This window comes from Rhizobium sp. BK316 (assembly GCF_014193695.1).
Classification (GTDB): Bacteria; Pseudomonadota; Alphaproteobacteria; order Rhizobiales; family Rhizobiaceae; genus Rhizobium.
In genome coordinates, this window is sequence record NZ_JACHZR010000001.1 from 1,127,010 (window position 1) to 1,240,449 (window position 113,440).

Here is a 113,440-nt window from a genome sequence, read left to right on the forward strand (position 1 = left end):
GCATCCTCGATCAGGCCATTGACCCGATTGACCGCTTCAAGGCCGATCATCGAGCCGAGCGGCGAATTGCTCTGACGCGGATCACCGGCAACGAGCGTCGAGGCCTTGCGGGCGAACTGATCGGCAAAGCTATCGGCCACTGCCTCGTCGACCACGATCCTTTCGGTCGACATGCAGATCTGGCCCTGGTTCATGAAGGCACCGAACGCGGCAGCTTTCACAGCTTCGCCGATATCGGCGTCATCGAGAACGACGAGGGGCGCCTTGCCGCCGAGTTCCAGCAGGACGGGCTTCAGGTGGCGGGCGCAGACCTCGGCGATAATCCGACCGACGCGGGTCGATCCAGTGAAATTGACGCGGCGCACCGCCGGATGGGCGATGATCTTTTCAACGATCGTCGCGGCGTCGGCAGGTGCATTGGTGAGCACATTGACGACACCCTCGCCAAGACCCGCCTCCTGCAATGTCTCACCGATCAGGTGATGCGTCTTTGGGCAAAGCTCCGAGGCCTTGAGGATGACGGTGTTGCCGCAGGCGAGCGGCAGGGCGACAGCGCGCACGCCGAGAATGACGGGGGCATTCCAGGGCGCGATCCCGAGAACGACGCCAGCCGGCTGCCGCACGCCCATAGCCAACAGGCCGGGCTTGTCCGAGGGGATGACCTCGCCCGTGATCTGGGTGCACATGGCGGCGGCTTCGCGCAGCATATTGGCGGCGAGATAAACGTTGAAGCCCGCCCAACCGGCAGTGGCGCCGGTTTCCTCCGCCATGGCGGCGATGAATTCGCCGGTACGGGAATCCATGATATCGGCGGCTTTCGAAAGGCGCTTGCGGCGTTCGGTCGGGGCAAGCGCCGACCAGGCCGGAAAGGCTGCGGCTGCGGCCGCAGCAACTGCATGTGCATCTTCCAGTGTTGCCGCTGCAGCCGTAGTTGCCCGCTGCCCGGTAATCGGGTTCAACCGTTCGAAAGTCGCGCCGTTCGAAGCGGGCATGGCACGGCCGCCCATGAGAAGCATCAGGTCAACCATCTCGTTCCCTTTCAGATATGCGCCCGGTTGCCCTCGCAAAGGGGATCGGCGCGATGATGTCTGCTGGTTTCCGGCAATCGCCGGGACTCATGCGAATCCGGCGTTCACGCCAAGAGATCGACGTTTTTCATTGAAAGTTCCTCGCCTATCGCCTGAATTTCAGGCTCTCCTCAGCATTGAGTAGGAACCAGTCGGCCCGGAAATTGAATGGATTTTTCTGGCAGTTTGTTGCACTTTTCTATGATTTTCCGGCCAAGAATATCGCTGCGCGCCCGGATCTAATGCTGAGGCTCGTCATGGCTGAAAAACTGCTCGATATGCCGGCTCTTTCGGTCACGGCTTCAACGATTGCCGCCGGCCTCGGCAGTCAGACCTGGAGCCTCGGCGCCCGTGACAGCCGCCCCCTCTATCAAGCCTTCTTCGTCTCGCGCGGCCGGGCGACATTGTCCATCGACGGCCAGGAGGAGCTCGAGTTTCCCGCACCCGCCGCGCTCTGGCTGCCGCGACGGGTATTGGGAACATTCGTTCTGGCTGCCGGCAGCGAGGGGGCGATGCTCTCGGCTGCCGAAGACTTTGTCTGGAGGATGGTCGGCGACAGTCCGGCTGCCGTGCAGCTGCATGACATGATCGAGCGTATTGTGGTGGCTCGGAGTGAAAGTCTTGCGCGGCATGCGGATGATATCGGCCGCGCCTTCGACGTGATGACCGACGAGGGGCGTGATCGCCTGCCAGGCGGGGCTGCGGTTGTCGGCGCTTATTTTTCCGTAGTGCTGCTGCGGATATGGCGCGCCTCCGGAGCGTCGACGCCGACGAAGACATCGGGCACGGGGGCCACAACGCTGCAACGCTTCCGGCAGATCGTCGAATTGCGCTATCGCGAGCAGCCGGCGATCGCCGATATCGCCCGCGCCATGGGCATTACCTATGACCATCTTCACCGGGCTTGCATTGCCGGCACCGGGAAAAGCCCGATGGAACTGATCCATGAGAGGCTGATCGCCGAGGCGAAGCTTCGCGTCGGTCAATCGGAACAGTCCGTCGAGCAAATCGGCTTCGGACTCGGCTTTCGCGATCCCGGCTACTTCAACCGCTTCTTCAAGAGTCGCGTCGGCGAACCGCCGGGCGCCTACCGTCGCCGGATAGCTGCTCAATCGGCAAAGGATGTCGCGCCATCCTTTGCCGCCTGGCCGTGAATCATCGGCGACCGGCGGCAGTCACCGTGTCAGAATTGCCGCAAGGTGCGCGTCAGCGCCTGAAGTTGCTTGAAGCCCTCGTAGCGCTTGGCATGAAGATCGGCGACCACATCTTGCGTCGGCTGGTAGGTTACCTCGGCCGCCGAGAGTTTCGTCATCGCCCCACGCATATCCGCAAACAGACCTCCAGCGACGGCGCCGAGGATGGCGGCGCCCAGCAGAACGGGCTCCTCGGCCGTTGTCGCAATAACAGGCTTGCCGCTCGCGTCGGCAAGCATCTGCCGAACGAAATCATGCTGGCCGGCACCGCCGCTGATGACGATGTTGTCGATGGTGACGCCGGCATTGGCCTGCGTGTCGATAATCTGCCTCAGGCCATAGCCGATGCCGCAGAGACCGGCGACATAAAGCGAAACCAGGCTGTCGATATCTCTTTTCATATCAAGGCCGGCGATGACGGCACGGGCATGCGGATCGGCAAAGGGGGCACGATTGCCGAGGAATTCCGGAACGACATGAAGGCCAGCGACAAGCTTGACGGCGTCCGAGGGCCGACCCGCCTTTTGCGCAGCCATATCCGCCAGCAGCACCGGCAGGGGAACACCATTGCGCTTCGACAGCTCCCGCGCCTCGGCGGCAGCCGGATGGAAGGAAAGCAGGTGGTCGATCGCCGCACCTGCCGCGCTCTGGCCGCCTTCGTTCAACCACATGCCCGGCACCATGGCCGAATAATAGGGACCCCAGACGCCGGGCACGAAGGCGGGCTCTGATGTCGAGGTCATGGTGCAGGACGAGGTGCCGAAGACATAGCCGAGATTGGCCTGCGGGCCGTCGCCAATACCAACGGTTCCGATCCCGCCCGCATGGGCATCGATCAGGCCGGCAGCAACCGCTGTTCCCGCAGTAAGGCCAAGTTCCTCAGCTACCGCTGCAGTCAGGCCCTGACCGACCGCCGAACCTGGCTCCACGATCGTCTGGCCGATGCGGGCGAAGCCCTCGTCGGCCAGCGCACCGAGACCGATCTGGTGGAAGTAGGACGCATCCCACCGCTTCTCATGGGCAAGATAGGTCCATTTGCAGGTGACCGTGCAGGTGGAGCGCGACAGATCGCCTGTCGCCCGCCAGGTGAGGAAGTCCGCGAGATCGAAAAACTGCCAGGCGGTATCGAAGATCTGTGGGCGATTTTCCTTGAGCCACAGGACCTTCGGCGTTTCCATCTCAGGCGAGATGCGGCCGCCGACATAACGCAGCACGTCATGGCCGAGCGCGTTGATACGCTCCGCCTGAGGAACGGCGCGGTGGTCCATCCAGACGATGATGTTGCGATCCGGATCTTCGGAGGGACCGACGGGAAGCGGCCTGCCCCCCTCGCCCAGCACGACTAGCGAGCAGGTGGCGTCGAAGCCGAGACCCGCCACGGATGCCGGATCGATGCCGCTCGCGGCAACGACCTCGCGGACAGCAGCACAGACGGCGGCCCAGATCTCCACGCTCGACTGCTCGACGATCGAGCCGGCCTCATGAAAGAGCGTGATATCCCGCTTGGCGGAGGCAAGCATCCGGCCATTGAGGTCGAACAGGCCCGCACGGGCGCTGCCGGTACCGACATCGACGCCGATGACATGTTTGGCACCCGCTCCTGACGTGTGTGAAGTGTCGCTCATGATCTCTCGATTCAAATCGGCAATATCAGGTTTCTAGAGCATTTCCGTTTTCTTCTGATAACGGAAATGCTCTATCTCTTTGTTTTCACGCAATTCCGGAACCGAACCTGTCAACCTCAGAGGTCGACGCTGTTCGGCAGGATCACCAGATCGCGAACCGTCACATTGCGCGGCCGCGACAGCATGAACAGCACGGCATCGGCCACTTCCTTGGGCTGCATCAGGCTGCCATTGGCAAGCGCCTCTTCCATCTTGGCCTTCGGCCAATCGTCGAGCAGGGCTGTGACGACCGGACCCGGCAGCACCGCGCCGACACGCACGCCATGCTGGGCGACCTGGCGGCGGGTGGAGTGCACGAAAGCCTGAACGGCAAATTTCGACGCCGTATAGATCGGCTCCCAGACGACGGGTACGACACCGGCGATCGAACTCGTGAAGAGAATGTCGCCGGACTTCTGCGCGATCATGTGCGGCAGTACCGCATGGACCGAGCGGAAGGCTGCATTGATGTTGAGGTTGAGCATGCGGTCCCAGGCATCCGGATCGCCTTCAGCGACAGGGCCGCCGATATAGGCACCGGCATTGGCGTGGAAGATATCGAGACGGCCGGCCAATTCCAGAATGCGCGGCAGCATGCCGGAGACCTGCGGGCCATCGAGAAGATCGACGACGAGCGGCAGGGCGCCCTCGCCGATCCCCTTGCAGAGCGCCTCGAGCTTGTCCTTGGCCCGATCGATCAGCACGACGGTTGCGCCTTCGGCATGAAGCGTACGGGCGCACTCCAGGCCGATACCCGACGCTGCACCTGTGATGGCGGCAACCTTGCCCTTCATGAGATCAGTCATGCGAATACTCCTTGAAAATGCGTAATCAGGCGCGGCCGTGGCTGACACGGGACCTGCGGGCAAGCGAATCGACGATGACGGCGATCGCGAGAACAGCGCCTGTGATCATGTAGCGGAGCGACGAGCTGAGATTGAGAAGCGTCAGCCCGTTGGAAATCGCCTGGATGACGATGATGCCGAGCAGAGCGGAGTAGGCGCTGCCGCGGCCGCCGAACAGGCTAGTGCCGCCGATGACCGCCGCCGCGATTGCGTTGAGGTTCACGTCCCCCGTGCCGGCCTGCTGGCTGGAGGAGGCAAGCCGCGAAGCCGACAGAATGCCGCCGATCGTGGCAAGCGTCGAGCAGAGCACGAAGGCACTGAGGTAGATACGGCGCACATTGATACCGGCGCGGCGTGCCGCCTCACGATTGCCGCCGACGGCAAACATCGAACGTCCCCATTTGGTGCGGGTCAGCGCATAATTCAGGACGACGGCGATGGCGACGAAGAGACCGAACATCCACGGCACGCCACGGCCGAGATTGAGGTAATAGACGGCAAATTCGAGAGCGGCCGTCAGCACGATCGCCTTGATCGCCAGCGCGCCGATCGGCGGCGAGGAGAGGTTGGAGGCCTGACGCTGGCGACGCTTGCGCATTTCGTTGACGACAAGGGTGACACCCGGCAGCAGGGCCAGCAGATAGGAGAGCCAGTCGGGCATCACGAGGATCTGGCCGAAGCGGACGAGCGGCGAGGCATAGGGCAGATTGATGCTGCCTGTCGGCCCGAGGATATAAAGCTGCATGCCGAGAAGCGCGAGCAGGCCGGCAAGTGTGGCGACGAAACTTGGCATGCCGAGCCTGTTATAGAGCACCGCATAGAGCGAGCCGACGACGATGCCGGCGGCAATCGCAACCAGGATCGCGAGCGGAATCGGCCAGCCCATATTGACCCAGAGCACGCCGAGGATAGCGGAGGAAAGCCCGCTCATCGAGCCGACGGAGAGGTCGATTTCGCCGAGCATCAGCACGCAGACGATGCCGAGCGAGATGACCCCGACGGTGGCGCAGTCGAACAGCAGGTTGACGAGATTGTTCGGCGCGAGAAATACCGGATTGAGCAGCGAAAAGACCGTCGAAATGACGATCAGGCCGACGAAAACTGGCAGCATGCCGAGATCACCCGACCGCACGCGGTCGAAGAAGGCCTTGGTCATGCCCGTAATGTTGTCATCGTGGCGTACGCGCTCATCACTGCGGTCGAGAGCGGCCGGCTGGCGGATAGTCTCTGACATCTTCTGGCTCATGCGGGCCTCCCGCTAGTTTCGTGGGCAGCGCCCGTCTTGCGCTCGATCCGCCGGGAGACGGCGTTTTCGGTTGCGCCGGTAATGGCGGCGACGAGTTCCTGGTTGGATGAATCGGGCGTGAAGACGCCGTTGTTGCGCCCGAGGCGCAGCACGACGATGCGGTCGGCAACGGCGCGCACGTCTTCCATATTGTGGCTGATGATGATGACGCCGAGACCGCGCTCGCGCACCCGCTCGATGAGGTTCAGCACTTCGGCGGTCTGGGCAACGCCGAGAGCTGCGGTCGGTTCGTCGAGCATGATGATCTTCGGATCGAGCAGCAGCGAGCGCGCAATGGCGACCGTCTGGCGCTGGCCGCCCGAAAGGGAGGCGATCGGCTCGCGCACGGAGGGAATGCGGGCAGCAAGTTCTCTGAGCAGAGTCCAGGCGCGCACTTCCATGGCGACCTCGTCGAGGCCCCAAGGGGAGATTTCATGGCCGAGGAAGAGGTTGGCGACGACATCGAGATTTTCGCAGAGCGCGAGATCCTGAAAGACGGTGGCGATGCCGAGCTCCAACGCTCTGCCCGGACTATCCAGCGTGACGTTCTGACCGCAGAATTCGATCGTTCCAGACGAGGGTTGATGCACGCCGGCCAGAACCTTGATCAATGTCGACTTGCCGGCACCATTGTCGCCGACCAACGCCACGACCTCACCGGCCTTCACGTCCAGCTCGATATCGGTCAGCGCCGACACCGCGCCAAAATTCTTGGAAATATTGCTCAACCGGAGGATCGTCTGACCCTTCTCCGGCATATCCTTCACATCCCTGCTCATGGGGCAGTCCTTCTTGCCATAGGGGCATCCGGCCGCAACAGGCGCGGCCGGAGCTCACTCAAGCGCGTTTAGTTTGTGATGCCAAGCTTCTTGCAGCCTTCGGCATATTCGCCGGTGCAGATCTGCTCGGGCGTCTGGATCTTCTTGTCGAAGATTTCGGCCTTGATGTTCTCGGCGGTCACGACGGCGGGGATGAAGAGCTGCGACGGCGTATTGTAGAGCGTCGTCTTGGCTTCCGGCTTTTCGCCCTTGATCATCTGCACAGCAATATTGGCAGCCGCAGCAGCAACGATTTCGGATGGTTTCGAAATCGTGTTGTACTGGTCGCCGGAGATAATGAGCTGAAGGGCCGCGATCGTCGCATCATTGCCGGTAACCGGCGGAACCGGCTTTACGCCAGCGGCCTTGAAGGCGGCAATCGCACCACCGGCCGTGCCATCATTGGCAGCAACGACACCCTTGATGTCGGCGCCAAAACGGGTGATTTGACCGGCAGCCCATTCCTGTGCCTTCGGCGGTGCCCATTCCGGCGTATCGTACTCGGCGAGCGTCTTATAGGCGGATTCCTTGAGGCCGCGATGAATACCGTCGCGGATCAGGCCGGCGGCCGCATCGGTCGGCGAGCCGTTGATTTCGAGCACACCTGCGCCATCGGCAACACCGGCAGCCTTCAAGTGCTCGACGAGCGACTTGGCAATCGCGTAGCCGATGCCTTCATTGTCGAAGGAAACGTAGTAATCAGCCGGCTTGTCCGGGATCGGTCGGTCGTAGGCGATGACCTTCACGTCCTGCGACTGGGCGATCTCGACGAGACCGGCGGCAGCGGCCGAATCGACGGGGTCGAGAACGACGACCTTGGCGCCTTGAGCGATCACCGAGTTGAACTGCTGCTGCTGAAGAGAGGCATCAGCGTTGGCGTTCTGATAGATCACGGTGCACTTCGGGCACAGCTTTTCCATCTCGGCCTTGAAGCCGGGGAAATCGTGCTGCTCATAGCGGGTGGATGCCTGGTCGGGCATCAGGAAAGCGACGGTCGCAGCTTCCTGAGCCGAGGCGGCACCGGCAAGACCCATGAAAACGGTCGCCGACGCCATAAGCAAATTGCGATAATTCATTTTCTCCTCCTTGGTGTGATTAAAAGACAGGCCCAGGCATTGCTGGAAGTCACTACGGTTCGCCCGCTTGCCGCCGCCTTCGCCGCCATGAAAACGACGAGCAAAGCGCCCCTGCAAAAGCACAACCTTTCCGCAGCTTCTTAGAAATACCTCCCTGTGCCGACTTTTCCGGTCGGCTTGTATCATCGATTGTGCAAGCTTGCTCAATCGATGAAGCAAGAATTGCCACTTCCGTCGATTGATGTCAAGTTACCGTCAAACGGAGAAGACATTTTGAATCAGGTGAGGCAGACGAAGAGGACGACGATCTATGATCTGGCGGAGCTTGCCGGCACATCGGCGAGCGCCGTCAGCGCAGTGCTCAACGGCAACTGGAAGAAGCGCCGGATCAGTGCCCAGCTTGCCGAAAAGATCATGCGGATCGCCGAGGAACAGGGTTATGCGCTGAACATGCAGGCGAGCCTTCTTAGGCGCGAAAAGTCCCACATTATCGGCATGATCGTGCCGAAATACGACAACCGCTATTTCGGCTCGATCGTCGAAACCTTCGAAGACATGGCGCGTGCGCGCGGCCTCTTCCCGATCATCACCTGCACGCGGCGTGACCCCCAACTGGAGGTCGAGGCGGCGCGCACTATGCTCTCCTATCAGGTCGAATGCCTGATCGCGACGGGCGCGACCGATCCCGACCGGATCACTGAAATGTGTGCGGCGGCCGGCGTGCGCAGCCTTAATCTCGACCTGCCCGGCGCCCTTGCCCCGTCGGTCATATCGGACAATTTTGCCGGCGCGCGGGAGCTGACGCGCCGTATTCTGAAAAACAGCGAGCTGAGGCTCGGGAAGATGGAGCCGTTGCTCTTCATTGGTGGGCGCGGCAGCGACCACAACACGGCCGAACGTATAAGAGGCTTTCGCGAGGCGCATGCGGATCTCGGTGTCGCCGTTCACGAGGAGAATATCCTTGCCTGCGGTTACGCGCCGGAAAAAGCCGAAAAGGCGCTGGACGAGCGTGCGCTTGGCGGCGATGCCCTGCCGAAAGGCATGTTCGTCAACTCGACGATCTCCCTTGAAGGTGTCATGCGCTGGATCCGCCGCTCCGGCCACCTCGACGACCGCAGCCTGGTCCTCGGCTGCTTCGACTGGGATCCTTTCGTCACCCTGCTCGGCAACGGCATCGAGATGGTGCGCCAGGATGTACCGGGCATGCTGACGAAAGTGTTCGAGCTCATCGAATCCGGGGCGAACAAACCTGTCGTCATCCAGGTGCCGCCGCTCATTCCGGAAGCGCAGGAGGCTTAAACGCTCCGCGCTGGCCCAGTCGCTTTGTCGATTCTTCGTTCTGTCGACCGGATCACCCGGACCGTGATCATCCACCGTTTGATCGTAAGCGTCGACTTTCGCAATACCCTTGTTTTAGAGATGTTGACGCCAGGAAAATCGCCTTCTATGGGAAACCGTCGACCCATTGCGGCGGCAACAACAGGCGTTCGGTCATACGAGGTGACCGGACGCTTTTTCATTTGAAAATCAAGCTATTTCACTGCTTCCGGGGTGAAGCGCGCATAGAGCGCGTGTCGATTTCCGGGATAGACGAAGCGAACATGCGTCACCGGCCCGGATTTGTTCCAGGTGCGTCGTTCGACGACGAGGCAGGCCGTTGCCTCGGGGATGGAAAGCATGGCGCCTTCGTCTTCATCAATACCAATGGCGAAGATCTTATGCTCGGCGGCACTCCAGGGAACCTGGCTCAGAAGCCACGGGCCGGGCGCCGTATGCTCGAACTCCTCATCCGCTGCTTCCGGCACGGTTTGAAGGTTGATCAACCTCTTTTCCAGGCAAAATGGCTTCGATCCGGCGTAATGCGTACAGATGACTTCGATGAGGCTGGAATTTTGCTGCAGGTCCAGCATCTGGCGGTCCTGCGCCTGTGCTTTTCTGCGAACGCGCTTTGCGACCTTGTAGGAATAGGCGAGATTGAGGGACTGGACCTCTGCCTTGATATCATGGATCTCAAGCACTGCAGCCTGGGCCTGCGGTTGCATGACGAAACTGCCGGATTTCTTGCGGCGCTCGATGAGACCCGCCTTCACCAGTTGGGTCAAGGCCTTGTTCACTGTCATACGGGAACAGTCGTATTGCTTCGTCAGTTCCACTTCGAACGGAATGCGGTAGCCTGGCGGCCATTCGCCCGAGACGATACGGCCCTCGATATCGCTAAGTATACGCTGGTGTAAGGTCGTTTCCTTGGATTCATTCATCGTCGCGCTCCGGCTCTTCTCCCGCTGTACCGCCTGGGAAGCACCGAGGAAAGATCGTCATGCCGCCAACAGCTCGTTCATTGCGGCGATGAAGCGCCGATCGATCAGGTCGCGTCGCAGATGGCGACCGTTTTCGACCTGCTTTCGGCCGAGCGCCCAGACGCTGTCGACCGCCACACCACCGGCAAAGATCCAGTGATCGAGCAGCCGATCCTCGGAAAGGTAGGAAACGGCGCTGCTATCGAGCGATACGATGTCGGCATAGTTGCCGGCGACAAGGCCTGATGGTGCCTTCAGCGCCGCACCGCCGCCTGCAAGCGCCTGCTCGAAGAGGGCCTGGCTGGTGGAGCCACCCGTCGATGCAATGACATTGCGCGCACGCAGCGCCAGGCGCTCGGAATATTCGAGCTGGCGAAGCTCCTCAGCAACGGAAATCAGAATATTGGAATCCGAGCCAATGCCGAAGCGCCCGCCTTCCGACAGGAACAGGGGCGCGGAAAAAGTGCCATCGCCGAGATTGGCTTCAGTAATCGGGCAGAGGCCGGCAATGGCGCCGCTCTTGGCCATCCGGCGCGTTTCGTCGTCGGTCATATGGGTTGCGTGGATCAGGCACCAGCGTTGATCGACCGGCGCGTGGTCGAGCAGCCATTGGACAGGCCTTGCGCCGGACCAGGCAAGGCAATCCTCGACCTCCTTGACCTGTTCGGCGACATGAATGTGGATCGGACCATCGCCGGCAAGCCGGATGGCAACAGACAGCTCGTCCGGCGTGACGGCGCGCAGACTGTGCGGCGCAACGCCGATCTCTGCACCATGAAGCCGGCCCGTGACCTGCCGGCAGCCATCCATCAGCCGCGCGAAACTTTCGGTGGAATTGATAAAGCGGCGCTGTCCCTCGATGGGATCTGCCCCGCCGAAGCCGGAATGGGCGTAGAGCACCGGCAGCAGCGTCAATCCAATGCCGGTTTCAACACTTGCCGCACCGATGCGTTCCGCCATTTCGGCGATATTGGCGTAAGGGCTGCCGTCCTTGTCGTGATGCAGATAGTGGAACTCGCCGACGCGGCAGAAACCGGCTTCCAGCATTTCCATGTAGAGCTTGGCGGCCACCGCCTCGACATGGTCGGGCGTCATCGACAGTGCGAACTTGTACATGACTGTGCGCCAGCTCCAGAAGCTGTCATTGGCCGGACCGCGGACTTCGGCAAGCCCCGCCATCGCCCGCTGAAAGGCATGGCTGTGGAGGTTCGGCATTGCCGGCAGGAGAAGAGCATGGCGCTCGTCTCCGCTATCAGGCGCGACATCCGTCTCAATTGCGGCAATCTGGCCGTCTGCGAGCGTCAGGCGCACATTCTTGCGCCAGCCCTCGGCCAGCAAAGCCGTCGCTGCATGAAGTCTTGTCATGATCGCTCTCCCGTTTCATGAGTGACCCGTCCGCTTGTCTTTATGCGAAAGGCCATAAATTTCTACTTGTCACCCTTTCGATTATGTATATACATATTCAACCATAAAGAAAGGCGTAAAGCTGATGAGTGGGAACAAATTTTCCGGATTGGGCCGTAATTCCAGCGCCCGCTCGCTTTGGCGCAATGCGCGCCTGGCGAGCCTGCGGGAGGACCTGCCTGGCCTCGGCATTATCGAAAAAGGCGCCATCGTTTACGAAGGCGGGCGCATCCTTTTTGCCGGGCCGGAAGGCGAGTTGCCGTCCTGGCTGATCGAGACGGCCGAGATTACCGATCTCGAAGGTCGCTGGGTCACGCCCGGCCTCGTCGATTGCCACACGCATATCGTCTATGGCGGCAACCGCGCCCGGGAATTCGAGATGCGGCTCGAAGGCGCGACCTATGAAGAAATTGCGCGTGCCGGCGGCGGCATCGTCTCCTCCGTGAAGGCGACCAACGCATTGTCCGTCGAAGGGCTCGTCGAGGCAGCGCTGCCGCGACTCGACACGCTGATCTCGGAAGGTTTGACCACCATCGAGATCAAGTCCGGCTACGGGCTCAATATCGAGGCGGAACTGAAGATGCTGCGCGCCGCCCGCGCACTTGAGGACATCCGTCCGGTGCGGGTCGTTACCTCCTATCTCGGCGCCCATGCGACGCCCGTCGAATACAAGGGACGGAATCAGGATTACATTTCCGATGTCGTCCTGCCGGGCCTGGAGCGGGCACGTGCAGAGGGCCTCGTCGATGCCGTCGACGGTTTCTGCGAAGGCATCGCTTTCTCGGTCGATGATATCGCACGGGTCTTCGACAAGGCTCGTTCGCTTGGGATTCCTGTCAAGCTTCATGCCGAGCAGCTCTCCAATCTCGGCGGCGCGAAACTCGCAGCCTCCTACGGCGCTCTCTCGGCCGATCATCTGGAATATCTGGATGAGGATGGCGCGCGGGCAATGGCGGCAGCCGGTACGGTTGCCGTTCTGCTCCCAGGCGCCTTCTACGCGATCAACGAAAAGCAGAAGCCGCCTGTCGAGGCTCTGCGGCAGGCGGGCGTCCATATCGCTGTTGCCACTGACTGCAATCCCGGCACCTCGCCGCTCACCTCGCTGCTGCTTACCATGAACATGTCGGCGACGCTGTTCAGGCTGACGGTGGAAGAGTGCATTGCCGGCGCAACCCGCGAAGGCGCCCGCGCCCTCGGCCTACTTAGCGAGACCGGCACGATCGAGGCCGGCAAGTCGGCTGATCTGGCGATCTGGGACATCGAAAGCCCCGCCGAGCTGGTCTACCGCATCGGCTTCAACCCGCTTCACGCACATATTTTCAAGGGCCAGAGGATCGACCGATGACCATTACCCTCCATCCAGGTTCCGTTTCGCTTCAGGATCTCGCAACCATTTACTGGACGGGCGTTCCGGCCAGGCTCGATCCGTCCTTCGACGCCGGCATCGTCAAGGCGGCCAACCGCATCGCCGAGATCGCCGCCGGCAATGCGCCGGTCTACGGCATCAATACCGGCTTCGGCAAACTTGCCTCGATCAAGATCGACAGCGCTGATGTGGCCACGCTGCAGCGCAATCTCATCCTCTCTCATTGCTGCGGCGTCGGCGATCCCCTGCCGGAAAATGTCGTGCGTCTCATCATGGCGCTGAAGCTCGTTTCGCTCGGCCGCGGCGCTTCCGGCGTGCGGCTGGAACTGGTGCGGTTGATCGAGGCGATGATGGCGCGCGGCGTCATCCCGCTCATCCCGGAAAAGGGCTCTGTCGGCGCCTCCGGCGATCTTGCACCGCTTGCCCATATGACAGCCGTGATGATGGGCCATGGCGAAGCCTTCTTCAGCGGTGAACGGCTGCATGGCGCAACGGCGCTTGTCAAAGCCGGGCTGCAACCAGTCGTGCTCGCCGCCAAGGAAGGGCTGGCGCTCATCAACGGCACGCAGACCTCGACGGCTCTGGCGCTCGCCGGCCTGTTCCGCGCCCACCGGGCGGCGCAATCGGCGCTGATTACCGGCGCCATGTCCACCGATGCGGCCATGGGTTCGTCGGCGCCGTTCCATCCCGACATCCATACCCTGCGCGGCCATCGCGGCCAGATCGATACGGCAGCCGCGCTGCGCGCCCTGCTTGATAGCTCGCCGATCCGCCAGAGCCATATCGAGGGTGACGAGCGCGTTCAGGACCCCTATTGCATCCGCTGCCAGCCGCAGGTCGACGGCGCCTGCCTCGACCTGTTGCGCTCGGTTGCCCGCACGCTGGAGATCGAAGCCAATGCCGTGACCGATAATCCGCTGGTCCTGTCGGACAATTCCGTCGTGTCAGGCGGCAATTTCCACGCCGAGCCCGTTGCCTTCGCGGCCGACCAGATCGCGCTTGCGATCTGCGAGATCGGCGCGATCGCCCAGCGCCGTATTGCGCTGCTCGTCGATCCCGCCCTCTCCTACGGCCTGCCGGCCTTTCTTGCGAAGAAGCCGGGCCTGAATTCCGGTCTGATGATCGCAGAGGTCACGTCTGCCGCGCTGATGAGCGAGAACAAGCAGATGTCGCATCCGGCCTCCGTCGACTCGACCCCGACATCGGCCAATCAGGAAGACCACGTCTCCATGGCCTGCCATGGCGCGCGCCGGCTTTTGCCGATGACCGAAAACCTCTTTGCGATCATCGGGATCGAGGCGCTGAGCGCCGCGCAAGGGGTAGAGCTTCGCGCACCACTTGCAACCAGCCCCGAGCTCAAGAAGGCGATTTCCGCCATCCGTGTTGCCGTGCCGTCGCTGGAGGAGGATCGCTATATGGCGAACGACCTGAAGGCGGCTGCCACGCTCATTGCCAGCGGTAGCCTCAACGCATCCGTTTCAAGCGGCATCCTACCCGCTCTGGAGGTCTGACATGTCCGTTTTCGAGGTCAAGCAAGGCACCTCGCCCGTTATCCTCGGCTTCCCCCATACGGGTACCGATGTTCCCGCCGATATCTGGGAGCGGCTGAACGACAACGGCCGGCTGCTTGCCGATACCGACTGGCATATCCACCAGCTTTATGACGGCCTGCTCGACAATCCGACCACAGTGCGCGCCACGTTCCATCGCTATGTGATCGACGCGAACAGAGATCCGTCGGGCACGAGCCTCTATCCCGGCCAGAATACGACCGGGCTGATCCCGGAAACCGATTTCGACGGCAAGGCGATCTGGAAGGATGGCGCCGGACCGACCGAGGCCGATATCGCCCAGCGACTGCGGGATTTCCATGCGCCCTACCACGCCGCACTTCTGGCCGAGATCGAACGGGTCAAATCCATTCACGGCATTGCCGTTCTCTATGATTGCCACTCCATCCGTTCCCACATCCCTTTCCTCTTCGAGGGCAAGCTGCCGGATTTCAATATCGGCACGGATATGGGCAGGACCTGCGATCCGGCGATCGAGCAGGCGACCATCGCCATTGCGTCGACTGCGGCAGGCTATGACAGCATCCTGAACGGTCGCTTCAAGGGCGGCTGGACGACGCGCCATTACGGCAGGCCGGAAACCGGCGTCCACGCCATCCAGATGGAACTCGCCCAATCCACGCATCTTGCAAGCGAAGCGCCGCCCTTCGCCTATGACGGCGAAGAAGCCGACAATCTGCGCATCCATCTCAAATCCATTCTGACGCGGATCGAAGAGATCGCGCTCGGTCTGAAACGCTAAACGAGGGAACATCATCATGACCGTAAACCCGCGCCACAATATCCGCGAGATCCGCGCCCCCCGTGGCAATGAGCTGAACGCCAAGAGCTGGATGACCGAAGCGCCGCTGCGCATGCTCATGAACAATCTCGACCCCGACGTTGCCGAAAACCCGCATGAGCTCGTCGTCTATGGCGGCATCGGCCGTGCGGCCCGCACCTGGGAGGATTTCGACCGCATCGCCGCGACGCTGAAGACGCTGAACGAGGACGAGACCCTGCTCGTGCAGTCCGGCAAGCCGGTCGGCGTGTTCCGCACCCACAAGGATGCGCCGCGCGTGCTGATTGCCAATTCCAATCTCGTACCGCACTGGGCGACCTGGGACCATTTCAACGAACTCGACAAGAAGGGCCTTGCCATGTACGGCCAGATGACGGCCGGTTCGTGGATCTATATCGGTACGCAGGGCATCGTGCAGGGCACTTACGAAACCTTCGTCGAGGCCGGTCGCCAGCACTATGGTGGCAACCTTACGGGCAAGTGGATCCTGACCGGTGGCCTCGGCGGCATGGGCGGCGCCCAGCCGCTCGCAGCCGTCATGGCCGGCGCCTGCTGCCTGGCCGTCGAATGCGACGAGACGCGCATCGATTTCCGTCTGCGCACCCGCTATGTCGATGAAAAAGCCCATACGCTGGACGAAGCGCTGGAAAAGATCGAGCGCTGGACCAAGGCCGGTGAAGCAAAATCGGTCGGCCTCGTCGGCAATGCTGCTGAAATCTTCCCGGAGCTGGTGCGTCGCATGAAGGCCGGCGGCCCGCGCCCGGATATCGTTACCGACCAGACCTCGGCGCATGACCCGCGCAACGGCTATTTGCCGGTCGGCTGGACCGTTGCCGAAGCCAAGGCTAAGCGCGAAACCGATCCGAAGGCCGTCGAGGCCGCCGCCCGCGCCTCGATGAAGGCGCATGTCGAGGCCATGGTCGCCTTCTGGGATGCCGGTGTGCCGACGCTCGACTATGGCAATAATATCCGCCAGGTCGCCAAGGACGAGGGCCTTGAAAACGCCTTCGCCTTCCCCGGCTTCGTGCCGGCCTATATCCGCCCGCTCTTTTGCCGCGGCATCGGGCCGTTCCGCTGGGCCGCCCTGTCCGGCGATCCCGAAGATATCTACAGGACCGACGCCAAGGTGAAGGAACTGCTGCCCGACAACAAGCACCTGCACAATTGGCTCGACATGGCGCGCGAGCGCATTGCCTTCCAGGGCCTGCCGGCACGCATCTGCTGGGTCGGTCTCGGTGACCGCCACCGCCTGGGTCTTGCCTTCAACGAGATGGTCAGGAACGGCGAGCTGAAAGCGCCTGTCGTCATCGGCCGCGACCACCTCGATTCCGGTTCCGTCGCCTCGCCGAACCGCGAGACGGAAGCGATGAAGGATGGCTCGGATGCCGTCTCCGACTGGCCGCTCTTGAATGCTCTTCTGAACACTGCCTCGGGCGCCACCTGGGTGTCGCTGCATCATGGTGGCGGTGTCGGCATGGGCTTCTCGCAGCATTCCGGCATGGTCATTTGCGCCGACGGCACCGATGATGCGGCCCGCCGCCTCGGAAATGTTCTCTGGAACGATCCGGCGACCGGTGTCATGCGCCATGCCGATGCCGGCTATGACATCGCCATCGATTGCGCCAAGGACAAGGGCCTTCGCCTGCCCGGCATCCTCGGGAACTGAGCCATGAAGGTCCTGCGCGCCGCCGATCACAAGCGCATGCCGTGGAAGAACGGCGGCGGCGAAACGGTGGAGATCGCCATTTCGCCTGATGGTGCGGGGCTTGCCGAGTTCGACTGGCGGGTCAGCACCGCAACCGTTGCTTCCGACGGGCCTTTCTCCGTCTTTCCCGGGATCGACCGCACGCTGTCGATCCTGGAAGGCAAAGGTATGCGGCTATTCATCGAGGGGCGTGAGCCGGTGCTCCTGACGCGGGAGAGTGACCCCCTCGCCTTTGCCGCCGATATCGCGGTCTCGGCAACGCTGCCGGATGGCACAATCACCGACCTGAACGTGATGACCCGGCGGGGTGCCGTGAGGCACGCAGTCGCGCGGCATTTCATCGATGGCGAGAAGAGCCTGGCGTCTGCGAAGGGGATTTTCCTGCTCTTTTGCGCCAAAGGAGCTCTGGCGGCGCGAACAGGTGCGCAGAGCATCGAACTCGACGCTGGCGATGCAATACTGCTTGAAGAGAGTGATGGAGGCAGGCTCGATCTTTCGGGCCAGGCGCTCTGCTACGCCATCTCGATCGAGAAGGCGTAAAATCATGAAATCGGTTAGGGAAATCGTTTTTTGAGGATAGTTCCATATACAACTAGCCTATTCCTCAAACATCTTGCCGCTGCGCGTTTCCAACCTGTAGCGGTGTCCGGGATAGACGAGACGAGCGGTCGAAACCACCTGACGGGCCGACCAGGTGCGTCGGCGGATAGCAAGGCACGGCTCATTCTGCAGGATTGTCAGCAGCTTGCATTCCCAGGTGCGCGGCACCACCGCCTCGACGATATGCTCCGATGCGCTGAGCGGCGCCGCCGCCGTCAGATAGGCATTGGGCGTCAGCGTCGAAAAGTCCTGCGCCAGATAGTCGGGCGCCGCCCCCGGATTGACGAAACGGTCTTCGATCTGCACAGGCACGCCATTCTCGTTGTGGACGATCAGCGAGTGGAAAACCGGCGCGCCGATCTCAAGCTCCAGCGCATCGGCAACCTCCGGAGAGGCCGTCTCCTCAGCCAGAACGATAACATCAGCCTCGTGAACATGGCCGCGCTCGGCGATCTCGTCGGCGATATTGCGCACCTCGAAGAGCGCCGAATAGCCCTTGCGTTCCGCGACGAAGGAACCGACGCCCTGGATGCGGAGGAGTTCGCCCTCGTTCGCCAGTTCCCGGAGCGCCCGGTTGGCAGTCATCTTGCTGACGCCGAGCTCCACCACCAGCTCGTTTTCCGAGGGCACGCGGTGTCGCGGCGGCCATTCGCCGCTGCGGATCCGATCGAGAATGACCTGCTTGACGCCGGCATAAAGCGGGCCGCCGTCATTTTCCGCCAATTCGCGCTTCATCTCGCCAGCACGCTTCATTGCCTATTCCCTTTGCACGAATGGAATCTGCCTTTTAAATCGACTTTCCACTTGCATATCACAAAATATCTCATATGGTACCCTATACAACCTGCCGATCCAAGAATGAAACAATGGATCAGGACGGGCAAGCCGGCGAAGATCGGCATTCATACCGCAAGGTCTGTCCAATCTCAGAGGAGATCACATCAATGAAGCTCAGCACAATTCTTCTTTCCTGCGCGATGACGGCAGCCGCCTTTGCGACTCCTGCCTCCGCCAAGGACTGGACGAAGGCGACCATCACGCTCGAAGGCGCCTACGCTCCCTGGAACCTCACCAATGCCGACGGCTCGCTCGGCGGTTTCGAACCGGAACTCGCCAAGGTTCTGTGCGAACGCGCCAAGATCGAATGCACGCTGGTCGCATCCGACTGGGACGGCATGATCCCGGCGCTAAACGCCGGCAAATTCGACGTCATCATGGACGCGCTGTCGATCACCGAAGAGCGCAAGCAGGTCATCGACTTCACCATTCCCTACGCTGCGACGCCGGCCGCCTTCGCCACCGCCAAGGATAGCCCGCTTGCCAACGCTTCCGGCACCGGCGCGACGATCAAGATGACGCCCGGCCAGACCGGGGTGAAGGAAATCGAAGCCTTGAAGGAAGCCTTCAAGGGCAAGACGATCGGCATTCAGGCAGCAACCGTCTATGCCAAGTTCGTCTACGACAATTTCGGCAGCATCGCCGAGATCCGCGAATACAAGACGGGCGCCGACCGCGACCTCGACCTGCAGAACGGCCGTATCGACCTCGGCTTCGACGATGCCGTCTACTTCAACAACGCCTTTGAAGCCGCCAATGGCGCGCTTGCCTTTACCGGTCCGGAAATCGTCGGCTCGATCTGGGGCGAGGGCGAAGGGCTCGGCATCCGCAAGGCCGATACCGACCTGCGCGACAAGTTCAACGAGGCGATCAAGTCGGCCCTTGCCGACGGTACGGTCAAGAACCTCTCGATCAAGTGGTTCAAGGTCGACGTCAGCCCGCAGAACTAAGCGTTCGAGGGAATCCGCGTTCCGTGGTCTCCGCTTTGTAATCGGAGACCACGTGCTATTCTGACCGCCCGTCATGACGACGAAGACAGCGCTGGGAAGGCCCATGGCGACACTCGAACTCATTGGTTTCGGTTCAACCGGATGGGGGGCGTTCCTCCTCCTCGGTGCTTTGCTGACGCTCTGCGTAACCGCGGCGGCGCTGGCGATCGGCGCCGTGCTCGGCGCGATCATCGCGGCGGCGAAACTGTCAGGCAATTTCGTGCTCATCATGATCGGCCACGTCTATACGACGGTCTTTCGCGGCGTGCCGGAACTGTTGATTATCTACTTGATCTATTTCGGCGGCTCGACGGCCGTGACCGCGATCGGCCATTCCCTGGGTTATGATGGTTTTCTCGGGCTACCGCCTTTCGCCACCGGTGCACTCGCCGTCGGTATCATCTCCGGCGCCTACCAAGCGGAAGTCTATCGCGGCGCATATCTCGCCATTTCCAAGGGCGAGCTTGAGGCCGCCTCGGCGATCGGCATGCATCGCGGCCTCAGGTTCCGCCGTATCGTCATTCCGCAGGTTCTGCGCCTTGCCATTCCCGGCCTTGGCAATGTCTGGCAACTGAGCTTGAAGGATTCGGCACTAGTTACGGTCACCGGCCTCACCGAACTGATGCGCTCGAGCTATGTCGCAGCAGGCTCGACTCGCCAATATTTCCTTTTCTATATCGTTGGCGGCGCCCTCTACCTGATCCTCACCAGCCTATCGGACCGAGTTTTTAACGGCGCCGAGCGCAAGGCCAATCGCAGCATGCCGACTGCGGCCATGGGCCAGGCATAGGAGGGACCAGATGGATATCGCCTTCCTTTCAAGCACCATGGTCACGCTGCTCAAAGCCGTGCCGACGACACTTATCCTGTTCTTCCTGTCGATCTTCTTCGGCGGCCTTCTGGCGCTTGTCGTCGTCTCGATGCGCGTCAGTGGCAATCCGATCCTCTCCGGCTTCGCCAAAGGCTACATCTTCATCTTCCGCGGCTCACCGCTCTTGATCCAGATGTTTCTGGTCTTTTATGGTCTCGCTCAGTTCAGTGCTATCCGCAGTTCCTTTCTCTGGCCCTTCCTGCGGGAGCCGATTGTCTGTGCGGTTCTCTCGCTCGCTCTCTGCACCGCCGGCTACTCGGCCGAAATCTTCCGCGGTGGCATTCGCGCGGTCTCGCCGAAGGAAATCGAGGCGGCCCGCGCCATCGGCATGTCGGGCTTCCTGATGGTGCGCCGCATCCTCGCACCGATCGCCTTCCGTCATGCGCTGCCGGCCTATTCGACCGAGATCGTGCTGATGATGAAATCGACCGCGCTTGCGAGCCTTGTGACGGTCTGGGAAGTGACGGGTGTCGCGCAGCGGCTGATCTCCCAGACCTACCGCACGATGGAAGTCTTCCTCTGTGCCGCCATCATCTACCTCGTTTTAAACTTCATCATCCTGCAGGCCATGGCTCTGCTGGAATACTGGCTGTCCCGACATCGCCGCGCCGTTCCGCAGGCTTTGAAGGCTTGACCCTGACTGAACGTGATTGGAGCTTCCATGCCCGGCGTAACCCGACTTTCGGTCCGCAATATCCGCAAGAGCTTCGGCACCCACGAGGTGCTGCGTGGCATTTCGCTCGATGCCGAGGATGGCGACGTGATTTCGCTGCTCGGCGCGTCGGGCTCCGGCAAATCCACCTTCCTGCGCTGCATCAATCTGCTGGAGATCGCTTCCGATGGCGAGATCTGGGTCGATGGCGAACATATCGAGATGATCCACAAGAACGGCAAGACGAAGCCGGCAAGCCAGAAGCAGGTCGACCACATCCGCTCCGAACTCGGCATGGTCTTCCAGTCCTTCAATCTCTGGTCCCATATGACGATCCTGCAGAATGTCATCGAAGGACCGGTGCATGTCTTGAAGCGGCCGCGGGCCGAATGCATCGCCGAAGCCGAAGCGCTTCTCGAAAAAGTCGGCATTGCCGACAAGCGCCATGCCTATCCCGCGCATCTCTCCGGCGGGCAACAGCAGCGGGCGGCGATCGCCCGTGCGCTCGCCATGAAGCCGAAGGTCATGCTCTTCGACGAGCCGACTTCGGCGCTCGATCCGGAACTGGTCGGCGAAGTGCTGCGCGTCATGCGGGCACTTGCCGAAGAGGGCATGACGATGCTCGTCGTCACTCACGAAATGAGCTTTGCCCGCAATGTGTCGAACCGCGTCGTCTTCATGCGCGAAGGGCTGGTCGAAAGCAGCGGCACGCCGAACGAAATGTTCGGCGGCGGCGCATCGCCGGCTTTCCGTCAGTTCATCGGCCATTTCGGAAGCGGCCAATGACCATCACCATCGATAAAGTTGCCGGCTGGCGCGATATCGCACGCGTAGCCGAGGGGGAAACGCTTGCCCTGTCGCAAGCGGCCTGGGATCGCGTTATCAATGCAAGCCGCATCGTCGAGCGGATCGTTGAGACCGGCGTGCGCGCCTATGGCATCAATACCGGCGTCGGCGCGCTGTCAGATACCGTGGTCGACAGAGCCTCGCAAAGCAGGCTGTCGCGCAACATCATCCTCAGCCATGCCGTTGGCGTCGGCGAACTCCTGGCGCCGCGCGAAGTGCGCGCGATCATCGCCGCGCAGATCGCCAATTTTGCCCATGGGCATTCCGGCGTGCGCCCTGAAATCGTCCGCTATCTCGCCGCCTTCCTTGCAAAAGGCTGCATTCCAGACATTCCCTCGAAGGGGTCTGCCGGTTATCTCACCCACAATGCGCACAATGCGCTGGTGCTGATCGGCGAAGGCAGCGCCAGCGTTAATGGCAGCCGCATGAGCGGCCGGGATGCGCTTGCCGCTATCGGTCTCGAACCGCTGGTGCTCGGTGCCAAGGAGGGTCTGAGCCTCGTCAACGGCACCGCCTGTGCGACCGGACTTACAAGCGTTGCGCTCGCCCGCGCCGAGAGGTTGCTCGACTGGGCCGATGCGATCGCCGCGCTCACTCTTGAAGCTGCCGGCTGCCAGATGGCGGCCTTCGACGAAGCCGTTCTGGCGCTACGCCCCTCCAAGGGCATCGCCCATGTCGGCGCTGCGCTGCGCGCCCGACTTGCCGGCAGCGGTCTGGTGGCAACTGCCCTCGGTCGACGAACACAGGATGCGCTCAGCCTACGTTCCATTCCGCATGCCCATGGTGCCGCCCGCGATGTCTTCGATACCGTGGCCTTTGTCGTCGATCAGGAGCTTGCCTCAGTCACCGACAATCCCGCCGTGTCGGGCACGCCGGAACAGCCGATCGTCTCCTCGGAAGCCCACGCCGTGGCACCCGCTCTCGCGCAGGCCGCCGATAGTCTGGCGATGGCGCTTGCGCAGATCTCCGCCATGAGCGAACGGCGCACGGACCGCCTCGTCAATCCGCTGGTGAGCGGTCTGCCGCCCTTCCTGGCAAGCGATGCCGGCAGCAATTCCGGCCTCATGATCGCGCAATATACGGCCGCCGCTCTCGTCAATGAGAACCGGCGGCTTGCCGCACCGGCTTCTACCGATGGCGGAATCACATCCGGCCTGCAGGAGGATTTCCTGGCGCATCCGACAGCCGCCGCCAACAAGCTTCTCGCGCTGATCGACAATGCCGAATATATCCTGGCGATCGAATTGATGGCGGCTGCGCAGGCCCACGAATTCCTTGCCGGCACCGCGTCGAGGGCGACGGGTACGGATGCCATCTACAAGGCCGTTCGCACGATCGTGCCTGCCTATGCCGACGATCGGCCGCTATCGCGCGACATCGAGGCCCTGCGCGGACTGGTCCGTGAGGCCGCAGCACCAGCAATTCCCTGAGGAGACTTCATGACCGCCAGCTTCGACGTCGCCGTTATCGGCCTCGGTGCCATGGGAAGTGCCGCGCTCGCCTTTCTGGCAGCCCGCGGTGTCAAGGCGATCGGCTTCGATGCCTATTTTCCCGCCCATGTTCTGAGTTCCTCGCATGGTGACAGCCGCCTGATCCGGCTCGGCTATTTCGAGGACCCGTCCTATGTTCCGCTGCTCAAGCGCGCCTATCAGAACTGGCGGTCGCTGGAAGCGCGCCTGCGCACCGATATCCTGACGATAACAGGCGTGCTGCAGATCGGCGCGCCCGACGGCAAGGTCGTCTCCGGCACGCGCTCCTCCTGTGACCTGCACGGACTTGCCCACGAAGTGTTCGACAAGGCGGAGATGGCGCGCCGTTTTCCGGCCTTCCAGCTCGATGACCATGAGATTGGTCTGCTTGACCCGCAGGGCGGCTATCTTCGCCCGGAAGCGGCTGTGATGGGTTATCTGAGACTGGCTGTCGAGGATGGCGCGGTCCTGCATTTCGGCGAGAAGGTGACAGCGATCGAACCCGATGATGCCGGGGTGACGATTACGTCCGAGACCGGACGCTATCACGCGGGAAAGATCGTGGTGGCGACCGGATCCTGGATTGCCGAACTCGTGCCCCAACTGAAGCAGGCAGCGGTGCCGATCCGCCAAGTCGTCGCCTGGTATCAGCCGCAGGATGGCTTTGTCACTCAGCCGCAGCGCATGCCCTGCTTCCTGCGGGATGAAGGTGCCGAAGGCTCCTATTTCGGCTTTCCGGCCATCGGCATCGATGGTGTGAAGATCGGCAAACACGCACATTTCCGCGAGCCGATCGATCCCAACCAGCCGAACCCGCCCGTCAACGATGCCGATAGGGCCTTGCTCGACAGTTTTATCAAGAAGCGCGTTCCGGGTGCAGCCGGTCTCCGTATGAAAGAGACGACCTGCCGCTATACCATGCTGCCGAGCGAGGATTTCCTTCTCGACCATGTGCCGGGCGAGAAGAACATTGTCGTCGCCTCCCCCTGCTCCGGCCACGGCTTCAAGTTTACCAGCGTCGTCGGCGAAATCCTGGCGGATCTTGCCGTTGATGGGCAGACCGACCTGCCCATCAACGCCTTTTCCTTTGCCAAGATGTAGAACCGCGGGCGGCGGCTCGCGAGTGGCGCCCGCAGGGCATCGGCGGCTCAGAGTGCCGCCTGGGGGGAAGAACTTGTGGACATGCTGCGCAGGTCAGGCAATCCCAACTCGAAAACCGCGGTTCGACAGATCCTGCGTCTATTCCGGAACGAAACCGATGCCAAGGCCGGCCGAGACAAGCGACACCAGCGAGAAGGTGTCGTCTCAGTCATGTTCCGTAACGCTCTGGTTGAGGCCGAGCAAATGGGTGCCCGCATCGTTCATATCCAAAATCCTGCTTGTGCCGCATCCGGCGAAGTGAGTCCGGCGGAACGCGCCTTGCCTGCGCGGGATCTCGAATAGTCCCGCGGGGCGTCGTTTAGCAGCCACATCATCGTCGCAATGGCGCTTACGCGCAGGGGATAGCTTTGTCGATGAAGAGGCTACTGCGTTGTCGCGTTATCTTTGATTGTCACCGACAAACGTGACAACGCCACGGAAACTACTTTCCATCAAGCCACTCCTGCAGTTCTGCCTCAGCCCGCTCCAGAGCGCTGTAGTTCAGGAGTTTGCGCAGGAAAGCGACGGTCACGGCGCGGGCGCGGAGATTGAAACGGCCGTCCTCGTGGTCGTCGCCGGCGCTCTGGTAGACGTCGAGCTTGTCGTAGAGTTGCTGTAGGCGGTTCTGTACGCTGCGTAGCGAGAGGTTCCGACGTTTAGCGATGGCCCGGTCCGTGAGGCCCAGCGCGATATCGACAAGGATCTCGTATTCGGAATCGGTGAAGCCGTTCGTCTGGCCGAGGCTCTTCTGCTGCAGACCGCGCACCTCGCGATCGATGACGCACTGGCTCTCGATGAAGATCGAGCGCAATGCAAGCCTTAGCCGTTCGTCTGAGGCGGATTTCAGGACGTAGCCATAGGCGGCGCCATCCGGGACGATGCGCGAGACACCGCGCACATAGGCTTCGTCCGAATAATTCGACCAGAACAGGATGCGGGTCTCCGGCCGCTCCTTCCAGATCGTGCGCGCCGCCTCGATGCCGTTGCGGTTGGCCATCTGCAGGTCCATGACGATATGCGCCGACTTGTGGTCGCGGGCGAGTTTCTCGCCGACAGTGCCGTTCTCCGCCTCGATCACCGTGTCGCATTCCGGCAAGGCCGCGTTGACAGCCTCGTGCAGATAGGACCGGTGCAGTGGGTCGTCCTCGACGATCAGAACCTTCATCACGCCGTTCTCCTCAGTTTGGCCTGCTTGCCGGGTCGTGCGGGCCAAGCGGCAGCACGACCCGCACCGCAGTTCCGCGATTGTTGTGGCCGGGTCCGGTCGTGAAGCGCGCCGAGATCAGCCGCGCACGGGTCTTCATATTGTCGATGCCGCCGCCGATCCGTCCCCGCGCCTTAGCGAGCCCGGTGCCGTCGTCGGAGATTTCGATCGACAGACGCTCGTCGTCCGCATCGAGCCGCACCATGACGGTGAGCGGGGCGGCATGGCGCACCGCATTGTTGATCGCTTCCTGGGCGATACGGAACAGCGCGACGCTGACGGTCGGCTCCAGTTGCTCCAGTGCGCCATGCGTCTCGTCGACGAGACCCCATTCGATGGCCGATCCGGCATCGCGGGTCGATCGGTCGAGATGATGTTCGATCGCCTGGGCGAGGCCGAAGAGCTGGAGCACGGAGGGTTTTGCCTGCTCGATGATCTGTCGCAGATCCTGCATGCAATGCTGCAAGGAACGGGAGACCGGCTCCAGCGCCTCGGGCGCGACCTCGCCGTTGCGCGACAGCCGGTCGATCCGGCGGGCGAGCCGCGTCAGGTCGGCCAGCGTCTGATCGTGGAGGTCCATGCCGATCCGCTGGCGTTCCTGCTCCAGCGCTTCGGTCAGCTTCAGCGCGCCTTGCCGCAACCCCTCCTCGCGGGCGCGGGCCTCTGCCTCCACGATGGCCGAGCGTTGCGCGTGCTCGGCCGCCCGGAGCGCGAAGAAATAGGGTGTCAACAGGTCGGCAATGATACGGGCGCGTTCGATATCCTCCATCGTGTAAATGCCGGCCTTTTGCGAGGAACAGGAGAGTGCGGCGATGATCGTGCCCTGCACCTTCATCGGCACATGCAAGCGGCTCCTCAGCGACTGTTCGACGATCGGCCGTTTGAACGCGCCCTCGAAGTGGAAACGCGGGTCCGTCATGGCGTCGTCCGTCAGCAGAAAATCCACTTCGCCCCAAAGCAGCGAGCGGATGGGGCTGTTGACGACAGGCGCACCTGCAAGTTCCCCCCAGGCAGTCTCGATGCCTGTCTCGTAAGCCGTGTGGTAGTTGCCGCCTTCGAGCAGCACGCAAACATCGAGATGGTCGTGGGGGATAATATGGGCGACTTCGGCGGCGACGGAGCGGATGGCCGAGCGGAAATCGAGCTGGCCCGCCAGCAGCCGGGAAATGCCGAGATAGTGGTCGAACATGGCTGCGGGTGCGAGATGCAGCATCGTCAATTCCTCCCCGTGACGGCAGCGGGCTCCTCAACCCGCCGCGATCCTTTCCCAGTAAGCGCCGCGGAAGCGCCGCCGTCTTGCGTAAACCCGCAGCTTGTTGCGCAAAACCCGCAAACGACTTGCCGCCTTGCCCCTGTACAGGCCCCGAGATCTCCCGCATCCTGCCCTTACTGAGAGGAGGAAGCTCAGTGCAAGAACAATTTTCACTCGACCCCAAGTGGGACAGGCAGGAGTGAAGCGATCCGCCAACCGGCGATCATGAGGGAGGAAGACATGACAATCCGTAAGATGCTTCTGGCATCGGCCGCTATTGCTTGCGGCGCGCTGCCCGTTTCCGCTTTTGCCGATACTTCGGCCAAGAAAATCGCCCTTTCCAACAACTATGCCGGCAATTCGTGGCGCCAGGCCATGCTGACGAGCTGGGGCAAGGTGACGGGCGAAGCCGTGAAATCAGGCGTCGTCGCGGCAGCCGACCCGTTCACTACCGCTGAGAACCAGGCGACGGAACAGGCCGCACAGATCCAGAACATGATCCTGCAGGGCTATGACGCGATCGTGCTGAATGCCGCTTCGCCGACGGCATTGAACGGCGCGGTCAAGGAAGCCTGCGACGCAGGTATCACCGTCGTCTCCTTCGATGGCATCGTGACCGAACCCTGCGCCTGGCGCATCGCGGTCAACTTCAAGGAAATGGGCCGCAGCGAGGTGGAGTACCTCTCGAAAAAGCTCCCCCAGGGCGGCAACCTGCTCGAGATCCGCGGTCTTGCCGGTGTCTTCGTCGATGATGAGATCTCGGCCGGCATCCACGAGGGCGTCAAGCAGTTCCCGCAGTTCAAGATTGTCGGCTCCGTTCACGGCGACTGGGCGCAGGACGTGGCGCAGAAGGCTGTTGCCGGCATTCTGCCGAGCCTGCCCGACATTGTCGGCGTCGTGACGCAGGGCGGCGACGGTTACGGCGCCGCGCAGGCGATCGCCGCGACCAATCGGAAGATGCCGGTCATCATTATGGGCAACCGCGAAGACGAACTGAAATGGTGGAAGGAGCAGAAGGACGCGAAGGGGTATGAGACCATGTCCGTGTCGATTGCGCCCGGTGTCTCTACGCTGGCCTTCTGGGTCGCCCAGCAGATCCTCGACGGCAAGCAGGTCAAGAAGGACCTCGTCGTGCCCTTCCTGCGCATCGACCAGGACAATCTCGAAACAAACCTCGCCAATACCCAGGCCGGCGGCGTCGCCAACGTGGAATACACGCAGGCGGACGCAGTCAAGGTCATCGAGTCGGCAAAGTAAATTTCCCGGTGACTGGCGCGCGGCCGCAAATGGCTGCGCGGCATTCTTTGCAAAGCAGATGTGGCAGGCAGCATGAATGAGGTTTTGCAGGCGGTGATCGCCGTCGATGGCGCCAAGGTGAGCTTCGGTGCGGTCAGGGCGCTCGACGGCGTGACGCTCCGCGTCATGCCGGGCGAATGCGTGGGGCTTGTCGGCCATAATGGCGCCGGCAAATCCACGATCGTCAGCGTGATCAACGGCGGTCTCACGCCCCACGAGGGAAGCATTGCGAGCGACGGCGAGCGGCTGGAGCGTTACGGCATCAACGCGGCGCGCGCTCGCGGCGTGCGCTGTGTCTTCCAGGAACTTTCGCTCTGCCCCAATCTCTCCATCGTCGAGAATACGCGCATCATGCACCGCGATCTCGGCGGCTTCGGCTGGCGCAAGCGCGCCGCGAAAATTATCGAGAAGAGCCTCGATATGGTCTTTCCCGGCCATGGTATCGCCAGCGGCCGGGTCGTTGGAGATCTTTCGATCGCCGAGCGGCAGATGGTCGAGATCGCCATGGCTTTTTCCGACGCCGGCATTGCGCCGCGGCTGGTGATCCTCGACGAACCGACCTCGTCGCTCGATGCAAGTCTTGCCCGTCAGATGCTCGGTCATGTCCGCCGTTTCGTCGCCGCCGGCGGCTCTGTTATCTTCATCTCGCATATTTTGCACGAGATCCTCGAAACCTCCGACCGCATCGTCGTCATGAAGGACGGCCGCGTCGTCGCAGAACGTCCGGCGAACGGCTTCGATCACCACGGCCTCGTGGAAGCCATGGGTACCGTCGCGAAGGAAGAGACCGGCCAGCGCTCGGCGCGCGAACAATCCACCGCGCCGCTCATTCTGTCCCACCAGGCGGCGGGCCTTGCCTTTGCGGCGCGCCAGGGCGAGATCATCGGACTGGCGGGGCTGGCGGGCCACGGGCAGACCGAGCTGTTGCTGGCTCTCCATGCCGCCCAATCCGGTCACTGGCTGCCTGAGCGCGACCCGCTCGTCACCTTCGTCGCCGGCGACCGCCGCCTCAACGGCGTCTTCGAACTGTGGAGCATCCTGCGCAACTTTTCCATCGCCTCGCTTGGTGACCTGTCGCGGCGCGGCCTCATTCTCGCAAACGAGGAGGAAGCCAAGGGCGCCGACTGGAAGCGGCGGATCGAGATCCGCACGCCCGATATGGCAAACCGCATATTGTCGCTTTCCGGCGGCAACCAGCAGAAGGTGCTCTTTGCCCGCGCCCTTGCGACACGCGCGCCCGTTGTCCTGATGGACGATCCGATGCGCGGCGTCGACGTCGGGACGAAGCAGGAAGTCTACGCCATCATCCGTGAGGAAGCCGCGCGCGGCCGCACGTTCATCTGGTATTCGACCGAAATGGACGAGATCCGTCTCTGCGACCGCGTCTATGTCTTTCGCGAAGGCCGCATCAAGGCCGAACTCGCCGGCGATGCCGTCAACGAGACGAATATCATCGCGGCCTCCTTCGAAGGGGTCGCCGCATGACGTTCCGGCTCTCGTCCGACGCCATGCGTCTCACCATTCCCGCCTTATCGCTGACCCTGCTGCTCGCCGCCGTTTTCTGGCTGCAGCCGCGTGCCATGAGCTATGTCGGGCTCAACCTGCTGTTCAATCTGGCTGTGCCGATCGCGCTAGCGACGATCGCCCAGATGCTTGTCATGGCGGTCAACGATCTCGATCTGTCGATGGGCACCTTCGTCAGCTTCGTCGCCTGCGTGAGCGCGACCTTTCTGCGCGATGATCCTGTAATCGGCGTCCTGATCCTTGCAGGCGCAATCGCAGCCTATGCGGGCCTCGGCGTCATCATCTACCTCCGCGACCTGCCGTCCATCGTCGTCACTCTCGGCATGAGCTTCGTCTGGGGCGGCCTTGCCGTGCTGCTGCTGCCAGCGCCGGGCGGGCAGGCGCCGGATTGGGTGCGCTGGCTGATGACCGTCAAGCCGCCGCTGGCGCCGATGGCGATCGTCGCCAGCATCATCATCGCCGCCGTCGCCCACCTTCTCGTCATGCGCTCCTCGCTCGGCGTACTGATCCGCGGCATAGGCGGCAACCAGCGCTCGGTCGAGCGCGCCGGCTGGTCGATCGTCGCCGCCCGCGCCGCCGCCTATGGGCTGGCCGGCCTCTTCGCGGTGCTTGCGGGTATCGCCCTCGTCGGTCTGACGACGTCAGCGGATGCGAATATCGCGCTGCGCTACACGCTGCTGTCGATCGCCGGCGTGATCCTCGGCGGCGGCGAATTCATCGGCGGCCGTGTCTCCCCTGTCGGCGCCGTCATCGGCGCGCTCACGCTGACGCTCGCCGGCTCCTTCCTGTCCTTCCTGCGCATATCGCCCGACTGGCAGATCGGAGCCCAGGGCGCGATCCTGATCATCGTCCTCGCGCTTCGCCTGATGCTGAACCGCCTGGAGAAACGGGAGAAACGTCGCCGATGACCCCTCTCCTCAGCCTCTTCGGCAAACCCTGGATCTGGTCATGGCTTGCCGCCTTCGTCGTGTGGTTCCTGACGATCATGGTGACGCTCGGCGCCAGCACGCTAGGCCTGTCGCAGGCAGCCCTCACCTTCGCGGCCTTCTCGGTCATCGTCGGCATCGGCCAGATGTTCGTCATCACGCTCGGCCCCGGCAATATCGATCTCTCGGTTCCCGCCACCATGACGCTTGCCGGCACCGTGGCGCTGAAGCTGATGAACGTTGAAAACGGCATGATACTGCCCGGGCTTCTCGTCGCCATCGTCATAGGCCTCGTCGTCGGCCTCTGCAACTACGCGCTCATCAAGGCGCTGCGCATTCCGCCGATCATCGCCACGCTTTCCGTGAGCTTCATCGTACAATCGGCGGCGATCTGGACGAACCGGGGCTTGCGCATCAAACCTCCGAGCGTGCTGGCGGAATTCACCACGTCGAACACGCTCGGCGTACCCAACGTCGCGATCGTTGCTCTCCTGGTCTCGCTCTTCGCCTGGTTCCTGCTGGAGAAGACGATTTATGGGCGCTGGATTTCGGCGATCGGCCAGAGCATGCCGGCCGCGCGCATGGCCGGGATACCGGTTGATGGCACGCGCTTCGTCACCTATCTCTTCTGCGCCGTGCTCGCATCGGTCGCAGGCTATCTGCTCGCCTGCTTCTCCGGCGGGGCGGCGCTCAACATGGGCTCGGAATATCTCTTGATGTCGATCGCCGTCGTCGTGATCGGCGGCACGGCGGTCGCCGGCGGCGATTCCAACGTGCCGGGCATCTGGGGCGCATCGCTCTTCATGTTCCTTGTTGTTTCCATGCTTAACACCTACGGGGTCGGCGCGGGCATCCGCCTCATCATGACCGGTCTCATCATCATCAGCGTCATCATGCTCGCCGGCGGCCGTCGGGCCGGCATGCGATAATTGGGAAGACCGCCATGGCCGAGGCCAGCACCTATGAAATCTATGATCCGCGCTTCCGGCAGTTGATCGTGACGAGCGCCGGCCTTGACGAACTCTATTCCGGTTGCCGCTGGGCGGAGGGTCCCGTCTGGTTCAACGATGCCAACCAGCTGCTGTGGAGCGACATTCCAAACCAGCGGATGCTGCGATGGACGCCCGAAGGCGGCGTCTCCGTCTACCGGCAACCCTCCAACTTCACAAACGGCCACACGCGCGACCGGCAGGGCCGGCTCATCTCCTGCGAGCATGGCGGACGCCGCGTCACGCGCACCGAGATCGATGGATCAATCACCGTGCTCGCCGACCGTTTCGAGGGTGCGCCGCTCAATTCGCCGAACGACGTGGTGGTGAAATCGGACGGCACGATCTGGTTCACCGATCCCACCTACGGCATCATGTCGGATTACGAAGGCTACCAGGCCGAGCCGGAGCAGGCGAGCCGCAACGTCTACCGGCTCGATCCCACGACTGGGGAACTTGCGGCCGTCGCCACGGATTTCATCCAGCCGAACGGCCTTGCCTTCTCGCCGGACGAAACGATCCTCTACGTTGCGGATTCGGCAGCAAGCCATGATGAAAGCCTGCCACGCCACATCCGGGCGTTCGACGTGGAGGACGGCAGACGACTCGCAAACGGCCGCGTCTTCTGTCTCATCGACGCAGGCATTCCCGACGGCATCCGTACAGACGTGAACGGGAACCTCTGGTCGAGCGCCGGCGATGGCGTGCATTGCTTCGACCCGACGGGCACACTGATCGGCAAGATCCGTGTACCGCAGACCGTTGCGAACCTCACCTTCGGCGGACCCAAACGCAATCGGCTGTTCATCGCGGCAACGCGCTCGCTCTATTCGCTCTACGTCGCCGTGACCGGCTCTCAGCTGCCGTAAGGTCAGATGTTCGCTCTTGAACGGGTTGGCGACCTCCCATCTGCCGCCACTTCGGACATTTTTCGATCGTCAAAACAAATCAAGAGGAACAGACCCTTGAATAGCTCGCGGAACCCATAAGCCGTTTGCCTTCGTGCATTCCCCGGTGAGAATGCAGATCAGGGTTGGGGAAGATTTTAGGTGTTCAACTTAGCCTGCCAGACGATCTGGAAGGACATAGATATTACAGCAACATCGAGGCACCACGGTCGAGATAGGTATCGAGGAATTGTTCAAGACGAGGATTTCTCGGTTTCTTAAAGACCTCCTGGGGCGTTCCGCTGAAGAGCACCTTGCCGTGGTCGAGAAAGATGATCTGCTGGCCGACGGTCGCGGCAAAACCTATCTCGTGCGAGACGACGACCATGGTCATGCCCTCGGCAGCCAGATCACGCATGACGTTCAAGACTTCGCCAGTCAACTCCGGGTCAAGCGACGAGGTCGGCTCGTCAAAAAGCATGATCTTGGGCTTCAGTGCTAAGGCACGGGCGATCGCCACGCGCTGCTGCTGTCCGCCTGATAGCTGCGAGGGATAATGCCCGGCCCGGCCATCGAGGCCAACCTTGACAAGCTGGGCCATTGCCCGCTCCTCTGCCTCCTTGCGGCTCATCTTGTGAACCGTTTTCAGTGCCTCGCTGACATTGCCAAGCGCCGTCATATGTGGCCAAAGATTGAACTGCTGGAACACCATGCCGATTTGGGCGCGGATCGCACGGTTGGCGGCAGCCGAAATGCGCTCGCGCCGCCCTTGAGAATCCTCGGTAAAGCCAAGCACCTCGCCGTTGATGGAGATCGTCCCGCGTGTTGCCTCTTCAAGAAAAGCCATGCAGCGTAAAAGTGTACTCTTGCCGGAGCCCGATGGGCCGATGAGACAGGAAACCTGCCCGGGCTCGATGGCGAGATCGACATCGTGAAGGACCGTGGTCTCTCCAAAAGTCTTGACGAGATTCCTGACTGCTATTGCGGGGACGCTCATGCGTTGAAAAACCTGAATCTGGATAGTTTCGTTTCAGCAAGGTTGCCGAGCCAGCCAGTGACTTCGACGAGCACCCAATAGAAAAGCGCCAATGCGGAGAGTGCTTCGACGAAGGCATATTGCTGCGACCCGATTGCGCTCAGCGTCGCCGTCAGCTCCGGCACGGTGATAATCGACAAGACCGCCGTCTCTTTCATCAGGATGACCACCATATTCACGGATGGCGGCAGCACCAGCATCGTCATTTCCGGCAATAGAATGCGCCTGACGATCTGCCCCTGAGTCAGGCCGACACATTCGCCGGCCTCGATATGTCCCCTCGGCACAGCCTGGAAGCCGGAGCGGAAGATCTCGCTGAAATAGGCCGCCCCATAGATCGAAATGCCGATCAATCCGGCAGGCAAGGGATCGAGATCGAGGCCGACAAAGGGGCCGCCGTAATAGACCAGAAATATCTGGATGAGAAACGGCGTGCCGCGCAGTACGGCTACGACGGCGCCCAGCGCCTTGTCGATCAGCATGCCGCCATATTGCCTGGCGACTGCCATCAGGAAACCGAGGACGGCCGCAGCGATGGTGCCGAGGATCCAGATCATGATCGTCACGCCGGCACCGCTGACGATGGCGGGCCACTGCCCGATGAGGACATTGATGTCGAATGTCACCGCGGCGCCCCCGGGAGTCTATTTTCGATCAGACCGCCGGCAAGGGCCACCAACCAGTTGATCACCAGATAGATGAGACCGGCGGATGCGAAAAGCTGCAGCGGCAGAAAGGTGCTGCCGGCGAGATCCTGCGCCATGCGCGTCAGTTCGACGATGCCAACGACTGAGACCAACGACGAGGCCTTGAGAATGAGGATCGCCTCGTTGACGAGAGCTGGAAACGTGAGGCGCAGTGCAATCGGAACCTTGACGCGTCGGAAGATCTGGCGCGGCGTCAAACCAACCATTTCCGCCGACTCCACCAGGCCTGAAGGCACGCTGGCAAAGCCGCCGCGCAGGTTCTCAGCCTGGTAGGCTGCGGTGCAGAGCGACAGGCCGATGATCGCGGCCACGATGCTTGGCACATTGATGCCGATGACCGGAAGAAGATTGTAGATCAGCAGCAGTTGCACCAGCAGCGGCACGCCGCGGAAGAAGCTGATGAAAATCTGGGCAGGTCGCACGAAAAGCCCTCGCCTCGACAGCAGCATTCCCGAAAGAAGGATCGCAATCGCAAAGCCGATAAGGATCGACACAACACTGATGGTCACCGTGTAGATCGATGCCTGCAAAAGCAACTCGAAGAGTTTAACGGACATTGTTCAGATTTCGCTCGCTTGGCGGTGAGGAAGATCCGGTCGTTTTCCTCGGCCATGCCCCAGCATCCCCGCAGGCATGGCCGATTTCCGATGGCTGATCAGAATGCCGGGTCCTTAACGGAATCCGGTGTGTCGAAGCTCGCGCCGAACCACTTCTTCTGCAGCGTCGCCATCCGGCCGTCAGCTTTGATCTTCAGCATGGCGGCGTCGATTGCGTCCATCAGTGGCGCATGATCTGCATCCTTCAGGCCGATAAAGCCGAAATAGGATTTCTTGCCAAAGGGCGGCAGCACGACTTCGAACGTGCCTTCGCGCTGCTTCGCGACGAAAGCAATGTTCGGCAGTGAGTTGGCAACACCGGCGATGCGGCCGGCCGCGAGATCCGCATAGGATTCAGTGAAGGCCGGATATTCGCGGATATCAACCTTTGTCGGCAGGGCTTCGGAAAACTCCTTGAGCTGATCCAGCTGAGCGGTCGCCTTGCCGACGCCAATCTTCTTGCCAGCGATATCCTCCGGCTTGCTGATCGTCTGGTCGCCCGCCTTCTTCAGGATCGCGATGGTCGCCTCAGCAAGCGGCGGTGTGAAACGATAGCGCTCCAAGCGCTTCTTGGTGATCGTCGCTGGGCCTGCGACGACGTCGAACTTGCCGGCCTCGAGCGCCGGGAAGACGCCATCCCAGGGGAGCGTGACCCATTCGATTTTTACCCCGAGTTCCTTGCCGATCTCGTTAAAAAGATCGACGTTCAAGCCGACATGTTCGCCAGCGTCGATAAAATCGAACGGTGCGAAGGCCGTCTCGGTACCGACCTTCATGGTGCCAGCGGCCTTCACGGCGGCAAGCGTGTCGGCCGCATGGGCGGAAATCGTTACGCCGAACAGAAACGCAGCGCCGACCAGCCCCTTCAGAAGCGAATTCTTCCTCATGTTTTTCTCTCCAGTTTTTACCCTTCCGGTGGAAGGTCCAAGTTCCCCAATCGTTGTCCCCGCCGAGCGGATTTCTCTGATCCGCTTTTGTCTATACAAATAGATACAGACCGGCCTACACTGTCAAACGCTAAACTCGACGCACGCAAGATTTGTGCCGCATAGTGCCGGTTGCGGCGGCTTTGGTGGAAATTGAATGTCATCGCTGGATCGAGGTGAGTTTTGGTCTCAATTCATCAGAGAATTTTCGAAGACATCGAAACCAGGATCATGGGCGGCGTCTGGCAACCTGGTCACCGCATCCCTTTCGAACACGAGCTGGTAGAAGAGTATCAATGTTCCAGAATGACCGTGAACAAGGCTCTTTCGGCCCTGGCGCAACGCGGCATGATCACACGCCGCCGCAAGGTTGGCTCCTTCGTTGCCTCCCGGCAGATCGACCGCACGGTGATGGATATCCAAGACATTTCGACGGAAGCCGAATTGGCGGGGCATGACCACAGCTACAGGATCCTGCGGCGAAAGATCGAGACACTGGATGCTGCCACCGCCGCACAGCTCGGCGAGACGACGGGAGCGGACATCCTGCGGCTTCACTGCCTGCATACAGTGGACGGTAAGCCAAATGCGCTGGAGCGGCGCATCATCATGCTCGCCATGGTCCCGTCTGCCAGAACCGAAAGCTTTGCGTCGGTTCCGCCCGGCAAGTGGTTGCTGGACATGGTGCCTTGGTCGAAGGCAAGGCATGTCATTCGCGCCGTTTCGGCCGATGCCGCCACGGCACGACTGCTTGAGATCGAGCGTGGCAAGGCCTGCCTGACCCTGATACGCCAGACATGGCAGAGCAGCCGCACGGTCACTTACGTCGAAATCATCCATCCCGGCGACCGTTTCCAATTCGCCGGCGATTTCCATCCAACGGAGAGAGGCATCCCAGATCAACCGCCGCAGAGAGGCTCCTTTTGACGGTAAAACAGGTTATCCGGACAGTGCCGCTCAAGGGCTTGCAGGCGTTCGAAGCTGTCGGCCGCTGTGGCGGTGTAAGTGCTGCGGCCCTCGAGCTGAAGGTTTCCCCCGGCGCGATAAGTCAGCAGATCCGCAAGATCGAGAGCTTTCTCGGCGTCACCTTGCTGGAGCGCAACGGGCGCACTGTCGAGCTCACCCAATGGGGGCGGCTCTATCATCAAGAAATATCGAAGGGTTTCGAGCAATTCGCGCTCGCGGAACAGGTTTTGGAACGGGCGCGTAATGAGAATGCTCTGGTTCTCAGCGCCCTGTCGTCCGTCGTCAACAAATGGATAGGGCGCCGAATCTTCGACTGGCAGGCCCTTCATCCGAACGCTCATGTCAGGATTGTCGGTCGCGACAACGAACCGCGCATGGGCTTCGACGACGTCGATTTCCGCATCAGCTATGGATCGGATGCGCTGCAGCATGAACACTATACCGAACTGTTCCGCGATTGGGTCGTGCCAGCCTGCTCGCCGGCGCTGATCAAGGGCAATGCGTCCTCCGTCGCCAGGCTTCTCGAATATCCACTCCTGCATGTCGAATGGGAACGGCATTTCACGCCCTATCCAAGCTGGCGCGAATTTGCTGTTAAGACGGGCACCACGTTCGAGGAGAGCACAGCCGGTCTTTCTTTCACTCTGTCGAGTAGTGCGATTGACGCAGCCGTCAACAAGCGCGGCGTGGTCCTCGCCCAGATGTCTATGATTGCCGACGAGCTTGAGGCACAGACGCTCGTCATCCCCGTCGACACACGCATAGCACTGCGCGAAAGCTATTATCTCGCTTGGGATCGCGCAGCGTTGCAGAAGCCCCATGGGCGCGAATTCCGCGATTGGCTCGTGGCTGTTTCCCGTCTGCAGGCGCTGGCGTCCGCGCCCAAGCCAACACTTTAGAAAAACTAAAACAGAACTCAGCTGCGAAATATTGATGAAATTTTGCGCCTGACGATAATTTGGGCAGTCGGTTTCCCGAATGGCGTGACCGACATGACAGGAGAGCTCGATGGCGCGAACTGACAAGATGAAACTCGGAACTTTCGTCTATACGTTCGGCTTTCATCCCGCCTCCTGGCTGCATCCGGCAAGCGACGTCAACGGCGCCAACGACTTCGCTCATCTGCTCGATGTCGCCAAACGATCCGAGGCCGCCAAATTCGATTTCATGTTCATGGCGGATTCTCCCGCCGCCGCCGTCGGGGATGCGAATGCGCTTGCCCGCATTCCGACCAAGATGAACCGTTTCGAACCCCTCTCGCTGCTTTCGGCTCTGGCGGTCACAACCGATAATCTCGGCCTCGTGGCGACGGCCTCGACGAGTTATAATGAGCCGTACAATGTCGCGCGTCTGTTCTCTTCAATCGACCATCTGAGCAGGGGACGCGCCTGCTGGAACGTCGTCACCTCCGACCACGACGAAACCGGCTACAACTTCAACCGCGAGGGGCTCGACCCGCATGCCTTGCGCTATGAGTGCGGCAACGAATTCGTCGATGTCGTGTTCGGTCTTTGGGACAGCTTCGAGGAAGGCGCGTTGCTTCTCGACCGTGAAACCGGTGTCTACTACGACAAGAGCAAACACCATACGCTCAATCACAAAGGCAAGCACTTCCAGGTCCGCGGCCCCCTCAATATCGCGCGAACGCCTCAGGGCCGCCCCGTCATCGCTCAGGCGGGCGGTTCGGAACCCGGAATGGACATGGCGGCACGCACGGCCGAGATCGTCTTCAGCCTCGCGTCGAATATCGAGCGCAACCGGGCATTCTACGAAAACGTCAAGCGCCGGATGCCGGCCTATGGCCGCGATGCGGACGACCTGAAGATCATGCCGGGCATCGTTATCAACGTCGGTGAGACCGAAGCCGAGGCAAGGGCGAAGGTGGATTATCTGATCGATAAGATGCATCCGGATGTTGGCCGGCTGATGCTCTCTGAATTCCTCGAAGCTGATCTGCATGACGTGGCCCTCGACGAGCCTTTCCCCATGGAGCGGCTGCCGGCAGCGCCAAAGGGGTCACGCGCTCTGTTTGACGAACTGGTCGACTTCGTCACCAGTGGCCACACCGTCGGCGAACTCATCCGGCACTATGCCGAGAAGCATACCGGAAACGGCATGACAGGCACGCCATCCCAGATTGCCGATTTCATGGAGGAATGGTTCGAGACGCGCGCCGCCGACGGCTTCATCCTGATGTTTCCGACCTTGCCGTCCAGCCTCGACGATTTCGTGCGGCTCGTCCTGCCCGAGCTTCGACGCCGCGGACTGTTTCGCGAGGAATATGAGGGAAGAACCTTGCGCGAGAACCTCGGCCTCTCAATGCCGGCGAACCGCTTTGCCAAAACGCAAGCAGCAGGCCGATGAGTGCCGAAACCTTGATCAGCGAAGCGGACTTCAAGCTTTCGATGCGTCATCTGGCAGGTGCTGTCAGCGTGATCACCGTCGGCGACGGAGAAGACCGTACCGGCTTCACCGCGACGTCGGTCTCTTCACTTTCGGCGGAGCGGCCCTCCGTCATCGTTAGCGTCAACCGTACGTCTTCCTCGTGGCCAGTGCTGCAACGGTACGGCTGCTTCTGTGTCAACGTGCTCGCCGCCGATCAGCAGACTGTGGCGCAATCCTTTGCCGGCCTCGATGGACGCAAAGGCGCCGAACGCTATGGCGATACGGGATGGTATCGCCTGAGGACCGGCGCGGCCGTCCTTGAAAGGGCTCTTGCAGTGCTGGATTGCAGGCTTGAAGCCGCTTTCCACCATCATTCCCATGCAATTTTGATCGGGCATATCTGCGCGATCCAAATCCGAGAGAGCATAGGGCCGCTTCTCTATTGGCGCGGCAGTTATCATCAACTTCCGGCAGAGGCTGAGCGCAGCGGCCTAGAAGAGCCGGTCGGACAATAGGCCTATCGATGCGACATCCGCATTGGCAAAGGCAAGCCTGAGATAACGTTCCTGTCCTTCGCCGAAATAGGCGCCGGGTAAACAAACGATGCCGGATTCCCTCGCGAGTTTTTCGGCCACCTCGGAAGACGATCGATCGGTGAAAGGGTGGCGAACAAAGGCGAAATAGGCGCCGATCGCGTCAATCTCCCAGCCTGGCAGCTTGGACACGACCAGTCTCAGCGCATCCGCCCGGCGAGCGATCTCGGCACGGTTGCCGGCGCGCCAGTCTGCGAGCAACGGGATGGCCGATGCAACGGCGATCTGAGCCGAACGCGGTGCGCAGATCTGCATGTTGTCCATCACTTTCGCGATTTCGGCGACGAGTTTGGGTCCTGCCGTGATCGCACCCAGCCTGTGGCCAGGAATGCAGAAGGATTTCGAGAAACTATAGAGCAGAACGAGCGTGTCCTCCCAACCCGGCTCTGACAGCAGAGAGTGCGGCTGCCCGTAATCGGCGCCGAGGAAATCGCGATAGGTCTCATCGAGGATCAGCCAGGCGCCATATTTCCGGCAGAGAACGAAAAGCTCATGAAGCAGCTCCGGCGGATACACTGCCCCGGTCGGGTTGTTGGGTGTGACGACCGCCAGCATTTTCGCGCCGGCAGCAAGTGCCGCCTCGGCCGAACGCGGATCGGGAAAGAACCCGTTGGCGGGATCGCAGTCGACCAATCGCCGCCCGATCCCCAGCATCGACAGCGTCGTGTCATGATTGAAATAGAAGGGATTGGTGAGCGCTACGGTATCGCCCGCGCCAGCAAGCGCGATCGCGGCACACATGAACGCCTGATTGCAGCCGGCGGTAATGTGGATATTGCCGCCGGAAATGTCGGCGCCGTAAAGCTCAGCAACATGGGCAGCGTAGGTCTTGCGCAATAAAGGCTCGCCCTCGATCGGCCCGTATCCCGTCATCGCCTGTTGTCCGGCCGTCTCGCCGAGAAGCCGCAGCATCTCCGGATGCGCGGGATAGCCGGGCACGGCTTGCGATAGATCGATGAGTGGACCCTTCAGCCCCTTGTATTCGCGGCCCCAGGCGACGACGGACGGAATGGGCGGGGCAGAAAGGCGGGAAACGAGCGAATTGAATTTTGCGGCGGTCATATCGATTTCTCTTTGATCCCGATTGCTACAACGATACCAATGGCTTTCTCAACCTCTTTGTTGGGCGAGACGAAACTGAAGCGGAGACGCATGCCGATGGTGTGGGACAAAATGCGGCTTGAGCAGCTGCGCGCGGAATTTGCAGACACCAATGGCGGCGAAATATTCGATGAGAAGTTTCGGAAAGTGGCGGAGAGGATCATCTCCAAAAATGGCACGCGACTGGCGCCGTATTCCGGAGTGCCAACCTTCCTCAGCGCACCCCATATGCAGGTGGCTGCCGAAGAGCCCGACTTCGGCAATCTCCAGGTTGCAATCACCGGAATCCCGATGGATCTTGGCGTCACCAATCGTCCGGGCTCCCGTTTTGGACCGCGCGCCCTTCGCGCCATTGAGAGGATTGGCCCATACAATCACGTTCTCGGCACGGCCCCGGTTTTTGATCTCCGGGTCGCCGACATCGGCGACGTATCGTTCCAGAGCCGTTACCGGCTGGAGCTCAGCCACGACGACATCGAAAAGCGCATTGGCCAAATCGTCGATGCCGGCGTCGCACCGCTTTCCGTCGGAGGCGATCATTCCATCACCCATCCGATTTTGAAGGCCGTCGGCCGGCAACAGCCGGTCGGCCTCATCCATATCGATGCCCATTGCGACACAAGCGGTGCGTTCGATCAGACGAAGTTTCATCACGGCGGGCCGTTCCGCAATGCCGTGTTGGACGGCGTGCTCGATCCGACCAGGACGATCCAGATCGGCATTCGTGGCTCGGCGGAATATTTATGGGAATTCTCCTATAAATCGGGAATGACCGTGATCCACGCAGAGGAGATCAGCGGAATGGGGATCGCGGCGGTCGTCGCCAAGGCAAGAACCATCGTCGGCGACGGCCCGACCTATCTTTCCTTCGATGTCGACAGTCTCGATCCGAGCTTTGCGCCCGGCACTGGCACGCCCGAGATCGGTGGATTGACCACGCGTGAAGTCCTTGAACTGATACGAGGACTGAAAGGGGTAAACCTGGTGGGTGGTGACGTCGTCGAAGTTGCCCCGCAATATGACGCGACGACCAACACAGCGCATGCCGCGGCGCAGGTGCTTTTTGAAGTTCTGAGCCTGATGGTGTTCAGCCCATCGATCGGCAAACACTAAGCATTCTGTTCAACGAATGCGAGGTATGCGGGCAAGTCTCCAGGCGAAGCTGTTGAACGCCGATGACCGGTAAAAGCAGCATCGCCAATAAGCAACTTTTATGGCTGAAAAGCTCAAGAGCTCGCTAATCAGATCTACCCTGGTTCTGGCTGACGTGTCGAGTAACTGAATGCGCGCCATCACCCCGAGCGGCATCCTCGGAGCAGGGCAGAGTCGCTCAATATTGCGTGAAATCGCCCGATTCCGACTGAAGCAGCGTCAGCGGATAACGTGCAGGATGATGGACCAGCGCCGTCAGGTTGACCGGGCGATTGCGATCGTCGAAAGCGATCTGATCCACGGTGAGAACCGCAGCTGGCGGAGGCAGCTCGAGCATCGCAGCCTCCTCATCTGTCGCAAGGCGCGCGCTCAGCGTTGTCTGCCCGCGTTTCGGATGAATGCGATAGCGCTCGCGAAGCTCGGCATAGAGCGACCGGTTGGCAACCGCCCAGTCGAGATCAAGCAGACCCGGAACGCGGGCCACCGGTATCCAATCGGTCTGGACGACGGCTGGTATGTTGTCGAGAAGACGAAGCCTCGAGAGCAGAACCACCTCGGCGCCGGGTGCCAGGAAAAGCGGACGGCTCACCTCAAGCGGCGCATGCACGATACGGGCCTCAATCAGCTTATGGCCAGGACTTCGCCTGTTCGCTATCGCGATGCTTGTGAAGCTTTTCAGAACCTGCAGTTCGAAGCCGCCACCACGCTCGGCGACGTAGAGTCCCTTTCCCGGCTGGCTGTGTATCACGCCCTGTTGGATCAACTCGCGTACGGCATGGCGCACGGTGATCCGGCTGACATTGTAGAGATCGACGAGTTCCCGTTCCGACGGCAGCTTGCCGCGCAACGGCAGCTTGCCATCGCGGATGGACGCCAGAAGGGCATCGTACACCTGCCTGTGCAAGGGGCGAGGATCGTTCCGGTCGATGCCGCCCTGTGGCGCGATGAATGATGCCGGAGCTTGCTGCATCTTTAAAATCCGATCCTGTGCTGTGCGGACCACTCTTGCCGTTTTGTATCTTCGACGCAACCGTCGGCAAAGTCCATGTTGACATGACTGGTCATAACCAGTCCTATTGGAAGCAAGGAGACAGAGAGCTCCGCGTAATGCCGAAGCGTTATCAACGAAGGGAACAATCGATGTTGAAGAAAAGCCTTGCCGCATTGGCGATATCTGCAGCCCTGTGGGGTGGCAGCGCACATGCCGAAACCATTTCCGTATTTTGCGCGCCGACGGAATTCGAGCTCTGCACGAACGTTGCCAATGCCTGGAAGGAAAAGACGGGCAATGAGGCCAAGATCAACAAAATGCCGGCGCTTCTGGACGACGCGATCCCGATCTATCAGCAGCTGCTCGCCGCCAAATCCAAGGATATCGACGTCCTCTTCCTCGATGTGATCTGGCTCGGCATGTTCAAGAGCAACCTGCTCGACCTCAAGACAATGATCCCGCAGGCAGACCAGGACAAGCATTTCGCCTCGACACTCAATGCGGCCAAGCTCGACGGCAATCTTATTGCCATGCCTGCCTATATGGATGTCGGGCTCATGTTCTACCGCAAAGACCTGCTCGAAAAATACGGCAAGGCGGCGCCGAAGACCTGGGACGAGCTGGCTGCCACCGCCAAGGAAATTCAGGACAAGGAGAGGGCTGCAGGCTCGGCCGACATGTGGGGTTATGCCTGGCAGGCCAAAAGCTATGAAGGCCTGACCTGCGACGCGATCGAGCTTGTTGCTTCCAACGGCGGCGGTACCATCATTTCTGACGATGGAAAGGTGACCATCGACAATCCGCAGGCTGCCGCGGCGCTCGAAAAAGCGAAGGGCTGGATCGGCTCGATCAGCCCCGAGGGCGTCCTCAACTATGATGAGGAGCAGTCGCGCGCCGTCTTCGAATCCGGCAACGCAGTCTTCCACCGCAATTGGCCCTATGTCTGGGGCACCTCGCATGAAAAGGGGAGCAATGTCGTCGACAAGGTCGGCGTGATGCCTTTGCCGGTCGGCAAGGAAGGCGAAAAGTCGAGCGGATGCCTTGGCCCAATGTATTACGGTGTCAACAAATACAGCGCCAAGCCCGAGGTCGCGGCCGACTTCGTGAACTTCATCACCGGCCCTGATATGCAGAAGATGCGTGCCCTGAAGGCGGCTCTCAACCCGTCGATCCAGGCGCTCTACAGCGATCCGGAAGTTCTTGAGAAGATACCCTTCCTCAAGGATAACCAGCAGGCCTTCGCCGATAGCGCCGTGCGCCCGTCCGGCTACACCGGCACCAGCTACAACCGCGTTTCGCAGGCTTTCTACCGTTCGGTCCACGACATGCTTTCTGGCGGTGCCGAGGTCAAGTCCAGCCTGACATCGCTGGCCGGGCGGCTTGAGAAACTGAAGGAAAGCCGCTGACGCTCTCCGGATGTCCGGCGGCGGGAACGACCCGCTGCCGGAATGCGTCACTGCCTCGCCACCAAACACGGTGGCGCGCCCTCTGCCGTCTCATACCCTCAGGTGAACAATGGCATCGGTTTCGCTCGAATCCGTTTCGAAGAATTTTGGTACGCATACTGTTATCCAGAATGTCGACCTGCAGATTATCGACGGCGAGTTTGTCGTTTTCGTCGGTCCCTCCGGTTGCGGCAAGTCAACGCTTTTGCGCATCGTCGCCGGCCTGATCTCTGCGTCGAACGGTGTGGTGAGGATCGGCGGCGACGACGTGACTGATGTGCCTGCCTCCCAGAGAGGCGTAGCCTTCGTCTTCCAGTCTTACGCGCTCTATCCGCATATGAACGTTGCGCGCAATATCGGCTTCGCGCTTGAGACCCTCGGCATGAACAGGGCCGCTATCAGCGAGAAAGTGCGGTCGGTCGCACGGATGCTGAAGGTCGATCATCTGCTCGAACGCCGGCCGCGTGAGTTGTCCGGCGGACAGCGCCAGCGCGTGGCGATCGGCCGGGCCCTGGTACGCCAGCCCGAAATCTTCCTCTTCGATGAGCCGCTGTCCAATCTCGATTCGGATCTGCGAATGGAGATGCGCATGGAGATCGCCAAGCTCCACGACGATCTGCAGACGACGATGATCTATGTCACCCATGACCAATCGGAAGCGATGACGCTTGCCGACCGGATCGTCGTTCTCAATCACGGACGCATCGAGCAGGTCGGCACACCGAAGGAACTCTACCACAGCCCCGACAACCGCTTTGTTGCAGGCTTCATCGGCAGCCCCCGCATGAACTTCCTGTCGGTACAGGCAACATCAACCAAAGTGACTGGACCGGGCGGTCTCGTCATCGACGCAGGTACCGAGGGCCAAACCATCACCGAAATCGGCATACGGTCGGAAGCGATCCAGCTGGTGAAGGCTGGGGATGGGCGAATGACCTGCGTGCTCGAACGTATTGAGGATCTTGGCCACGAGCATTTCGCCTATTGCCGCATCAACGGCGACGTCATCTGGGTTGTCCGCGTCAATGTCGAGCCGCCAAAGGAACTGATCGGCAAGGAGGTCGGCCTGAATTTCCGGGATGCTGCGATCTTTGCCTTCGCCGCCGACGGAAAACGCCTCATTCTCAATCGCCAGGCAGGCGTGATCGAAGGAGCGCGGCAATGAGTGCCCGGCTCGCCCGCCGCGACCATCGTGCGGCCTGGCTGTTTCTGCTGCCGGTCATCATCGTCATGCTGGTCGTCGCCCTCTGGCCGCTCGGCCGCACCTTCTTCTTCGCCTTCACCGATGCCTATCTTGACGATCCCTCCGTCTATTCAATGACAGGGATCGACAACTTTCTTGAGGTCATCAACGACCGCAGCTGGTGGATTGCCGTCAAGAACACGCTGATCTTCACGGTCATCTCGGTGGCGATCGAGACAGTTCTCGGCCTGGCGATAGCGCTTCTCGTCAATGAAGCCATTCCGGGCCGCGGGCTGGTGCGCGCCGCGATCCTCGTGCCCTGGGCGATCCCGGTCGTCGTCTCGACGAAGATCTGGGAATGGATGCTGAACGACCAATTCGGCGTTATCAATAAAGTCTTCATCGGCCTCGGCCTCATCGATCACGGCATCCCCTGGACGGCGAGCGGATCGCTGCTGATGGGCGTCGTGATCTTCGTCGACGTGTGGATGACGACCCCGTTCATGGTTCTGCTCATCCTGGCAGGCCTGCAGCTGATATCATCGGAGATATTCGAGGCAGCGGAGGTCGACGGCATTCCCGCATGGAAGCGCTTCTGGTCGATCACCCTGCCGATGCTGCGCCCGGCGATCGGCGTAGCGGTCCTCTTCCGCGTCCTCGATGCGTTGAGGATGTTCGACCTTGCCTATGTGATGGCGGCGAGCAACGAGAGCGTCATGACCGTCTCCATCTACGCACGCGACCGGCTGATCAGCTTCCAGGAGCTCGGCATCGGCTCGGCGGCATCGACCTGGGTCTTCCTGCTCGTCGCGTTTGTCGCCATCATCATCATCGGGGTCCTTCGCCTCGACAGAGCCGCGGGGACCTGAGCGACATGGCCGATGCAATCATCCCGAAGACCGTCCGCAAGCCTGCCTCCTACTTCCGGATGCGGCGACGTGTCGTGCGAAGCCTGCAGATCCTGGCCCTTTTGCTCGTCCTGTTCTATACGCTGTTTCCCTATTATTGGGCCTTCGTTTCCTCGACGAAGCAAGGCTCGGCGCTCTATCAATCCGCGCTGATGCCGGCGTTCGACTTCACCTACTATCGCCAGCTGATCGACAATCCTGTTTTCATGGGCTCGCTGCTGAACTCGGCCTATGTCGCGGTCTCAACCACGTTCCTGTCGCTCGTCATCGGGCTTAGCGCCGCTTACGCATTGGGGCGCATCGACTTTCCGCAACGGCGCACAATCCTGATGATCGTGCTGATGATCTCGATCTTCCCGCAGGTCGTTGTCCTCTCCGGCATGTTCGAGCTGATCAACTGGATGGGCCTGTTCAACCGGCCAAGCGCGCTCGTCCTTACCTATCTCCTGTCGACCGTGCCGTTCACGACCTGGATCCTGACCACCTTCATCCGCGAATTTCCAAGGGAGCTGGAAGAGGCTGCGATCATCGACGGCTGCTCACATTTTAGAATTCTGACGAAGATCCTGCTGCCGCTCATGGGACCTTCGCTCGCGAGCACCGGCATTCTTGCCTTCATCCTGGCGTGGAATGAGTTTCTCTTCGCGCTGACCTTCACCCTGACGGACGAGAACCGGACCGTGCCGGTTGCGATCGGCCTGATCGCAGGTAACACCCGGTACGAATATCCGTTCGGCCAGATCATGGCCGCATCCGTTACCGTGACGCTGCCGCTGATCATCATCGTTTTGATCTTCCAGAGGCGTATCGTTGCTGGCCTGACAGCAGGTGCCATCAAAGGATGACAAAGGAATAAACCATGGACATGCTGGTAAAACTCTACGAACTGAAGGCCGATCCTGAACTCGATGCGCGCATCGCCGAACAGGGTATCACCATCCGGCGTGTTCTTGCGCCGGAGTTGAGCGCTCTGACGGCCTGGATCGAGCCGCGCTTCGGATCCGGCTGGGTCGCGGAAGCGACGGTCGCCACCATGCGCCAGCCCCCCACTTGCTTCATTGCAATCCGGAACGACGAACTCATCGGCTTTGCCTGCCACGACGCAACCGCCAAGGGCTTCTTCGGGCCGACCGGCGTCGATACGGCCGCCCGCGGCAACGGTGTCGGCCACGCTCTGCTGCTGACCACGCTTCTAGATATGTACGCGCAGGGCTATGCCTACGGGGTAATCGGGGGCGCCGGTCCGATGGAGTTCTACCGTCGAAACGTCGGGGCAATCCCGATCGAAGGCTCGGACCCGGGCATCTATCGCGGCATGCTGCCGCTTGCCCAACCGAGCGGCATTTCGAATTCGGACCACTAGGTCGTCCCCCGTGAAGAACGGGTAACGTATTGAATCAGCGTTTTTATCCAGAGTTCTGCAGTATTGAACGAAGCCGCTTTCGCGGCATTTGGAGCGCGGGATTTGCATGATGCGCGTTAGAACGAACGCTATTTGACGGAGAACCGTTCGCGGCAGGGCAACTCGTAAATGTCCTGCCGCGTTGGTCCGTGCCGGCAGGCAGCATCCATGTCGGTTTATCCGAAGGCTCATTCGTTCACCCAAATTTTCGCGTTCGCAGCCACAGAGACACGCGGGACGGCTGCTCACCGGTCGTGATCCAATCGCCAAACCAACTTCTCTCGCTCCAGGGTCAGGTCGCGAGGGCTGGGTTCAGGCAGCCGCATCGTGACATGTGGATTGGCAAGCTGCCGTACCTTTTGGGAGTTAGCTGAAACCGATGATCATATTTTGAGCAGCTCTTACTAAATTGACGAATTCCCTGTGCTTTTTTGAGCATTCGGGATGTCCACATCGTGGCCTTCCTCGCGATTTCAAACTGGCATGAAAGCTGCGTGTCAGCTTTGTATGCAAGATGGAAATACACAACAGCCGACGCAGATCAACATCGAGGCGTCCATTGTCTCCGGCATCTTGTCGGCGCGTATTCGTCCCGGCACACGGCTTGGTGAAAGCCAACTAGCCACACTATTCGATGTGTCTCGTACCCGCATCCGCGAAGCTATGATGAGGCTGGAAACACGCGGCATCGTTACGGTGTTTCCCCGGCGGGGTTGGTACGTCGTCGAACCCTCCGCCGAAGAGGCGATGAAGGTTTATTCGGCGCGGCGCGTTATCGAATTCGGTCTTTTACGCAATATGAGCCATCTGCCGGATGCCGGCCTCAAGATGTTATCCGATCACCTTGCCGAGGAGAGGCAAGCGATGGCCGAAGGCGATCGCCAGCGATTGACTGTGCTGATGGCCGACTTCCACATCCGCATTGCTGAAATCGCTGGCAATGAGATCATTGTAGAAACACTGCGTGACCTCACGGCACGCACAATCCTCATCTCGATGCTGTATCAGTCCGATTTTCACGCCAGCCAATCACACGACGGGCACTGCCGCATTTTCGCGGCCATGCAGGTGGGAGACTTCAGCGGTGCCGCCGAATATGCCGTCCAGCACCTCAACGAGGTGGAAACGGGTCTCGATCTGACACGTCGTCCCGATCCTTTGGCAGCCCTGCGCACGTCACTCTCACTTCCCCCATCGAACTGGAAAACCAAGAAGGAACAATAGCATGCTAACGAAACGTCTTTTTATTGTTACCGCAACATTGGCAGCCGGAATTTGCTTCGCCGCCCCGTCCTTTGCCGATGTTCTGAGCGACATCGCCGGTCGCGGGACGATCCGCGTTGCGGTCCCGCAGGATTTTCCGCCCTTCGGTAGCGTTGGCACGGATATGGCTCCGCAGGGATACGATATCGATGTCGCCAATCTGATCGGTGACAAGCTCGGTGTGAAAGTCGAGTTGGTGCCGGTCACCAGTGCCAACCGCGTTCCTTATCTGCAGACCAACAAGGTCGATCTGGTCATCTCGAGCCTTGGCAAGAACCCGGACCGTGAAAAGGTCATCGACTTCTCGACCGCCTATGCGCCTTTCTTCAACGGCGTCTTCGCTCCGGACTCGGTTGCCGTCGCCAAGGCGGAAGATTTGTCCGGCAAGACCATTGGAGTCACCCGTGGCGCCGTCGAGGACCTGGAATTGACTAAGGTAGCTCCGGCCGATGCGACCATCAAGCGCTACGAGGACAATAACGGAACGATCTCGGCCTTCCTCGCCGGTCAGGTAGAAGCCGTGGCGACGGGCAATGTCGTGGCCGCCGCCATTCTCGCCAAGAACCCGCCAAAGCGTCCAGAGCTGAAGTTCCTGATTAAGAACTCCCCCTGCTATATCGGCCTGAACAAGGAACAGCCAGCGTTGCTGGAAAAGGTCAACGCTATCATCGCTACTGCAAAGACCGATGGTTCGCTGAATGCCATCGCGCAGAAATGGCTGAAAACCGATCTTCCGAAAGATCTCTGACCAACCCGTCAATGCACGCGCCGGCCTCGTCTGATCCGGATCCGGCGCATGCTTTGTCCTCCCCGAAAGGAAATATCGGGTGAAATATACATTCGATTTTGGATGGCTTTTCGAATATTATCCGCAGATCATCAGGGGCATCGCCGTCACGCTGGAATTGATTGCGGTCGGCGGGGTTCTCGGTATCGCACTTGGCATATTCTGCGCTTGGGTGCGCGCGCTCGGCCCGAAATGGCTGCGGCCGCCTGTTGCCGCCTATGTGGAACTCATTCGTAATACGCCATTCCTCATACAATTGTTTTTTGTCTTTTTCGGCCTGCCGTCGCTCGGTCTGCAACTGTCGGAACTGAGCGCGGCCAACATCGCCATGGTCGTCAACCTCGGCGCCTATAGCTGCGAGATCATCCGCGCCGGTATTCAGGCGACGCCCAAAGGGCAATTCGAGGCGGGCGCCAGTCTGGCTATGAGCCGCTTCGAGACCTTCCGGCATGTAGTACTAGTGCCGTCGTTGCAGCGCATATGGCCAGCACTTTCCTCCCAAGTGGTGATCGTCATGCTCGGCTCGTCTGTGGTATCGCAGATTGCTGCTGAAGATTTGACATTTGCTGCCAACTTCATCCAGTCGCGCACGTTCCGCGCTTTCGAAGCCTATATGGTTTCTACCGCCATCTATCTTGTGCTCGCAATTTTTCTCCGGCAGGCACTCGGCGTTGTCGGCGGCTTCATCTTCCCGCGCAGGATTGCAACATGATCGAATTTACCACCTGGGATATCCTCAGAAATCTCCTGCTGGCGACTCGTTGGACCGTCCTGCTTTCCCTCGTCTCTTTCATCGGCGGTGGTATCGTCGGGCTGTTGCTGCTCTTCGCGCGAATTTCTCTGAAAAAGTGGCTCCGGACATTCGCGAAATACTATGTCGAACTGTTTCAGGGCACGCCGCTGTTGATGCAACTCTTCATCGCCTTCTTCGGACTTGGCCTGTTCGGTATCGATGTTCCAGCCTGGTTGGCGGCGGGCCTGACGCTGGTATTATGGACGGCGGCGTTCCTGACGGAGATCTGGCGCGGCTGTGTCGAGGCCGTTGCGAAAGGCCAGTGGGAGGCGTCCGCAAGTCTGGCGATGGGCCGCCTTCAGCAGATGCGTTACGTCATCCTGCCGCAAGCCATGCGAGTCGCCGTGCCGCCGACGGTCGGCTTCATCGTGCAGGTGATCAAGGGCACCGCGGTCACCTCCATCATCGGTTTCGTGGAACTGTCCAAGGCCGGAACGGTAGTCACCAACGCCACCTTCCAGCCCTTCGTGGTCTATGGCCTCGTCGCCCTCATCTATTTCGCCCTGTGCTGGCCTTTGTCGAAGAGCAGCCAGATTCTCGAAAGGAAGCTTAATGTCGCTCATCGAAATCACTGAAGTCCGCAAGAGCTACGGCGCGAACGAGGTTCTGAAAGGCATCAACCTCGATGTCGAACCCGGTGAAGTCATTGCGATCATCGGCAAGAGCGGTTCCGGAAAATCGACGCTGCTTCGCTGCATCAACGGGCTGGAGACCATTTCGGCCGGTTCGATTTCGGTCGCCGGGGCGCAATTACTGGAGGACGAGGTTCATCTCAAGGCTCTGCGCCTGAAGGTTGGCATGATCTTCCAGCAGTTCAATCTCTTTCCGCATCAGACCGTGGGCGGCAATGTCGTGCTGTCGCAGATGGTGGTGAAAAAGACGCCGAAGCGCGAGGCGGAAACCATCGCCCGCAAGATGCTGGAGCGTGTCGGTCTGGCGCACAAGTTCGACGCCTATCCGGACGAATTGTCGGGCGGTCAGCAACAGCGGGTGGCGGTCGCGCGGGCACTTGCCATGCAGCCAATTGCCCTGCTGTGCGATGAAATCACGTCGGCACTCGATCCCGAGTTGGTGGCTGAGGTCTTATCGGTGGTCCGCGAACTCGCTTCCGAAGGCATGACCCTTTTGATGGTGACTCACGAAATGAAATTCGCCCGCGACGTCTGCTCGCGTGTCGTATTCATGCACGAGGGAAGGGTGCATGAAATCGGCCCGCCGGAAGAGGTGTTCGCCAATCCCCAAACCCAAGAGCTAAGGCAATTCCTCGGAGTGCATTGAAAATTTCGACATGTTCTAAAACATGTGGAGGCAGAATTTGTGAATAGGCTTCCGTCGTCAGCTCCGATTTTTGGAGGATCAGGCCCTACCTATTGGCATTCTTCTTTTCAGCGCTCGAGCCTTCTCAAATCCTGGAGGCTGCGGTTGGACCAGTGAACTCGATTGACTGCCAAACGACATAAGCCCCATTCTGCGAACGAGCATGAAGTGCGCGAACGTTTCAGTGTGCGACGCCTGGTTCCTCGTGTGCCCTCACGATGGCGTCCGCTTCCTTGCCGTATAGCTCCTCGAAGTGATCGAAGGTCTTGGAAAAATAACCAATGCCCTGAGTCGCAGAGCGCAGCGCCCGCGCCAGATCGTCAAGTGCGCCGCCCGGAATAAGTGCCCGGAAGATGTCCCATCCCTTAGCGGTTTCATCCCGGTCGAAGCCGAGAACCTGACCCTTGAGAGTGGAGACGATCTGGACGAGGCTGCCGGAATAGGTCGACGGAATGTGAATTTCAATGCGGAACACTGGTTGCATCAAAACGGCCGACGCTTCCGAAAGCGCCTGTCGCACTCCCATTTTCGACGCAGTCCTGAAGGCGTGTTCCGAACTGTCGACGGCATGGTGCTGACCATCGAACAGCGTTACGCCGACATCGATGACCTGGAACCCGAGCGGCCCTTTCTCCATCGCTTCGCGCGCGCCTGCTTCGACGGCAGGAATGTAGTTGCGCGGAACGACGCCACCCTTGACGGTTTCGCTGAAGGTGAAGCCCCGGCCACGCTCGTTGGGGCGAATGCTCAGCTTCACATCCGCGAATTGCCCGGCACCGCCGGTCTGTTTGCGATGCCGGTAGTGAACCTCTGACGGCTTGGCGATTGTCTCGCGGTAGATCGGGCTGGGCGTTCGATCGGTTACGTCGATGTGGAAGACGTCGGACAGGGTTCGGCAGAGATCGCGCAGATGTACCGGCCCCTGGGCGCGGACGAGCTGGGCGCCAGTGCCTTCCTCCTGCAAAACGACAAGACCGCGATCCGTTTCGGAAAGTTTTGCCAGCGTTTCGGAGAGCTTGTTTTCATCGCGTTCGCTGCCCGGGACGAGGATCCTTTCAAGCATCGGCGTAGGTGGCTCGGTCCATTCGGGTGGGGCGACCGTCGCGTCTGATGTCAACAGCGACGGGACGGGCAAGTGGTCGGACTTAACCGTTGCGAAGACATCCCCCGGTGCGGGCACGATCGCCGAGCTGGACCGTCCGTTTGCGGGATCCTGCACGGCGCCGAGGCTGGAACCGCCCAGTAATGCGCCTTGCCGCAGTCCCTCACCAAACGCACGCACCAGCACCGTCTTGCCGATATTTTGACGATGATAGGCATGGAAGCTCACGGCGGTCAGCTTATTTTCATCGACATTGCCCGCACGAGCCAGGCGCTGTCGAAGAACCCCTACCGGCGGCGCCTCGTGGCGCAGTGCCTTCATCAGCCTCATCATGCCGTTGCCATGGCTTGCGGCACCGATCAGGACCGGGATAATCCTGTTTTCCCTGAGAACCCGCGATGAAATGGCATAGAGCGCTTCGCTGGGCGGCTCGCGATCTTCGACTAGTTCCTCGAGAAGCCAGTCATCGAATTCGGACAGGTGTTCCAGGAGCTCGCTGCGCGCTTCGTGCTCGCGCTCGGCGGCGCTTTCGGGAATTGCGATCAGCGCCGAAGTCTGGCCTTCCCGATAGCGCCACGCCCGTTCCGAAATCAAATCGCAACTGCCTATGATCTTGTCTCCCTCGCGGATCGGGATCTGGCGAAGCAAAAGCGTGTGGTTGGCGTAGTCTTGAAGCGCGGCGATCACGTCCCTCAACCGCCCTCTCGGTTCGTCCATCCGGTTGACGAAGAGGATGCACGGTGTCCCCGAGGCTTCGACTATCCGCAGATAGGGCGCGGCGAGCACAGCCTCTTCGGGTGCCGATGAAACGCACAGGATGCAGGCGTCGCTGGCAAGAAGCGCGTGCTGTGCATGCGCCAACGCTTCGTTGGGTCCTGGCGCATCCAGCGCACACCACGCCTCGTTTCCAAAGGTGAATTCTGTGATGTTCAATCCATAAGGGGACCTGGATTTTCTCGGCGCCCCCTCCAGGGAGCCGAGCTTTTCCACGACTGTTGATTTTCCGGTCTGCGAGGGTCCAAGCACGGTAAAGCAGCGCATCGGCATTCCTCCAACTGCCTAAACACAATTTTCAGCCATCATAGGATGCCCTGAACCGCTGCAAGGCGCCAGAGGTGTTCAGTTTCACAACGTTTTGACCTGGAGGCGTAGGAGCTGTTCTCGAATTGCCGGCGGGGCTGACCGCAGGGGACGCATCCAAAACGATCCATCCAGAGACTCTTTCGCCCACTGGATCGTGATCCGTCTTCGCTGTACAGCGAGGAAGGTATTTTGGTTGTCGAGCCCATCCCTTTTAGGTGCAATTTATGACAAGAAAAGTTTATCTGGCCGGTCCCGAGGTCTTCCTTCCCAACGCCCGTGAAATCCTCGACCGGAAAGCCGCTCTTGCCCGTGAGGCGGGACTTCTCCCGCTTTCGCCCGGCGATCTGGAAATCCCGCACACGAACTCGAAGCGCGAGCGCGCCGCGGCGATAAACGCGGTGGACGAGAAGATGATGATCCAAGCTGACGCGATCATCGCCAATCTGACGCCCTTTCGTGGCATTGCCGCGGATACAGGGACGGCCTTCGAACTCGGCTTTATGTGCGCAAGCGGTAAGCCTGTATTCGCCTACACGAATGTGGCCCGCGATCACAGCGGACGAGTGAGCGATCTTTATGGCGGGGCCGTCGCGTATGATGCTGAAGGTCGACTGCGAGACCCGAACGGAATTGCAGTCGAGGATTTCGGCCTGGCCGACAATCTCATGCTGCATGCCGGAATTGAGCGGCGCGGTGGCGTCCTCATCATCGGAGACGCGGCGCCGGATGCGCTCTATACGGACCTTGCCGCGTTCAAGACGTGTCTTGCCGTCGCCGTTGAGAAGCTGCGCTAGGGAGGTAGCGCGCCCCTCACCCTCCCGGCCGTGCAACCGGCAACATAGTTGACGCTATAGACCGAGGGCATGGTTGACAGTCTTCGCTGTGTGTTCCGCTTCATGTCGTCCTGGCCAGGGCGACATGAAGCGGCGGAATTTCTTGAAGTGTCGATCGATCAGCCCGAGATCGACGTCGGCGAAGCGGACGCTGAATTCGCCAGCTTCGGTTTCGGCCAGGCCGACCAGTTAGGTATTGAGTTACGCCATTGAAATTCTTGCGAGCGGATTCTTACGATTAGGTACCAAACGACAAGTGGAGAGGCACTTGTCTTCGGTGCGAAGCTTGTTTTGAAACGAGATGAACTCGACGACATCGAACGCGCGCTTACCGCCTCTAAGAACAATGAGGAGGAAGGTCAGCGGGGGTGGCGCCGTCATTTTAGCGATCGGCTTGCATAGCGGCCCGTAAGAAGGAAGTGGGCAACAGGGCAGCGCTCGCGGATGCGAATGGGCTACACGCGCCGACGACCTATCCCGCAGTTCGAATTCGTTGACGATATCGGCATCGATGCACTCGAGGGTGCTGCGCCTTGTCGGTGCCGCTTGCGAGCAAGCGCACGCAAGGGAAGCTTACCCGCGGCCGGCAGGTAGAGCCTGCGGAAGTGTGTTCTCTCTTCGGCGCCAGCCGCGCCCTTGACTCCGCGTGCTCTTCGCGGCCGCCGGGCTGAGTCTCGCGAAATGTGCGGGAAGGCAACCAGGTTCGAAAGGGCTGGCCGAAGGCTGGGAAAGGTAATGCAAAAAAAGAAATAGAGGAGCTACGCGGCAGGGTGCCATGCTCGGCGGTGCTGGAAAAGGCCGGCTGTTCGGTGGATTTGAAAGAGAGCACGCCGCGGGCGGTCAGGTATCGGCGCGACAGCGAGATCATCATCGTCATTCACGAAGGTCAAGGCTGGTTCGACCCACTCTCCGATGCAAAGGCGATGTCTTCTCGCTGGTCGAGCATCTCGACGGGGTCGGCTTTTTGAGGGCCTGCGATCGCGTGGCGGCGCTTGTCGGCTACATCCAGTGAGCCGTCTGGACACGCTCAGTTCAGGAGGACGAAGCGGATCCCGATATTGCCGAGCGGTGGCGGCGCCGGCGCAGACCCTGGCCGGTTCGCGGACATGGCGCTACCTTGTGCAGGAGCGCTGCCTGCCGGCCAGCGTTCTGCGCCTGGCGATTTCGGTAGGATCTCCTGTGCGAAGGTCCGTACGCCAGCATGTGGGCGGCCCATTCCGACGAGGCCGGCGCGGTCGTCGGCTGTGAGGAGCGCGGACCGGACTGGCGGGGCTTTTCAAGTGGCGGCACGAAAGTGCTGTTCCGTCTCGGGCCTGCAGCCGCTTCGCGTCTCTGCGTCACCGAAGCGGCGATCGACGGCCTGAGCCTGGCCGCGATCGAGGACGCCAGAGCCGACAGCCTTTATCTCAGCACGAGCGGGGGCTGGTCGCCATCAACCGTCGAGGCGATCCCCGTACTCGTCTTGAGACAGGGACACTCTCTCATCGCCGCCACCGATAATGACGAGCAGGGCGAGGTCTATGCGGCACGTCTTGAAACGATCGCGGCGGAAGCGGCCTGCGGCTTTGAACGCTTACGCCCTATGGCCCGCCGAGACCGACGGCGGCTACTCCTTCGTCTGGAACCGCCCGCGGAAGGCGGCCCGATCCGAGATCCGGAGGCCCCGCCGCAAGGCGGGGTCCCCATTCACGCAAAATTGCATGAAAGGATGTGATCAATGGCAAAAGTTTTGAACGCTCGCGTCGTCGGCCGGCAGTCTGGGCCGGATCGCCGCTATTTTGGACGGCCGGATATCTTCGGCAATTCCTTTATCATCGGACGTGACGGCACACGGGCGGAGGTCATCGCGAAATACGCCTAATGGGCTCCAAGACAGCCACATCTCATGGCAGCGTTGCCGAACTGGTCGGAAAAGACCTTATCTGCTGCTGCTCGCCAGGGACCCGCCATGGAGACGTCTTGCTCGACATGGTGCGGCAATACGTTTGCGACGAACCCAGCGACATGAAACCCGCACGGGATCGGGCCTGCCTCGAGCATTTTACGGATGTAGCGCTAGAGTTACAGCATTTGCGACTTTGCTGCAAATGCTGTATATCACGAAACAACCCTAATCCCAAGGAGATCGCCATGCCCCGTTCCGGTGGTTCCTATTCCACAAGTGACCTGTCCCGCAAGTCCGGCGACATCATTGCTGAGGCGCTTCGCCATCCAGTCACGATTACCCAGCGCAACAAGCCGCGCCTCGTGCTGCTCAATATCGAGGACTATGAACGGCTGATGAAACAGTCCGATCGTCGGGCGACGGGCACCATCGAGACTATGTCCGACGAGCTGTTCGCGGAGTTCCAGAACGCCGTCGAGACCTATGCCGGCGAAGATGAGACGTGATGAGCTACGACCTGATCCAGACCGCAAGCGTGATCCGTTATCCGTACCTGTGGGCGCGTGAGGCCGGACGCGGCGAGACGGAAGGGCGTAAGGAGCGGCCGGTCGCCGTCGGCGTACGTATGGCCCGGCCGGACGGCGATCTCGTTCTCTTCTTTCCGATCACCACCAAAGAACCGGAGGCGTCACGCTTCGCCATTGAGGTGCCGACGATCGAAAAGCGTCGCGCCGGCCTCGATGCCGATCGCCGACTTTGGATCATCTTCGACGAATTCAACATCGACGTCGTCGGAAACTCCTTCTATCTGGAACCGGCGCCGCCGATCGGAAGTTTCGGCAAGGCCTTCTTCCTGCCGCTGCTGCGCGAGTTCATCGCCCGCCGCAAGTCGGCGACGGAAGTCAGCCGACGTCGTTAGTGCGGTTCGCTATAACCCCGTCGCCGCTTGCGGCGCTCAAGCCGCCCGAAAGCAGTCTCGGCCGCATCCGGTTCGTCGAACGTCTCGACTTTCTCCTGCCTGTTGGTTCCGATCCGTCCCCAACTGCGCACAAGCGATGCGCCACCGAACAGCGTCGGCTGGATGGAAAGCCCGTAGAAACGCCGCATGTTCTGCGAGGTATCGATGCGACGGAGATGAACCGGAGCCGTTTTTATATGAGGTCGGCTCCGTCGCGATAGAACGCGTCCGGTTGGCATAATCAGTGCAGCGCTGACGGTGTGACCGGGACTGCCGAGGTCCGCGCAAGGAGATCACCTAATCGTGGCCTGTGCCTGCAATTGCCAATGCTGGACGAAAGCATAGGCGAACATTCTCATTCCAGATAACGTCGGCCCTGCGCCAGTGCCATTTCGCAGGACCGAAAGACCGTTCAAAAACGGTGTATCCGCAGGCCGAACAGCTTTTCGGAGACCACGACCACGACGACCGTCATCACGATAGACAATGTCGACACTGCCGCTGCCTCAGGGGTGAAGTTCGTTCTGAGATAATCGTAGATCTGGATCGGAAGCGTAGCCGTTCCGACATTCTTCAACATGAACGATATAGTGAAGAGGTCGAACGAGATGATGAATGCGAACAGGCAGCCGCCGATGACGCCGGGCTTGATCAACGGCAGCATGATGCGTCTGAAGCGCGTGAATGGTCCGGCACCAAGACTGCGGGCGGCAAGGCTCCACGACGGTTCATAGGCTTCCATCGCCGCAGACACGTTGATGAAGACGAAGGGCAGCGTCATGAGCACATGCCCAATCAGCATGCCAGCCATCGTCGTCGTGCCGATGCCGATCGCATAGACAAAGAACAGAAGCGAGATCGCTGTCAGAACTTCCGGCAAAAGCAGCGGCAACAGCATCACAAGCCGGACACTCTCCTTCCATCGCCCCGCATGCTGCACGTAGAACATTGCCGCCATCGTTCCGATGATACCGGAAATCAGGGTCGAGACGGCCGCGACCCAAAGCGACGTTCGGATGGCACGCCAGAAGACATCGTTATGGAAGAAGACGACATACCACCGAAATGAGAGGCCCTGCGGCGGAAAAGTCAGAAATGCCCCCGCGTTGAAGGAGGCACCGACGACCACGAGAATGGGCAGCAGCAGAAAGCCGTAGATGATGAGGCAATAGCCATTCAACATATGCTTGGACATCAGCTCATCTTCCATTTCATGCGGGTGATCCGCGCGAAAATCACGACGATCACCGCTCCGGTGAGGGAAAGCATCAGCGCCATGGCGGAGCCGAACGGCCACTGGAATGTGTCGATCAGCGCGTCTACGACGCTGACTGCCATCGTCTTCACCCTCAGGCCACCGATCAGGGCGGGGGTCACGTAGGCGCTCAATGAAAGCACGAACACCAGAATGCAGCCTGCCTGGATACCCGGCATGGCCAGCGGCAGGATTACGCGCCTGAAGACTGTCAGCTTTCCCGCGCCAAGCGAGCGTGCGGCCGACGTCAAGGACGGGTCGATCCCCTGCAGCGCGCTCATCAACGGCAGGATCATGAAGGGCAGGAAGACGTGGACGAGCGCAATGACGATGCCGAGGGCGTTGTACATCAGCCCGATCGGGCGATCGATCAGACCCAAATTCATCAGCGTCTTGTTGATGATGCCGTTATTCCCAAGAAGGATCGTCCACCCATAACTGCGGATGACAATGCCGACGAGAAGCGGCGACAGCACCAGCCCATAGGCAAGGCCGCGAAACCGCATCTTCTCGCGCGACAGCTGCCAGGCAACCGGAAAACCGAGAATGAGGCAAACAAGGGTCGTGACCAGACCGATCAAGAGCGTGTTCGTCACCTGCTGCAAGTAGAACGTATCGGTCGCCAGCCTCAGGTAATTGCCGACCGTAAATCCGGGCGCATAGGGCGAGCCGCTGGCCGGGTTGCGCAGGCTCATCACCACAATATTGAGATAAGGCAGAACAAGAAACAGCCCGAGAAGCAATGCCGAGGGCGCGATGAGGAGAAGCGGATAGGCGGATCTGGCGCGGTGTATCATGCGATCGTTCCCGGCACCCAGAAACGCTCGCTGTCGACCGTCACCATCACGCGATCACCCGGCTGGAAGCGGCTTCGCGGAAAGGTTTGGACGCTCAGCGTTTCGCCGCTTTCGAGCACCAGCCTATAGTCGATCAGACTGCCGGAATAATAGCTCTGCGAAACCGTTGCGATAATACCCGCGCCCTCATCCCCCGCGGCCGCAAGTTCGATGGCCTCCGGCCGCAGCAATACGGGGATGGAGCCGTCGCTTGACGGCAGGGTACCTTTGACCTTCGCCGTTCCAAGCACGGTTTCGACGACTGACGTCCCGTCATCGTTCCCGCCCTTCAGGCGGCCGGGCAACGTATTCACCTGCCCGACGAACTGCGCGACTTCCAGGCTTGCCGGGCGATCATAAACATCAGACGGGGCGCCATACTGCGCAATCTGCCCGCCGAACATCACGACGATCCTGTCCGACATCGTCATTGCTTCGGCCTGATCGTGGGTCACATAGACCGTGGTAATGCCCACGCGCTTCTGCAGGTCGCGTATGAAGACACGCATTTCGTCACGAAGCTTGGCATCGAGATTGGCAAGCGGCTCATCAAGCAACAGGATACGCGGTTCGATGACCAGCGCGCGGGCAAGCGCCACGCGCTGCTGCTGCCCGCCGGACAATTGGCGCGGATAGCGGTCGGCATATCCGGATAGCTGCACCATATCCAGAACCCTGGCGGTGCGGATCGCGATTTCTGGCCGCGAAATCCTGCGCATTTCCAGCCCGAAGGCGAGGTTCTGCGCCACGGTCATATGTGGGAAGAGCGCATAGTTCTGGAACACCATGCCGATATCACGCTTTTCCGCCGGCACACGCGAGACATCCTGCCCGTCGAAACGGATGGCGCCGGATGTGACGTCCTCGAAACCGGCAATCATCTTCAGCGTCGTCGTCTTGCCGCATCCCGATGGCCCGAGCAGCGAGATGAACTCGCCCTGCCCTATCTTGACGGAAATGCCGTTGACGGCGCGCGAGGCGCCATAGTGCTTGGTCAGCCCTTCGATGCTCACCTCGGTCATGATCGATCTTCCAGATTGTCTGTGCGGCGTACCCGCAAATCTCACTGCGTCAGGGGAGAATGCCGGACCGCCCCAACAAGGCGATCCGGTTGTTGCCGCCTTATAGCGAAGGCAGAGATCATTTCATGATCTTGGCCCAGGTCTCGGCAAAGCCTGCCTGCTTCTCGTTCATGAAGTCCCAATCCCAGGTGAGGATCTTCTCCATCACTTCGCCGGAAATCGGCACGTCCTTCTTCAGATCGTCAGGGACGACAACCTTGGCATTGGTTGGGGAGACGAAGAACTGCTTCATCAGCGGCAACTGGCCTTCAGGTGACAGAAGGAAGTTGGCATACTGGTAGGCCAGATCCTTCTCGGGGCCGTTTGCAAGAATGTTGAGGGTCTGATCGAACATCAAAAGCCCCTCTTCCGGCACGATGACGTCAATCGGAAGGCCCTGGCTGCGCAGACGCGCCACCTCGCCGAAGTCGAAGGGAGCGACGACGAATTCGCCGGATGCGATGCCGGTGGAAAGGTTGAAATCGGCCTGGATGACTGGGCCAAGCTTTTCCAGCGCCTTGAAACCGGCATCTATATCATACTGATCCTTGCCGAAGATCTTGGATGCCAGCATCAGTTCCATCTTGCCGGCCGTATTGGCAAAATTGTAGAGGCCGATACGCCCCTTGAACTCCGGGTTGTCCCAAAGATCCTTCCAGCCTTTCGGCGGCGTCTGGACCATGTCCGTGCGATAGGCGAGGCCGATCGGCGATACCATGGCCACGGCACCCCAGCCGTCGGTCTTCTTGGCAAGCGGATAGAGGTCGGCATAGTTTGGCAATTTCGCCAGATCGAGCTTTTCGAAGAAGCCTTCCTTGCGCAGGCTCGATGCGAATGCCTCATTGGTCATCAGGATCGAATATGGCGGCTTCTGCGGCCCTGCCGCCCGCAGGTTGGCGCTCCAGACACGCCCGTTGCCTGCATCCAGCATCACCTGCGCGCCGCTTTTTTCAGTGAAGGCCGGAGCCAGCGTCTGGCGCCAGAACTGCTCCCATGCGCCGCCGAGCGTCGGCACGACAAGTGTCTTGGATTGCGCCCATGCCGGCAGGCCAACCATGGCCGCCGCTGTACCACCCATTCCGGCAAGAAACTGCCGCCTGTTCATGTTCATCATTGACGTTCCCTCAAACTGGTTCTGACTTGGTCATGCATTGCGGGCAGGCGGTATTCCGCTTCTTGCCGTCAGGTTTTGCCGAAGGCCTGGCTGGTCTTCAGTGAAATGTAGTCGCCGTAGGTGATCGGCTCGTATTTGGCGGCGCCCTTTGCTGCAAAAGGCGCGAGGCATTCAATCACGGTGTCCCGGGACGGATTGAGGAAGAACGGGATGGACTGCCGACGCGTCGTCCCCTTGAAAGCACCAGGCGGATTGGCGACCCTATGCGGCGTGGACAGCCATTCATCGTTGGACCAGCGCATGAAGGCATCGCCGATATTGATGACGTAGGCGCCTTCGACATTCGGCGCGTCCAGCCAGTCACCCGCCCGATTTTTCACCTGCAGTCCGCCCGGAGAGGCTTCCGAACGCAGGATGGTCATGAAGCCGTAATCGGTGTGAACGCCGGCGCGGAGTTGCCCCGGAAGCGGGCTCTCCTTCTGCTCCGGATAATTGATCACCCGTAGCGCCGAGAGGTGGTTTTCGAACGCCGGCTCGAAATAGTCAGGGGCGAGGCCTATCGCCTCGCAGAATGCCCGGCGTAAATGGCCTGCAAGCTTTTCCATCTCTGCGAAATAGTCGGCAAAGGCCTGTTCCAGCCCTTCCGGCCTGGTTGGCCACAGATCGCCGGGCAGGCGCGGGCCAAAGTTCAGGCTTTCCTTGTAATCGCCCGGGGTCTTGATGCCGAGCGTCGCTGCAAGCGCCTCGTCGGCGATCGGCGAGAAGGCGACACCACCCTCTATCGAGGTGCCCCTTCCCTGCCCGATCTTCCACTCCTGCGGCTCATCGAAGAAATCGCGAGCGAGGTTATAGAGACGGGCTGTCACTTCAGCGCTGACGCCGTGCCCCGTAACGAGGAAGAAGCCGGTTTGGCGGCAGGCATCCTCGATGGCAGTGACGACCATCCGGCCCGCGTCTGCGCCTGCGATGAATGGTGCGACATCGATGACGGGTATGCTGTCCTGCACCTCATCCGGCGCTGTGATCGTCTGCATCCTGGAGCCTCCTTCCTTGATCGGCGGTGGCGGCAGCACTGAATGAGTGCCGCCGGGCGATATCGTAAAGCGGGGTCAGTCGAGCCCCTTGAACGGGGCATCACGGAACTCGAGATATTCCTTCAGCGACATCTTCTGCAGATTGCGCATCCACTCCTGCCCGTCGCGACTGACATGCAGGGCGGCGATGGCGTGGACGTTGAAATCGAAGGATGTCATCAGGCCAGCGGCCATCTGCTGGTTGTTGATGGAGGACTTGGCGAACTTGATTGCCGGCACGGGCATGCGGGCCAGCTTGCGTGCCAGGTTCTCGGTCTTTTTCCTCAATTGATCGGCGGGCACGATCTTGTTGATGAGGTGCATGCGCAAGGCTTCCTCGGCATCGACCACATCGCCTGTATACATCAGCCAGCGCACGTCACGGCTGGCCAATAGCCAGGGCATGAACAGTGCCGGCGGGCCGGAATTGTGCCGCACCTCCGGCTCGCCGAACTTCGCATTGTCGCTGGCAATGGCCAGATCGCAGGCCATCATCAGCTCAAGCGCACCCGCAAGCGCATAACCGTTCACGGAAGCGATGACCGGGATCGGTGCCTTCCAGATGTTGAGGAGCGCCTGGGCGTTCTCCGACATGTCCGCATGCCAGTCCTCGATATCGACATCGTAATCGGCACCCTGAAGATCATAGCCGGACGAGAATGATCGGCCCGCCCCCGTGATGATGAGCGCGTTGACCTCCTTGTCGGCGACAGCCATGGCGACGGCGCGGTCGATTTCGCGCACCGTCGTCTTGTTCATCGCATTGAGCTTTTCCGGACGATTGATGGTGATCGTCGCGAATTTATCCTGGCCGTCCTTCTCGTAAAGGATCGTCTCGAAGGTCTCGGAAGTGCTCATATGCTTTTCCTCTTAGCCGCGTCCCGATCCGGCATCGCTGTTCGTTTCTCGTCATTGGCCGGCGCTGCAAGCAAGGCCGCCATCTTGTTTTCGAAGCGCCCGATCGACGCCATCTTGACGGGGCCGAACCCCTTGATCTCTTCCGGCAGCCGGGCAAGCGCGACGGCATGGCCGTGCGTTTCGACGGAAAGCTGTCTCGTGAGATCCTCGATCATCGCCTGATAGTCGGCGATCAGGCGCCGCTCCATCCGGCGCTCTTCGGTATAGCCGAAGGGATCGAGCGCCGTGCCGCGCAGGAAGCGCAGCTTTTCCAGAAGCGCGAAGGCCGGGCCGATCATTTTCTGGGGGATGGCGATCTTCGCCGGGTTTCCGGTGCGTTTGTCGATCCGCCGTGACAGGATTGGTGGCGCCAGATGATGCTTGATGCTGAAGTCGCCTTCGAACTGCGCTTCGATCGCAGCCTTGAAGCTCCGGTCGCGGTGCAGACGCGCCACCTCGTATTCGTCCTTGTAGGCCATCAGCCTGAAGGCGTTTTTGGCGACGGCCATTGCAAACTCCTCGCCGGCCATGAGCCTGTTTTCGACCTGCCGCGCAGCATCGACCAGTGCCCGGTACCGGCGCGCATAGGTGGCGCTCTGATACGCGGCGAGAAAAGCCTCACGGCTCTCGACGATCGTGTCGAGGGTCTCGACGGGCTTGACCTCGGCCAGATCAGCTCCCGCGGCGCTGGCGACGATATCGGGGGAGACCGCCGAGCGACGACCCCAGCCGAAGGCGGCACGGTTCATCGCAACGCTGGTTCCATTGAGTGCAATCGCCTGATCGATGGAGGCAAGGCTGATCGGCACCAGGCCGCGCTGCCATGCATGACCAAGCAGGAACATGTTGGCTGCAATCGCATCGCCTATCAGCGCCGCGCCAAGCTTGGTCGCCGAGACGAGGTGAACAGCATCCTCGCCGGCGGCACGGCGCAGCGTTTTCAGCGTCGCTTCCTGCTGGAAATCGATCGCCGTGTTCTGGACGAAAGACGCCGTCGGCGCGAAGTGATTGTCGAGAACGGCGCGCGTGCGGCCAGCTCCAAAGGTCGACAGCGCATTGCGACCGGCCGACACCACGATGTCGAAGCCGAGCACCAGATCGCTTTCGCCAACGCCGATCCGGACCGACGACAAAGCACCAGCCATCCGCGCCACGCGAAGATGCGAAATGACAGCCCCGTTCTTCTGCGCAAGCCCCGTCTGGTCCAGCGTCTGCACAAAAAGGCCATCGAGATGCGCCGCCATGGAGAGAACAGCGCTGACGGTAATCACCCCCGTCCCGCCGATACCGGCCAACAGCATGTTATATGGCTGCGCTCCGATATCCGTCAGAACAGGTAGCGGCATATCATCGAATATCGCTTGCTGAGCTTTCGCAGCCGGCTTTCTGATCTTTCCGCCCTCAACCGTCACGAAGCTCGGACAGAAGCCCTTGATGCAGGAAAGGTCGGTATTGCAACTCGACTGGTTGATCTTGCGCTTACGGCCAAACTCCGTTTCCTGCGGCTCGATCGAGATGCAGTTGGAAACGGCCGAGCAATCGCCGCATCCTTCGCAGACCAGTTCGTTGATGAAGGCTCGCTTGTCCGCGACCGCCAGCGCCCCGCGCTTGCGACGCCGGCGCTTCTCTGCCGCACAGACCTGATCGTAGACCAGCACCGTCACCCCGTTGATCTCGCGCAGTTCACGCTGCACCTGATCGAGTTCGTCGCGATGGTTGACCGTGACATTGCGTGGCAAGCGGCCCTGCCAGACCTCCGGCCACTCGGCGACGACGGCCACTCTTGCAGCCCCTTCGGCCAGCATCTGGCCGACGATACCGGGAACAGAGACCTCACCGTCGTGCTTTTGACCGCCGGTCATGGCGACGGCATCGTTATAGAGGATCTTGTAAGTGGCGTTGACCTTCGCGGCGATCGCTGCTCGGATCGCAAGCAGGCCCGAATGAAAATAGGTGCCGTCGCCCATATTGACGAAGATATGCTTTTCATCGGTGAACTGAGAAAGCCCGATCCATGCACCGCCCTCACCCCCCATCTGGGTAAAGGTCGAGGTGTTCCGATCTTCAAGCCCGATGACCATCATGTGGCATCCGATACCGGTCGACGCACGGCTTCCTTCGGGCAGTCTGGTCGAGACACTGTGCGGACAGCCGGAGCAGAAATACGGATCGCGCCTGAGTGCCGGACTTTCCGTCACGCTGGCTGCAACAATTGCCTCCATCTCCCGCGACCGGCTATCGAGATCATCGGCCTGCGGCCCGAGCACGGCAAGGATGGCCCTCCCGACGGCCACCGCATCGATCTCGCCGACGGCGGACAGAAGCGGCGTGTCTGCCGGCCCGAGTTTGCCGAACACTCTCGGCCTGTCATCGGATGGCATGTTGAAGAGCAGAGCTTTGATCTGGTCTTCCATGATCGGACGCTTTTCTTCGATGACCAGCAGCGTCTCGACGTCGGCGGCAAACCGTGCGATCCTTTTCGGCTCGATTGGCCAGACAAGGCCCACCTTGTAGAGCCGGATGCCAAGCTCGCCTGCACGTCGCTCGTCTATGCCGAGGCGCGAAAGCGCGCCCATCAGATCGAGCCAGGACTTGCCGGTCGAGACGATGCCGAGACGCGCCTTGGTGCGCTGCCCCTGCCAGATGCTGCGGTCGAACCCGTTGTGACGAGCAAATCTATGGACGGCAGAAAGCTTGTCTTCTAGCCGGCGCTCCATCGCATGCGGCCCGTCAGGCCAGCGAAGCGACAGATTGCCTTGCGCATCCGGATAGACGATCGCGGGACGAGCCGGATCGAGATCGACGGTTGCCGTGCATTCGACAATCTCCGTCTGGCACTTGAAGCCGATCCACGCACCTGAATAGCGGCTAAGCGCAAATCCCAGCAAACCGTAGTCGATATATTCGGCGACGCCGGCGGGCGACAGCAAAGGCACCATGGCCGATATCAGGTTGTGCTCGCTCTGATGCGGCAAGGTCGATGAGACGGCGCCATGATCGTCGCCTGCGAGCAGCAGCACGCCACCATTCGGATTGGTGCCGACGGCATTGGCATGCCGGATCACATCCATGGTGCGATCGACGCCCGGCCCCTTGCCGTACCACATCGAGAAGACACCGTCATAGCGGACGCCGGAGAACATTGCCGTTTGCTGCGTTCCCCATACAGCCGTCGCCGCCATGTCCTCATTGAGGCCGGGCTGAAAGCGGATATGGTTCTGGTCGAGATAGGTCTTGGCGCGCGCCATCTCGCGGTCGAAGCTTGCGAGCGGCGAACCGCGATAACCGGAGACGTAACCGGCAGTGTTGAGGCCCCTTGCCAGATCGCGCTGTCGCTGGATCATCGGAAGACGCACCAGTGCCTGTGTGCCCGACACCAGGATTTTTCCATGATCGACCGTATATCGGTCATCAAGGCTCGGGCCGTTTTCACTGGGCAATGCGCGGGGCATATCGGACAGGTTCTGCATCTACGCACCCTCCGGCACGCCCGGCGACGGCATGTCGAAAACCCGGCCGGGATTGAGAATATTGTTGGGATCGAAGGCGGCCTTCAGGCGGCGCATGGCATTCATCTCGGCGGCACTTCGCGCCAGAGGCAGCCACTTCTTCTTCTCAAGGCCAATTCCGTGCTCGGCAGAAATCGCGCCATCGGCACGGATCACGGCAGAAAGAGTTATGTCGGCGATCCGCTCATGATGATGAGTGCGGACAAGAAAATGCAAATTGCCATCGCCGAGATGGCCGAAAATATAGATCTCTGCATTCGGATCGGCGGCCGCGATCTCGTCGCTGGCAGCATCCAGGAAGGCCTGTACCTTGGACAAGGGCAGGCTGACATCGAAACCGGAGACGTGGTCCATCGAGAAGATGAATTGACTGGCAGCCTCGCGAAGTTTCCAGATTGCGTGATACTCGCGCAGCGACCCCGAAACAGCCACGTCCGTCACGATTCCGCTTTCGTAGCAAGCCATAAGCGCTTCGGAAAAACGCTCCTGATCGCCGGCCTCATCCTGCCCCTGCATCTCCACAAGGGCGTACATCCCAGCACCTGCCGCAACAGGTGGCTGAGCACCGGTCAGCGACAGAACCCCGTCATAAACATTCGGAAAAATCACTTCGAAGGCCGACAGCGACGACCCGAGTGCAGAGCGCAAATGCTTCAGAAGGGTAACAGCGGCACTTAACGACGGCAATCCGCAAAAGGCATTCGCTTGCGACCGCGGCTCAGGATGCAGCCGCAAACAGGCCCGCGTGACCACGCCAAGCACACCTTCGCTTCCGACGAAGAGCTGATTGAGATCGAAGCCCGAATTGTCCTTGGGCAATCCCTTCAAGCTGGTCAGCACGGAGCCATCCGCCAGCACAACCTCAAGCCCTAAAACCTGGGACCGATACATGCCATAGCGCAGGACACGAATACCGCCCGCATTGGTGGCAACATTACCGCCAACCGTGGACGTGCCGCGCGCGCCGATATCGACGCCGAAAAACAGCCCGCAGCCTGCTGCAGCCTCCTGTACCGACTGAAGCGTAACGCCGGCCTCTGCGATGATGGTGGCGGCATTCTCATCCACCGGCGACAGGTTCACCATTCGCTCAAGCGAAAGCGACACTTCGCCGACATGAGGCCTCGCCCCGCCCGCAAGGCCCGTCCTGCCGCCTTGGACGACGACGGGCTGACCCAGACGATTGCATTCTTCAAGGATAGCAGACACTTCCGCCGTATCGGCGGGCCGAAAAACGATTATCGGGCGCTCACCGCGCTTATCGGTTGCGTCACCACGATAGCCGTCGCCGACGTCGTCGCCAGCGAGAACGGCCTTGCTACCGATCCTGCCATTCAGACGGCGCAGCAATACTGCATGCCGGCCGACAGGCGCACAGGCACCTTGGGCGATCTGCGCCCGACCAGTCGATCCGCCCAATTTCGTTCCCCTTGGTTATCTGGATCAAGGGCAGGTTATCGTCTATCCGATATTTGTCAAACCTATATTCAATTTTCAGTAGCGTTTTCGAAACGGCCATGGCATCTATGAAATCGAGATAAGGACGACAATCGATGACGTTGAAATTTGATGAGGTCGTGAGGGCTGGCATCGCCAAGCAGGTTGCGGAGAACATAAAGTCCGCGATCATGGATGGCCGCCTGAAGATCGACGAGCGGCTTCCCACGGAAGAGGATCTCGCGAGAAGCTTCGGAATATCGCGGCCGACCGTGCGCGAGGCGCTGAAACGTCTGGCAGCGCAAAACCTCATCCATTCAAGGCGCGGTCCGCTCGGCGGGAACTTTGTCAAACGGCCGGATCCGGAAGGGCTTTCCAACGCGATCACCGCAGCAGCAACCCTGCTTGTCGGCATCGGCGCCTTCGATATCGACGAGATCATTACGGCCCGCCTTGAGACGGAGACGATCTGTTGCAAGCTCGCCTGCGAAAATCACGGCGCTGCCGATCTGGAGCGAATGGCGGCGGAGATCGAGATCCAGCGCGACGAGGCGATCAGTGACGAGGACTTCTGCGCATCCGACGTGCGCTTTCATCGCGCGCTGGTGGATTCCACCTGCAATGGTCCGCTGAAGCTGATGATGTACACGGTGATCGAGTCCTTCATCCCCATCACCAACATGATCGTGTTCCGGGTTCGCGAGCGCCGCAAGGTCGCTGGCTTTCACCGGCAGATCATGGAGGCCGTCGCCAAGCGCGACACCGAGACGGCGACAAGGGCATTGGCGGACCTGCTGGCCTACATTCGCAACAGCTACGCAACTGCGATGGACGCACGCGACAGGATGAAGGCCCCGCCGCAGACCTGACAAGGCGAACGGTCGATTTCAAGTGTAAGAAGGGGGACGCATGTCCGATACATTCCAGGCAATGGTCATCGACATGGCCGATGGCAAGCCGCAGGCTGGCTTCAGCCAGCTTTCACTCTCCGATCTGCCGGATCATGATGTTCTCGTCGAGGTTCACTATTCGACCGTCAATTACAAGGATGGTCTGGCCCTGACCGGCAAAGGACGGATAGCCCGGCGTACTCCCATGGTCGGAGGTATCGACCTTGCCGGAATCGTGGTTGAATCCCGATCGGACAAATGGGCGCCCGGCGACAAGGTCATCGTCAACGGCTGGGGTCTGTCTGAAACAGAATGGGGCGGATATTCGCGATTTCAGCGCCTGAAAGCGGAATGGCTGATCGCGCTGCCCGAAACCTTCAGCCTTTCGCAGGCAATGGCAATTGGAACGGCCGGCTACACAGCGGCGCTTTGTGTCAATGCACTTGAGGATTGGGGCACGATCGCCAACGATGATCGCGAAATTCTCGTGACCGGTGCGGCGGGCGGTGTCGGCTCGGTCGCGATCAGTCTGCTTGCGGACAAGGGTTACAAAGTAACCGCATCGACCGGCCGCCCGGAAACGCGGGACTATCTCGGATCGCTCGGCGCGAGCGATTTCGTTGACCGGGCATCGCTTTCAGAAAAGGGCAGCCCTCTACAAAAGGAGCGTTGGGCCGGCGTGGTTGATTCCGTCGGCTCGACGACGCTCGCAAACGCACTTTCACAGACCGTCTACGGCGGGGCGGTTGCTGCCTGCGGCCTTGCGGCAGGCGCAGACCTGCCGGCAACGGTTCTCCCGCATATCCTGCGCGGCGTGACACTGCTTGGCATTGATTCCGTTATGGCACCGATGCCCAAACGGATCCGTGCATGGCAGACCCTGGCCGAACATCTGAAAACAGAAAGGATCGGGACATTGGCGAGGATCGAGCCCTTCTCCGAGCTTCCGAGCCTCGCTCAGGATATCGTGGAGGGCAAAATCAGGGGGCGTGTTGTGGTGGAAATCGCACCGTAAGGCTGCTCCAGCGCCGATGACCACCGCTTCGCCGCCCGCTCGCTACGGCGCTGTTGAGGGCGCGCTCGCGAGCGGCTTCGCTACCGCCGACCTACACCACCCGGCGGGACACGATCATGTCTCAGTGTGTGATCGATCAGGCGCCGTGCGATGTTCATTGATTTCACGGCTGGACAACACAGGCAACTCGGAAGCAGCACATCTTCGATCGTATCTCGGCCGCATTTTGTAACGGGCGCTGATCGCGCGTCTTCCTGTCAGCTTTGTCCATGCTGCCATCAATAATTCATGCTGGTAGTTCTTTGGAACCGCTGCGCTCGCGCTACCCATTTATCCCCGTCTCCGGCCACTGCTCTCGCAGCGGCGATGCTTGTCCTTTACGATCCTCACCCATATGCGAAACCCACGGGCCGTGGCCATTTGAACGTGGATACGACCTCCACACGATCTCGACCGGCGCGAAGTTAGTGGATGCTCACAGGTCGTCTTCGCCAGACCGAATGCTGGCTGATGACGAATGTTGTCCATTAGGCGTACCGACAAGAGGTTTTTGATGCGACGGATAGTCATTCACGCGGTAGCACTTGCTTGCGCAGCTTTCATTGGAAAGCAAGCCGCACATGCAGGTTCTTATGCGGCCGCTGAAATCAACATGTGGGCGGGTCCCAGTACTCGTTATCCCTTCATTGGCAGTTTGCCGGAAGGGACGTCCCTGCATGTGTTTGGTTGCACAAAAAGGTTCAGGTGGTGCGACGTGGAAGGGGGTGGACGTCGGGGATGGGTGTCGGCGGCCTACATTGATGTCGCGTACGATACGCGGCGCGTCCGCGTGCCCATGTACGTGCGTGACGTGGACGCGCCGATGGTGCCGACAATTTCTTTCAATATCAGTACCTAGTCACTATTCGAGTTGTGACTTCTACGAAGACGTCGACACTTGGGACGATCTCGATTGGGAAACCGACGCGCCGCCGCCAGGCTGGGAACCTGATTGGGACGAGTAAAACTCCAACCGGATTAATTTCGCACCTGCTTAAGGTGCCGTTATCAGTGAGGGCAAGCCGTGTACGGGCGATACTCCATGCTCACCTGCGTCGTCTTCGCTGCCCTCACGCTCTTTCTTGTCAGGGCGACGGTCGCTTCGGATGTCAACGAACATTTGCAAACGATAGTCCAGCAATCGTCAATCCCTTAACGTCCGCCGAAAAAATGGCCCAGAAATTCGCAAAAAAAGCTTCCTACCCGTCACTATTACCCTCGCTGTTGCCGTGATCAGTTTTGCTTCTGCTCGCTCCCTCTTCAGCGGTCCGGACCAGCCACCCGAACTTTCCCAGCGGGTTGTTCTCGGTGCGATCGAAGAAACGGTCGTTGCCAGCGCGGTTCTGGAACCTGCACGTCTGGTCAATGTGGGCGCACAGGTTTCAGGTCAGCTCAAGGCGCTTCATGTGCAGCTTGGTAAAATGGTTCAGCAAGGCGATCTGATCGCCGAGGTGGATTCCACGCCGCAGACCAACGCGCTGCGTATCGCGAAAGCCGCGCTCGCCAATGTGAAAGCGCAACGTCGCGCGCGCGGCATCCAGCTTCGTCAAGCCGAGCAAACTTATCACCGACAGCGTGCACTGAATGCACAAAATGCTGTGTCTTCTGCCGATATGGAGACTGCGGAGGCGGCCTTCAATACGCTTCAGGCAGAGGTAGAGGCGCTCGACGCTCAAATCTCGCAGGCTTCGGTCGAGGTTGAAAATGCCGAGGTAAATCTCGGCTATACAAAAGTCCGCGCACCGATGGATGGCACTGTGGTCGCTGTCGTAACAAAGGCCGGCCAGACCTTGAACGCCGTTCAGGCGGCACCGACGATCGTCGTTCTCGCGCAGCTTGATATGATGCGCGTCAAGGTTCAGATCTCGGAAACGGACATTGGACGTGTTCGCCCAGATCAGGACGTCCGCTTCACGATCATGGGGAATCCGAACGATCCGGTTTCAGCAAGGCTCGAGCAAATAGAGCCGGCGCCGACCACGATCGCGACGGATTCCGGATCGGGAACAGGGACGTCTGCCACCCCGATCCAGGGCTCACAGGCTGTTTATTACAATGGCTTGTTCAGCACGCCCAACCCGGATGGCCGCTTACGCCCGATGATGACTGCCTCCGTCAGGATCGTAGTGGGAAAAGCTGAAAAAGTGCCTCTGGTGCCGTGGCCAGCGTTGACCGCTCGTGACGCGCAAGGGCGCTATCGTGTGCGCCTACGTCTGCCTTCCGGCGACACTGTCGAACGGCTTGTGGTCGCGGGATTGACCGACAAGATCAACGCCCAGGTCATTGATGGCCTGTCGATTGGCGACGAGGTCATTATTCCAGCCGACGGTGAAGTTTCAACTGATTCCGACGTGGTGTCGATGTGAGCGCGCTGATACAGATCGAAAATGTCTCCCGAGTTTTTAAGGCAGGAGATGAAACGGTTACCGCGCTGGACGGCGTCAGCCTCTCCATAGAAGCCGGGGAGCTTGTGGCAATCGTCGGCGCCAGCGGCTCGGGTAAATCGACGCTGATGAATATTCTCGGTTGTCTCGACCAACCGAGTTATGGCGAATATCGGGTCGGCGGGAAGAGCGTCTCGGGCCTGTCGGTCGATGAACTAGCCGCGCTGCGGCGGGAACATTTCGGCTTCATTTTTCAGCGCTACCATTTGCTTGGAACCTTGAGCGCGGCTGGGAACGTCGCCATGCCGGCGGTTTATGCCGGGCTGAATTCCAACGTCAGGCGTCAACGTGCAAAAGCGCTCCTTGGGCGCCTCGGCCTTGGTGAACGTCTCGACTATCGGCCGGGTCAGCTCTCGGGTGGCCAGCAGCAGCGGGTGTCCATCGCCCGCGCATTGATGAATGGTGGCGAAATCATCCTTGCCGACGAACCGACAGGAGCGCTCGATAGCGTCAACGGCGAAACCGTTCTTGAGATCTTAAAGGAACTGCATGCCGACGGCCACACGATCATAATGGTGACCCATGACATGCAGGTGGCCGCAAACGCCGACCGAATTATCGAAATACGCGATGGAAAGATTCTTTCAGATCGGCGCTTCAGAGAAAGACAGAACGGCACCGGCCCTCGTCCAGTCGATCGTAAGCAGCCGACCGGTCGGTTTGTCGGGTTCCAGCGTCGCCTGACGGATGCCGGGCCGATGGCACTTCGTTCCATGGCGGCGCACCGAATCCGAACTTTTCTCACTATGCTCGGGATCATCATCGGCATTGCAGCGGTGGTTTGTGTCGTCGGCCTTGGTGAAGGCTCGCGGCGAAAGGTGCTGGCGCAGATGAGCGAATTGGGTGCCAGCACACTATCCATCTACCCGGGCCGCGACTGGGGTGACGAGCGTGCGGCGAACATTACTACGCTTGTGATTGCCGACGCAGAGGCGCTGTCAGCCCAATCCTATGTTAGCGGGGTAACTCCGCTCATATATGCTTCGGTACGGGCACGTTCCGATCACGCTTCGCTCAACGCCAACGTCAACGGCGTCGGTCTTGATTACTTCGAGATCAACGGCATGACCTTGATTGCCGGCAACGGCTTTTCGGCCGAAAGCGCCGCAGGGCGCCGCCTTCAGGCGGTGCTCGACGATCGCACCGCTGCCGCACTATTTCCCAATGGGCAAAAGCAGTTGGGGCGGACTGTCCTGCTTGATCGGATGCCGGCTATGGTCGTTGGCGTGGTGAAGCGGCCTAGGAGCGCGGCAGGCGACAAGAGTTTGCAGATCTATGTCCCACATACAAGCGTGGCGGGCCGGGTATCAGGAACGGCTGCAAGTCTCGGCGGACTGACCGTTCGCGTCGCTGATGGTGTCGACACCGGTGTCGCTGAGCGCGCCATAGTGAGCCTGATGACCAGGCGACACGGGACGAAAGATTTCTTTGTCTTCAATAGCGACCAAATACGCAAGGCCATGGAGAAAACGTCGCGCACAATGGCACTTTTGATCTCCTGTGTCGCAGTGATTTCTCTAATAGTAGGAGGTATCGGTGTGATGAACATCATGCTCGTTTCTGTCACCGAACGAACGCGTGAGATCGGCTTACGCATGGCCGTCGGTGCCCGGCGTCTCGATATCATGTTGCAGTTTCTTATCGAAGCGGTGGCGATCTGCGTCGCAGGTTCGCTTATCGGTGCCGGGCTGGCATTCGTGATCGCTGCGGTCCTGGGCGGCGCTCAGGGAGAGATTCCGATGATCATATCGCTGAACTCGGTTCTGGGTTCCTCTGCAGTCGCCTTCCTTATCGGGTTGACCTTTGGCTTTTTGCCGGCCCGCAACGCCTCACGTCTCGATCCGGTCGACGCCCTTTCAAGAGAATGAGGAATGTTGAAAAATCTCCTTCCTTGGCGACGCCCGCTGTTTTGCGGACGACACAGATCTTTCGACGCCCTATGAACGGCCGGGCCTGAATTTACGCGGACCTTTTTGAGTGCTGAAGTCAATCCGGCACTTGACCAGGTTTGATCCGAGAGATCGCTCCTAGGGAGCTTGAGGAAACCTGCGATTCCGCGATCGCCAGTGGCCAGCGGATCGCGGTAGCTGGTGCACGACTTCGAGCAGCGCCCTTTCATCGCCGTGAACGCTAAGTGAGCCCGTCATGCACGGGTCGACTTAAGCATGCGCTTGCGACAGCCACGGTTGATCCTGCGCCCGTTCGGGGTTCTCGATGAGATGTGGTTTCAAAGCAGTTAAGTATTTGACGACGTGTTCGCGGTCCATCGGCTTGCTGAACAGATAACCTTGGAGTGTGGTACAGCCCATTTCCAGCAAGCACATTGCCTGTCTGTGGGTTTCCACACCTTCCGCGGTGACCTTCATTTTAAGCTTCTGCGCCAGATTGAGCACCAGGTCAACGATTGCGAGGCTCGATTCATCGTCAAGCATGGTATCGATAAAACTTTGGTCGATCTTGATGATATCGACGGGCAGGCTCCGCAAATGTGTCAGTGACGCATAGCCCGTCCCGAAGTCATCGAGCGCTACAGCCAGACCTTTTTTCCGCAAACGCTGCAGCGTTGTTGCGACGGTGTCTTCCAAGCCCTGCAGGAAGACTGTTTCAGTTACTTCAAGTACCAGCTTGTCCAGCGGGATGCCGCGCGACGCAAACGCAGCAACAATCCTCGTTTCCAGATCGCCCCTCATGAAGTCGGAGGCGCTGACATTCAGCCCGACCCGCCCGAAATCCAGCCCGCGGTCCATCCAGTTACGGATATCGGTCGCAACATGCTCCAGCATTCGCGTCGTGATGTGATGAGACACGCTCGAGTCCGTGAATGCCTCATGAAATTGCGCCGCCGACACGATTGAGCCGTCCGGGCGCTGCATTCTCACAAGCGCTTCAAACGCCCATACCTGACCGTCAGCACAACGAACGAGCGGCTGGTAGTGTGGCACCATCCGATGTTCCGTGAGTGCCTGTTCCACCTCCCGGACGATCTGAATGCGATGGGCGATCGTCGAACGCAGGCTGGGCTGATAGTGGATATAGCTGCCGCGCCGTGTTTCCTTGGCATGGTAGAGCGCAAAGTCCGCGTTTTGCGACAGTGTCGCCGCATCCATTTCACCTTCTGAAATCGCACCGCCCAAGGTTATCATCGGATTTATCGTCGACCCACCGACCTCCAGCGGGCGGCCTATATATTCGATCAGATGTCGCGCCAGTGAACGCATGCCCCGCGCGTTTGCGGGTGCTTCCAGGATGACGCAGAACTCGTCACCGCCGAGGCGAAATACCTTTCCACGCTTCCCGAGGCGCTCGTCCAGGCGTGACGCCACACCTTTCAACAGCAGGTCACCGGTTGCATGGCCGAGGGTGTCGTTGATTTGCTTCAAACGATCGACGTCGATCAGCAACAAACCGATGGAAGAGGCGTCCGCCGCTGCGAGTCTCTGCATATGCGCATTGTAGGCCGCCCGGTTTGCAAGGCCGGTAAGGGGATCGGCGTTTGCTGCCCGGAGCAGACGTTGCTCATAGCGCACTTTTTCGGAAACATCCTGAACGATGCCGAACAGACGTCTTGGCTCACCATGCAGGTTTTCGATATCGCTCACGACGCGAATCCATCGTTCCTCGCCTTCTGGCGTGACAATGCGATATTCTTTGTCAATGCCGGCGCCTGCGCCATTCAGGACGTCGCGGATCCTGCGCCTGACGCTGTCACGTTCTTCGGGAGCATAGCAGCCAATCACCTCCTCCGAAGTCATGCGTTTGCCGATCGGCAATCCCACGGTGCGGTATATCTGATCCGACCAGACGATCGCACCGGTGCTAAGGTCCATCTCAAAACCACCGACCTTGGCAGAGCGCTCGGTTTGTTCGAACCGCGCCTGCTTCAACTCCAGTTCACGTTGCTGCTCCTTCAGCAGGCTTTGCTGACGATGCTCCCGGACAAGGCCCATGACGACGCTCGCCAAACTATGGAGCTGTTCGAGATCCCGATCACTGAAGCGGCGGATCTTGGTGTCGAGGACACAAAAGCCGCCGTAACACGTCTCCCCTTCCGAAAGCGGAACCCCCGCATAGAACTGGACGGAACAGTCTCTGACGAAAGTGTTTCCGCAAAAACGGGAGTCTGTGCTGGCATCTTCAACGACGAGCGGAGAACCTGTTTCCACGACGTAGCCGCAAAAAGAATGCTCGCGCGGCGCCTCTTTCAAAGGAAAGCCTTGCCGGGCCTTGAACCATTGCCGATGCTCATCGACAAACGAAACCAACGCCATCGGCATATCGAACATGCTGCAGGCAAGACGTACGATAGCGTCGAATTCCGTCGTCGGCGGCGTATCGAGAATGCTTGCTTCGTAAAGAAGGTTCAGCCTCTCGTCTTCTGCCTGTGACATGTGACCTTACTCCTCGCAGTGCCGAGTGAGTGGGACCCTTCATGGATCGTAGAAGCGGACGAACTTGCCGCTGACGGGGTGTAAAATTGCATTATCTCATGGCCGAATATCGCACCGGGACGTTCGTAGGCGCCTTGCCACGAGCTTTCATACCGATCCAATTTCCTGTGATGATCAGAATTCTTCCCAATCAGATTTCAGTGCGACGGCTGCCGAGCCGCGTTGGGTGGATGTGGCGGACGAGCTACGAACGACTTTCAAAGCCGTCGGTGGAACAGGGTGGCGATCCGCCTGCGTAGACGAGGGCCTCGATCTCGAGGTATCGTCAAAACGGAACTGTTCAAGAAGCTCGAAGAGGGCTGCAGCCTCTCGTGCGAGGCCATGGCTGGCTGCGGTCTGCTCCTCGACCATCGCGGCGTTCTGCTGCGTTCCCTGATCGACGGTGTTGATGGCCTGGTTGATCCCGCCAAGTGCAGTCGATTGCTCGCGCGCCGCCTCCACGATCGCAGCCACGTTGGTGTTGATTTCGTGAACCTGACTGGCGATCTCCCGGAGCGCGGATCCGGCATTCGTGACAAGGCCGACGCCGTTTGCCACGTGGGAACCGGACGCCGTAATCAAGCTCTTGATCTCTTTGGCAGCTTTCGCGGACCGCTGAGCCAGTTCGCGAACCTCTTGGGCAACAACGGCAAAACCCTTGCCGGCCTCCCCTGCCCGTGCCGCCTCTACGCCGGCATTGAGCGCCAAAAGGTTCGTCTGGAAGGCAATTTCATCGATGACACCGATGATATTGGAAATTTCGCGCGACGAGGTTTCGATCTGGTCCATGGCTCCTATCGCGTCACGCACGACCTGGCCGGAATGCTCAGCGTGGTCTCTGGCGCGCGCCACGAGCCGACCGGCCTCCTCGGCACGCTGGCTCGAATCCTTGACCGTCGTTGTGATTTCCTCAAGGGCCGCCGCCGTCTCTTCGACGGATGCGGCTTGCTGCTCGGTGCGCTTTGCCAGATCGTCGGCTGCGGTGCGAATTTCATTGGAGCCGGCTGAAATCGCCTTGGCGTTTTGAGCCACCGTCGCCATTGCGCCCTTCAGCTTTTCTGAGGCGCTGTTGAAGTCGGTCCGCAGCCGTTCCAGCGAAGGAATGAAGGGCTTTTCGATCGTCTGCGACAGGTCCCCGTCGGCAAAATTGGTCAGGCAACGGGCAAGTTGCTCGACATTCTCGACGCGCCCCGTGACATCGGTCGCAAACTTCACGACCTTGAACACCCTGCCGTTCAGGTCGAAGATCGGGTTGTAGGAAGCCTGGATGAAAACCTTCCGGCCACCCTTGCCGACACGCATGAATTCGTCGGCGACGAACTGGCCACTTGAAAGCTTGCGCCAGAATTCCTTGTAAGCGTCCGACCTTGTGTAGTCTGTCTCACAGAACATCGAATGATGCTTGCCCTGGATCTCGGCAAGCGAATACCCGAGGGCGCTGAGGAAATTGTCGTTCGCGGTCAGCACTTCGCCCGCTGGCGTGAATTCGATGATCGCCTGTGCGCGGGACAACGCGTCGATCTTGCCCGCATCCTCGGCAGACTTCAGCTTCTGCGTCGTGATGTCTGTTGCAATCTTGATGACTTTGACTGGCTTTCCACGCCGGAACACGGGATTGTAGGACGCCTCGATCCAGACCTCGCGCCCGCCTTTTCCAATCCGCTTGTATTGCTGTTGATCGAATTTCCCGGCCGACAGCTTAGCCCAGAAAGCCTTGTATTCTGCCGAGGATGCATAGGCTGGCTCGACAAACATGCTGTGATGTTTTCCGACGATCTCCCTCAACTCGTAGCCAAGCGCCCTGCAGAAGTTTTCGTTAGCCGTGAGGATCTTGCCCGACAAGTCAAACTCGATCATTGCTTGCGAATTCGACAGAGCGGCAAGTACCGCGACAGCATTTCCACCACGATCAAGAATACTCACCCGCAATCCTCCACAGGTTTCACTGCTGCCGATCCAGTCACGCTATCAATATTCACACATGATCATTAACGCATATTTAATTATAAGATTGACGCGACAGAAGGGCGCAAGGCGCGTTCGATGATGACGCTCAAGCCGCCGACCTCATCCAGAAATACGAAGCCCGCATCGCCGCGCTGGGACGTCTTGTCGGCAAACAGGCGCTGACCGAACACCTTCCATACTTCATCAAGGATGATTTACAACAAACGCAGACTTTATTTGGCGCTTCATTATCTGGGACCCGCCGCAATCCGAGGATCAACACATCCGGAAGATTGGCAAAACAGCGGCGTGATCATTGTCCACCCTCAGGCGCGCACTCCAAAAAGGGGGCAACATTGCATGCTTAAACACAAACGAGCCGTTCGCATCGTGCTGGACAACGAAGCCAAGCATCCCTGCGCGATATCCGGATCATCAGCAGAGCCGACGTAACGACGTTTCGTATCACCATGCCTATCTGGATGTCGAAGTACCAGTACTTGCGCCCCTTGATGTTAGCCGAGGTGAACCGACCTTCCGGGGGAAAATCGGCCGTCCAAGCGGGTCGAGCGAGCGCTGACCCAGCTCGGCGGGCATCGCCCGATATGAGGTCGATGGACTTCAAAAGCTCGACTTCGGTGTTATACCGTTTTTCAAAAACAGTATAACGATCGAGAGGATAGGGTGCTAGCTTATCGCCTTGAACCGATACAAACCTACGACACCTCGATCCACTCTGTCGTTATCGGGACCAGGGATTGATCACTTCCAGCCCGGCAGCTTCGTAACTCCGTAGCGACTGGCCCCGCGCTGCTGCGAGAAGGTCCGCCTATCATGCCTCGAGGGAGCCCAACTGCGCCAAGGTCGTGGTCGAGTAGCTATGCCATTCGACCGATTGATCAAGGCCCTGACGGAAAGCCCGCTGCTCGCGGACAACGTGGAACAGCGTGCAGGAAAAGCTTACAAACTCTGACCGCAGTTATTCACGCACGATACGTTGGATCCTCAATCCGGTCCGGATCAAAAGGTCCTGACGCCATACACCTCATGTGCAGGGATAGGCAGCAGACGATAGGCCATTTCCGCCTTCAACTCCTCGTGGCGGGCGACCTCGTCGGGCGTCTTGTCCTTCTTAGCGCCCAGCGTGACGAACTCTTCCTTCACGTGCCCGGGCTTGATTACGGCTTCAGCGGTGCGACCACGATAGCTGAAGCGGAACACGTAAGGTCCGGGCGGATCGGTGATGATGTCCTTGCCGCCGATCGACTTGTCGACGGTCAGCCGTCTCTCGGTCAGCGCCCGGGTCACCATTTCCAGCGCGTCGCGTCCGCCGGGACCGGAAAACGCCGTCACAATTGTCACTTCGCGCCGTTCCGGCGGCGTGTCGGACAGTAGCGGAAACGCCGCCTGCATCGCCTTCAGCGCATGCGCCACGCCGCCGGGAAAACCGCCGCCGTGATAGGCGTTGATGCCGTCGAAGGTGAAGCTGATCGGGTGGCCGTTGTCGAGCACGGTAATGGCATTAGACATCTGCGAAGGCTTTCAGGTTGGGAACGAAGCTGTCGAGGAAAAGGGTCGTGGCCGGCATGAAATGCGAGCCGTGGTGGAACATCGGGTCGAGCGAGGAGAGGATCATCGTTCCCTTGGTCGAGACCTTGTCCTCGTAGAGGATCGCCCGGCCTTCACCGTCGCGGGCCAGCACCGTGGCGCCGACCGGCGGGACAAACCAGCCATGCAGGTGCCAGGTCGCCTGCCTGTCGCCGATGCCGGCCATCAGCGGATGGCTGGCCGCGGCCTCGGTGACGCGCACGCCGAGATCGGCGGCCGGATCGAGCCACCACCACCAATTCGTCGGCGTGCCGGTGTAGTCGACATGCGGCAGCCAAAGATCGGAACGGCTCTCGCCGAGCGCCACCACCGTGCCGCCGGCGGCCAGATGGCGCGCGAGCACGGGTTTCTGGGCGATCATGCGCTGCGCCGGCGTGCGGCACGGAACCCAGAGAATGTCGTCGGGACGCAGTATGTCGGCGAGATGTTCGGGCGCGCAGATGACGTCGAAGATCTGGGTGTAGCGCGGTCCTTCAAGGCTGCGGATGTTGTAATAGGTGCCGGACGATGGCGCGACGAAGCGCCGTCCCGTTCGGCTCGACACGCGCATGCCGCCATAGGTTTCGGGCGCGGCAAGCGGCAGCTCGGCCGCCGGCGACGAGGGTGCCGAGGGCCAGGGGTCAAGGCAGGGGCCGCCAAGCGTCCAGTCGATCATGCGCCGCGTCAGCTCGCCCGACAGGTTCCATTCGAGCCCCATCGAGCCGAGATCATTGCCGGCATGGGAAAAGATCCGCCCGCCCCTTGGCCGCTCCCAGACCCAGTCGACCGGCACCTGCGCCGCGCCGAGACCGTTGACCGCCACCGCGCCTTCGGGTGGCGGATTGCAGCCCCGGCCGTAAAAGCCCGCCACACCCTTGTTGGTCTCGATCTTCGCAAGCTCGATGCCGGAAAACAGCGGATGGGCGTTGACCGAGGAAAGGTCGAAATCGGCGCGCTTCGGCGCCTCGATCGGCCGGTACTGGCTCATGCCGTCGACCAGCGGCCGCACCATGTGGCCGTTGAAGAACCAGCGGCCGCCGGCATCGAGGAATGCGGCGAGCGCCTCGCGCATCAGCAGCATGGCGTTCTGGTCGAACTGGTTGCCGGTGATCAGGCCCTTGTGGGCCAGAAGCATGTCGGCGGTCAGCGCCGGCTGCTCGACGATCGTCACCAGACCCTCTACCGCGGCCGCCTTCACGGCCTCGGACGGGGCCTCATAGGTCGACTTCAGATAGATCGCGCTCATGCTGCCTCTATTCCGGCGAAAGCCGGCAGGATTGCCCGGCGCGTCTCGCCCGTCGGTCCGGTTACCTCCACCCAGCGCATCGCCACGCCGTAGAGCTCGGAGAGTTTGTCGGGCTCGATCATATCGGCGACGGTGCCGTGGACTTCGCGCCCGCCCGGCATCATCAGCAGCACGTCGTCGGCCGCCGCCAGCGCATGGTTTGGGTCGTGGGTGGTGAACAGGATCGCCTTGTCGCGGCGAAGCCGGAGCGAATTGAGGAGTTCCAGCGTGCGTGACTGGTTGCCGAGATCGAGCGCCGAGGTCGGCTCGTCGAAGATCAGGGCAGGCGAACCGGTGGCGATGGCGCGGGCGATCAGCACCATCTGCCTCTGGCCGCCGGACATGCGGTCGTAGCGAAGCTCGGCGAGATGGCTGGCGCCGACCTCGACCAGCGCCTTCTCGGCCGCCGCGCGGTCGTCCGCCGAGGGCTGGCCGAACAGGCCAAGCCTCGCCGCCCGACCCATGACGACGACGTCGAGCCCGGACAGCTTGGCCTGCGAGGCACCGTGCTGCGGCACATAGCCGGAGATTTTCGGCGCGCTGCGGCGACCCCTGGCCAGCGGCTGGAAACCAAGCAGGGCGCGCAGAAGCGTGGTCTTGCCGCGACCATTGGGACCGAGCACCGCCATCGAACGGTCGACCGGCACGGTGAAGCTGATGCCGGAAAACAGCGTGCGGGCGCCGAAGGAGACGGAGGCGTCTTCAAGGCCGATCATGTGCGGTTGGTCTCCTTGAAATGGCGGCGCAGCAGGTAACCAAACACCGGCGCGCCGACCAGCGCCGTCAGCACGCCGAGCGGGATTTCGGCCGCCGTCAGGGTGCGCGCCATGGTGTCGATCAGCGTCAGATAGGCGGCGCCGAGCAAGGCCGAGGCCGGGATCAGCGCACGGTGATCCTCGCCGACCAGGATGCGCGCGGCATGCGGCACGACGAGCCCGATCCAGCCGATGATGCCGGCTACCGCCACCGAGGTTCCGGTCATCAGCGAAATGGCGCCGAAGATATACCAGCGCTCGCGATCCGGATTGACGCCGAGCGACCGCGCCTCCTGCTCCTCGAGCGCCAGCAGGTTGAGCCGGTAACGCAACAGCCAGACGGCGAGGAGGCCAAGGCCCATGCCCGGCACGGCGAGCCACAGGCGTGGCCAGGTGGCGGTCGAAAACGAGCCCATCAGCCAGTAGACGATGGCCGGAAGAGAGGTGTTGGGGTCGGCGACGAACTGCACGACGGACACCAGGGCCGCGAACAGCGCGCCGACGATCATGCCGGCGAGGATCACCGTGATCACCTCGGTGCGGCCGTTGATGCGGGCGAGGAGCCCGACCAGGAACAGCGCCGACAGGCCGAGCAGGAAGGCCATGCCGAGCAGGACGAAGCCGGAATAGCCGAACAGGATGGCGAGCGCGCCGCCGAAGGCGGCACCCTGGCTGATGCCGAGCACCTGCGGCGAGACCAGCGGATTGCGGAACACGCCCTGCAGCGCCGCCCCGCCGACGGCGAGCGCCGCACCCGACAGCGCCGCCAGAAGCACGCGCGGCAGACGCACCAGCAGCACGATGCGCTCGTCCATCTGGGTCGGCGCGGCATCCGGGTTGAGGATCGCCGCCAGCAGGATCTCGCCGATCCGTGGCACGTCGACGGAAAAGCGCCCGGCGCCTATTGAAAACAGCATGGCGGCGATCAGCGCCAGCACCATCAGCCCGAACGCGCCGATCCTGAGGCCGATCAGGCTTCGGCGCCCGCTTTCCGTCGCCGCCATCGCCATCTTACTTCGCCTTGAACTGGGCGTAGTCGGTGGCATCGCCCTGCATGCCGACCCACAGGATGCCGTCGATGTCCTCGTCGGTCAGGTCGTAGTCGTAGAGCGTCTTGTAGGCCTCTTTCATCTCGCCGCGCAGGTCGTACTGGAAGATGTCGGGATGCATGAGATTGGCAAGCCACATCCAGGTCAGCGGGCTTTCCTGGTTCGGCGGGTCCCAGCGATAGCCGCCGAGCGGCATCTTGTAGACGCGCTTGTCCTGGGCGGCCTTGGTCAGCGACAGGATCGGGTCGTCATAGATCCGCCCAAGGCCGAGCTTGGCCTCGAAACTGTTGAGGAGAATGACGTCGGGGTTCCATTCGGCGATCTGTTCGGGGCTGATCGTCGTGCCCTGGCCCTCAAGATTGGCCGAGACGGAGACGGCGCCGGCCAGATTGACGTAGAAGGCGGCGTAGTTGCCCTTGTCGCCGGAGGCGGTCAGGCTTTCCAGCGCGCGGCCGAGATAGAGGATGCGCGGCTTCTTCTCGGCCGGAATGTCCTTCGACTTGGCTGCCATTTCAGCGGCCACCTGGTCGCGCCAGCCGTTGATCATCTGCGCGCGCTCGGGCTTGCCCATCGCGGTCGCCACCATCGCCTGGTACTGCTTGGTCTTCTCTTCCGAGCCGTAGGAGATCAAAAGCGCGGTCAGGCCGGCATTGACGATCGGGTCGACCAGGTCCGGGCCGCGATCGGCCCACTGGATTACCAGTTCGGGATTGGTGGTTGCCAGTTCCTCGACGTTCGGAATGAAGTTCGGCGCGGTGATGTCGGAGGGAATGTCCTTGGCCTCGGGGAAGATCTTGCCGAGCACGCCCTCGACGATCGCCGACTTGGCGGTCGGGTTCATGCCGACCAGCTTTGACGTTCCGCCGTCCATGGCGATGATGGTCGAGGCCATCGGAATCGGGATCGAGGCGATCCGCTCGACCGGCTTTGGCAGTGTGACGGTGCGCTTTTCATGATCGATGATGGTGATCGGATCGGCGGTTGCGGCGAGTGGCTGAGTGAAAACCAATGCAACTGTGATCGCGAGCTCGTTCCGTCTGAAAAGCATAAAAACCCCTCAAAAAATTCAGTGACGCACATCAATTCGTAAATATGATTTCTTTTGTCAAGATATTTGAGGTGCCTGTCATCACACGAGTGGTCGTCCCAAACATCGTGAATTGCTAGGGAGCTTCTGACAGCAACAACGTGGTCGCATCAGAGGCCTTTCGACCATGGAGATCAGAGAGGACTGTTTTGTACCTCAAATCCTCTTTCGGAAGAGGTCCCGATACCGATCCCGAGGCTATTGAATGAACAGGATCGAGCGTAGCAACCATGCCACGCCGAGTATTCTGATCTCAGGGATCTTGAAGGGAAGTCAACCAACGGCAGCCCTGCTGCTGTATCGAACGAAGTGAACAAGCCCGCGAAGAGCGCCAAACGGAATCTTCAAAAGCGCATCGCTTCCGCAGTCGAAGTGCTAAACGAAGATGATCTCGCGAGGATCGCTATCATGTTGGATGCATTGGCCGCTGCTCGATCGTAACCAAGCTCTGCAACCGATCAAAATGGCCGCATCCAGGCAGTTGATGGGATTGGAACCGACGGGCACGTAGTTTTGACCTTGGCCAAACATTCATCAGGGCAGCACCACAGGGCTATCTTATCTCTCGGCATACAGGAGTCGGCTGCCGAATATGATTTTCGTCTCAGGAAAAGAGGCTTGGCAGGTTTCGGCGACCGAGCTCGCAGCAGAACACTATGGAAGACTCATCACTCGGATGGACGAGGGCGGTTCGAAGTCTCTCCTACCTACGGCCAGCTTTCGATTGCGACCACGTGGAACACTTTAAAATTTCCGCTGGTCGAGAGTCGACCTGCCGTAGTCGCTTCATCTCGTCAAGAAATCACCATTGCACACCATGATCGCCAAAATCGCCGAATACGTGAGATGATGAGCCAGTTGATCGGCGCCATGCAGCATCCAAAATGTGCGCGTGTTGATAGGGTGCGGTCGACGATGACCGTAGATGGCCTTTATATGATCGATGAGGAAATGGACCAGAAACTCACCGGAGGTAATGGCCAATACCCACATCGGATCCGTAATTGACACCAAAAGGGCCGGCGCAGTGGCGACAGCGTGGATGCCGGCGTGGACATAGGCTCCAGGCTTCCTGAAGTTCCCTTTGCCGCTAATCATCCATTCGGGTTGCAGCACATAGTCAGCCACGAAATGCTTTAACTGCAACCAAATCAGCGTGGTGAGCAGCATGGTCAAGTCGCACCCCCTTCAACCCGGAACAGTTGGGTCGATCGTGTGTACGCGGACCGGCGCGATCTTCCCCCGTATCCGGACGCAGCCAAGAAGCCTTGCGTCAAGAAGGCCACGCGATCGTCGATGCGTTTCGTCGCTCAGCGCAATCTCCACGCCCTTGTCCTTGGCCACGCCAACGAGCCGGCTCGCCAAGTTGACGACGTCGCCGATCGCGGTATAGCTAAGGCGTTCGGTCGACCCGATATTGCCCACTAGCGCCACGCCGGTGTTGATACCGATCCGCACGCGAATCGCATCGTGCTTGGGTGCTATCGGCGTCATGGCATGCATCGCGTCGCGGATCGCCGCTGCGGCGCGGCAGGCGCGCAATGCGTGATCTAGCTCATCGCCAGGGGCATTCCAGATCGCCATTACCGCATCGCCGATGAATTTGTCTACCGTGCCGCCCTCGGCATGAATCGCTGCAATTGAAAGGGTCAAAAAGCGCGTCAGGCTTGGTTCAACGTCGGCACCGAGTTCTTCGGTGAGTTCCGTAAATCCCGGCAGATCGGCAAACAGCACCGTTATCTCCCTAAGTTCGCCCCCTGGACGCGGCGCGATACCGCCATCGACAAGGGGACGAACGACCTCGACCGGCATGAAGCGGGCAAACGCGGAAAGGCCGCTCGACATCCGCTTGAGAGCGGAGGAGAAATCGTCGAGTTCGGTCAACAGCGCCGGGCGATGCTCCACCGCGTCGAGTTCGAACCTCTCGATCAGGTGCAATTGTTCGGCAAGGCGCGAGAGCGGCCGGGCAAAGAGGATTCTGGCAAACAGGACCGCGGTCACGGCCGCAAGCGTGGCGATGCCGCCGATGATGAAGATCAGCCGCTTGGTACTGGCGTCGATATCACCGGCAAAGGTCGCCCGCGGTATCGCGGTGACCAGCCGCCAGTCCTCGAACGGCAACTTGCCCGATGATACAAAAACCGGCCCGAGCGCCTTGCTTGCCACCAGCGTCCTGAACCCCTCGGCCTTCTCGCGGCTCGCGGCCAGGGCGACTGCCACGGCCAGGGCGTCGGAGGCGGCGAAATCCTTAAGATGAGCAGCCACCATACCGTCGGATGGTTCGGACGTCGCCAGCACCGCATCGTCCCGCGCCAGAACGAAGGCCTTGCTGCCTTCCGGCATCTTGAGCCCTCTGAGGATGGCCGACAGACGATGCAGGCTGACCGCCACCATCACCACACCCTCGAAATGCCCGAAGACCTCGACCTTCTTCGAGACTACAATCGCCGGCTCGAAGCCGTTCGGAAGGATATTGACGAAACTCCAGGCCGCTTCCGCGCTGCTCCGGCCGAGTCTGTACCATGGCGAACCCTCCGGAACGTAGACGCTCTCGGCCTTCAGGCGATTTTCGAAGAAGATATCGCCGGGTATCGGCTTGTAGAGATCGCGGCGCAACGGGCGCGGCTTGCCCGGCGCTGCCTGGCCGATGTCCACCATTTCGATCTCGCCGTTCGGCAGAGCGTGCGCCCCGAAGAAACCGCCATCCGGGAAGCCGAAGCCAATCCAGGCGATCGCCGGCTGTTCACGCAGCAGCGACAAGAACAGAAACTCACGCTTCACCTCGTCGTCTGGCCTGATCGCCCCTTGAAAGAAGATCGATCTGACGATCTCGGCACTGCTCGAAACCAGAGCCAGGTTTGAAGCGAGCTCGTTGCTGACCGCAGCAGTGCTCTGAGCATCGAGGCTGGCGACCACCGTTTCGATGTTCTGGGTCGCAGCACGATACCAGACGAAATGAACGAGCGCCGCCGTCGACAAGACCGCAAACAGTAATAGTGCGGTGACCGCACGCGCCATTTTCATTCGTGGGAATGGTCTAGCGTTCATGGCGATCGGTAATCAGACGGGCGGCGCGGTCATAGCAGACATAGGCCAGCGCCCAGTCCACGAACACAACGGCGCGATTGCGGAAACCGACGAGAAACCAGAGATGGGCGATGTTCCAGACCAGCCAGGCGGAAAAACCCGAGAGCCGGATGCGCCGGAAATCGGCGACCGCCGCCTTGCGCCCGATGGTCGCCAGATTGCCGAAATCGCGATAGCCGAACGGGCCGATGGTCCGGCCATCGAGGCGGGCGAGAATGGCGCGGGCCACATGCTCGCCCATCTGCTTGGCGGCCGGCGCAACTCCCGGAACCAGCCTGCCGTTCTTGTCGGTGACCGCAGCGGTGTCGCCGATCACGAAGATATCGCTGCTGTCCGGTGGGTTGAGGTTCCCGTCTACATGGACACGGCCGGCGCGATCGGCCGGTACACCTAGCCATTTCGCCGCCCTCGAAGCCATGACGCCGGCCGCCCACAGCACGCAGGATGACCGGATCTGACCGCCGCCGGCAAGCCCGACGCCCTCGGCATCGCAGCGCGTAACCGCTTCCCCGAGCGACACTTCGACGCCAAGCATCTCCAGGTGTCGCCGGGCTTCCTCGGACAGCGCCAGTGGCATGGCCGGCAGGACGACATTGCCGGCTTCGACAAGCACCACGCGCGCCGACGACGGGTCGATGCGCCGAAAGTCACGGATGATGACCTTCCTTGCCAGTTCGGCGATGGCGCCCGCCAGTTCGACGCCTGTCGGGCCGCCGCCAACAACGACGAAGGTGAGAAACCGCTCCCACTCGGCCTCGTCCTCGGTTGCCTCGGCGCGCTCGAAGGCCGAGAGAATCCGGGCGCGGATTTCGGTCGCATCGGCGATCGTCTTCAGGCCGGGTGCGGTCTCTGCCCATTCTTCCTTTCCGAAATAGGCGTGCCTCGCCCCGGTGGCGACGACGAGATAGTCATAGGCGATGCGCCGGGCGGTGGTCTCGACGATCCGGCTCTCCTTGTCGATCCCCTCGACACGCTCCATCAGCACCCCGACATTGGATTGCCGGGAAAGAATGCGACGGATCGGCATGGCGATCTGCGCCGGCGAAAGCCCGGCCGTCGCCACCTGATAGAGCAGCGGCTGGAAAAGATGATAGTTGCGCTGATCGATGACCGTTATATCCACGTTCGCACGGCGGAGCCCCCTGGCGGCGGCGAGGCCGCCAAATCCGGCTCCAAGGATGACGACCCTCGGACGGCGAACCACCGCCTGACGTGCCTGCGGATCCATGAGGGGCGAACCGCCACGCGCTTCTTCGATCGCGGCGCGCATGGCTCAGCGCCCTCTCGGAAACAAGCGAGCCACCAGATAGTCGAGCGAAACGGTGCCGGCCCCGCGCGCCAGGATCAGCAGCAACGGCGCCGTCCAGAGCAAATGGTCCGGCCAGTTCTGCGGGTAGACGAGGAGCTGGATCGTCAAGATGACGCCAAGCAGCATGAGGGCGGCGGGGCGAGAGAACAGACCGAGAAAAATCAGAACCGAGCCGCTCACTTCGGCGGTCGTCGCGAGCACGGCGGCCACGCCGGGATCGATGACGGGCAGCTGGTATTCGAGCGTGAACAGCTGGATCGTCGCCGGCCAGGAGGCAAGCTTGCTCTGCGACGACTGCCAGAAGACCTGAGCGACCGCAAGGCGTGAGACGAGCTGCACGAGCGAGAGCGGCACACTGTTCAACCGCTCCAGAGCGGAGACATAGAACCCGGCAATGCCGCTTCTGTGGCGTGTCGAAGAAGGAGACATCATGGTCATGATTTCCATCCTGTTCAATGGGTTGCGAGCGTTATGTGGCGAATGCGGGTGACGAGGCCTTCTGCGAAGAGGCCGCCGAACGCACCGGCAAGATCGAAGCCGGGAGCACGGGCGAGGACGCGGCTGACGGCCACCTCCAGGCCTGCACGCCTTTTCAGCGCATGCAGGAAAGCGAAATGCCCCGCATCGAGGCGCAGGAACCGCATGCTCTCGTTGCAGCGCCAGAGCGCGATCCGCTCCGGCCTGCGGCTCAGCTTCGCCAGGGCTTCGACATTTCCGCCGGCTTGATGTACCGACCATATTTCCAGCGCTGGCCAACGGCAGACGAGCAGGCGCAGCGAGGGCTGAAGAAAAAGCTCAGGAGCGGTATCGGCTTCGCCGTCACCCAATTGCTCCAGGCTGCAGCCAGGCAGCGCCGGCGCGTCGAGCGCCTCGGCGATCATCCATTCCAGCCGCGCCGTCTCGGCAATGAAGGGCATGGAGCGGATGTCTTCGAAGACTGCCAGAAAGCGGGAAAAATTGCCGCCATAGCGGACAAGCCGCGCCTCCTGCGGCGGATTGTTGCGGATGAAAACGCCGGCAGCGTAGCGAAAGTAGTCCTCGCCCAAAAGCCTCAGCGTGACCGGAAAGACCGCGATCAAGGTCGCCGTTAGCGAGGCGAACGTATTGTTGCGATAGATGTTGAACCGACGCAAAGGGTCAAAAGCCCCTTTCGCCAGTACTGGCGCGAGATCACCGCCATCGTTGCGGAGGATGGCTTGGGCGATCCTCGACTGCAGGGCGCAACTAGAGAGCATGGCCAATCCTCCTTGCGCCGGAATGGTTGGCGAAGACGGACGGCTTGATCGTCGCAAGCGCGGCGAGCGCCGGCATCGGTCCCTTCGGACTGTCGGGCCGCAGGGGCAGGATCATGCCCTCAAAGCGGCTCGTCGGGGGTGCCGGCCTTTCCGCCAGCATCCGGTCTTCGAAGGCAATCGATTGCGCCAGCATATCGGCCCACATGGCTTCGCCGAGCAGGACGTCGAGGGTGGGCACATCCGTGTCCCATTCGATGAGCGTCGGACGCGGGCCGATCTTGCGGATCACATAGGCATAGAGCGACCAAACCGCCGGCGGAACGCGCGAACCGTGGTCGTCGATCAGCACGATATCGCCTTCGACCTCGTTGACCGCGTGCCCCGCAAGATGAATCTCGCCGATGGCGCGCGCGGGGAGCTGGTCGATGAAGGCCTTGGCGTCGAAGCCGAGATTAGAGGCCGAGACATAGACATTGTTGACGTCGAGGAGCAAGCCACAACCGGTCAGGCGCACGAGTTCGGTGAGGAATTCCGCCTCGGTCATCGTCGATCCCTCGAAGGCGACATAGGCAGAGAGGTTTTCGATATAGACGCGCCGCTGGAGCGTATCCTGCAGGCGCGAGACATTGGCGGCGACGATGCCGAGCGCCTCGGCATCGTAACACAGCGGCAGAAGATCATTCAGATAGGCGCCATCGGCGGCGCTCCAGGCGAGATGCTCGGACACTAGGCTTGGCTGGAAGCGCAGGCAGAGCTTTCGCATGCGCTCAAGATGATCGCGGTCGAGGCCGGAGTAGCTCCCGAGTGAAAGGCCGACGCCATGAATAGACAAGGGATAGCTTTCCCGCAGCCGCTCGAGCGCGTCGACGGCCGCAGAGTCGCCCATGTAGTTTTCCGCGTGGACTTCAAGCCATCCCGCCGACGGGCGGCGAGACAGCATTTCGCCGATATGCTGGGAGCGAAGACCGATGCCCGCCGCGGTTGGCACCGGATTGCTCGGAAATATCTTGGACATCGATGACTCCTTTGGTTGAAGCAGAGAAAGGTCAGGCCTTGGGTTCGTTACTTCCGCCGGTGATCTTGGTGCAGGTCCCGGCCGGCACATAGATCCACGAGTCCTTGGCGTTGTCAGCGGTGGACGTACCGGCGCAGGAGTGGCTGGCCGTCTGGCAGTCGTTCAGGCCGGCCTTGACAACGCCGAAGCACTTTTCAAACGAGAAATCCGGCTTGGCAGTCGGGCCGGCAAAGGCGCTGCCTGCTGCCACGGAGGCGGCGGCGGCAAGGGCCGAGCTGATGAGAAGACGGGTGGCATTCATGAGAAATCTCCTGGGTTGTTGCGTGAGGTCAAACCGTCATCGGCTCGACTGTCCTGAGCTTCCCAGAAGCGAGCCTTCACCTGAAATGCTGTCTCTGCATGGTTTCGATACGCCGCCTCTATGCGTCGACAGTTGGCGACAAGAAGAAGCCCTCCGCAGCTGAACGGAGGGCTCAAGGTGGGCATTTGCGGCGGGAGGCAGAATTTGTGCAAATGCCAAAGGGATCAGAGATAGCGCTCGCGGATGTCCACCGTCGAACGTTTGCCGATGTCCTGATAATTGACCTGCAGCCATAGGTCGGCGCATTGCCGGCCGCGATCCCTCAAGTCCACGAGCGCGCCCCAGTCGGCATTCAGCTTGCTCGAAACACTGAGGTTTTTCATCGTCTCGTCATCGGAGATACCGTGCACGAAAATCCGCTTCAGATTGGGCGGCGGTTCCGGCGCCGCGTCGATCAGCTGCGTGACGAACGCCACCGCGCGCATCTCTCTTAGCAGCGATGAATTGAAGCTTATCTCGTTGATACGGTTCAGGATTTCTCCAGCCGTGCGCGGCAGGTCCGCTCGCTCGATCGGATTGATGTGGACCACGATGACATCGGGGGTGTTGCAGCCATAGATCAGCGGAAAGATGGCGGGATTTCCCATATAACCGCCATCCCAATAGGCTTCTCCGTCGATCTCAACCGCTTGGAACAGGAAAGGCAGGCAGGCGGATGCCATAACGGCATCGATAGACAATTCGTCATTGCCGAACACCTTGACCTTGCCGGTCCGCACGTTGGTGGCGCAGACGCTGAGCTTGACGGGGCAGCGCGCCATCCGGATCGCCTCGAGATCGATCGACTGTTCCAGTACCCGGCGCAGCGGGTTGAAGTTGAACGGGTTGAACTGGTAGGGCGACATCAACCGGGTGACCAGGTCGAACATGATGAATGCCGGCGAGAACTCAAGCGATTTCGAGCCGGTAAGGCGATCGAGCAAGCTCGGCTGCAAAGGTCCGGATGCGGCCGCGTGGCTGACGCGGCGCCAGAAATTGGCGAGCGCCGTCTGCGCCCCGCTTCGACCGCCCTCGGCCAGACCGTAAGCCATGACCGCGGCATTCATCGCGCCGGCGCTGGTCGCCACAATGCCTTCAAATGAAAGGCTGGGCTCCTCCAGCAGCCGATCGAGCACACCCCAGGTGAAGGCGCCGTGCGCACCGCCGCCCTGAAGGGCGAGATTGATCGTCCGGGGCTCGCGCTTGGCGGCCGAAGATTCGAGCTGCATTCCGGGCCGTGTTCCTACATGCTTATTCATGATTGCCACCCTTTTCTCGAATGATGGGTTCAGTGCGCGGTCCAGCCGCCATCGACAGGGATCGCTGTGCCCGTAATCGATCCGGCAAGATCGCCGCAGAGGAAGACAGCAAGCGCGCCCATTTCTTCAACGGTGGCAAACCGCCTCGTCGGCTGGTCTTTCAGGAAGACCTCTCGGATCACCGCATCCCGCGCGATGTTATGCGACTTCGCCTGATCTTCGATCTGATGTTCGACAAGCGGCGTCCAGACATAGCCGGGGCAGATCGCGTTGCATGTCACCCCATATTCCGCCCCTTCGAGCGCGATCGTCTTCGTGAAGCCGACAATGCCGTGTTTGGCCGCCACATAGGCGGATTTGAAGGGTGACGCGATCAATCCATGGGCCGAGGCAATGTTGACGATCCGGCCATAGCGCCTAGCGCACATGTTGTCGAACGTTGCCCGGACGAGATGAAAGGCGGAAGAGAGATTGATGGCAAGGATGGCGTCCCACTTTTCCGTGGGAAACTTGCCGACCGGCGAAACATGCTGGATTCCAGCATTGTTGACGACAATATCTACCTGCCCAAATCGCGCCACCGCCCTCTCGACCATCATGCGGATGGCTTCCGGCTTCGTCATGTCAGCGGCATCATAGGCGACGTCGACATCGTTATCGGCGGCAATGCCGGCGCGCAGCATTTCGATCTCGGCCGGGTCGCCAAAACCGTTCAGCATGACGGCGGCCCCCGCCCTCGCAAGCGCTTGTGCAATGCCGAGGCCGATCCCGCTGGTCGAGCCGGTGACGATGGCGCTGCGCCCCTCCAAGGGCTTGCGGCCGACGAGAGTATCAGTTTCGGGATCAAAGGCGTTCAGCATAGCTCTCTCCACTACGATCGACTACGCCGTCTGGCGCGTTCTGTAATCACAGTGAATGACGGACCTTCGCTTTAGAAATGCCGGTCTGCTATGGAATTGATAAATCCATGGCATTGGAGGAGAATGCCGCCCGCGGAGAATATGAGGGCATCGCAAATCGAGTTCATGCCGAGGGGCGGCCATGGATATCCATCATATAAGATACTTCCTGGCCGTGTGCGAAACGCGCAACTTCACGCGCGCGGCGGAAAAGTGCAATGTCACCCAGCCGGCTCTCAGTCGTGCCATCCAGCAGCTCGAGGACGAGGTCGGTGGCCTGTTGTTCCGCCGCGAGCGCAACCTGACGCACATAACGGATCTCGGCAACCTGCTTCGCCCGCGATTCCAGCAGATCCAGGACGAGTTGACGGGTGTGCGTACGGAGGCGTCACGATTTCTCTGTCTCAGCGAAGCACATCTCAAAGTTGGCATCATGTGCACGATCGGCCCGCGCCGGTTTACCGGCCTTCTCACCGATTTCAACATGCGCCACAAGGGTGTCCAGCTGCAGTTGATCGAGGGCGTGCCCACCCGCCTGTCCGATCTGCTGGAGACCGGCGAAATCGATGTGGCGCTGATGTCGACGGCAACGAGCTTTCCAGAACGCTTCGACGTAACCTCGCTCTTTCGCGAGAGGTTCATGCTCGCTTTCCCCGCCGGCCACCGACTTAGCCAATACGATGCCATTCCTATTGCGGCGATCGACGGTGAAGTCTACTTGCGTCGCGTCAACTGCGAATATTGGGATTACCTCACGGACCTCTGCGATGCGCAAGGCGTTAAGACGCTCGTCTCCTATTCCAGCGAACGCGAGGACTGGATCCAGAACCTGGTCGCCGGCGGCCTTGGCATCTGTTTCATTCCCGAATACAGCGCCGTCATTCCCGGATTGCAAGTGAGACCAGTCGCGGAACCGGAGGTCTTCCGTGACGTCTGTCTCGTGACCGTCGCGGGCCGCCGCTTCTCCCCGGCGGTTTCGGTCTTTGTCGGCGCCGTAAAATCCTACGGCTGGGCAAACTCAATGAGCCGTTCGCACTGACGACCTCATATTAAGACCCGTGGCGAACACAGCCTGGCAAACCACCGGGCATTCGGCGTTCGCGCCGCGGTTGGCAATAGCCCACAGCTATCAAATTCAGAAGCATCTGGCATTTCTCTTTCGGTCGGGGCTCCGCCAGTCTTTGCACATGCTCGGCACCGTCCTCGCCGAGCTCCAACAAGGAGAAACCGATGATGAAGCCCGTATTGAACACCGACCGCCTTTCCTTCGCAGCCCTTGCCTTGGCCGCATTGGCCTTCGGCGCCGGCCTGCCCGCCACGTCCGCCCTCGCCGGCGAATGCCCAGCCGATCAAGTCGCCGAAGATGGCATGAAGCCTGGCCCGATGATGCCGAAGGGCGTTACCGACACTGTGATCAAGACAATCGATCTCTCGTCCAAGGGCGACGCCTGGAAGGGCAGCATGCTGCGCATGCGCAAGCTCGTCGTGCAGCCGGGCGGCATCGTTCCCTGGCATTCGCACGAGATGCGCCCGGCAAATATCCTGATCATCTCCGGCTCGATCACCGAATACAGCAGCACCTGCAAGGTGCCGATCCGGCACAAGAAGGGCGAGGTTACAGCCGAGTTCGGCCATCTCTCCCACTGGTGGAAGAACAACGGCAAAGTTCCGGCGGTGCTCTATTCCTCCGACATACTGAGCCCGGAAATGCACGGCGATGACGCAGCTATGTAACAGCTGCCTTACTATCAGAAGCAAGCCCTTATCCGCTCGCGGCGTTTCCCGCTTGCAGGGAAACGCCGAATGGTCCCCGGAGGATTACGCAATGACCGATATCGAACAGCCGCTCGGGCCGTCCGTGCACGCGCGCAAGGTCGTTTGCGCCGACAGCTGGCGCTTTGGACTGATCGCGCTCATCGCCTTTCTGACCTTGGTCGACCTCTTCGCGGCGCAAGCCGTATTGCCTTCCCTCGTCGACAAGTTCCAGGTCAGCCGCGCCACGATGGGGTTCGCCGTCAACGCCAGCACCTTCGGCATGGCCGTCGCCGGTCTGCTCGTCGCCTTCTTCGGCAGCGGCCTAGATCGGCGCAAGGGCATCTGGATCAGCCTCGCGGTCCTGTCAGTTCCAACGACGCTTCTGGCCTTTACCGACAACATCATCGTCTTCGCAGCGCTACGGGTGCTCCAGGGGCTTTGCATGTCGACGGCCTTCACGCTCACGGCCGCCTACCTGTCCGAGCACTTTTCCGCCGGCAAAGCCGCCGGAGCTCTGGCCGCCTATGTCACCGGCAATGTCGCCAGCAATCTCTTCGGCCGGATGCTGTCTGCCGCCGTTGCCGGCCTTGGCGGCCTCTCGGTGACTTTTCTGATGTTTGCCACCCTCAACCTCCTCGGCGCCGTCCTGGTGTGGATCACGCTCAAAAGAACGGCCGGCATGATGAGGACCGATGCTCGGGGAAGCCTCACCATGCGCATTTGGGACGTTCATCTCGCCGATCCGGATCTGCGCCGCGTCTTTATTATCGGCTTCCTCATCCTCTTCGTCTTCATCGGCACCTATACCTATGTCAACTTTCAGATCGTCGCGTTGGGGGTAAGGCCGATGGCGCTCGGCCTCGTCTATCTCGTCTTCCTCCCTTCGATCCTGACCACGCCTTTCGCCGGCAGGCTCGCAGCCAATATCGGGCCGGCCACCGGAACCGTACTGACCCTGGCGATCGCTGTCGTCGGGCTCGTATCGCTTCTCAGCACATTTTTGCCGATCATCCTGCTCGGATTGACGCTAGTGGCTGTCGGCACCTTCCTCGCGCAGGCGATAGCGACCGGTATAGTCGGCAGGCGTGCCATGAGCGACAAGGCGGGAGCCAGCGGCATCTATCTGGCGTCCTACTATACCGGAGGCATGATCGGCAGCCTGGTCCTTGGCCAGGTCTACGACCACTTCGGCTGGAACGCCTGCGTCTACGTGCTGGTCGCGGCACTCGGCGCAGCAATGCTGCTCGCAGGTTCCCTGAACGCGCCGCCCCGATAGGCCCCGCTCGAACCCGGCAACGATTTGAAAATGCAACCCTGCCAACCTCAAGGAGAGAGTGACATGCAAAGAACGATCAGCCTATTTTTCATGGCGGTACTTTCATTGACAGGAATAATCCTGTCGGCACCGGCCGCCGTCGTCCAGGCAGGTACCCGTGATGGTGTCGTTGTTCTGGAAAGCCGCTATTCGGTCGACGAGACCGTCAGAAAGATCAAAGGCAGCGTCGCCGAGAAGGGCATCATGCTGTTCGACGATATCGATCAAGCAGCGCTTGGTACCGCGGCCGGCAACCAGGTCCGCCCTTCGCGGCTCATCCTGTTCGGCAATCCGGCGCTCGGAACGACGTTCATCACCGCCAACCCGGTGGCCGGGCTCGATTGGCCCGTCCGGGTTCTCGTTTACCAAACGAAGGATGGGACCGTTCGGGTCGCCTATACAGATTTTGACTGGATCGCGCACCGCCATGGCATCACCAGCCGCGAGAAGGAGTTCAAGATGGCGTCCGAGGTCATCAAAGCGGTGACGGCGCCGGTCCGTCAGTGAGTTTGCGACGATGCATCAGCAATGAGGTGGGATCGACTTCCTCCTCATTGCGAAACGATGCGGCAAGCCTCTCATCCCACACCCTGGCCTTCACGGAAATAAACCTGAGACCGACCCATCGGTCGTAAGGCGTGCAGTTGAAAGGAATCGAACCAGCGTGTGCTGCTGCTGAAGTAATCGCATATTGATTTCATTGTGAAAAGCGCACCGTGTTCATCGAGTTTCCAGATAGCGGTTATCGCCCAGTCTTGGGAATAGGTCATCGAATGCAGCCATCGGACATTCCATTTCGGCTCGGCTCAACCGTGCCACACGAGTGCTCTCGTTAGTCTTTTGTCCGATGGGATTCCCGCTGGCTGTATGGGCGGGTTGCAATCCCGTCTGTAATCACGCCAATCAATTTGAAACAGGGTGGATATGCGTCTGATGGGCGATTTGCTGCTTCTCGCGGATGAGGTTCAGGAAGGCGCGCTCATCCAGGTTTTCAGCATCAAGGCCGTCCCAGTCTAGCGCCGTCTGCATGAGCGCCATATCCATCAGGCGCACGAGATCCATGAGCTGCAATGATGAAGCACTGTCTCTTGCTGCGGAGATGAGGCGGAAGAGCCGCAGGAATCCCACCGGCTCATAGCTGTCAACCACGTCAGGAATTGCGTCGGCCATTGCCTTAATTTGCCTCCAAGCTTGGCAGAGGTTCCGAGATCGAGCGGGTCTGCCTGCATCGTTCCCGAAACGGAATGTTGAATCGGATCTTGCCCGCGGAAAACGCTAACACACCCTATGAGTTGCGTAAACGATCCAACTGGATCGATTTAAAGACCGAAAATGCTGTACACTGGCGACACCTCTGCAATAGGATTAAACATCTCATTGGTAGTAGTTCTGGTTAGGCCAGCGATCAAAATCGGCTCTTGCGATCGTTAAACTGCGACTTCTCAGCACCGATGAGCTGCCGTTCTTCAGCAATTGCCCGCAATCCCCGACTAAGTATATTGTTACGCTTCCACTAATACGCGAGGCGGTCGTGAATAAACCCTTCCCTCCTCTTCCGTTCGGCAGCGAACGCGCCGATCTGGACAAATCGCCACTTGAAATCAGGGGCCTGCTTTCGCGGCCGATCTGGCGCGAGCTCAGAACCTTTCTGGCGGTCGCCAAAAGCCCCTCCTTTGCTCAAGCCGCGGAACTGCTCGGCACCAGCGCGCCCACCGTCAGCCGCGATGTGAAGCGCCTCCAGGACCAGATCGGTTCGCAACTTGTCATCTCGACCTTTTCCGGCGTCACCCTGACGGAAACCGGCCGCAAGCTCGCCATCCAGGTCGCGGAACTGGATTTTCAGTTGTTCGCCCTTTCCAACGACCTGAAGGATGAGATGGATGCCGTCACCGGGCGGGTCGCCGTCAGCGTGACCTCCGGCCTTGCCGTCGCCATCGTCGCTCCTGCGGTACCCCGGCTGAACGACAGCTATCCGCGCCTCAATCTCGACATCCGGGAACAGGTGTCGCTGGTCAATTTCGAGAAGAACCAGGCCGACCTGATGATCTCGCTGTCTCCGATCTCGAGAGCGGATGTCGATTGTGTCGAGATCGGCACTCTTCATCTCATTCCGGTGGCCAGCCGTGATTATCTGAAAAAATCCGGCGTTCCGCAGCGGCAGTTCATTTCCCAGCATGTCTATGTGCAGTGCAATTATTATGACTCCGACCGAGAGATCTGGAACGGCTGGCGCGGTCTCGTTCACGCCGGCCACCAGACCCACAACTGCGAGAACTCGCTCGCCTATTATGCGCTCGTTCGAAACGGCGCCGGCGTCGGGCTGCTCGGCAACTATGTTCTTGCAGATCCCGAACTCGTGCCGCTTGAACTCGGCGTTCATGTCGCTCTGCCGATCTACCTGATTTCCGTTGCCAATCGCAGGCAATCGAGACCGGTTGCCGCCGTCTATGACTGGATCGTCGATGTTTTCAGGACCAATCCGTCATTCGGGACTGGATTGACCTTCCCGTCCGGACGGCACGAGCAGGAAGAAAGCCTGCGCAAGATGCTTGAAACTATCGCTCCTCCGCCGCCTTCACAATCTGGCTGAGCTCTTCCGAGATCGAAAGATAGGCATTCGCGACATCCTCGAGGAAGCCGGCAAGCTCGACCGGCTGCACTGTCGGATCGTTGATGAGACGACGCACCATTTCGGTGTGCAGTTTCGTGCGGGTCAGGATTTCCTCCTGCAGCGCCGCTGTTGCGGACTTGTCACCCGCGTTTCGCAAATCTGCCATGGTCATGCTGTCTCAAACGAACTCGGTGCGTCCCATTGGCCTTCGACACGCAACAGCAAAGCACTGCTGCTCTCCATCGTAATCGGGTCAGACGAGGCGGGAATTGTGCCGACAACGGTCAGATAAGGCTCCGGATGGCCGGCGATCTCTACCGGGGGGCCGTCGACGATCTCCAGATCGAACAAAATGGTCCACAACCGCGCGAGGCGCTGCTCGGCTTGGGTCAGAACCTTCGTATAGCCCTTGCGCGCCACGTGATCGAACGTCATCTGAATGCAACGCTTAACCGTAAAAGGGTGTCGGTACTTTTCTCGGAAGCAGGTTCGTTCATACTTGGCAAAATCGGCGAACCAACGAATGCGAAGGGAGCCGACCGGCTCTTCGCCATCATAAAAGACGAAATGCGTGGCCTGGTGATCATTGCCATCGAAGATGAAGGAGGGCGAGATACCGTGCTCATGGACAAAGCAGATGCTTCTCAAGATCATCGCATCCCGAACATGGTCCGGGGTGGTTGCGACTTGGCATCGAAGATTGGGATATTTGTTCACCATCGGTCGGCCTCGTTGTCTGTGCAACCCACTTCAACTCCAGAATGCGAGCCGCGCGAAGGACGAAGATTTCAGGGGGGATTTCAAAAATGACGGACCCTGCCGATCCGATGGCAACCATCATCGCTCTCTGTGCCGAAGGGGCACGTCGGTTCGGCGACGACCCGAGGGCCATTGCGAGCTTCGTCGAAAATGAGATCGCCCGCCTCTCCGAGACAGAACAGCGGCAACTCAAGGAACAACTGACGCTTTTGACCGATGGAGGTGGATCTCAAAAGCCGATCATGTAAAGACAATCCACAAGATTTGACGATTTCCGGAAGTATTCTCAAGGATAGGCATGAAAGATCAGGAACTGAATTTGGCAATCGGCCAAAGGCTGCGCTCCGTGCGTGCCGCTCGTGGCGTCACCCAGAGCGAACTGGCCGCGCATATCGGTGTCGCGTTTCAGCAGATTCAAAAATATGAGAATGGTATAAACCGTCTGTCCGTTGCGGTCATGCTGCGGCTGTGCAGCTTCATGAAGGTGGATGCCGGTTGGTTCGTCAACGGCATCGAAACGGAGGCGGGCGCGGGTGTCGAGGACGAGGCGGCCTATCTTGCGGAGGAAATCGGGCGCATCTCCGATGAGAAGATCCGCCGCAACCTGACGATGCTGATCCACTCCCTGACCGTCACCGATGTGGCGAACTGAAGGCAATCCGGCTGGCTTCGGCACAGCGTTGACCTGACGAGGCCGTACTTGCTGCGAGTGGCCTCGCAGGCAAGCTGCGAGGCCTGGAGATCATTGATAGTCTCAAGCCGCGTTCGGATAACGCACGGCGTACCAGTTCCTGAACAGGCGATACTGGTTTTCGAGGTGGCGGCGCTGCGAGTCGCTGAGCTTGTCGGTCTCGTTGAAGTGCAGCGTGTATTCCATCTCGCCATTCAGCACCATCAGATATTTGTAGTGCAGCACCAGATCCGGGCCTTCGTCATAGGTCGAAAGAACCATCAGCGCCTCTTCGAGCTCGCGTGCGGCGCTGCGGGCAACGGCATCGCCCTCTGCTGCCTTTTCGCAGAGCGAGACGAGATGCAGGACTTCCTTCGGCAGCGCATTGCCGATGCCGGTAATGGCGCCGCCTGCACCGCAATTGACGAAGCCGTGATAGACGCCGGTGTCGACGCCGACCATCAGCGTCAGCGCATCATCGCCCGACGTGATGTTTTCGGCCGCATAGGTCATGTCGCTCTTGCCGCCGAACTCCTTGAAGCCGACGAGGTTCGAGAAGCGCGAACGCAGATCGAAGAAGAGATCGGCGCGCGTTGCAAAGCCGTAATAGGGGCTGTTGTAGATGACTGCCGGCAGGCCCTTTGCAGCCTCGAGGATCGCCGAGAAATGATCCCGCTGGGCCGAGACAGACGAGCCGCGCGACAGGACGCGCGGAATGACCATCAGTCCCTTGGCGCCGACGGCGGCCGCATGCGCGGCATGGGCAACAGCCGACTTAGTGTTGACGGCACCGGTGCCGACGATGACGGGAACACCCGCCTCGACGAGGCGCTTAACGCCTTCCTGGCGCTGCTCGTCCGTCAACAGCGGCCAGTCGCCCATCGAACCGCAGTAGACGACGGCGGACATGCCGAGGTCGATCAGTTCCTTGCCCTTGCGAGCAAGCGCGTCGAAGTCAGGGGTACGGTCATCGTTGCAGGGCGTCATGAGCGCCGGGATGCAGCCTTGGAATACGGAACCAGTCATCGCCAATCTCTCGTTATCTTAAAACTCCCCGGACATGGGGTTGATGAGGCATTTAACACCTTGCCGACTTCTTGTCGACAATAAAAATACAAAGCGCAATTTTCCTTCGACGCTCGACGAAGCGTTTACCCGGCGGCGCAAGAGTTTTGTAGCGACTAGAGCGCCAACCCGGCGGTCTGGCGGGAATCGGCAGTGATGTAAGAGCGGATTTGGCCGACGATCTGATCAGCGTGAGCAGATGCCAGGCTGTCGGCGCGCGCCACGTCGCGATTGATGATCGCCTGGATCATCTCCTCGTGCTCGCCGACATATTGGCGCGGCAGGACATCGTTGAAGGAGGAATAGTAGAGCCTCAGGATGCGGCGTCCCTCGTCCAGCAGCCGGGTGAAGAGCTCGACATAGTATCGGTTCCGACCGGCCTGGGCGATCGCGATATGGAAGTCGCGGTTGGTCGAAATCATGCCGAGCACGTCGCGATTGGTGACCGCTATCTCGAAGGCCTTCTGCTGAACACGGATGGCGGCGATATCCCCTTCGGTGTGATTGGTGGCCGCAAGCCGGGTGGTGACGCGATACATCAGCGTAAGGGCATCGAAAAACTCCGGCAGGCCGAGGAAATCGATGTTCGAGACGATCGTCGCGCGGTTGGTCAGCGTCGTGATCAGCCCTTCGGCGGCAAGCCGCACCAGCGCTTCGCGGATCGGCGTTCGCGACAGCGCAAAACGATCGGACAATTGCTGTTCGTCGATCGGGCTGCCGGGCGGCAGTTTCAGCTCGATGATCTCGTTTCGAAGCGTCTCATAGACCGTCGATACGCCGGAGCCGCGCCGGTGTGTTTGCAGTTTTTCGGTCTCGTCCACGCTTTCATCGTCCTTTCAAGCAGCCGAGTTGATACTCAGTTTACTAGCGAATCCGCTGGACAACTTCAAACCTTATATACTTTCTGTCGGCAGATGAAATTTTGAATGTTCCCTTTTGCCTCGACAAGAGGCAGCGGTGCCTATTCCCGTTTTCCCGGCTTGCCGACGCGCAACGCATCGCTCAATTCCATCCGCGCTGTGCCGATCAGCTGCTCCATCGCAAAACGCGCCGCATCTGGCCGTCGCATGCGGATCGCGTCCAACACGTCCTGATGCCGGGCGATCGCATAGTCGTGGCTCTGGCTCGCCCGGTTGGTCAGGCGGAAACTTGCAAGCAAAGCAGCGCGGATGGCGGTGGCAAACTGACGGAAGACCCAGTTGCCGCTGGCATTGATAATGGCGGTATGAAATTCGAGGTCCGCCTGGCTCCAGGCCTCGTTGTCACGGGCATTGGCCGCCACCATGTCCTCGAAGGCTTCAGCGATCTGGGCAAGCTGCCTGGCCGTCGCATTGGCTGCGGCCTGTGCAGCAGCGGCCGGCTCCAACAGCTGGCGGGCGTCGAGCAACGAATCGTAGAAGCCACGGTCATCGCTGAATTCGAGCGTCGCATCGAGGACCAGGGGATCGAGATAGTTCCAGTTCTCGCGGGGCAGCACGCTGGTGCCGGCGCGCGTGCGCGAACGGACCATGCCGAGGGCCGACAGATATTGCATCGCCTCCCTGAGGCTGGTGCGGCTGACACCATAGAGTTCGGAAAGCTCCGCCTCGTTCGGCAGAAGCGAGCCTTCGGCAATATCGCCGGAGACGATCTGCCCGATGAGCTTCTTCAACAGCTCCTCGCGCACGGTGCGCCGTCCCTGTTCAGGCTTGGTCGCCGCACTTCCCGTTCGCAGAAGTCCCGATCGCGTACTCATCACGTCCCCCGTGCCACTGGTCTTGTTTTCATCATGGGCGGCGCCTCGCTCAAGCTTCAATCTACAACTGCAGGCTCAGCAGGCTTCTCCCAAGAAATCTGATCGTCACGCGCGGCTGCCGCGTCTCGCGGCCGACGAGCGCATGTTGTCGAGCAGGACGGCGATCAGGAGAATAAGACCGCGCACCACATATTGATAGAAGGCCTGGATGTTGAGCAGATTCATGACATTTTCGGCAATGCCCATAATGAGCACGCCGACGATCACACCGGTCATCGCCGCGCGGCCGCCGGCGAGCGACACGCCGCCCAGCACGCAGGCCGAGATGACGGAGAGCTCAAGGCCGGTCGCCGCATTCGGCTGACCGGATGTGATGCGCGAGGCAAGCAGAATGCCGGCGATGCCGCAGACGAGACCCTGCAGGGCAAAAATCCAGATGCGCATGGTAGCGACATTGACGCCCGCAAGGCGCGAGGCCTCAGGATTGCCGCCGATCGCCAGCGTGTTCTTGCCGAAGACGGTGCGGTTCAGAACGAAACCGAAGACGATGAAGAGCAGCACCATGATCCAGATCGGCGTCGGCACCGTCAGGAAGCGTGACAGCGCCAGCTGGTAGAAGGCGGGGTCGTTGATGCCGACGGCGCGACCATCAGAAGCGATCAGCGCCAGGCCGCGCACGATCTGCATGGTCGCAAGCGTGGTGATCAGTGCGTTGATGCGAAAGCGGGCGATGACCACACCATTCACAAAGCCGACGATGCTGCCGCAGACGAGAGCCGCCAGCAGGCCAAGCGGAATAGAGCCGGTGGAATTCGACACCATGACGGCAATCATGCCGGAGAAGGCGACCGTCGAGCCGACGGAAAGGTCGAAATCCCGCGAGGCAAGGCAGAACATCATCGTGCAGGCGACGATGCCGATCGTCACCACCGACTGCAGCAGGCCGAGCATGTTGCGTTCGGTCAGGAAGCTCGGAACGGTCATCGAGACGATCACGAAGGCGATCGCGAAGATCACCACCAGCCCCTGTTCGCCGAGAAGGATTTTTTTCAACGCGTTCATCACTACAGTTCCTGAATTAGATTGTACCGGCGACATTCTTGTCGGGCAGCGCCGCGGTCAGAATGCTGCGTTCGTCGAAATCGGCGCGCTCCACATCGGCGGCCACACGACCCTGGCACATGACCATGATGCGATCCGAGATACCCATGACCTCGGGAAGCTCGCTGGAAATGACGACGATCGCCATGCCACCGGCAGCAAGTTCATAGAGGATTTCATAGATTTCCGACTTGGCGCCGACATCGATGCCGCGCGTCGGCTCGTCGATGACAAGCACCTTGACGCCCTGCTCCGAAAGCCAGCGACCGAGGATGACCTTCTGCTGGTTGCCGCCGGAGAGATTGATGATGTCCTGCTTGCGCGAAGGCGTGCGAACCCTAAGCTTGGCAATGAACTGGTCGGCGATCGAAGCTTCCTTCTTCGAGTTCAGCACGCCGAATGGAGAGAAATGCCGGCGTGAGGAGATCGCAATATTCTCCTCGATCGAGCGTCCCTGAATGATGCCGTCGAACTTGCGGTCCTCCGGGCAGAGAACCATGCCGGCATTGATCGAGGCCTTCGGATTGTTGGGTGAAACGGCAACGCCATCGATCGCGACATTGCCCTGATGACGGTGGTCTGCGCCATAGAGCAGCCGCGCCATTTCGCTTCGTCCCGCACCGATCAGGCCGAAGAAGCCAAGAATTTCGCCCTTGCGAACGGAGAAGCTGATCGGATTGCGGAGCTTTGAGCCGGACAGGGTTTTGACCTCAAGGCGGACATCGCCGAGTGGCCGCTCGCGCCAGCCCCAGATATTGGCGATCTCGCGGCCGACCATTTCGGCGATGATCTGCTCGCGTGTCGTCTTGCCGATATCGGGATGGTGGGCGGCAAGCTTACCATCGCGCAGAACCGTCAGGCTGTCGCAGAGACGAAAGATCTCATCAAGGCGGTGCGAGACATAGATAATGACCGTACCCTTGGCCTTCAGCTTGCCGATGAGGGAAAACAGGATTTCGCTTTCACGCGAGGAGAGCGAGGAGGTCGGCTCGTCGAGCGCGATCACCCGCGCGTCGAGCATCACGGCCTTGGCGATCTCCACCATCTGGCGGGCACCGATCGGCAGCGAGGAGACCTTTGCGAAAGGGTCGACGTCAATGCCGATCTCGTCAAGCTTGGCGCGAACCGTCTCGATCAGCGTCTTGCCATTGATGACGCCGGCCCTGCCGGGAAAGCGGCCGAGCCAGAGATTTTCGGCGACGGTCAGTTCCGGGACGAGCTGAAGCTCCTGATGGATGACGATCACGCCGGCGTGGAAGGCATCGCGGACGGAGCTGTATTTCTGCTCGACGCCATCGATGAGAATGCTGCCTTCATCGGCAGACTGGTCGCCGGAGAGCACGCGGATCAAGGTGGACTTGCCGGCGCCATTTTCGCCCATCAGCCCGTGCACGGCGCCTTTTTCGACGCCGAAGGAGATGTTGGAGAGCGCCTGGACGCCCGGATAACCCTTGGAAATGGTCTTGAATTCGAGGAAAGCCATCATCGCTCCGTCGAGAATGTGCCCGGCGGCTTGAAGGGCCGCCGGGATGAAATCATCACCAAGGGATGATTATTCGATGCCGAGGTCCTTGCGAACCTTTTCATAGTCGCCGCGCAGCGCCAGCGAACCTGACGTCAGCGTCACCTTTGCCGGCTCCTTGTCGTTGGCGATCCAGTCATACATGTTGAGCGCGGTTTCATAACCGTGACGCTTCGGCGAGATGATGACCGTGCCGAAGAAACCGGTCGCAGACGGCTTCTTGAACTCATTGATTGCCGATTCCGCACCACCAATGCCGACGCCAATCATGTTGTCGGCGGAAATGCCGACCGATTCCGATGCGCGCACAGCGCCGAGCACAGCTTCATCGTTGAGGCCGAAGGCGATCCAGTACTTCACATCGGCATGCTTGTTGAGAACAGTTGTGGCGGCGTTGAGCGCTGCCTCGGTGTCCGTTTTTGCCTGCGGCGCGTCATAGATGTTTTCGGCCGGGAAGCCGGCAGCCTTCAAAACCGAGATCGCGCCTTCGACACGGTCGACAGCCGTCGGAAGCTGATCGTAGGAGACGCGGATCGCGCCGACATTCTTCATGTCCCAACCGCGCCTCTTCATCTCGTCAACGAGCGCCTGGCCGACGCCTTCGCCGATCTTCGTGGCGGAAATGCCCATATGCGGCACATCTTCCAGCGGCTTGCCGTCGGCATCGACCAGACGGTCGTCGACGGTCATCAGCTTGAGTTGGTTGGCAGCGGCCTTGGCAACAATGCCAGGACCAAGCTTGACGTCAGGTGTGCAGATGATGAAGCCCTGGGCACCCTGCGCACCGAGGTTATCGATCGCCGACTGGACCTTTTCGCCATCTTCGGCGCCGATCTTGACGACGGTAAAACCCTTTTCCTTGGCGGCCTGATCGGCAAATTTCCATTCGTCCTGGAACCAGGGCTCCTCCGGCTGCTTCACGATGAAACCGATCTTGACGTCCTCTGCCAAGACGGAGCCGGCGGCCAGAACGGCAAAGGCGCCAGCGAGGATGGCTGCTTTGACGAAGCGCATAATCTCTCTCCCTAAATCTCGATCTGCCGCTCATCGGCGGCAGTCATTGAATAGGAACAAACATCATACCAGTCAATATTTATGTATGATTATTTATGCGAATCCACCATGAAAGCCCGCATAAAATCACCGAAACGCCAAGCCGTAGGTCGAGAGCGAGCCGACAACGCCGTCGAAGACGAAAATAAATCCTATATATATTGACATTTAGTCGACCGATAATAGGGTGCCGCCACAGTTCGGATCAGCCTCGATCTCTTGGGGAAAGCATCGCTTCATGGCCATCATCGATCTGCAGGACGGGCCACTTTCGGCTCATGTATCGCCGATCGGGCTGGTCCTTCATTTTTCGTGGATGCGAGAAGGTCGGGATGCGCTGTCCTCCGCTGCAGCCGCAGGAAATTCCTGATCATCGAGAAAGAGCATAAGAGGAAGTAGACGATGCCAAACCGCCTTTCCGGAAAACGGGTCTTCATTACAGGTGCCGCGCAAGGGATCGGCCAGGCCATCGCCGAGGCCTTTGCCGCAGAAGACGCGCGCCTCTTCCTGGTCGACCGCGATGAGAAACTCCTCGAAGAAACCGCCGCGCAGCTTGCGGCAAAAGGCACGATGCTCGGCTATCAGGCGGCCGACATCACCGATGCTACCGCCATAAAGGCTGCTGTGGCCAAGGCAGGGGAACAGATCGGCAGCATCAATGCCCTCGTCAACAATGCTGGCGTCAACGTCTTTGCCGAGCCTTTGCAGGCAACGGATGAAGAATGGCAGCGCTGCTTCGATATCAATCTCAAGGGCGCCTGGCATTGCTGCCGTGCCGTCCTGCCGCAGATGATCGCCGATGGCGGCGGCGTCATTCTTAATATCGCCTCGACCCACGCCTTCACCATCATCCCGCACACCTTTCCGTACCCGCTCGCCAAACATGCGCTACTCGGCATGACCAAGTCGCTCGGCATCGAATATGCCCCACAGCATGTGCGTGTAAACGCGATTGCGCCCGGCTACGTCTCGACCCAGAAGGTCATCGACTACTGGAACAGTTTCCCCGACCCGGAAAAGGCCAAGGCTGAGACGATGAAGCTGCATCCGGGCGGGCGCATTGCGACCCCGCAGGAAATCGCCATGGCGGCGGTCTTCATGATCTCGGATGAATGCACCTTCATCAATGCCACCTGCCTGACGATCGACGGCGGCCTGAGCGTCATGCAACACCAGTGATCGTTTCCGCCTCTCGCCAGAGTCCTAAAGTGCGGCGCACACTGTTATTGTCTAGTTTTTGCGCAGCAGCATTACTTGACACAATTTTGGGCGATCCATAGAGTTTTATCCATCTGGTAAAAAGAGGGGAACTCATGAAAAATCAGATCATTATGTCTCGCCGCACGGTGCTCGCTTCCGGCATGGCGCTCGGTGCAACCGCCTTTGCACCCAAGCTCTGGGCACAGGAAAAACTGAAGGTTGCCGGCATCCATGCCTCGCCGGTCGAAAACGCCTGGAATTCCTGTCTGCACAAGGCGCTTCAGGATGCCGCTTCCGAAGGTGTGATCGAATACGTCTTCTCCGAAGGCGTCTCGGGCACCGACTATCCGCGTGCCATGCGCGAATATGCCGAACAGGGCGCAGCACTCATCGTCGGCGAGGCCTATGCCGTGGAGCGTGAAGCCCGCCAGGTGGCCGCCGATTATCCGAAGACCGCCTTCATGCTCGGCTCCAGTGGCGAACCGTCCGGCGACAATTTCGGCGTCTTCGGTACCTGGAATCACGACGGCGCCTATCTCGCCGGAATGCTCGCCGGCAAGATGACGAAATCGGGTATTGTCGGCTCGGTCGGCGCGCTGCCGATCCCCGAAGTCAACATGCTGATGAATGCCTTTGCCGCCGGCGTGAAGGAAGTCCGCCCGGATGCCAAGCACCTCGTCGCCTTCATCGGCACTTTCTTCGATCCACCGAAGGCGCGCGAAGCCGGCCTTGCCCAGATCGATGCCGGCGCCGACATTCTCTTCGGCGAGCGCATCGGCACGGCTGACGCTGCCAAGGAGCGCGGCATCAAGTCCGTCGGTTCGCTGATCGACTATACGCCGCGTTATCCGGATACGGTCTTTGCCAACGCCATCTGGGGCTTCCGCCCGATCCTCAATGCGGCGATAGCCGACGTGAAGGCCGGCAAGCCGACCGGCAACAACTACACGCGCTTCGGCCTGATGAAGGAAGGCGGCAGCGATATCGTCTATGTCAAGGGCATCGCACCGGCAGAGGCCGAAGCGGCGATGGAAGCCAAACGCGCCGCCATCAAGTCCGGCGCCTTCGAAGTGCCGATCATGCCCGAGGAGCCCAAGTAAGCCGGCATCCGCATGAACGGGATTGATGCAAGCAAGGGCTCGGTACCGGGCGGCGACACGATTGCGCTCGCCGCCCGGATCAGGAGCGGCGCATTCGACTGCACCGAAGCGATGAAGAAGGCGATTTCCGCCGCCAGGGCCAATGAAGCCCTGGGCGCCATCTGCTATCTCGACGCAGCCCTCGGCATCGAGAATGCTGCCGCCCTCGATCGCGAGCGCCGCGATGAGCCGGATCGCTTCGCCGCCCTGCCCTTTGCCGGCGTGCCGACGCTTGCCAAGGATCTCGGCGGCCCGTTCAAAGGACTTGCCGTCCATGCCGGCTCAAGGCTCTTCGACGGAATGCTCGATGCATCGGCCGATTCCGATCTTGCGGCGCGTTTCCGTCAGGCCGGTTTCAGCCTCTTCGGCCTCACCACCAGCCCGGAAGTCGGTCTTTCGCTTGCAAGCGAACCGGCGCGTGGGCCTGTCTGCCGCAATCCGCTCGATCCGTCCCGCACCGCAGGCGGTTCGTCCGGCGGTGCAGCGGCGGCGGTTGCAGCGGGTATCGTCGCAATCGCTCATGCGACGGATGCCGGTGGCTCGATCCGCGTGCCGGCCGCCTGCTGCGGTCTCGTTGGCCTGAAACCCAGTCGTGGCGCCATGCCCGGCGGTCCGGGCTTCGGCAATCATCTCGGCGGCATCGCCAGTGAGCTTGCGATCTGCCGTTCCGTTCGCGACGCAGGGGCAATTTTAGACGCCCTGTATGGAAACCCAGACGGTCCCTATGCGGCACCCGCTCTCGACAGCGGTGAAAAGCCCCGCCTTCGCATCGGCCTGCTGACGGATACCGGCAGCGACCTGCCGACCAAAGCAGCAAGGCAGCAAGCCCTGGAAGCCGCAGCCCGGAGCCTCGAACAGGATGGGCATGAGATCGTCACGATCGAATGGCAGCGCCTTGCGTCGAGCGTTACCACGAGCGCGGCCATTTTCGCCGACATCATTTCCATCAATCTGGCATGGCTCACCGAGAGCCTGCGGCTCGACCTTTCAAAGGCCGAGCCTCTGACGGCCGCCTTCGCGGCACGCGGGGCGGCGCTTGCGCCAACCGCTCTCTGGCAGAGCCTCAGCGCCATGCCGCATGTCAGCCACGACCTCTGGCGGCTCTTCGACGGCATCGACTGCCTGCTGACGCCGATGCTTGCGACAGCCCCTCTGCCGATCGGCTCCTTCCCGACCGACCATCAGGACACGGACCTGCATCTGAACCGCATGGCGCGCTTTGCGCCGCTCGCCTGCCTTGCCAATATTTCCGGCTTTCCGGCGCTGACACTGCCTTTTGGAAGCGATGCGGACGGAATGCCGCTGCCCGTGCAGTTGCTGGCGCCGATGGGCCGGGAACCGCTGCTGCTTGCCCTTGCCTCGCGGCTGGAAGCAGAGCAACGTTGGATCCACCCCCATGCCATTGTGGGACTTGCCTCATGACATCAGCTCCCGTGCTCCAGCTCGACGGTATCAGCAAGCGTTTCGGAGCGATCCAGGCCAATGACGATATTTCGCTGAGCCTCGCCAAGGGCGAAGTGCTGGCGCTCCTCGGCGAAAACGGCGCCGGCAAGACGACGCTGATGAGCATTCTCTTCGGCCATTACGTGCCGGATACGGGCACGATCCATATCGAGGGCAACGAGTTGCCGGCCGGCCGGCCACGTGCGGCGATCCACGCCGGCATCGGCATGGTACACCAGCATTTTTCCCTGGCGGCGAACCTGACAGTGCTCGAGAACGTCATGACGGGAACGGAAAAGCTCTGGTCCTGGAAATCGGAAAAGACCACCGGCCGCGCCAAGCTCCTGTCGATTGCCACCCGCTTCGGCCTCGAGGTCGATCCCGATGCCCGGCTCGGCGACCTCTCGGTCGGCGAACAGCAGCGCGTCGAAATCCTCAAGGCGCTCTATAACGATGCCCGCATCCTGATCCTCGACGAACCGACGGCGGTGCTCACCAATATCGAGGCGGAACGTCTCTTCCAGACGCTTCGGGAAATGGCTCGGCAGGATCTCTCGCTGATCTTCATCTCCCACAAGTTGGACGAGGTGATCAGTGCGGCAGACCGCGTCGTCGTGCTGCGCGGCGGAAAGGTCGTCGCCGAGCGGCTGACCGGTGAAACCAGCAAGGCGGAGCTTGCCGAACTCATGGTCGGCAGGCGGGTAACCCGCCCGGTCCGCGAGGCGTCCACACCCGGCGAGGTCGTCTTCGAAGCGGTCGGCGTCACCGTTCGCGATAGCGGCCAGGAGCGGCTGAAGGACATCAGCCTGCAGCTTCACGCCGGCGAAACGCTTGGTATTATCGGCGTCTCAGGCAATGGCCAGACGGCACTCAGCCATCTCGTCAGCGGCCTGACCAGCTGGAGCAGTGGCGAGATCCTTCTGTTCGGGCAAGCCATCGCCGAGACCAGCGTCGAAAGCCTGATCGACGCCGGCATCGGCCGCATTCCAGAGGATCGCAACAAGGAAGGCGCGATCGGCGAACTCGCCGTCTGGGAAAACGCGGTGCTGGAGCGCATCGCCTCACCGCGCTTCTCGCGCCACGGACTGGTCGACCGCAAGGCCGGCATGGCCTTCGCCCAGGAAATCATCGGCGAATTCGACATTCGTGGTGGCGGACCGGCGACGCGCACCCGGCTTCTCTCGGGCGGCAACATGCAGAAGCTGATCCTCGGCCGCAACCTGCATGACAGGCCGAAGATCCTGATTGCGGCGCA

General features: G+C 60.5%; 107 protein-coding genes and 4 pseudogenes (2 of these 111 only partly in view). 57 read left to right on the top strand and 54 right to left on the bottom strand.

Annotation, left to right across the window (positions count from 1 at the left end; genetic code table 11):
• Positions 1–1,028, bottom strand: the 5' portion of a protein-coding gene (locus FHT87_RS05010; RefSeq protein WP_183799984.1) for an aldehyde dehydrogenase. The gene continues 424 nt to the left of window position 1, outside the view; only the first 1,028 of its 1,452 coding nucleotides appear in the window; its start codon is at positions 1,026–1,028; its stop codon lies off the left edge, out of view.
• A 296-nt stretch (positions 1,029–1,324) separates the two neighbouring features.
• Here FHT87_RS05010 and FHT87_RS05015 point away from each other — a divergent pair, with 296 nt between their 5' ends.
• Positions 1,325–2,221, top strand: coding sequence for an AraC family transcriptional regulator (locus FHT87_RS05015; RefSeq protein WP_183799987.1), 897 nt, complete (start codon positions 1,325–1,327; stop codon positions 2,219–2,221).
• Positions 2,222–2,250: 29 nt separating this feature from the next.
• Here FHT87_RS05015 and FHT87_RS05020 read toward each other — a convergent pair whose 3' ends face one another.
• From FHT87_RS05020 to FHT87_RS05040, 5 genes are all read right to left on the bottom strand, one after another.
• A complete protein-coding gene (locus FHT87_RS05020; protein WP_183799990.1) occupies positions 2,251–3,885 on the bottom strand; it encodes an FGGY-family carbohydrate kinase in 1,635 nt (544 codons plus the stop codon).
• A 116-nt stretch (positions 3,886–4,001) separates the two neighbouring features.
• Positions 4,002–4,730, bottom strand: coding sequence for an SDR family oxidoreductase (locus FHT87_RS05025; RefSeq protein ID WP_183725977.1), 729 nt, complete (start codon positions 4,728–4,730; stop codon positions 4,002–4,004).
• A gap of 25 nt (positions 4,731–4,755) precedes the next feature.
• Complete coding sequence (locus FHT87_RS05030) at positions 4,756–6,015, bottom strand: sugar ABC transporter permease (protein ID WP_183725979.1); 1,260 nt, start codon at positions 6,013–6,015, stop codon at positions 4,756–4,758.
• On the bottom strand, positions 6,012–6,833 hold the full coding sequence (locus FHT87_RS05035) for an ATP-binding cassette domain-containing protein (protein WP_210276645.1): 822 nt from the start codon (positions 6,831–6,833) through the stop codon (positions 6,012–6,014). Before FHT87_RS05035 ends, FHT87_RS05030 begins: the two co-directional genes overlap by 4 nt.
• Before the next feature lie 68 nt (positions 6,834–6,901).
• Complete coding sequence (locus tag FHT87_RS05040) at positions 6,902–7,948, bottom strand: sugar ABC transporter substrate-binding protein (RefSeq protein WP_183725981.1); 1,047 nt, start codon at positions 7,946–7,948, stop codon at positions 6,902–6,904.
• A 273-nt stretch (positions 7,949–8,221) separates the two neighbouring features.
• Between FHT87_RS05040 and FHT87_RS05045 the strand changes: the two genes are divergently transcribed.
• The gene (locus FHT87_RS05045) at positions 8,222–9,247 is read left to right on the top strand and encodes a LacI family DNA-binding transcriptional regulator (protein WP_183799993.1); all 1,026 of its coding nucleotides are present in this window, start codon (positions 8,222–8,224) and stop codon (positions 9,245–9,247) included.
• Between the two features lie 233 nt (positions 9,248–9,480).
• Here FHT87_RS05045 and hutC (FHT87_RS05050) read toward each other — a convergent pair whose 3' ends face one another.
• Together hutC (FHT87_RS05050) and FHT87_RS05055 are read right to left on the bottom strand one after the other, a co-directional pair.
• Positions 9,481–10,206 carry a histidine utilization repressor gene (gene hutC / locus FHT87_RS05050; RefSeq protein WP_183799996.1) on the bottom strand — a complete coding sequence of 242 codons (726 nt, stop codon included), beginning with the start codon at positions 10,204–10,206 and terminating at the stop codon, positions 9,481–9,483.
• Between the two features lie 57 nt (positions 10,207–10,263).
• Entirely contained in the window at positions 10,264–11,610 is a 1,347-nt protein-coding gene (locus FHT87_RS05055; protein WP_183799999.1) for a formimidoylglutamate deiminase, read from the bottom strand.
• A 124-nt stretch (positions 11,611–11,734) separates the two neighbouring features.
• On the opposite strand from FHT87_RS05055, the gene hutI reads away from it, so the two are divergent.
• The 5 genes from hutI to FHT87_RS05080 are packed head-to-tail and all read left to right on the top strand — an operon-like array spanning position 11,735 to position 17,612.
• The gene (gene hutI, locus FHT87_RS05060) at positions 11,735–12,994 is read left to right on the top strand and encodes an imidazolonepropionase (protein WP_183725988.1); all 1,260 of its coding nucleotides are present in this window, start codon (positions 11,735–11,737) and stop codon (positions 12,992–12,994) included.
• Positions 12,991–14,526, top strand: coding sequence for a histidine ammonia-lyase (hutH, locus tag FHT87_RS05065; protein WP_183800002.1), 1,536 nt, complete (start codon positions 12,991–12,993; stop codon positions 14,524–14,526). Before hutI ends, hutH (FHT87_RS05065) begins: the two co-directional genes overlap by 4 nt.
• Position 14,527: 1 nt before the next feature.
• Positions 14,528–15,328, top strand: coding sequence for an N-formylglutamate deformylase (hutG, locus tag FHT87_RS05070; protein WP_183725992.1), 801 nt, complete (start codon positions 14,528–14,530; stop codon positions 15,326–15,328).
• Between the two features lie 16 nt (positions 15,329–15,344).
• Entirely contained in the window at positions 15,345–17,033 is a 1,689-nt protein-coding gene (gene hutU, locus FHT87_RS05075; protein WP_183725994.1) for a urocanate hydratase, read from the top strand.
• Positions 17,034–17,036: 3 nt separating this feature from the next.
• Positions 17,037–17,612 (top strand): HutD family protein, encoded by a 576-nt coding sequence (locus FHT87_RS05080; RefSeq protein WP_183725996.1) that lies wholly within the window; start codon positions 17,037–17,039, stop codon positions 17,610–17,612.
• Positions 17,613–17,669: 57 nt separating this feature from the next.
• On the opposite strand, the gene hutC (FHT87_RS05085) is transcribed toward FHT87_RS05080, so the two are convergent.
• A complete protein-coding gene (gene hutC, locus FHT87_RS05085; protein WP_183725998.1) occupies positions 17,670–18,425 on the bottom strand; it encodes a histidine utilization repressor in 756 nt (251 codons plus the stop codon).
• Between the two features lie 191 nt (positions 18,426–18,616).
• Here hutC (FHT87_RS05085) and FHT87_RS05090 point away from each other — a divergent pair, with 191 nt between their 5' ends.
• The 6 genes from FHT87_RS05090 (at position 18,617) to solA (ending at position 24,437) form a co-directional block, all read left to right on the top strand.
• A complete protein-coding gene (locus FHT87_RS05090; RefSeq protein ID WP_183726000.1) occupies positions 18,617–19,459 on the top strand; it encodes a transporter substrate-binding domain-containing protein in 843 nt (280 codons plus the stop codon).
• Positions 19,460–19,562: 103 nt separating this feature from the next.
• A complete protein-coding gene (locus FHT87_RS05095) occupies positions 19,563–20,288 on the top strand; it encodes an ABC transporter permease subunit (RefSeq protein WP_183726002.1) in 726 nt (241 codons plus the stop codon).
• 10 nt (positions 20,289–20,298) lie between these two features.
• Positions 20,299–21,003 carry an ABC transporter permease subunit gene (locus FHT87_RS05100; protein ID WP_183726003.1) on the top strand — a complete coding sequence of 235 codons (705 nt, stop codon included), beginning with the start codon at positions 20,299–20,301 and terminating at the stop codon, positions 21,001–21,003.
• 27 nt (positions 21,004–21,030) lie between these two features.
• Positions 21,031–21,807 (top strand): ATP-binding cassette domain-containing protein, encoded by a 777-nt coding sequence (locus tag FHT87_RS05105; protein ID WP_183726005.1) that lies wholly within the window; start codon positions 21,031–21,033, stop codon positions 21,805–21,807.
• Entirely contained in the window at positions 21,804–23,297 is a 1,494-nt protein-coding gene (hutH, locus tag FHT87_RS05110; protein ID WP_183726007.1) for a histidine ammonia-lyase, read from the top strand. The genes FHT87_RS05105 and hutH (FHT87_RS05110) overlap by 4 nt, the downstream gene beginning before the upstream one ends.
• 9 nt (positions 23,298–23,306) lie before the next feature.
• On the top strand, positions 23,307–24,437 hold the full coding sequence (solA, locus tag FHT87_RS05115; RefSeq protein WP_183726009.1) for an N-methyl-L-tryptophan oxidase: 1,131 nt from the start codon (positions 23,307–23,309) through the stop codon (positions 24,435–24,437).
• Between the two features lie 141 nt (positions 24,438–24,578).
• On the opposite strand, the pseudogene FHT87_RS31105 reads toward solA, so the two are convergent.
• The 3 genes and pseudogenes from FHT87_RS31105 to FHT87_RS05130 all read right to left on the bottom strand — a co-directional run.
• Positions 24,579–24,641, bottom strand: a pseudogene (locus FHT87_RS31105) (transcriptional regulator); the annotation flags it as partial.
• Positions 24,642–24,918: 277 nt separating this feature from the next.
• Positions 24,919–25,641 (bottom strand): response regulator transcription factor, encoded by a 723-nt coding sequence (locus tag FHT87_RS05125; protein ID WP_183727232.1) that lies wholly within the window; start codon positions 25,639–25,641, stop codon positions 24,919–24,921.
• Positions 25,642–25,654: 13 nt separating this feature from the next.
• A complete protein-coding gene (locus FHT87_RS05130; protein WP_183800008.1) occupies positions 25,655–26,893 on the bottom strand; it encodes a sensor histidine kinase in 1,239 nt (412 codons plus the stop codon).
• Positions 26,894–27,172: 279 nt separating this feature from the next.
• Between FHT87_RS05130 and FHT87_RS05135 the strand changes: the two genes are divergently transcribed.
• The 5 genes from FHT87_RS05135 to FHT87_RS05155 all read left to right on the top strand — a co-directional run bounded on the left by FHT87_RS05135 (position 27,173) and on the right by FHT87_RS05155 (position 32,536).
• Positions 27,173–28,189, top strand: a complete 1,017-nt coding sequence (locus FHT87_RS05135; RefSeq protein ID WP_183726015.1) for an ABC transporter substrate-binding protein — start codon at positions 27,173–27,175, stop codon at positions 28,187–28,189.
• A 72-nt stretch (positions 28,190–28,261) separates the two neighbouring features.
• Complete coding sequence (locus FHT87_RS05140; RefSeq protein ID WP_183726017.1) at positions 28,262–29,713, top strand: sugar ABC transporter ATP-binding protein; 1,452 nt, start codon at positions 28,262–28,264, stop codon at positions 29,711–29,713.
• Entirely contained in the window at positions 29,710–30,660 is a 951-nt protein-coding gene (locus tag FHT87_RS05145) for an ABC transporter permease (RefSeq protein ID WP_183726019.1), read from the top strand. The genes FHT87_RS05140 and FHT87_RS05145 overlap by 4 nt, the downstream gene beginning before the upstream one ends.
• Positions 30,657–31,607, top strand: coding sequence for an ABC transporter permease (locus FHT87_RS05150; RefSeq protein WP_183726021.1), 951 nt, complete (start codon positions 30,657–30,659; stop codon positions 31,605–31,607). Before FHT87_RS05145 ends, FHT87_RS05150 begins: the two co-directional genes overlap by 4 nt.
• Before the next feature lie 14 nt (positions 31,608–31,621).
• A complete protein-coding gene (locus FHT87_RS05155) occupies positions 31,622–32,536 on the top strand; it encodes an SMP-30/gluconolactonase/LRE family protein (protein WP_183800011.1) in 915 nt (304 codons plus the stop codon).
• Positions 32,537–32,759: 223 nt separating this feature from the next.
• Here the strand turns inward: FHT87_RS05155 and FHT87_RS05160 are convergent, their stop codons facing one another.
• The 4 genes from FHT87_RS05160 to FHT87_RS05175 form a co-directional block, all read right to left on the bottom strand.
• Positions 32,760–33,551 carry an amino acid ABC transporter ATP-binding protein gene (locus tag FHT87_RS05160; RefSeq protein ID WP_183800014.1) on the bottom strand — a complete coding sequence of 264 codons (792 nt, stop codon included), beginning with the start codon at positions 33,549–33,551 and terminating at the stop codon, positions 32,760–32,762.
• Positions 33,548–34,216, bottom strand: coding sequence for an amino acid ABC transporter permease (locus FHT87_RS05165; protein ID WP_183800017.1), 669 nt, complete (start codon positions 34,214–34,216; stop codon positions 33,548–33,550). Before FHT87_RS05165 ends, FHT87_RS05160 begins: the two co-directional genes overlap by 4 nt.
• Positions 34,213–34,854 carry an amino acid ABC transporter permease gene (locus tag FHT87_RS05170; RefSeq protein WP_183726029.1) on the bottom strand — a complete coding sequence of 214 codons (642 nt, stop codon included), beginning with the start codon at positions 34,852–34,854 and terminating at the stop codon, positions 34,213–34,215. The genes FHT87_RS05165 and FHT87_RS05170 overlap by 4 nt, the downstream gene beginning before the upstream one ends.
• Positions 34,855–34,952: 98 nt before the next feature.
• On the bottom strand, positions 34,953–35,780 hold the full coding sequence (locus FHT87_RS05175) for a transporter substrate-binding domain-containing protein (RefSeq protein ID WP_183726031.1): 828 nt from the start codon (positions 35,778–35,780) through the stop codon (positions 34,953–34,955).
• A gap of 222 nt (positions 35,781–36,002) precedes the next feature.
• Between FHT87_RS05175 and hutC (FHT87_RS05180) the strand changes: the two genes are divergently transcribed.
• The 4 genes from hutC (FHT87_RS05180) (at position 36,003) to FHT87_RS05195 (ending at position 39,685) form a co-directional block, all read left to right on the top strand.
• Positions 36,003–36,746 carry a histidine utilization repressor gene (hutC, locus tag FHT87_RS05180; protein WP_183800020.1) on the top strand — a complete coding sequence of 248 codons (744 nt, stop codon included), beginning with the start codon at positions 36,003–36,005 and terminating at the stop codon, positions 36,744–36,746.
• A complete protein-coding gene (locus FHT87_RS05185) occupies positions 36,743–37,684 on the top strand; it encodes a LysR family transcriptional regulator (RefSeq protein ID WP_183726035.1) in 942 nt (313 codons plus the stop codon). The genes hutC (FHT87_RS05180) and FHT87_RS05185 overlap by 4 nt, the downstream gene beginning before the upstream one ends.
• 109 nt (positions 37,685–37,793) lie before the next feature.
• Positions 37,794–39,149, top strand: a complete 1,356-nt coding sequence (locus FHT87_RS05190) for an LLM class flavin-dependent oxidoreductase (RefSeq protein WP_183800023.1) — start codon at positions 37,794–37,796, stop codon at positions 39,147–39,149.
• Positions 39,146–39,685: a flavin reductase family protein gene (locus tag FHT87_RS05195; RefSeq protein ID WP_183726039.1), complete on the top strand. Its 540-nt coding sequence runs from the start codon at positions 39,146–39,148 to the stop codon at positions 39,683–39,685. Before FHT87_RS05190 ends, FHT87_RS05195 begins: the two co-directional genes overlap by 4 nt.
• On the opposite strand, the gene FHT87_RS05200 is transcribed toward FHT87_RS05195, so the two are convergent.
• Positions 39,662–40,825, bottom strand: a complete 1,164-nt coding sequence (locus FHT87_RS05200; protein ID WP_183800026.1) for an aminotransferase — start codon at positions 40,823–40,825, stop codon at positions 39,662–39,664. The two genes, FHT87_RS05195 and FHT87_RS05200, sit on opposite strands and share 24 nt — an antisense overlap.
• Before the next feature lie 96 nt (positions 40,826–40,921).
• Here FHT87_RS05200 and speB point away from each other — a divergent pair, with 96 nt between their 5' ends.
• On the top strand, positions 40,922–41,977 hold the full coding sequence (gene speB, locus FHT87_RS05205) for an agmatinase (RefSeq protein ID WP_183800029.1): 1,056 nt from the start codon (positions 40,922–40,924) through the stop codon (positions 41,975–41,977).
• Positions 41,978–42,194: 217 nt separating this feature from the next.
• Here the strand turns inward: speB and FHT87_RS05210 are convergent, their stop codons facing one another.
• The gene (locus FHT87_RS05210; RefSeq protein ID WP_183800032.1) at positions 42,195–42,986 is read right to left on the bottom strand and encodes a GntR family transcriptional regulator; all 792 of its coding nucleotides are present in this window, start codon (positions 42,984–42,986) and stop codon (positions 42,195–42,197) included.
• 170 nt (positions 42,987–43,156) lie between these two features.
• Here FHT87_RS05210 and FHT87_RS05215 point away from each other — a divergent pair, with 170 nt between their 5' ends.
• The 10 genes from FHT87_RS05215 (at position 43,157) to FHT87_RS05260 (ending at position 52,066) form a co-directional block, all read left to right on the top strand.
• The gene (locus tag FHT87_RS05215) at positions 43,157–44,413 is read left to right on the top strand and encodes an ABC transporter substrate-binding protein (protein ID WP_183726045.1); all 1,257 of its coding nucleotides are present in this window, start codon (positions 43,157–43,159) and stop codon (positions 44,411–44,413) included.
• A gap of 109 nt (positions 44,414–44,522) precedes the next feature.
• Positions 44,523–45,617 carry an ABC transporter ATP-binding protein gene (locus FHT87_RS05220; RefSeq protein ID WP_183726047.1) on the top strand — a complete coding sequence of 365 codons (1,095 nt, stop codon included), beginning with the start codon at positions 44,523–44,525 and terminating at the stop codon, positions 45,615–45,617.
• Positions 45,614–46,504 carry a sugar ABC transporter permease gene (locus FHT87_RS05225; RefSeq protein ID WP_183726049.1) on the top strand — a complete coding sequence of 297 codons (891 nt, stop codon included), beginning with the start codon at positions 45,614–45,616 and terminating at the stop codon, positions 46,502–46,504. The genes FHT87_RS05220 and FHT87_RS05225 overlap by 4 nt, the downstream gene beginning before the upstream one ends.
• 59 nt (positions 46,505–46,563) lie before the next feature.
• Entirely contained in the window at positions 46,564–47,388 is an 825-nt protein-coding gene (locus FHT87_RS05230) for a carbohydrate ABC transporter permease (RefSeq protein ID WP_246698073.1), read from the top strand.
• A gap of 14 nt (positions 47,389–47,402) precedes the next feature.
• Entirely contained in the window at positions 47,403–47,906 is a 504-nt protein-coding gene (locus FHT87_RS05235) for a GNAT family N-acetyltransferase (RefSeq protein ID WP_183800035.1), read from the top strand.
• A gap of 546 nt (positions 47,907–48,452) precedes the next feature.
• Positions 48,453–49,169, top strand: a complete 717-nt coding sequence (locus FHT87_RS05240) for a GntR family transcriptional regulator (RefSeq protein WP_183726055.1) — start codon at positions 48,453–48,455, stop codon at positions 49,167–49,169.
• A gap of 1 nt (position 49,170) precedes the next feature.
• Complete coding sequence (locus FHT87_RS05245; protein WP_183726057.1) at positions 49,171–49,956, top strand: transporter substrate-binding domain-containing protein; 786 nt, start codon at positions 49,171–49,173, stop codon at positions 49,954–49,956.
• A 79-nt stretch (positions 49,957–50,035) separates the two neighbouring features.
• Entirely contained in the window at positions 50,036–50,707 is a 672-nt protein-coding gene (locus tag FHT87_RS05250; RefSeq protein ID WP_183726059.1) for an amino acid ABC transporter permease, read from the top strand.
• Complete coding sequence (locus FHT87_RS05255; RefSeq protein WP_183726060.1) at positions 50,704–51,363, top strand: amino acid ABC transporter permease; 660 nt, start codon at positions 50,704–50,706, stop codon at positions 51,361–51,363. The genes FHT87_RS05250 and FHT87_RS05255 overlap by 4 nt, the downstream gene beginning before the upstream one ends.
• A complete protein-coding gene (locus tag FHT87_RS05260) occupies positions 51,341–52,066 on the top strand; it encodes an amino acid ABC transporter ATP-binding protein (RefSeq protein WP_183726062.1) in 726 nt (241 codons plus the stop codon). Before FHT87_RS05255 ends, FHT87_RS05260 begins: the two co-directional genes overlap by 23 nt.
• A 220-nt stretch (positions 52,067–52,286) precedes the next feature.
• On the opposite strand, the gene FHT87_RS05265 is transcribed toward FHT87_RS05260, so the two are convergent.
• Positions 52,287–54,248: an elongation factor G gene (locus FHT87_RS05265; protein ID WP_183727235.1), complete on the bottom strand. Its 1,962-nt coding sequence runs from the start codon at positions 54,246–54,248 to the stop codon at positions 52,287–52,289.
• A gap of 266 nt (positions 54,249–54,514) precedes the next feature.
• On the opposite strand from FHT87_RS05265, the gene FHT87_RS05270 reads away from it, so the two are divergent.
• The 6 genes and pseudogenes from FHT87_RS05270 (at position 54,515) to FHT87_RS05295 (ending at position 57,927) form a co-directional block, all read left to right on the top strand.
• Entirely contained in the window at positions 54,515–55,084 is a 570-nt protein-coding gene (locus FHT87_RS05270; protein WP_183726064.1) for a nucleoside 2-deoxyribosyltransferase, read from the top strand.
• Positions 55,085–55,153: 69 nt separating this feature from the next.
• Positions 55,154–55,336, top strand: a complete 183-nt coding sequence (locus FHT87_RS05275) for a hypothetical protein (protein ID WP_183726065.1) — start codon at positions 55,154–55,156, stop codon at positions 55,334–55,336.
• A gap of 470 nt (positions 55,337–55,806) precedes the next feature.
• Positions 55,807–56,837 (top strand): annotated as a pseudogene (locus tag FHT87_RS05280) (DUF3991 and TOPRIM domain-containing protein).
• A gap of 3 nt (positions 56,838–56,840) precedes the next feature.
• Positions 56,841–56,984 carry a DUF4326 domain-containing protein gene (locus FHT87_RS05285; RefSeq protein ID WP_183726067.1) on the top strand — a complete coding sequence of 48 codons (144 nt, stop codon included), beginning with the start codon at positions 56,841–56,843 and terminating at the stop codon, positions 56,982–56,984.
• Between the two features lie 269 nt (positions 56,985–57,253).
• Positions 57,254–57,514 carry a type II toxin-antitoxin system prevent-host-death family antitoxin gene (locus tag FHT87_RS05290; RefSeq protein WP_183800038.1) on the top strand — a complete coding sequence of 87 codons (261 nt, stop codon included), beginning with the start codon at positions 57,254–57,256 and terminating at the stop codon, positions 57,512–57,514.
• On the top strand, positions 57,514–57,927 hold the full coding sequence (locus FHT87_RS05295; protein WP_183800041.1) for a hypothetical protein: 414 nt from the start codon (positions 57,514–57,516) through the stop codon (positions 57,925–57,927). The genes FHT87_RS05290 and FHT87_RS05295 overlap by 1 nt, the downstream gene beginning before the upstream one ends.
• Here FHT87_RS05295 and FHT87_RS05300 read toward each other — a convergent pair.
• From FHT87_RS05300 to FHT87_RS05340, 9 genes are all read right to left on the bottom strand, one after another.
• Positions 57,924–58,205 carry a WGR domain-containing protein gene (locus tag FHT87_RS05300; RefSeq protein WP_183800044.1) on the bottom strand — a complete coding sequence of 94 codons (282 nt, stop codon included), beginning with the start codon at positions 58,203–58,205 and terminating at the stop codon, positions 57,924–57,926. The two genes, FHT87_RS05295 and FHT87_RS05300, sit on opposite strands and share 4 nt — an antisense overlap.
• Before the next feature lie 173 nt (positions 58,206–58,378).
• Positions 58,379–59,161, bottom strand: coding sequence for an ABC transporter permease (locus FHT87_RS05305; RefSeq protein ID WP_183726071.1), 783 nt, complete (start codon positions 59,159–59,161; stop codon positions 58,379–58,381).
• Complete coding sequence (locus FHT87_RS05310; RefSeq protein ID WP_183800047.1) at positions 59,161–60,018, bottom strand: ABC transporter permease; 858 nt, start codon at positions 60,016–60,018, stop codon at positions 59,161–59,163. The genes FHT87_RS05305 and FHT87_RS05310 overlap by 1 nt, the downstream gene beginning before the upstream one ends.
• Positions 60,015–61,079, bottom strand: coding sequence for an ABC transporter ATP-binding protein (locus tag FHT87_RS05315; protein ID WP_183726075.1), 1,065 nt, complete (start codon positions 61,077–61,079; stop codon positions 60,015–60,017). The genes FHT87_RS05310 and FHT87_RS05315 overlap by 4 nt, the downstream gene beginning before the upstream one ends.
• A gap of 118 nt (positions 61,080–61,197) precedes the next feature.
• The gene (locus tag FHT87_RS05320; protein WP_183800050.1) at positions 61,198–62,232 is read right to left on the bottom strand and encodes an ABC transporter substrate-binding protein; all 1,035 of its coding nucleotides are present in this window, start codon (positions 62,230–62,232) and stop codon (positions 61,198–61,200) included.
• Between the two features lie 68 nt (positions 62,233–62,300).
• Complete coding sequence (locus tag FHT87_RS05325) at positions 62,301–63,266, bottom strand: 2-oxoglutarate and iron-dependent oxygenase domain-containing protein (RefSeq protein ID WP_183800053.1); 966 nt, start codon at positions 63,264–63,266, stop codon at positions 62,301–62,303.
• A 75-nt stretch (positions 63,267–63,341) separates the two neighbouring features.
• Positions 63,342–64,163, bottom strand: coding sequence for an enoyl-CoA hydratase/isomerase family protein (locus tag FHT87_RS05330; protein WP_183800056.1), 822 nt, complete (start codon positions 64,161–64,163; stop codon positions 63,342–63,344).
• Positions 64,160–67,672: an indolepyruvate ferredoxin oxidoreductase family protein gene (locus tag FHT87_RS05335; RefSeq protein WP_246699563.1), complete on the bottom strand. Its 3,513-nt coding sequence runs from the start codon at positions 67,670–67,672 to the stop codon at positions 64,160–64,162. Before FHT87_RS05335 ends, FHT87_RS05330 begins: the two co-directional genes overlap by 4 nt.
• Positions 67,673–69,061 carry an FAD-binding oxidoreductase gene (locus FHT87_RS05340; RefSeq protein WP_246699588.1) on the bottom strand — a complete coding sequence of 463 codons (1,389 nt, stop codon included), beginning with the start codon at positions 69,059–69,061 and terminating at the stop codon, positions 67,673–67,675.
• 203 nt (positions 69,062–69,264) lie between these two features.
• Between FHT87_RS05340 and FHT87_RS05345 the strand changes: the two genes are divergently transcribed.
• The 5 genes from FHT87_RS05345 (at position 69,265) to FHT87_RS05365 (ending at position 75,404) form a co-directional block, all read left to right on the top strand.
• A complete protein-coding gene (locus FHT87_RS05345) occupies positions 69,265–70,017 on the top strand; it encodes a FadR/GntR family transcriptional regulator (protein ID WP_183726083.1) in 753 nt (250 codons plus the stop codon).
• 40 nt (positions 70,018–70,057) lie between these two features.
• A complete protein-coding gene (locus FHT87_RS05350; protein WP_183800059.1) occupies positions 70,058–71,053 on the top strand; it encodes an MDR family oxidoreductase in 996 nt (331 codons plus the stop codon).
• A 652-nt stretch (positions 71,054–71,705) separates the two neighbouring features.
• The gene (locus FHT87_RS31110) at positions 71,706–71,951 is read left to right on the top strand and encodes an SH3 domain-containing protein (RefSeq protein WP_246698075.1); all 246 of its coding nucleotides are present in this window, start codon (positions 71,706–71,708) and stop codon (positions 71,949–71,951) included.
• A 370-nt stretch (positions 71,952–72,321) separates the two neighbouring features.
• Positions 72,322–73,458, top strand: coding sequence for an efflux RND transporter periplasmic adaptor subunit (locus tag FHT87_RS05360; RefSeq protein ID WP_348649351.1), 1,137 nt, complete (start codon positions 72,322–72,324; stop codon positions 73,456–73,458).
• The gene (locus FHT87_RS05365; protein WP_183800063.1) at positions 73,455–75,404 is read left to right on the top strand and encodes a MacB family efflux pump subunit; all 1,950 of its coding nucleotides are present in this window, start codon (positions 73,455–73,457) and stop codon (positions 75,402–75,404) included. The genes FHT87_RS05360 and FHT87_RS05365 overlap by 4 nt, the downstream gene beginning before the upstream one ends.
• A gap of 291 nt (positions 75,405–75,695) precedes the next feature.
• On the opposite strand, the gene FHT87_RS05370 is transcribed toward FHT87_RS05365, so the two are convergent.
• Together FHT87_RS05370 and FHT87_RS05375 are read right to left on the bottom strand one after the other, a co-directional pair.
• Positions 75,696–77,924 carry an EAL domain-containing protein gene (locus FHT87_RS05370; RefSeq protein ID WP_183800066.1) on the bottom strand — a complete coding sequence of 743 codons (2,229 nt, stop codon included), beginning with the start codon at positions 77,922–77,924 and terminating at the stop codon, positions 75,696–75,698.
• A gap of 174 nt (positions 77,925–78,098) precedes the next feature.
• Entirely contained in the window at positions 78,099–79,886 is a 1,788-nt protein-coding gene (locus tag FHT87_RS05375; protein WP_183726093.1) for a PAS domain-containing methyl-accepting chemotaxis protein, read from the bottom strand.
• A 110-nt stretch (positions 79,887–79,996) separates the two neighbouring features.
• On the opposite strand from FHT87_RS05375, the pseudogene FHT87_RS31115 reads away from it, so the two are divergent.
• Positions 79,997–80,092 (top strand): annotated as a pseudogene (locus FHT87_RS31115) (helix-turn-helix domain-containing protein); the annotation flags it as partial.
• Between the two features lie 234 nt (positions 80,093–80,326).
• Here FHT87_RS31115 and FHT87_RS31120 read toward each other — a convergent pair.
• From FHT87_RS31120 to FHT87_RS05445, 15 genes and pseudogenes are all read right to left on the bottom strand, one after another.
• Positions 80,327–80,526, bottom strand: a pseudogene (locus FHT87_RS31120) (hypothetical protein); the annotation flags it as partial.
• A 404-nt stretch (positions 80,527–80,930) separates the two neighbouring features.
• The gene (locus FHT87_RS05380) at positions 80,931–81,440 is read right to left on the bottom strand and encodes a hypothetical protein (RefSeq protein ID WP_183800070.1); all 510 of its coding nucleotides are present in this window, start codon (positions 81,438–81,440) and stop codon (positions 80,931–80,933) included.
• Positions 81,433–82,743 (bottom strand): hypothetical protein, encoded by a 1,311-nt coding sequence (locus tag FHT87_RS05385; protein ID WP_183800073.1) that lies wholly within the window; start codon positions 82,741–82,743, stop codon positions 81,433–81,435. The genes FHT87_RS05380 and FHT87_RS05385 overlap by 8 nt, the downstream gene beginning before the upstream one ends.
• On the bottom strand, positions 82,740–83,498 hold the full coding sequence (locus FHT87_RS05390; RefSeq protein WP_183800076.1) for an ABC transporter ATP-binding protein: 759 nt from the start codon (positions 83,496–83,498) through the stop codon (positions 82,740–82,742). Before FHT87_RS05390 ends, FHT87_RS05385 begins: the two co-directional genes overlap by 4 nt.
• Positions 83,495–84,547, bottom strand: a complete 1,053-nt coding sequence (locus FHT87_RS05395; RefSeq protein ID WP_183800079.1) for an iron ABC transporter permease — start codon at positions 84,545–84,547, stop codon at positions 83,495–83,497. Before FHT87_RS05395 ends, FHT87_RS05390 begins: the two co-directional genes overlap by 4 nt.
• Before the next feature lies 1 nt (position 84,548).
• The gene (locus FHT87_RS05400) at positions 84,549–85,634 is read right to left on the bottom strand and encodes an ABC transporter substrate-binding protein (protein ID WP_183800081.1); all 1,086 of its coding nucleotides are present in this window, start codon (positions 85,632–85,634) and stop codon (positions 84,549–84,551) included.
• A gap of 825 nt (positions 85,635–86,459) precedes the next feature.
• Positions 86,460–86,843, bottom strand: a complete 384-nt coding sequence (locus FHT87_RS05405; protein ID WP_183727241.1) for a DUF3307 domain-containing protein — start codon at positions 86,841–86,843, stop codon at positions 86,460–86,462.
• A gap of 18 nt (positions 86,844–86,861) precedes the next feature.
• Positions 86,862–88,721, bottom strand: coding sequence for an adenylate/guanylate cyclase domain-containing protein (locus FHT87_RS05410; RefSeq protein WP_183800084.1), 1,860 nt, complete (start codon positions 88,719–88,721; stop codon positions 86,862–86,864).
• Positions 88,711–90,030, bottom strand: coding sequence for an NAD(P)/FAD-dependent oxidoreductase (locus FHT87_RS05415; protein WP_183800086.1), 1,320 nt, complete (start codon positions 90,028–90,030; stop codon positions 88,711–88,713). Before FHT87_RS05415 ends, FHT87_RS05410 begins: the two co-directional genes overlap by 11 nt.
• Before the next feature lie 3 nt (positions 90,031–90,033).
• Positions 90,034–90,507 carry a DoxX family protein gene (locus FHT87_RS05420; protein ID WP_183800089.1) on the bottom strand — a complete coding sequence of 158 codons (474 nt, stop codon included), beginning with the start codon at positions 90,505–90,507 and terminating at the stop codon, positions 90,034–90,036.
• A gap of 14 nt (positions 90,508–90,521) precedes the next feature.
• Positions 90,522–91,304: a putative DNA-binding domain-containing protein gene (locus FHT87_RS05425; protein WP_183726109.1), complete on the bottom strand. Its 783-nt coding sequence runs from the start codon at positions 91,302–91,304 to the stop codon at positions 90,522–90,524.
• On the bottom strand, positions 91,294–92,319 hold the full coding sequence (locus FHT87_RS05430) for a DUF692 domain-containing protein (RefSeq protein ID WP_183726111.1): 1,026 nt from the start codon (positions 92,317–92,319) through the stop codon (positions 91,294–91,296). The genes FHT87_RS05425 and FHT87_RS05430 overlap by 11 nt, the downstream gene beginning before the upstream one ends.
• 31 nt (positions 92,320–92,350) lie before the next feature.
• On the bottom strand, positions 92,351–92,620 hold the full coding sequence (locus FHT87_RS05435; protein ID WP_183726113.1) for a DUF2282 domain-containing protein: 270 nt from the start codon (positions 92,618–92,620) through the stop codon (positions 92,351–92,353).
• A gap of 224 nt (positions 92,621–92,844) precedes the next feature.
• Positions 92,845–93,888, bottom strand: coding sequence for a patatin-like phospholipase family protein (locus FHT87_RS05440; RefSeq protein WP_246698034.1), 1,044 nt, complete (start codon positions 93,886–93,888; stop codon positions 92,845–92,847).
• 59 nt (positions 93,889–93,947) lie between these two features.
• Complete coding sequence (locus FHT87_RS05445; protein WP_183726117.1) at positions 93,948–94,778, bottom strand: 3-hydroxybutyrate dehydrogenase; 831 nt, start codon at positions 94,776–94,778, stop codon at positions 93,948–93,950.
• Positions 94,779–94,959: 181 nt separating this feature from the next.
• On the opposite strand from FHT87_RS05445, the gene FHT87_RS05450 reads away from it, so the two are divergent.
• From FHT87_RS05450 to FHT87_RS05465, 4 genes are all read left to right on the top strand, one after another.
• A complete protein-coding gene (locus tag FHT87_RS05450; protein ID WP_183726119.1) occupies positions 94,960–95,856 on the top strand; it encodes a LysR family transcriptional regulator in 897 nt (298 codons plus the stop codon).
• A gap of 194 nt (positions 95,857–96,050) precedes the next feature.
• Positions 96,051–96,551: a cupin gene (locus tag FHT87_RS05455; RefSeq protein ID WP_183727243.1), complete on the top strand. Its 501-nt coding sequence runs from the start codon at positions 96,051–96,053 to the stop codon at positions 96,549–96,551.
• A 91-nt stretch (positions 96,552–96,642) separates the two neighbouring features.
• Positions 96,643–97,848, top strand: coding sequence for an MFS transporter (locus FHT87_RS05460; RefSeq protein WP_183726121.1), 1,206 nt, complete (start codon positions 96,643–96,645; stop codon positions 97,846–97,848).
• A 63-nt stretch (positions 97,849–97,911) separates the two neighbouring features.
• Positions 97,912–98,394, top strand: a complete 483-nt coding sequence (locus tag FHT87_RS05465; protein ID WP_246699564.1) for a DUF302 domain-containing protein — start codon at positions 97,912–97,914, stop codon at positions 98,392–98,394.
• Between the two features lie 396 nt (positions 98,395–98,790).
• Here FHT87_RS05465 and FHT87_RS05470 read toward each other — a convergent pair whose 3' ends face one another.
• Positions 98,791–99,057, bottom strand: a complete 267-nt coding sequence (locus FHT87_RS05470; RefSeq protein ID WP_183726123.1) for a hypothetical protein — start codon at positions 99,055–99,057, stop codon at positions 98,791–98,793.
• 361 nt (positions 99,058–99,418) lie between these two features.
• On the opposite strand from FHT87_RS05470, the gene FHT87_RS05475 reads away from it, so the two are divergent.
• Positions 99,419–100,477: a LysR family transcriptional regulator gene (locus FHT87_RS05475; protein ID WP_183726125.1), complete on the top strand. Its 1,059-nt coding sequence runs from the start codon at positions 99,419–99,421 to the stop codon at positions 100,475–100,477.
• On the opposite strand, the gene FHT87_RS05480 is transcribed toward FHT87_RS05475, so the two are convergent.
• Both FHT87_RS05480 and FHT87_RS05485 read right to left on the bottom strand, forming a co-directional pair.
• Positions 100,443–100,670, bottom strand: coding sequence for a hypothetical protein (locus tag FHT87_RS05480; protein WP_183726127.1), 228 nt, complete (start codon positions 100,668–100,670; stop codon positions 100,443–100,445). The two genes, FHT87_RS05475 and FHT87_RS05480, sit on opposite strands and share 35 nt — an antisense overlap.
• Complete coding sequence (locus FHT87_RS05485; RefSeq protein WP_246698036.1) at positions 100,667–101,218, bottom strand: hypothetical protein; 552 nt, start codon at positions 101,216–101,218, stop codon at positions 100,667–100,669. The genes FHT87_RS05480 and FHT87_RS05485 overlap by 4 nt, the downstream gene beginning before the upstream one ends.
• Positions 101,219–101,304: 86 nt before the next feature.
• On the opposite strand from FHT87_RS05485, the gene FHT87_RS05490 reads away from it, so the two are divergent.
• Together FHT87_RS05490 and FHT87_RS05495 are read left to right on the top strand one after the other, a co-directional pair.
• Positions 101,305–101,505: a hypothetical protein gene (locus FHT87_RS05490; RefSeq protein WP_183800092.1), complete on the top strand. Its 201-nt coding sequence runs from the start codon at positions 101,305–101,307 to the stop codon at positions 101,503–101,505.
• A gap of 50 nt (positions 101,506–101,555) precedes the next feature.
• Positions 101,556–101,909, top strand: coding sequence for a helix-turn-helix transcriptional regulator (locus FHT87_RS05495; protein ID WP_183726131.1), 354 nt, complete (start codon positions 101,556–101,558; stop codon positions 101,907–101,909).
• 102 nt (positions 101,910–102,011) lie between these two features.
• Here FHT87_RS05495 and FHT87_RS05500 read toward each other — a convergent pair whose 3' ends face one another.
• The 6 genes from FHT87_RS05500 to FHT87_RS05525 form a co-directional block, all read right to left on the bottom strand.
• Positions 102,012–102,953, bottom strand: a complete 942-nt coding sequence (locus FHT87_RS05500) for a dihydrodipicolinate synthase family protein (protein ID WP_183800094.1) — start codon at positions 102,951–102,953, stop codon at positions 102,012–102,014.
• Positions 102,954–103,108: 155 nt separating this feature from the next.
• Complete coding sequence (locus tag FHT87_RS05505; RefSeq protein WP_183726135.1) at positions 103,109–103,813, bottom strand: GntR family transcriptional regulator; 705 nt, start codon at positions 103,811–103,813, stop codon at positions 103,109–103,111.
• A gap of 140 nt (positions 103,814–103,953) precedes the next feature.
• Positions 103,954–104,727, bottom strand: coding sequence for a FadR/GntR family transcriptional regulator (locus FHT87_RS05510; RefSeq protein WP_183726137.1), 774 nt, complete (start codon positions 104,725–104,727; stop codon positions 103,954–103,956).
• Between the two features lie 105 nt (positions 104,728–104,832).
• The gene (araH, locus tag FHT87_RS05515; protein WP_183726139.1) at positions 104,833–105,789 is read right to left on the bottom strand and encodes an L-arabinose ABC transporter permease AraH; all 957 of its coding nucleotides are present in this window, start codon (positions 105,787–105,789) and stop codon (positions 104,833–104,835) included.
• Positions 105,790–105,805: 16 nt separating this feature from the next.
• The gene (araG, locus tag FHT87_RS05520; protein WP_183727247.1) at positions 105,806–107,311 is read right to left on the bottom strand and encodes an L-arabinose ABC transporter ATP-binding protein AraG; all 1,506 of its coding nucleotides are present in this window, start codon (positions 107,309–107,311) and stop codon (positions 105,806–105,808) included.
• A 69-nt stretch (positions 107,312–107,380) separates the two neighbouring features.
• Positions 107,381–108,364 (bottom strand): arabinose ABC transporter substrate-binding protein, encoded by a 984-nt coding sequence (locus tag FHT87_RS05525; protein ID WP_183726141.1) that lies wholly within the window; start codon positions 108,362–108,364, stop codon positions 107,381–107,383.
• A 277-nt stretch (positions 108,365–108,641) separates the two neighbouring features.
• Between FHT87_RS05525 and FHT87_RS31365 the strand changes: the two genes are divergently transcribed.
• From FHT87_RS31365 to FHT87_RS05545, 5 genes are all read left to right on the top strand, one after another.
• Positions 108,642–108,773 carry a hypothetical protein gene (locus FHT87_RS31365; protein WP_281411200.1) on the top strand — a complete coding sequence of 44 codons (132 nt, stop codon included), beginning with the start codon at positions 108,642–108,644 and terminating at the stop codon, positions 108,771–108,773.
• Positions 108,774–108,805: 32 nt separating this feature from the next.
• Positions 108,806–109,582, top strand: coding sequence for an SDR family oxidoreductase (locus tag FHT87_RS05530; RefSeq protein ID WP_183800097.1), 777 nt, complete (start codon positions 108,806–108,808; stop codon positions 109,580–109,582).
• A 134-nt stretch (positions 109,583–109,716) separates the two neighbouring features.
• A complete protein-coding gene (locus FHT87_RS05535) occupies positions 109,717–110,703 on the top strand; it encodes a BMP family protein (RefSeq protein ID WP_183800099.1) in 987 nt (328 codons plus the stop codon).
• Between the two features lie 12 nt (positions 110,704–110,715).
• Positions 110,716–112,164, top strand: coding sequence for an amidase (locus FHT87_RS05540; protein ID WP_183800101.1), 1,449 nt, complete (start codon positions 110,716–110,718; stop codon positions 112,162–112,164).
• A protein-coding gene (locus FHT87_RS05545) for an ABC transporter ATP-binding protein (protein ID WP_183800103.1) crosses the window boundary here: on the top strand, positions 112,161–113,440 show its 5' portion. The gene runs 250 nt beyond the window's last position; 1,280 of the gene's 1,530 nt are visible here — the first part of the coding sequence; its start codon is at positions 112,161–112,163; the stop codon falls past the right edge of the window. Before FHT87_RS05540 ends, FHT87_RS05545 begins: the two co-directional genes overlap by 4 nt.

Coding starts and splice junctions, on each gene's coding strand:
- FHT87_RS05015 (WP_183799987.1), top strand. CDS start 1,325: ATGGCTGAAAAACTGCTCGATATGCCGGCTCTTTCGGTCACGGCTTCA.
- FHT87_RS05020 (WP_183799990.1), bottom strand. CDS start 3,885: ATGAGCGACACTTCACACACGTCAGGAGCGGGTGCCAAACATGTCATC.
- FHT87_RS05025 (WP_183725977.1), bottom strand. CDS start 4,730: ATGACTGATCTCATGAAGGGCAAGGTTGCCGCCATCACAGGTGCAGCG.
- FHT87_RS05030 (WP_183725979.1), bottom strand. CDS start 6,015: ATGAGCCAGAAGATGTCAGAGACTATCCGCCAGCCGGCCGCTCTCGAC.
- FHT87_RS05035 (WP_210276645.1), bottom strand. CDS start 6,833: ATGAGCAGGGATGTGAAGGATATGCCGGAGAAGGGTCAGACGATCCTC.
- FHT87_RS05040 (WP_183725981.1), bottom strand. CDS start 7,948: ATGAATTATCGCAATTTGCTTATGGCGTCGGCGACCGTTTTCATGGGT.
- hutC (WP_183799996.1), bottom strand. CDS start 10,206: ATGAATGAATCCAAGGAAACGACCTTACACCAGCGTATACTTAGCGAT.
- FHT87_RS05055 (WP_183799999.1), bottom strand. CDS start 11,610: ATGACAAGACTTCATGCAGCGACGGCTTTGCTGGCCGAGGGCTGGCGC.
- hutI (WP_183725988.1), top strand. CDS start 11,735: ATGAGTGGGAACAAATTTTCCGGATTGGGCCGTAATTCCAGCGCCCGC.
- hutH (WP_183800002.1), top strand. CDS start 12,991: ATGACCATTACCCTCCATCCAGGTTCCGTTTCGCTTCAGGATCTCGCA.
- hutG (WP_183725992.1), top strand. CDS start 14,528: ATGTCCGTTTTCGAGGTCAAGCAAGGCACCTCGCCCGTTATCCTCGGC.
- hutU (WP_183725994.1), top strand. CDS start 15,345: ATGACCGTAAACCCGCGCCACAATATCCGCGAGATCCGCGCCCCCCGT.
- FHT87_RS05080 (WP_183725996.1), top strand. CDS start 17,037: ATGAAGGTCCTGCGCGCCGCCGATCACAAGCGCATGCCGTGGAAGAAC.
- hutC (WP_183725998.1), bottom strand. CDS start 18,425: ATGAAGCGTGCTGGCGAGATGAAGCGCGAATTGGCGGAAAATGACGGC.
- FHT87_RS05090 (WP_183726000.1), top strand. CDS start 18,617: ATGAAGCTCAGCACAATTCTTCTTTCCTGCGCGATGACGGCAGCCGCC.
- FHT87_RS05095 (WP_183726002.1), top strand. CDS start 19,563: ATGGCGACACTCGAACTCATTGGTTTCGGTTCAACCGGATGGGGGGCG.
- FHT87_RS05100 (WP_183726003.1), top strand. CDS start 20,299: ATGGATATCGCCTTCCTTTCAAGCACCATGGTCACGCTGCTCAAAGCC.
- FHT87_RS05105 (WP_183726005.1), top strand. CDS start 21,031: ATGCCCGGCGTAACCCGACTTTCGGTCCGCAATATCCGCAAGAGCTTC.
- hutH (WP_183726007.1), top strand. CDS start 21,804: ATGACCATCACCATCGATAAAGTTGCCGGCTGGCGCGATATCGCACGC.
- solA (WP_183726009.1), top strand. CDS start 23,307: ATGACCGCCAGCTTCGACGTCGCCGTTATCGGCCTCGGTGCCATGGGA.
- FHT87_RS05125 (WP_183727232.1), bottom strand. CDS start 25,641: ATGAAGGTTCTGATCGTCGAGGACGACCCACTGCACCGGTCCTATCTG.
- FHT87_RS05130 (WP_183800008.1), bottom strand. CDS start 26,893: ATGCTGCATCTCGCACCCGCAGCCATGTTCGACCACTATCTCGGCATT.
- FHT87_RS05135 (WP_183726015.1), top strand. CDS start 27,173: ATGACAATCCGTAAGATGCTTCTGGCATCGGCCGCTATTGCTTGCGGC.
- FHT87_RS05140 (WP_183726017.1), top strand. CDS start 28,262: ATGAATGAGGTTTTGCAGGCGGTGATCGCCGTCGATGGCGCCAAGGTG.
- FHT87_RS05145 (WP_183726019.1), top strand. CDS start 29,710: ATGACGTTCCGGCTCTCGTCCGACGCCATGCGTCTCACCATTCCCGCC.
- FHT87_RS05150 (WP_183726021.1), top strand. CDS start 30,657: ATGACCCCTCTCCTCAGCCTCTTCGGCAAACCCTGGATCTGGTCATGG.
- FHT87_RS05155 (WP_183800011.1), top strand. CDS start 31,622: ATGGCCGAGGCCAGCACCTATGAAATCTATGATCCGCGCTTCCGGCAG.
- FHT87_RS05160 (WP_183800014.1), bottom strand. CDS start 33,551: ATGAGCGTCCCCGCAATAGCAGTCAGGAATCTCGTCAAGACTTTTGGA.
- FHT87_RS05170 (WP_183726029.1), bottom strand. CDS start 34,854: ATGTCCGTTAAACTCTTCGAGTTGCTTTTGCAGGCATCGATCTACACG.
- FHT87_RS05175 (WP_183726031.1), bottom strand. CDS start 35,780: ATGAGGAAGAATTCGCTTCTGAAGGGGCTGGTCGGCGCTGCGTTTCTG.
- FHT87_RS05190 (WP_183800023.1), top strand. CDS start 37,794: ATGGCGCGAACTGACAAGATGAAACTCGGAACTTTCGTCTATACGTTC.
- FHT87_RS05195 (WP_183726039.1), top strand. CDS start 39,146: ATGAGTGCCGAAACCTTGATCAGCGAAGCGGACTTCAAGCTTTCGATG.
- FHT87_RS05200 (WP_183800026.1), bottom strand. CDS start 40,825: ATGACCGCCGCAAAATTCAATTCGCTCGTTTCCCGCCTTTCTGCCCCG.
- speB (WP_183800029.1), top strand. CDS start 40,922: ATGGTGTGGGACAAAATGCGGCTTGAGCAGCTGCGCGCGGAATTTGCA.
- FHT87_RS05210 (WP_183800032.1), bottom strand. CDS start 42,986: ATGCAGCAAGCTCCGGCATCATTCATCGCGCCACAGGGCGGCATCGAC.
- FHT87_RS05215 (WP_183726045.1), top strand. CDS start 43,157: ATGTTGAAGAAAAGCCTTGCCGCATTGGCGATATCTGCAGCCCTGTGG.
- FHT87_RS05220 (WP_183726047.1), top strand. CDS start 44,523: ATGGCATCGGTTTCGCTCGAATCCGTTTCGAAGAATTTTGGTACGCAT.
- FHT87_RS05225 (WP_183726049.1), top strand. CDS start 45,614: ATGAGTGCCCGGCTCGCCCGCCGCGACCATCGTGCGGCCTGGCTGTTT.
- FHT87_RS05230 (WP_246698073.1), top strand. CDS start 46,564: ATGCGGCGACGTGTCGTGCGAAGCCTGCAGATCCTGGCCCTTTTGCTC.
- FHT87_RS05235 (WP_183800035.1), top strand. CDS start 47,403: ATGGACATGCTGGTAAAACTCTACGAACTGAAGGCCGATCCTGAACTC.
- FHT87_RS05240 (WP_183726055.1), top strand. CDS start 48,453: ATGCAAGATGGAAATACACAACAGCCGACGCAGATCAACATCGAGGCG.
- FHT87_RS05245 (WP_183726057.1), top strand. CDS start 49,171: ATGCTAACGAAACGTCTTTTTATTGTTACCGCAACATTGGCAGCCGGA.
- FHT87_RS05255 (WP_183726060.1), top strand. CDS start 50,704: ATGATCGAATTTACCACCTGGGATATCCTCAGAAATCTCCTGCTGGCG.
- FHT87_RS05260 (WP_183726062.1), top strand. CDS start 51,341: ATGTCGCTCATCGAAATCACTGAAGTCCGCAAGAGCTACGGCGCGAAC.
- FHT87_RS05265 (WP_183727235.1), bottom strand. CDS start 54,248: ATGCGCTGCTTTACCGTGCTTGGACCCTCGCAGACCGGAAAATCAACA.
- FHT87_RS05270 (WP_183726064.1), top strand. CDS start 54,515: ATGACAAGAAAAGTTTATCTGGCCGGTCCCGAGGTCTTCCTTCCCAAC.
- FHT87_RS05275 (WP_183726065.1), top strand. CDS start 55,154: ATGGTTGACAGTCTTCGCTGTGTGTTCCGCTTCATGTCGTCCTGGCCA.
- FHT87_RS05285 (WP_183726067.1), top strand. CDS start 56,841: ATGGCAAAAGTTTTGAACGCTCGCGTCGTCGGCCGGCAGTCTGGGCCG.
- FHT87_RS05290 (WP_183800038.1), top strand. CDS start 57,254: ATGCCCCGTTCCGGTGGTTCCTATTCCACAAGTGACCTGTCCCGCAAG.
- FHT87_RS05295 (WP_183800041.1), top strand. CDS start 57,514: ATGAGCTACGACCTGATCCAGACCGCAAGCGTGATCCGTTATCCGTAC.
- FHT87_RS05300 (WP_183800044.1), bottom strand. CDS start 58,205: ATGCCAACCGGACGCGTTCTATCGCGACGGAGCCGACCTCATATAAAA.
- FHT87_RS05305 (WP_183726071.1), bottom strand. CDS start 59,161: ATGTCCAAGCATATGTTGAATGGCTATTGCCTCATCATCTACGGCTTT.
- FHT87_RS05310 (WP_183800047.1), bottom strand. CDS start 60,018: ATGATACACCGCGCCAGATCCGCCTATCCGCTTCTCCTCATCGCGCCC.
- FHT87_RS05315 (WP_183726075.1), bottom strand. CDS start 61,079: ATGACCGAGGTGAGCATCGAAGGGCTGACCAAGCACTATGGCGCCTCG.
- FHT87_RS05320 (WP_183800050.1), bottom strand. CDS start 62,232: ATGATGAACATGAACAGGCGGCAGTTTCTTGCCGGAATGGGTGGTACA.
- FHT87_RS05325 (WP_183800053.1), bottom strand. CDS start 63,266: ATGCAGACGATCACAGCGCCGGATGAGGTGCAGGACAGCATACCCGTC.
- FHT87_RS05330 (WP_183800056.1), bottom strand. CDS start 64,163: ATGAGCACTTCCGAGACCTTCGAGACGATCCTTTACGAGAAGGACGGC.
- FHT87_RS05335 (WP_246699563.1), bottom strand. CDS start 67,672: ATGCAGAACCTGTCCGATATGCCCCGCGCATTGCCCAGTGAAAACGGC.
- FHT87_RS05345 (WP_183726083.1), top strand. CDS start 69,265: ATGACGTTGAAATTTGATGAGGTCGTGAGGGCTGGCATCGCCAAGCAG.
- FHT87_RS05350 (WP_183800059.1), top strand. CDS start 70,058: ATGTCCGATACATTCCAGGCAATGGTCATCGACATGGCCGATGGCAAG.
- FHT87_RS31110 (WP_246698075.1), top strand. CDS start 71,706: ATGTGGGCGGGTCCCAGTACTCGTTATCCCTTCATTGGCAGTTTGCCG.
- FHT87_RS05370 (WP_183800066.1), bottom strand. CDS start 77,924: ATGTCACAGGCAGAAGACGAGAGGCTGAACCTTCTTTACGAAGCAAGC.
- FHT87_RS05380 (WP_183800070.1), bottom strand. CDS start 81,440: ATGTCTAATGCCATTACCGTGCTCGACAACGGCCACCCGATCAGCTTC.
- FHT87_RS05385 (WP_183800073.1), bottom strand. CDS start 82,743: ATGAGCGCGATCTATCTGAAGTCGACCTATGAGGCCCCGTCCGAGGCC.
- FHT87_RS05390 (WP_183800076.1), bottom strand. CDS start 83,498: ATGATCGGCCTTGAAGACGCCTCCGTCTCCTTCGGCGCCCGCACGCTG.
- FHT87_RS05395 (WP_183800079.1), bottom strand. CDS start 84,547: ATGGCGATGGCGGCGACGGAAAGCGGGCGCCGAAGCCTGATCGGCCTC.
- FHT87_RS05400 (WP_183800081.1), bottom strand. CDS start 85,634: ATGCTTTTCAGACGGAACGAGCTCGCGATCACAGTTGCATTGGTTTTC.
- FHT87_RS05405 (WP_183727241.1), bottom strand. CDS start 86,843: ATGCTGCTCACCACGCTGATTTGGTTGCAGTTAAAGCATTTCGTGGCT.
- FHT87_RS05410 (WP_183800084.1), bottom strand. CDS start 88,721: ATGAACGCTAGACCATTCCCACGAATGAAAATGGCGCGTGCGGTCACC.
- FHT87_RS05415 (WP_183800086.1), bottom strand. CDS start 90,030: ATGCGCGCCGCGATCGAAGAAGCGCGTGGCGGTTCGCCCCTCATGGAT.
- FHT87_RS05420 (WP_183800089.1), bottom strand. CDS start 90,507: ATGACCATGATGTCTCCTTCTTCGACACGCCACAGAAGCGGCATTGCC.
- FHT87_RS05425 (WP_183726109.1), bottom strand. CDS start 91,304: ATGCTCTCTAGTTGCGCCCTGCAGTCGAGGATCGCCCAAGCCATCCTC.
- FHT87_RS05430 (WP_183726111.1), bottom strand. CDS start 92,319: ATGTCCAAGATATTTCCGAGCAATCCGGTGCCAACCGCGGCGGGCATC.
- FHT87_RS05435 (WP_183726113.1), bottom strand. CDS start 92,620: ATGAATGCCACCCGTCTTCTCATCAGCTCGGCCCTTGCCGCCGCCGCC.
- FHT87_RS05440 (WP_246698034.1), bottom strand. CDS start 93,888: ATGCAGCTCGAATCTTCGGCCGCCAAGCGCGAGCCCCGGACGATCAAT.
- FHT87_RS05445 (WP_183726117.1), bottom strand. CDS start 94,778: ATGCTGAACGCCTTTGATCCCGAAACTGATACTCTCGTCGGCCGCAAG.
- FHT87_RS05450 (WP_183726119.1), top strand. CDS start 94,960: ATGGATATCCATCATATAAGATACTTCCTGGCCGTGTGCGAAACGCGC.
- FHT87_RS05455 (WP_183727243.1), top strand. CDS start 96,051: ATGAAGCCCGTATTGAACACCGACCGCCTTTCCTTCGCAGCCCTTGCC.
- FHT87_RS05460 (WP_183726121.1), top strand. CDS start 96,643: ATGACCGATATCGAACAGCCGCTCGGGCCGTCCGTGCACGCGCGCAAG.
- FHT87_RS05465 (WP_246699564.1), top strand. CDS start 97,912: ATGCAAAGAACGATCAGCCTATTTTTCATGGCGGTACTTTCATTGACA.
- FHT87_RS05470 (WP_183726123.1), bottom strand. CDS start 99,057: ATGGCCGACGCAATTCCTGACGTGGTTGACAGCTATGAGCCGGTGGGA.
- FHT87_RS05480 (WP_183726127.1), bottom strand. CDS start 100,670: ATGACCATGGCAGATTTGCGAAACGCGGGTGACAAGTCCGCAACAGCG.
- FHT87_RS05485 (WP_246698036.1), bottom strand. CDS start 101,218: ATGGTGAACAAATATCCCAATCTTCGATGCCAAGTCGCAACCACCCCG.
- FHT87_RS05490 (WP_183800092.1), top strand. CDS start 101,305: ATGACGGACCCTGCCGATCCGATGGCAACCATCATCGCTCTCTGTGCC.
- FHT87_RS05495 (WP_183726131.1), top strand. CDS start 101,556: ATGAAAGATCAGGAACTGAATTTGGCAATCGGCCAAAGGCTGCGCTCC.
- FHT87_RS05500 (WP_183800094.1), bottom strand. CDS start 102,953: ATGACTGGTTCCGTATTCCAAGGCTGCATCCCGGCGCTCATGACGCCC.
- FHT87_RS05510 (WP_183726137.1), bottom strand. CDS start 104,727: ATGAGTACGCGATCGGGACTTCTGCGAACGGGAAGTGCGGCGACCAAG.
- araH (WP_183726139.1), bottom strand. CDS start 105,789: ATGAACGCGTTGAAAAAAATCCTTCTCGGCGAACAGGGGCTGGTGGTG.
- araG (WP_183727247.1), bottom strand. CDS start 107,311: ATGGCTTTCCTCGAATTCAAGACCATTTCCAAGGGTTATCCGGGCGTC.
- FHT87_RS05525 (WP_183726141.1), bottom strand. CDS start 108,364: ATGCGCTTCGTCAAAGCAGCCATCCTCGCTGGCGCCTTTGCCGTTCTG.
- FHT87_RS31365 (WP_281411200.1), top strand. CDS start 108,642: ATGGCCATCATCGATCTGCAGGACGGGCCACTTTCGGCTCATGTATCG.
- FHT87_RS05530 (WP_183800097.1), top strand. CDS start 108,806: ATGCCAAACCGCCTTTCCGGAAAACGGGTCTTCATTACAGGTGCCGCG.
- FHT87_RS05535 (WP_183800099.1), top strand. CDS start 109,717: ATGAAAAATCAGATCATTATGTCTCGCCGCACGGTGCTCGCTTCCGGC.
- FHT87_RS05540 (WP_183800101.1), top strand. CDS start 110,716: ATGAACGGGATTGATGCAAGCAAGGGCTCGGTACCGGGCGGCGACACG.